The 115,343-nt window shown below is 40.4% G+C and carries 96 protein-coding genes, 1 other RNA gene, 2 pseudogenes and 1 CRISPR repeat array (1 of these 100 running past the window's edge); of the genes and pseudogenes, 53 read left to right on the top strand and 46 right to left on the bottom strand.

Annotation, left to right across the window (positions count from 1 at the left end; genetic code table 11):
• The 14 genes and pseudogenes from QUB80_RS32400 to QUB80_RS32335 all read left to right on the top strand — a co-directional run.
• A protein-coding gene (locus QUB80_RS32400) for a type I polyketide synthase (protein ID WP_289793561.1) crosses the window boundary here: on the top strand, nucleotides 1-4,019 show its 3' portion. The gene continues 3,415 nt to the left of window position 1, outside the view; the window shows 4,019 of its 7,434 coding nt (coding positions 3,416-7,434); its start codon lies off the left edge, out of view; it ends in the stop codon at nucleotides 4,017-4,019.
• Between the two features lie 129 nt (nucleotides 4,020-4,148).
• Nucleotides 4,149-7,352 (top strand): PfaB family protein, encoded by a 3,204-nt coding sequence (locus tag QUB80_RS32395; RefSeq protein WP_289793560.1) that lies wholly within the window; start codon nucleotides 4,149-4,151, stop codon nucleotides 7,350-7,352.
• Between the two features lie 169 nt (nucleotides 7,353-7,521).
• Entirely contained in the window at nucleotides 7,522-9,180 is a 1,659-nt protein-coding gene (locus tag QUB80_RS32390; protein ID WP_289793559.1) for a PfaD family polyunsaturated fatty acid/polyketide biosynthesis protein, read from the top strand.
• A gap of 42 nt (nucleotides 9,181-9,222) precedes the next feature.
• On the top strand, nucleotides 9,223-10,140 hold the full coding sequence (locus QUB80_RS32385; RefSeq protein ID WP_289793558.1) for a hypothetical protein: 918 nt from the start codon (nucleotides 9,223-9,225) through the stop codon (nucleotides 10,138-10,140).
• Nucleotides 10,141-10,216: 76 nt separating this feature from the next.
• Complete coding sequence (locus QUB80_RS32380; protein WP_336622368.1) at nucleotides 10,217-11,365, top strand: beta-ketoacyl-ACP synthase III; 1,149 nt, start codon at nucleotides 10,217-10,219, stop codon at nucleotides 11,363-11,365.
• 423 nt (nucleotides 11,366-11,788) lie between these two features.
• On the top strand, nucleotides 11,789-12,859 hold the full coding sequence (locus tag QUB80_RS32375; protein WP_289793556.1) for a fatty acid desaturase family protein: 1,071 nt from the start codon (nucleotides 11,789-11,791) through the stop codon (nucleotides 12,857-12,859).
• 51 nt (nucleotides 12,860-12,910) lie between these two features.
• Nucleotides 12,911-13,951 carry a fatty acid desaturase family protein gene (locus tag QUB80_RS32370; RefSeq protein ID WP_289793555.1) on the top strand — a complete coding sequence of 347 codons (1,041 nt, stop codon included), beginning with the start codon at nucleotides 12,911-12,913 and terminating at the stop codon, nucleotides 13,949-13,951.
• 63 nt (nucleotides 13,952-14,014) lie between these two features.
• Nucleotides 14,015-14,329 (top strand): phosphopantetheine-binding protein, encoded by a 315-nt coding sequence (locus QUB80_RS32365; protein ID WP_289793588.1) that lies wholly within the window; start codon nucleotides 14,015-14,017, stop codon nucleotides 14,327-14,329.
• A gap of 205 nt (nucleotides 14,330-14,534) precedes the next feature.
• Nucleotides 14,535-16,406 carry a TubC N-terminal docking domain-related protein gene (locus tag QUB80_RS32360; RefSeq protein ID WP_289793554.1) on the top strand — a complete coding sequence of 624 codons (1,872 nt, stop codon included), beginning with the start codon at nucleotides 14,535-14,537 and terminating at the stop codon, nucleotides 16,404-16,406.
• Between the two features lie 40 nt (nucleotides 16,407-16,446).
• Nucleotides 16,447-17,847, top strand: coding sequence for a phthiocerol/phthiodiolone dimycocerosyl transferase family protein (locus QUB80_RS32355; RefSeq protein WP_289793553.1), 1,401 nt, complete (start codon nucleotides 16,447-16,449; stop codon nucleotides 17,845-17,847).
• A 181-nt stretch (nucleotides 17,848-18,028) separates the two neighbouring features.
• Nucleotides 18,029-19,432, top strand: coding sequence for a phthiocerol/phthiodiolone dimycocerosyl transferase family protein (locus QUB80_RS32350; RefSeq protein ID WP_289793552.1), 1,404 nt, complete (start codon nucleotides 18,029-18,031; stop codon nucleotides 19,430-19,432).
• 67 nt (nucleotides 19,433-19,499) lie between these two features.
• Nucleotides 19,500-20,822: pseudogene (locus tag QUB80_RS32345) on the top strand (phthiocerol/phthiodiolone dimycocerosyl transferase family protein); the annotation flags it as partial.
• Between the two features lie 74 nt (nucleotides 20,823-20,896).
• Nucleotides 20,897-21,898, top strand: coding sequence for an NAD-dependent epimerase/dehydratase family protein (locus tag QUB80_RS32340; protein ID WP_289793551.1), 1,002 nt, complete (start codon nucleotides 20,897-20,899; stop codon nucleotides 21,896-21,898).
• Nucleotides 21,899-22,072: 174 nt separating this feature from the next.
• Nucleotides 22,073-22,540, top strand: a complete 468-nt coding sequence (locus tag QUB80_RS32335; RefSeq protein ID WP_289793550.1) for a DUF2141 domain-containing protein — start codon at nucleotides 22,073-22,075, stop codon at nucleotides 22,538-22,540.
• 323 nt (nucleotides 22,541-22,863) lie between these two features.
• On the opposite strand, the gene QUB80_RS32330 is transcribed toward QUB80_RS32335, so the two are convergent.
• The 6 genes from QUB80_RS32330 to QUB80_RS32305 form a co-directional block, all read right to left on the bottom strand.
• Nucleotides 22,864-23,040: a hypothetical protein gene (locus QUB80_RS32330; protein WP_289793549.1), complete on the bottom strand. Its 177-nt coding sequence runs from the start codon at nucleotides 23,038-23,040 to the stop codon at nucleotides 22,864-22,866.
• Nucleotides 23,041-23,361: 321 nt separating this feature from the next.
• A complete protein-coding gene (locus QUB80_RS32325; RefSeq protein WP_289793548.1) occupies nucleotides 23,362-23,511 on the bottom strand; it encodes a hypothetical protein in 150 nt (49 codons plus the stop codon).
• Nucleotides 23,512-23,903: 392 nt separating this feature from the next.
• Entirely contained in the window at nucleotides 23,904-24,167 is a 264-nt protein-coding gene (locus QUB80_RS32320) for a methyltransferase domain-containing protein (protein ID WP_289793547.1), read from the bottom strand.
• 17 nt (nucleotides 24,168-24,184) lie between these two features.
• Entirely contained in the window at nucleotides 24,185-24,328 is a 144-nt protein-coding gene (locus QUB80_RS32315) for a hypothetical protein (RefSeq protein ID WP_289793546.1), read from the bottom strand.
• A 598-nt stretch (nucleotides 24,329-24,926) separates the two neighbouring features.
• The gene (locus QUB80_RS32310) at nucleotides 24,927-26,141 is read right to left on the bottom strand and encodes a glycosyltransferase family 4 protein (protein ID WP_289793545.1); all 1,215 of its coding nucleotides are present in this window, start codon (nucleotides 26,139-26,141) and stop codon (nucleotides 24,927-24,929) included.
• A gap of 9 nt (nucleotides 26,142-26,150) precedes the next feature.
• Nucleotides 26,151-26,297 carry a hypothetical protein gene (locus QUB80_RS32305; protein ID WP_289793544.1) on the bottom strand — a complete coding sequence of 49 codons (147 nt, stop codon included), beginning with the start codon at nucleotides 26,295-26,297 and terminating at the stop codon, nucleotides 26,151-26,153.
• Nucleotides 26,298-26,950: 653 nt separating this feature from the next.
• Between QUB80_RS32305 and QUB80_RS32300 the strand changes: the two genes are divergently transcribed.
• Nucleotides 26,951-27,799 (top strand): SDR family NAD(P)-dependent oxidoreductase, encoded by an 849-nt coding sequence (locus QUB80_RS32300; RefSeq protein ID WP_289793543.1) that lies wholly within the window; start codon nucleotides 26,951-26,953, stop codon nucleotides 27,797-27,799.
• A gap of 87 nt (nucleotides 27,800-27,886) precedes the next feature.
• On the opposite strand, the pseudogene QUB80_RS32295 reads toward QUB80_RS32300, so the two are convergent.
• Nucleotides 27,887-28,087 (bottom strand): annotated as a pseudogene (locus QUB80_RS32295) (ISAzo13-like element transposase-related protein); the annotation flags it as partial.
• 36 nt (nucleotides 28,088-28,123) lie between these two features.
• Here QUB80_RS32295 and QUB80_RS32290 point away from each other — a divergent pair.
• The 8 genes from QUB80_RS32290 to QUB80_RS32255 all read left to right on the top strand — a co-directional run bounded on the left by QUB80_RS32290 (nucleotide 28,124) and on the right by QUB80_RS32255 (nucleotide 39,946).
• A complete protein-coding gene (locus tag QUB80_RS32290; RefSeq protein ID WP_289793542.1) occupies nucleotides 28,124-29,512 on the top strand; it encodes a polysaccharide pyruvyl transferase family protein in 1,389 nt (462 codons plus the stop codon).
• 325 nt (nucleotides 29,513-29,837) lie between these two features.
• The gene (locus QUB80_RS32285; RefSeq protein ID WP_289793541.1) at nucleotides 29,838-31,478 is read left to right on the top strand and encodes a cyclic peptide export ABC transporter; all 1,641 of its coding nucleotides are present in this window, start codon (nucleotides 29,838-29,840) and stop codon (nucleotides 31,476-31,478) included.
• Between the two features lie 164 nt (nucleotides 31,479-31,642).
• The gene (locus tag QUB80_RS32280) at nucleotides 31,643-32,800 is read left to right on the top strand and encodes an MGDG synthase family glycosyltransferase (protein ID WP_289793540.1); all 1,158 of its coding nucleotides are present in this window, start codon (nucleotides 31,643-31,645) and stop codon (nucleotides 32,798-32,800) included.
• A 66-nt stretch (nucleotides 32,801-32,866) separates the two neighbouring features.
• Nucleotides 32,867-33,991, top strand: coding sequence for a UDP-galactopyranose mutase (gene glf / locus QUB80_RS32275; protein WP_289793539.1), 1,125 nt, complete (start codon nucleotides 32,867-32,869; stop codon nucleotides 33,989-33,991).
• Nucleotides 33,992-34,353: 362 nt separating this feature from the next.
• Nucleotides 34,354-35,616, top strand: coding sequence for a glycosyltransferase family 2 protein (locus tag QUB80_RS32270; RefSeq protein WP_289793538.1), 1,263 nt, complete (start codon nucleotides 34,354-34,356; stop codon nucleotides 35,614-35,616).
• A gap of 100 nt (nucleotides 35,617-35,716) precedes the next feature.
• The gene (locus tag QUB80_RS32265) at nucleotides 35,717-37,087 is read left to right on the top strand and encodes a hypothetical protein (protein WP_289793537.1); all 1,371 of its coding nucleotides are present in this window, start codon (nucleotides 35,717-35,719) and stop codon (nucleotides 37,085-37,087) included.
• 205 nt (nucleotides 37,088-37,292) lie between these two features.
• Entirely contained in the window at nucleotides 37,293-38,120 is an 828-nt protein-coding gene (locus tag QUB80_RS32260) for a class I SAM-dependent methyltransferase (RefSeq protein WP_289793536.1), read from the top strand.
• Nucleotides 38,121-38,701: 581 nt separating this feature from the next.
• On the top strand, nucleotides 38,702-39,946 hold the full coding sequence (locus QUB80_RS32255; protein ID WP_289793535.1) for a DUF4912 domain-containing protein: 1,245 nt from the start codon (nucleotides 38,702-38,704) through the stop codon (nucleotides 39,944-39,946).
• An 88-nt stretch (nucleotides 39,947-40,034) separates the two neighbouring features.
• Here QUB80_RS32255 and QUB80_RS32250 read toward each other — a convergent pair whose 3' ends face one another.
• Together QUB80_RS32250 and QUB80_RS32245 are read right to left on the bottom strand one after the other, a co-directional pair.
• Nucleotides 40,035-40,967 (bottom strand): alpha/beta fold hydrolase, encoded by a 933-nt coding sequence (locus QUB80_RS32250; RefSeq protein ID WP_289793534.1) that lies wholly within the window; start codon nucleotides 40,965-40,967, stop codon nucleotides 40,035-40,037.
• 20 nt (nucleotides 40,968-40,987) lie between these two features.
• Entirely contained in the window at nucleotides 40,988-41,494 is a 507-nt protein-coding gene (locus QUB80_RS32245) for a DUF4112 domain-containing protein (RefSeq protein ID WP_289793586.1), read from the bottom strand.
• 312 nt (nucleotides 41,495-41,806) lie between these two features.
• Here QUB80_RS32245 and QUB80_RS32240 point away from each other — a divergent pair, with 312 nt between their 5' ends.
• Nucleotides 41,807-42,277 (top strand): hypothetical protein, encoded by a 471-nt coding sequence (locus QUB80_RS32240; RefSeq protein ID WP_289793533.1) that lies wholly within the window; start codon nucleotides 41,807-41,809, stop codon nucleotides 42,275-42,277.
• A gap of 24 nt (nucleotides 42,278-42,301) precedes the next feature.
• Here the strand turns inward: QUB80_RS32240 and QUB80_RS32235 are convergent, their stop codons facing one another.
• A complete protein-coding gene (locus tag QUB80_RS32235; RefSeq protein ID WP_289793532.1) occupies nucleotides 42,302-43,486 on the bottom strand; it encodes a hypothetical protein in 1,185 nt (394 codons plus the stop codon).
• A gap of 331 nt (nucleotides 43,487-43,817) precedes the next feature.
• On the opposite strand from QUB80_RS32235, the gene QUB80_RS32230 reads away from it, so the two are divergent.
• On the top strand, nucleotides 43,818-44,024 hold the full coding sequence (locus tag QUB80_RS32230) for a hypothetical protein (protein WP_289793531.1): 207 nt from the start codon (nucleotides 43,818-43,820) through the stop codon (nucleotides 44,022-44,024).
• Between the two features lie 191 nt (nucleotides 44,025-44,215).
• Here the strand turns inward: QUB80_RS32230 and thrC are convergent, their stop codons facing one another.
• On the bottom strand, nucleotides 44,216-45,307 hold the full coding sequence (thrC, locus tag QUB80_RS32225; RefSeq protein WP_289793530.1) for a threonine synthase: 1,092 nt from the start codon (nucleotides 45,305-45,307) through the stop codon (nucleotides 44,216-44,218).
• Between the two features lie 355 nt (nucleotides 45,308-45,662).
• Between thrC and QUB80_RS32220 the strand changes: the two genes are divergently transcribed.
• Complete coding sequence (locus tag QUB80_RS32220) at nucleotides 45,663-45,848, top strand: hypothetical protein (RefSeq protein WP_289793529.1); 186 nt, start codon at nucleotides 45,663-45,665, stop codon at nucleotides 45,846-45,848.
• A gap of 154 nt (nucleotides 45,849-46,002) precedes the next feature.
• Here QUB80_RS32220 and QUB80_RS32215 read toward each other — a convergent pair whose 3' ends face one another.
• Nucleotides 46,003-48,450, bottom strand: coding sequence for a hypothetical protein (locus tag QUB80_RS32215; protein ID WP_289793528.1), 2,448 nt, complete (start codon nucleotides 48,448-48,450; stop codon nucleotides 46,003-46,005).
• Between the two features lie 223 nt (nucleotides 48,451-48,673).
• Here QUB80_RS32215 and QUB80_RS32210 point away from each other — a divergent pair, with 223 nt between their 5' ends.
• Both QUB80_RS32210 and QUB80_RS32205 read left to right on the top strand, forming a co-directional pair.
• Nucleotides 48,674-50,275, top strand: a complete 1,602-nt coding sequence (locus tag QUB80_RS32210) for an iron uptake porin (RefSeq protein ID WP_289793585.1) — start codon at nucleotides 48,674-48,676, stop codon at nucleotides 50,273-50,275.
• Nucleotides 50,276-50,864: 589 nt separating this feature from the next.
• Nucleotides 50,865-51,167, top strand: coding sequence for a hypothetical protein (locus QUB80_RS32205; protein WP_289793527.1), 303 nt, complete (start codon nucleotides 50,865-50,867; stop codon nucleotides 51,165-51,167).
• A 15-nt stretch (nucleotides 51,168-51,182) separates the two neighbouring features.
• Here QUB80_RS32205 and QUB80_RS32200 read toward each other — a convergent pair whose 3' ends face one another.
• From QUB80_RS32200 to QUB80_RS32170, 7 genes are all read right to left on the bottom strand, one after another.
• The gene (locus QUB80_RS32200; RefSeq protein WP_289793526.1) at nucleotides 51,183-51,692 is read right to left on the bottom strand and encodes a hypothetical protein; all 510 of its coding nucleotides are present in this window, start codon (nucleotides 51,690-51,692) and stop codon (nucleotides 51,183-51,185) included.
• 206 nt (nucleotides 51,693-51,898) lie between these two features.
• The gene (locus tag QUB80_RS32195; protein WP_289793584.1) at nucleotides 51,899-53,242 is read right to left on the bottom strand and encodes a DUF58 domain-containing protein; all 1,344 of its coding nucleotides are present in this window, start codon (nucleotides 53,240-53,242) and stop codon (nucleotides 51,899-51,901) included.
• 175 nt (nucleotides 53,243-53,417) lie between these two features.
• On the bottom strand, nucleotides 53,418-53,894 hold the full coding sequence (locus QUB80_RS32190; protein ID WP_289793525.1) for an RpiB/LacA/LacB family sugar-phosphate isomerase: 477 nt from the start codon (nucleotides 53,892-53,894) through the stop codon (nucleotides 53,418-53,420).
• A 99-nt stretch (nucleotides 53,895-53,993) separates the two neighbouring features.
• A complete protein-coding gene (locus tag QUB80_RS32185) occupies nucleotides 53,994-54,944 on the bottom strand; it encodes an AAA family ATPase (RefSeq protein WP_289793583.1) in 951 nt (316 codons plus the stop codon).
• Between the two features lie 168 nt (nucleotides 54,945-55,112).
• The gene (locus tag QUB80_RS32180; RefSeq protein WP_289793524.1) at nucleotides 55,113-56,213 is read right to left on the bottom strand and encodes a DUF4350 domain-containing protein; all 1,101 of its coding nucleotides are present in this window, start codon (nucleotides 56,211-56,213) and stop codon (nucleotides 55,113-55,115) included.
• 132 nt (nucleotides 56,214-56,345) lie between these two features.
• Nucleotides 56,346-56,954: a DUF4129 domain-containing protein gene (locus QUB80_RS32175; protein WP_289793523.1), complete on the bottom strand. Its 609-nt coding sequence runs from the start codon at nucleotides 56,952-56,954 to the stop codon at nucleotides 56,346-56,348.
• A 422-nt stretch (nucleotides 56,955-57,376) separates the two neighbouring features.
• Nucleotides 57,377-59,295: direct repeats of the CRISPR family, unit length 37 nt; unit sequence GTTGAAATTTCTCTTACTCCCTATTAGGGATTGAAAC.
• A gap of 1 nt (nucleotide 59,296) precedes the next feature.
• Nucleotides 59,297-59,788: a DUF2243 domain-containing protein gene (locus QUB80_RS32170; RefSeq protein ID WP_289793522.1), complete on the bottom strand. Its 492-nt coding sequence runs from the start codon at nucleotides 59,786-59,788 to the stop codon at nucleotides 59,297-59,299.
• Between the two features lie 155 nt (nucleotides 59,789-59,943).
• On the opposite strand from QUB80_RS32170, the gene ybiA reads away from it, so the two are divergent.
• The 6 genes from ybiA (at nucleotide 59,944) to psb32 (ending at nucleotide 66,820) form a co-directional block, all read left to right on the top strand.
• Nucleotides 59,944-60,414: a riboflavin biosynthesis intermediates N-glycosidase gene (gene ybiA, locus QUB80_RS32165; protein WP_289793521.1), complete on the top strand. Its 471-nt coding sequence runs from the start codon at nucleotides 59,944-59,946 to the stop codon at nucleotides 60,412-60,414.
• Between the two features lie 361 nt (nucleotides 60,415-60,775).
• Nucleotides 60,776-63,517: a GAF domain-containing protein gene (locus tag QUB80_RS32160; protein WP_289793520.1), complete on the top strand. Its 2,742-nt coding sequence runs from the start codon at nucleotides 60,776-60,778 to the stop codon at nucleotides 63,515-63,517.
• Nucleotides 63,518-63,710: 193 nt separating this feature from the next.
• On the top strand, nucleotides 63,711-64,043 hold the full coding sequence (locus QUB80_RS32155) for a hypothetical protein (protein ID WP_289793519.1): 333 nt from the start codon (nucleotides 63,711-63,713) through the stop codon (nucleotides 64,041-64,043).
• Between the two features lie 284 nt (nucleotides 64,044-64,327).
• The gene (locus tag QUB80_RS32150) at nucleotides 64,328-65,065 is read left to right on the top strand and encodes a ParA family protein (RefSeq protein WP_289793518.1); all 738 of its coding nucleotides are present in this window, start codon (nucleotides 64,328-64,330) and stop codon (nucleotides 65,063-65,065) included.
• Nucleotides 65,066-65,187: 122 nt separating this feature from the next.
• The gene (locus QUB80_RS32145; protein ID WP_289793517.1) at nucleotides 65,188-65,898 is read left to right on the top strand and encodes a Rho termination factor N-terminal domain-containing protein; all 711 of its coding nucleotides are present in this window, start codon (nucleotides 65,188-65,190) and stop codon (nucleotides 65,896-65,898) included.
• Nucleotides 65,899-66,088: 190 nt separating this feature from the next.
• The gene (gene psb32 / locus QUB80_RS32140) at nucleotides 66,089-66,820 is read left to right on the top strand and encodes a photosystem II repair protein Psb32 (protein ID WP_289793516.1); all 732 of its coding nucleotides are present in this window, start codon (nucleotides 66,089-66,091) and stop codon (nucleotides 66,818-66,820) included.
• 144 nt (nucleotides 66,821-66,964) lie between these two features.
• On the opposite strand, the gene QUB80_RS32135 is transcribed toward psb32, so the two are convergent.
• The 4 genes from QUB80_RS32135 to QUB80_RS32120 all read right to left on the bottom strand — a co-directional run bounded on the left by QUB80_RS32135 (nucleotide 66,965) and on the right by QUB80_RS32120 (nucleotide 70,215).
• Nucleotides 66,965-67,348 carry a DUF4346 domain-containing protein gene (locus QUB80_RS32135; RefSeq protein ID WP_289793582.1) on the bottom strand — a complete coding sequence of 128 codons (384 nt, stop codon included), beginning with the start codon at nucleotides 67,346-67,348 and terminating at the stop codon, nucleotides 66,965-66,967.
• Between the two features lie 183 nt (nucleotides 67,349-67,531).
• Complete coding sequence (locus QUB80_RS32130; protein WP_289793515.1) at nucleotides 67,532-68,713, bottom strand: GNAT family N-acetyltransferase; 1,182 nt, start codon at nucleotides 68,711-68,713, stop codon at nucleotides 67,532-67,534.
• Between the two features lie 220 nt (nucleotides 68,714-68,933).
• A complete protein-coding gene (locus QUB80_RS32125; protein WP_289793514.1) occupies nucleotides 68,934-69,527 on the bottom strand; it encodes an acyl carrier protein phosphodiesterase in 594 nt (197 codons plus the stop codon).
• Nucleotides 69,528-69,534: 7 nt separating this feature from the next.
• Entirely contained in the window at nucleotides 69,535-70,215 is a 681-nt protein-coding gene (locus QUB80_RS32120) for a RibD family protein (protein ID WP_289793513.1), read from the bottom strand.
• 153 nt (nucleotides 70,216-70,368) lie between these two features.
• Between QUB80_RS32120 and QUB80_RS32115 the strand changes: the two genes are divergently transcribed.
• Nucleotides 70,369-72,414 carry a sensor histidine kinase gene (locus tag QUB80_RS32115; RefSeq protein ID WP_289793581.1) on the top strand — a complete coding sequence of 682 codons (2,046 nt, stop codon included), beginning with the start codon at nucleotides 70,369-70,371 and terminating at the stop codon, nucleotides 72,412-72,414.
• Here QUB80_RS32115 and QUB80_RS32110 read toward each other — a convergent pair.
• The 7 genes from QUB80_RS32110 to groL all read right to left on the bottom strand — a co-directional run bounded on the left by QUB80_RS32110 (nucleotide 72,350) and on the right by groL (nucleotide 79,404).
• Nucleotides 72,350-73,492 carry a Gfo/Idh/MocA family protein gene (locus tag QUB80_RS32110; protein ID WP_289793512.1) on the bottom strand — a complete coding sequence of 381 codons (1,143 nt, stop codon included), beginning with the start codon at nucleotides 73,490-73,492 and terminating at the stop codon, nucleotides 72,350-72,352. The genes QUB80_RS32115 and QUB80_RS32110 overlap by 65 nt on opposite strands.
• A 99-nt stretch (nucleotides 73,493-73,591) precedes the next feature.
• Entirely contained in the window at nucleotides 73,592-74,311 is a 720-nt protein-coding gene (gene rnc, locus QUB80_RS32105) for a ribonuclease III (RefSeq protein ID WP_289793511.1), read from the bottom strand.
• Between the two features lie 274 nt (nucleotides 74,312-74,585).
• Complete coding sequence (locus QUB80_RS32100; RefSeq protein WP_289793510.1) at nucleotides 74,586-74,954, bottom strand: GNAT family N-acetyltransferase; 369 nt, start codon at nucleotides 74,952-74,954, stop codon at nucleotides 74,586-74,588.
• Nucleotides 74,955-75,140: 186 nt separating this feature from the next.
• An RNA gene (gene rnpB, locus QUB80_RS32095) (RNase P RNA component class A) lies at nucleotides 75,141-75,581 on the bottom strand.
• A gap of 49 nt (nucleotides 75,582-75,630) precedes the next feature.
• Nucleotides 75,631-76,344, bottom strand: coding sequence for a hypothetical protein (locus QUB80_RS32090; RefSeq protein ID WP_289793509.1), 714 nt, complete (start codon nucleotides 76,342-76,344; stop codon nucleotides 75,631-75,633).
• Between the two features lie 35 nt (nucleotides 76,345-76,379).
• A complete protein-coding gene (gene corA, locus QUB80_RS32085; protein WP_289793508.1) occupies nucleotides 76,380-77,525 on the bottom strand; it encodes a magnesium/cobalt transporter CorA in 1,146 nt (381 codons plus the stop codon).
• Nucleotides 77,526-77,742: 217 nt separating this feature from the next.
• Nucleotides 77,743-79,404 carry a chaperonin GroEL gene (groL, locus tag QUB80_RS32080; RefSeq protein ID WP_289793507.1) on the bottom strand — a complete coding sequence of 554 codons (1,662 nt, stop codon included), beginning with the start codon at nucleotides 79,402-79,404 and terminating at the stop codon, nucleotides 77,743-77,745.
• A 163-nt stretch (nucleotides 79,405-79,567) separates the two neighbouring features.
• Here groL and QUB80_RS32075 point away from each other — a divergent pair, with 163 nt between their 5' ends.
• Nucleotides 79,568-80,647 (top strand): MraY family glycosyltransferase, encoded by a 1,080-nt coding sequence (locus QUB80_RS32075; RefSeq protein ID WP_289793506.1) that lies wholly within the window; start codon nucleotides 79,568-79,570, stop codon nucleotides 80,645-80,647.
• A gap of 144 nt (nucleotides 80,648-80,791) precedes the next feature.
• Here the strand turns inward: QUB80_RS32075 and fabG are convergent, their stop codons facing one another.
• Nucleotides 80,792-81,556, bottom strand: coding sequence for a 3-oxoacyl-[acyl-carrier-protein] reductase (gene fabG / locus QUB80_RS32070; RefSeq protein WP_289793580.1), 765 nt, complete (start codon nucleotides 81,554-81,556; stop codon nucleotides 80,792-80,794).
• Nucleotides 81,557-82,079: 523 nt separating this feature from the next.
• Between fabG and trxA the strand changes: the two genes are divergently transcribed.
• The 5 genes from trxA (at nucleotide 82,080) to QUB80_RS32045 (ending at nucleotide 88,077) form a co-directional block, all read left to right on the top strand.
• Complete coding sequence (gene trxA / locus QUB80_RS32065; protein ID WP_016873109.1) at nucleotides 82,080-82,397, top strand: thioredoxin; 318 nt, start codon at nucleotides 82,080-82,082, stop codon at nucleotides 82,395-82,397.
• Between the two features lie 310 nt (nucleotides 82,398-82,707).
• Nucleotides 82,708-83,388, top strand: coding sequence for an S-layer homology domain-containing protein (locus QUB80_RS32060; protein WP_289793579.1), 681 nt, complete (start codon nucleotides 82,708-82,710; stop codon nucleotides 83,386-83,388).
• A gap of 271 nt (nucleotides 83,389-83,659) precedes the next feature.
• Complete coding sequence (dxs, locus tag QUB80_RS32055) at nucleotides 83,660-85,567, top strand: 1-deoxy-D-xylulose-5-phosphate synthase (RefSeq protein WP_289793505.1); 1,908 nt, start codon at nucleotides 83,660-83,662, stop codon at nucleotides 85,565-85,567.
• 146 nt (nucleotides 85,568-85,713) lie between these two features.
• On the top strand, nucleotides 85,714-86,775 hold the full coding sequence (mtnA, locus tag QUB80_RS32050) for an S-methyl-5-thioribose-1-phosphate isomerase (RefSeq protein WP_289793504.1): 1,062 nt from the start codon (nucleotides 85,714-85,716) through the stop codon (nucleotides 86,773-86,775).
• Between the two features lie 102 nt (nucleotides 86,776-86,877).
• Nucleotides 86,878-88,077, top strand: coding sequence for an MFS transporter (locus tag QUB80_RS32045; RefSeq protein WP_289793503.1), 1,200 nt, complete (start codon nucleotides 86,878-86,880; stop codon nucleotides 88,075-88,077).
• Nucleotides 88,078-88,221: 144 nt separating this feature from the next.
• Here the strand turns inward: QUB80_RS32045 and QUB80_RS32040 are convergent, their stop codons facing one another.
• Nucleotides 88,222-88,899, bottom strand: a complete 678-nt coding sequence (locus tag QUB80_RS32040) for a pentapeptide repeat-containing protein (protein WP_289793502.1) — start codon at nucleotides 88,897-88,899, stop codon at nucleotides 88,222-88,224.
• A 10-nt stretch (nucleotides 88,900-88,909) separates the two neighbouring features.
• Nucleotides 88,910-89,434: a pentapeptide repeat-containing protein gene (locus QUB80_RS32035; RefSeq protein WP_289793501.1), complete on the bottom strand. Its 525-nt coding sequence runs from the start codon at nucleotides 89,432-89,434 to the stop codon at nucleotides 88,910-88,912.
• A 237-nt stretch (nucleotides 89,435-89,671) separates the two neighbouring features.
• On the opposite strand from QUB80_RS32035, the gene QUB80_RS32030 reads away from it, so the two are divergent.
• From QUB80_RS32030 to QUB80_RS32005, 6 genes are all read left to right on the top strand, one after another.
• A complete protein-coding gene (locus tag QUB80_RS32030; protein WP_289793500.1) occupies nucleotides 89,672-90,733 on the top strand; it encodes an HlyD family efflux transporter periplasmic adaptor subunit in 1,062 nt (353 codons plus the stop codon).
• Nucleotides 90,708-90,941, top strand: coding sequence for a hypothetical protein (locus QUB80_RS32025; protein ID WP_289793499.1), 234 nt, complete (start codon nucleotides 90,708-90,710; stop codon nucleotides 90,939-90,941). The genes QUB80_RS32030 and QUB80_RS32025 overlap by 26 nt, the downstream gene beginning before the upstream one ends.
• 5 nt (nucleotides 90,942-90,946) lie before the next feature.
• The gene (devC, locus tag QUB80_RS32020) at nucleotides 90,947-92,134 is read left to right on the top strand and encodes an ABC transporter permease DevC (protein WP_289793498.1); all 1,188 of its coding nucleotides are present in this window, start codon (nucleotides 90,947-90,949) and stop codon (nucleotides 92,132-92,134) included.
• Nucleotides 92,135-92,261: 127 nt separating this feature from the next.
• Complete coding sequence (locus QUB80_RS32015; protein WP_289793497.1) at nucleotides 92,262-92,972, top strand: DevA family ABC transporter ATP-binding protein; 711 nt, start codon at nucleotides 92,262-92,264, stop codon at nucleotides 92,970-92,972.
• Between the two features lie 633 nt (nucleotides 92,973-93,605).
• Entirely contained in the window at nucleotides 93,606-94,733 is a 1,128-nt protein-coding gene (locus QUB80_RS32010; protein WP_289793496.1) for an FG-GAP repeat domain-containing protein, read from the top strand.
• Nucleotides 94,734-94,894: 161 nt separating this feature from the next.
• Nucleotides 94,895-95,521: a hypothetical protein gene (locus QUB80_RS32005; protein WP_289793495.1), complete on the top strand. Its 627-nt coding sequence runs from the start codon at nucleotides 94,895-94,897 to the stop codon at nucleotides 95,519-95,521.
• Nucleotides 95,522-96,029: 508 nt separating this feature from the next.
• Here QUB80_RS32005 and QUB80_RS34995 read toward each other — a convergent pair.
• Nucleotides 96,030-96,212, bottom strand: a complete 183-nt coding sequence (locus QUB80_RS34995; protein WP_336622366.1) for a hypothetical protein — start codon at nucleotides 96,210-96,212, stop codon at nucleotides 96,030-96,032.
• 43 nt (nucleotides 96,213-96,255) lie between these two features.
• Between QUB80_RS34995 and QUB80_RS31995 the strand changes: the two genes are divergently transcribed.
• From QUB80_RS31995 to QUB80_RS31975, 5 genes are all read left to right on the top strand, one after another.
• Nucleotides 96,256-97,938, top strand: coding sequence for a mechanosensitive ion channel family protein (locus QUB80_RS31995; protein WP_289793494.1), 1,683 nt, complete (start codon nucleotides 96,256-96,258; stop codon nucleotides 97,936-97,938).
• A 261-nt stretch (nucleotides 97,939-98,199) separates the two neighbouring features.
• Nucleotides 98,200-99,102 carry an MbnP family copper-binding protein gene (locus tag QUB80_RS31990; protein WP_289793493.1) on the top strand — a complete coding sequence of 301 codons (903 nt, stop codon included), beginning with the start codon at nucleotides 98,200-98,202 and terminating at the stop codon, nucleotides 99,100-99,102.
• Between the two features lie 4 nt (nucleotides 99,103-99,106).
• Entirely contained in the window at nucleotides 99,107-99,499 is a 393-nt protein-coding gene (locus QUB80_RS31985; protein WP_289793492.1) for a cytochrome c peroxidase, read from the top strand.
• The gene (locus tag QUB80_RS31980) at nucleotides 99,496-100,287 is read left to right on the top strand and encodes a cytochrome c peroxidase (RefSeq protein ID WP_289793491.1); all 792 of its coding nucleotides are present in this window, start codon (nucleotides 99,496-99,498) and stop codon (nucleotides 100,285-100,287) included. Before QUB80_RS31985 ends, QUB80_RS31980 begins: the two co-directional genes overlap by 4 nt.
• 61 nt (nucleotides 100,288-100,348) lie before the next feature.
• On the top strand, nucleotides 100,349-100,537 hold the full coding sequence (locus QUB80_RS31975) for a hypothetical protein (protein WP_289793490.1): 189 nt from the start codon (nucleotides 100,349-100,351) through the stop codon (nucleotides 100,535-100,537).
• Nucleotides 100,538-100,568: 31 nt separating this feature from the next.
• Here the strand turns inward: QUB80_RS31975 and petJ are convergent, their stop codons facing one another.
• The 9 genes from petJ to QUB80_RS31930 all read right to left on the bottom strand — a co-directional run bounded on the left by petJ (nucleotide 100,569) and on the right by QUB80_RS31930 (nucleotide 109,426).
• The gene (gene petJ / locus QUB80_RS31970) at nucleotides 100,569-100,904 is read right to left on the bottom strand and encodes a cytochrome c6 PetJ (RefSeq protein WP_289793489.1); all 336 of its coding nucleotides are present in this window, start codon (nucleotides 100,902-100,904) and stop codon (nucleotides 100,569-100,571) included.
• Between the two features lie 138 nt (nucleotides 100,905-101,042).
• Nucleotides 101,043-101,366 (bottom strand): ATP-binding cassette domain-containing protein, encoded by a 324-nt coding sequence (locus QUB80_RS31965; RefSeq protein ID WP_289793488.1) that lies wholly within the window; start codon nucleotides 101,364-101,366, stop codon nucleotides 101,043-101,045.
• Entirely contained in the window at nucleotides 101,326-101,844 is a 519-nt protein-coding gene (locus QUB80_RS31960) for a TroA family protein (RefSeq protein WP_289793487.1), read from the bottom strand. Before QUB80_RS31960 ends, QUB80_RS31965 begins: the two co-directional genes overlap by 41 nt.
• 14 nt (nucleotides 101,845-101,858) lie before the next feature.
• Nucleotides 101,859-102,308: a TonB-dependent siderophore receptor gene (locus QUB80_RS31955; protein WP_336622367.1), complete on the bottom strand. Its 450-nt coding sequence runs from the start codon at nucleotides 102,306-102,308 to the stop codon at nucleotides 101,859-101,861.
• 145 nt (nucleotides 102,309-102,453) lie between these two features.
• Nucleotides 102,454-103,275 (bottom strand): iron-siderophore ABC transporter substrate-binding protein, encoded by an 822-nt coding sequence (locus tag QUB80_RS31950; protein WP_289793486.1) that lies wholly within the window; start codon nucleotides 103,273-103,275, stop codon nucleotides 102,454-102,456.
• 210 nt (nucleotides 103,276-103,485) lie between these two features.
• A complete protein-coding gene (locus tag QUB80_RS31945) occupies nucleotides 103,486-106,116 on the bottom strand; it encodes a TonB-dependent siderophore receptor (RefSeq protein ID WP_289793485.1) in 2,631 nt (876 codons plus the stop codon).
• 64 nt (nucleotides 106,117-106,180) lie between these two features.
• Entirely contained in the window at nucleotides 106,181-107,506 is a 1,326-nt protein-coding gene (locus QUB80_RS31940; RefSeq protein WP_289793484.1) for an MFS transporter, read from the bottom strand.
• A 1-nt stretch (nucleotide 107,507) separates the two neighbouring features.
• Entirely contained in the window at nucleotides 107,508-108,398 is an 891-nt protein-coding gene (locus QUB80_RS31935; RefSeq protein ID WP_289793483.1) for a ferric iron reductase, read from the bottom strand.
• Nucleotides 108,395-109,426, bottom strand: a complete 1,032-nt coding sequence (locus QUB80_RS31930) for an ABC transporter substrate-binding protein (RefSeq protein ID WP_289793482.1) — start codon at nucleotides 109,424-109,426, stop codon at nucleotides 108,395-108,397. The genes QUB80_RS31935 and QUB80_RS31930 overlap by 4 nt, the downstream gene beginning before the upstream one ends.
• 429 nt (nucleotides 109,427-109,855) lie before the next feature.
• Between QUB80_RS31930 and QUB80_RS31925 the strand changes: the two genes are divergently transcribed.
• Nucleotides 109,856-110,047, top strand: coding sequence for a hypothetical protein (locus QUB80_RS31925; protein WP_289793481.1), 192 nt, complete (start codon nucleotides 109,856-109,858; stop codon nucleotides 110,045-110,047).
• Nucleotides 110,048-110,532: 485 nt separating this feature from the next.
• Here the strand turns inward: QUB80_RS31925 and QUB80_RS31920 are convergent, their stop codons facing one another.
• The 3 genes from QUB80_RS31920 to QUB80_RS31910 all read right to left on the bottom strand — a co-directional run bounded on the left by QUB80_RS31920 (nucleotide 110,533) and on the right by QUB80_RS31910 (nucleotide 115,128).
• Complete coding sequence (locus QUB80_RS31920; RefSeq protein WP_289793480.1) at nucleotides 110,533-111,534, bottom strand: helix-turn-helix transcriptional regulator; 1,002 nt, start codon at nucleotides 111,532-111,534, stop codon at nucleotides 110,533-110,535.
• Between the two features lie 268 nt (nucleotides 111,535-111,802).
• Nucleotides 111,803-113,455, bottom strand: a complete 1,653-nt coding sequence (locus QUB80_RS31915; protein WP_289793479.1) for a DICT sensory domain-containing protein — start codon at nucleotides 113,453-113,455, stop codon at nucleotides 111,803-111,805.
• A 170-nt stretch (nucleotides 113,456-113,625) separates the two neighbouring features.
• A complete protein-coding gene (locus tag QUB80_RS31910; protein ID WP_289793478.1) occupies nucleotides 113,626-115,128 on the bottom strand; it encodes a UDP-N-acetylmuramoyl-L-alanyl-D-glutamate--2,6-diaminopimelate ligase in 1,503 nt (500 codons plus the stop codon).
• Nucleotides 115,129-115,343: the final 215 nt, after the last annotated feature.

Genomic DNA, 115,343 nt, shown 5'->3' with positions numbered 1-115,343 from the left:
TAGAGTACACTCTGATAGAATTTAATCGCCATCAACGTGATGTTCTGCGTGTTCACGAACAATCTTTGCAGCATCAGACGGAATATACTAAAACCTTCTTCCAACTGATGCAGCAGCAGAATTCCTTGCTCAAAAATAGTCAATCTGCTCTTCCCCAGGCAGAAAATAAGCAAATAGCACTCTCATATGCTGAACGCAGTATTATGCGTTTTCACGAGCACCAAGGCGAAACTCTGCGCGTTCATGAGCAGTATCTGAATCATCAAACAGAACACACCAAAAACTTTTTCCAATTGCTCCAGCAACAGTATGATCTGTTGATTGCGAATAAGGGCAATAAAATGGAACAGGAGGTTTGGGGAAAGAACTGTTACCCTAACCCAGACTTGCAACTTATAGAAGATGGGGTTTTAGACTCCCAGCGGAGAACAGATAAACGTCCTGCGGTTTTACCATCAGAGGAATCTACTATTAGTGAGCAGCAAGATAATTCTATTGTTGCTGTACCTGTTAATGAGTTAGTAACTAGCTTTGAAGTTGTTTCAACTAATGGTGTCCATTCTGACCTAAGTAATGGCGTTTATCATCATGGGAGTAATGGCACAAACTTGGGAGTTAGCCCTGAAGTTGTTTCAACTAATGGTGTTCATTCTGATACTAATAATGGTACAAAACCAGTTGCAATCAAAACTTCTGACACGTCTATAGATACGCTCTCATCACCAATCACAATTGATGAAGCTACCCTGAGTCAGACTCTACTAAATGTTGTAAGTGAGAAGACAGGTTATCCAGTCGAGATGTTGGAACTGTCGATGGATATCGAGGCTGATTTAGGAATTGATTCGATCAAACGAGTTGAAATTTTGGGAGCGCTGTTGGAATTATACCCAGATTTGCCCAAGCCGAATCCAGAAGAACTGGGACAACTACGTACTCTTGGTCAAATCGTAGAGTATATGCGGACTCTTGTACCAGCAATTGCTCAAATTGAGTCTGCACCCACCAACATAGCGCAAGAAGTAGAAGACGCAAAGAGAAATGAGGACAAGGAGACAAGGAGACAACAAGACTTTGGGAGAGAATCTGATTCACAATTCTCAGTGTCTTCTTCCTCCTCAATTCCTGCCACTATTGCTACTCCAGAAGAACCAACTTCCCTAGTTTCTGCTATTGCCATTACTCCAGCAGAATCGGTTTCCCCAGTCCCATCGGTTGATTTTAGCGATCTCAGCCAAATTCTGCTCAACGTTGTGAGCGAAAAGACAGGCTATCCAGTAGAGATGCTAGAACTGTCGATGGATATGGAGGCAGATTTGGGAATTGATTCGATCAAACGAGTTGAAATACTGGGAGCGCTGTTGGAGCTATACCCAGATTTACCCAGGCCTAATCCAGAAGAACTGGGAGAATTACGTACTCTTGGTCAAATAGTTGACTACATGAAACAACAGGCTAACGTGCTGGAAAAAAAAACACTTCCAGTCGAGCCTTGCAGCCAGCTACCTGAGCTAGATTGTAAGATTCTCCGCAGTCCAGTCAAACTCAAATTTCTTCCAGAACCCGACGTTTTAGATTTTACCTTGCCAGAAAAGCATATTGCCTTGCTTACTGATGATGGCTCCCTCACTACCTCAGAACTTGCTCTTGCTCTTTATGAACGCGGTTGGAAAGTGGTTGTCTTAAGTTTTCCCCAAACCTTAATTGCACAACAGTTGCCTTTACCAGAAGGAGTAAATCGTGTTGTCTTGGCTTCATTGAGTGAGGAGAATTTGAAAAATCAGTTAGAAGCGATCGCCTCTGAGTATGGTTCAATTGCCGCGTTCATTCACCTCAATCCTGCAAGTCATGACGATACTAGCAATGACATCCGTTATCTGGAAACCGAGAAAGCCCTACTTCGCCAAGTCTTTCTGATTGCCAAACATCTTAAAGAACCACTCAATCAAGCCGCATCTGTAGGACGTAGTTGCTTTTTGACTGTTGCTCGTCTTGATGGTGAGTTCGGACTAGGACAGAAAACCAACTTTGGTGCCATCGGTAGTGGGCTGTTTGGATTAACCAAAACCTTAAATCAAGAATGGGAACCCGTATTTTGCCGAGCGCTAGATCTCAGCCCCGATTTAGATACTCAAACATCAGTAAGCTATATCCTCGCCGAACTCTACGATCCCAATCGGTTAATTACTGAAGTTGGATATAGTTCGCAAGGACGAACAACACTGGTGTGTGAAGAGGACACGGGGACACGGGGAGGGGGAGACACGGAGAACTCTTCTCTCTCCGCGTCACCGCGTCTTTCCATCTCCGCGTCTTCTCCCCGATCCCAAGTCTTTCTCGTCAGTGGTGGTGCAAAAGGGATAACAGCTCAATGCGTTATTCAATTGGCACAATGTTATCAATGCAAATTTATTTTGCTCGGACGTTCTCCTGTAGATCCCGAACCTGTATGGGCTGAAGGCTGCTTAAATGAGGGGGAACTGAAAAAGCGGATTATGGATGATTTTCTAGCCAAAGGGGACAAGCCTACACCTGCAATGGTGCAGAAAAAGTATAAGGCTATTTCCTCTCGGCGAGAAATTGACACAACACTACGAGCAATTGAGCAGGCAGGTGGACAAGCAGAATATTTGAGCGTGGATATAACTGATGCAACACTGCTCCAAGAACAACTTAATGCCGTAGTAGAACGTTTAGGTACAGTAACAGGAATTATTCACGGAGCTGGCAATTTAGCAGATAAACGCATTGAAAACAAATCAGAACGGGATTTTGAAACCGTTTACGCTGCCAAAGTTAAAGGATTGGAAAATCTGCTGCGTTGTGTGTCGCCCGATCAACTGAATTATTTAGTCCTGTTTTCCTCTGTAGTGGGTTTTTATGGGAATATTGGCCAGTCAGATTATGCGATCGCCAACGAAATTCTTAACAAGTCAGCTCATCTTGTGAAACGTAATTATCCCAATTGTCACGTAGTTGCGATCAATTGGGGACCCTGGGAAAGTGGCATGGTAACTCCAGAATTAAAGAAAGCTTTTACCGAACGGGGTATTGAGACTATTCCTATAAAAGTTGGAACTCAAATGTTAGTTAACGAACTAACACAAACCAACCAACCAACTGTGCAAGTGGTAATTGGTAGTCCCCTCACCTACACACCAAAATCTCTCAACCCTGAGTTGAAAAAATTTCGTATCCAGCGACGATTAAAATTAGCAGCCAACCCATTTTTACAAGATCATGTGATTGCTGGTCGCCCAGTTTTACCTGCCACTTGTGCCTTATCATGGATTACGAGCACCTGCGAACAACTTTATCCCGGTTACAAATCATTTAGTTGTCTAAACTATAAGGTTTTGAAGGGAATTATTTTTGATGAAAGTCTTGCCAGTGAATACACCATAGATTTACAAGAGATTGCTAAAAACGATGCAGATGAGATAGAGCTTGATGCTAAAATCTGGAGTCAAAACCGAGAAGGAAAAATACGTTATCACTTTAGCAGCCATGTCAAGCTTAAACATCAAATTCCTGTTACCCCTAATTATGATGCCCTTAACTTGCAACAAGAAGAAATAATCTTTGGTTCTAGTAACTCGCTTTATCAAAATGGAGCAATGAGCTTGTTTCACGGCCCTTATTTTCAAGGTGTAAAAACTATCTTAAATGCCAGTCCTGAAAAGGTTACTATAGAATGTACTTTGCCAAATCTTGGAAATAGACAACAAGGGCAATTTCCAGTAATCACGTTTAATCCCTATATTGCAGATGTTCAAATTCATTCACTGTGGATTTGGACGCAGTATTTTCATCAAAAAGGTTGTTTACCTTCAGAAATAAAAACTTTTGAACAGTTCGCACCTATTCCATTTGGTGAAAAGTTTTACGTTTCTTGCGAAGTCAAATCAAAAACTGAATCATCTGTGATTGCTGATGTGATTGCACATGACATTCAAGGGAAAATATATACTCGCATGATTGGAGCAAAGGGAACTATTTTGCCTACGAAAAGAGGATAGGAAATAGGGGACAGGGGACAGGGAGAATGATTCTTCCTACAGTTTCCCTCTCCCACTCTTCCATTCTTCCCCTTCTTTTGGGTAGGTACAAGTTTCTCAAAGTATGCGTTGGTACGAGGAGATTAAGTAATGGGCATAGGTGAGCAAAGTAATAATCCCAAAATTGCGATTGTTGGTATGGATTGCTTTTTGGGAGGCTGCAAAGAATTAGATACTTTTGAACGCAGTATTTATGAAGCAACCCAACACTTTATAGATGTTCCTCCTCAACGATGGCAAGGAGCGCAAAAGCAAGAGCATTTGCTCAAAAACTATGGCTTTGAAAGCGGCACAGCACCTGTAGGTGCATACATAAAAGATTTTGATATTGATTTATCAGATTTTCAATTAGCACCTGAGAAAGCGGATAAATTAAATCCTCAAGAATTGTTGATACTTAAGGTAGCCGATCGCGCCCTGAAAGATGCAAAACTCAATCAAGGCAGCAGGGTAGGAGTTGTGATTGTTGTGGCAGCAGAAGTTTCTCTTTGTCTGTTTAATCAGCAAGCGAAAGACAGTATTGCCAATTTATGCAGTATTTCTAATTTATGGAATTTTGCTGGCCCTTCATTTACACTTACTGCCGAACAAAATTCTGTATTCACAGCTTTAGAAGTTGCACAAAAGCTACTTTCTATCAAAGAAGTAGATGCTGTTGTTGTCGGTGCTGTCGAACTTGCCGGAAATAGTGCTAGTGTTTTAGCACGAAATCAGATAGCAAAAGTCAACCAAGGCATCAATACTCTCAGCTATGATCGCAATACTAATGGCTGGATGGTAGGTGAAGGTGCAGCTGCGGTGGTGTTGAAGCTCCATGAAACAGCACAACAAGATGGCGATCGCATTTATGCAGTAATGGAAGCCCTCAGTGTCTTGAAACAGAATTCCACCACCAACACACTCTCTGAGGAGGCAGCAGTAACGCAAGTTTGCCATCAAACTTTTCATTCTACGGGTATCATGCCCACAGACATTGGCTATCTAGAAGTTTTCGGTAGTGGGGTTCCCCATCAAGATGAGTCAGAAATTAAGGGTTTGCTCCAAGCTTATCGAACTTACGAACCCAATCTGACTTGTGCTATTGGCAGTGTTAAAGCCAATATTGGTCATACTTACGCTGTCTCAGGCATAGTCAGTTTAATTAAAACTGCGCTCTGCTTGTATCACCGTTACATTCCCGGTGTACCTCAGTGGACTGCTCCCAAACTACCAGAACTTTGGCAGAATAGCCCTTTTTATGTAGCTGTTGAATCAAAACCGTGGTTTTTAGAACCAGGAGCTACTAAAAGAATCGCTGCCATTAACAGTATGGAGATGGATGGCAGCTACGTACATTTAATTTTGTCAGAGGAAATAACTCAAAAAGAACGTATTAGTAGGTATTTAGAGCAAACACCTTTGTATTTGTTTGCGATCGCTGCTGATGATTGTCCAACCTTATTAGAGCAGATCCGCGCTTTAGAACCAAAAATCACAACATCTTCCCTATCAGCTGCCGCAAGCCTTACCTTTGCAGCCTTTCAACAGCGTCAAAATGCCAGTTACACAATGGTAATTATTGGGCGCAATCAAGAAGAATTGATACGAGAAATTCAGCGTGCTCTTGCGGGTGTTGCCGATGCTTTTGCCACAGGTAAAGACTGGCAAACTCCTGTAGGTAGCTATTTCACGCCAAAACCACTGGGTAAAAAAGGGACTGTCGCTTTCGTTTATCCTGGTGCTTACAGTTCTTATATCGGTATTGCTCGCAATCTGTTTCGCCTATTTCCCAAAATTTACGACGATCCAATTATCAAAAGCGTTTACAGTCGTGTCGCCAATATAGAGAAAATTCTTTATCCGCGCAGCCTGAACAAATTATCAAAAAGGCAATTAGAAGCCCTAGAACAGAGATTGATAGACGATCCAGTCGCAATGCTCGAATCTGAAATGGGTGTTGCTGGATTGTTGAGTGCAATTCTAAGAAATTACTTCCAACTACAACCTGATTGCGCCTTTGGGTATAGCCTGGGCGAAACTAGCATGATGCTTGCTCAGGGTGTGTGGACTCACTTTCATGAAGGCAGTGAGGGCTTGAACTCATCTGCTCTATTTAAAACAGAGTTATCCGGAGCTAAAAATGCTGTTCGCAGGTTTTGGAAATTACCCCAAATTCAGGATGGAGAAAGCTCTGAGTTTTGGAGTACACATATTCTTATGTGTCCAGTATCCCTCGTTCAGGAAGCTCTCAAGCATGAAAACCACGTTTACTTAATTCTCATTAATACTCCACAAGAAGTCGCGATCGCTGGTGATACCCAAGCCTGCCAAAGAGTCATTCAAAGGCTAAATTGCGATGCTTTTGGTGCTCCTTTCAATCATGTCATTCATTGCGAGGCTATACGTTCTGAGTACGATGAACTCGTTAAAATAAATACCTTACCTATTCAAAATATACCAAATACTGTTTTTTATTCCGCAGCAAATTACCAACCAATTACCCTCGATAGTAATTCTATTGGTCACAGTATTGCTAAAGTTCTTGTTCAACAGCTTGATTTCCCTCGGTTAATTAACCGTGTCTGGGAAGATGGTGCCAGAATATTTATCGAAGTAGGAGCTGGCGCTAACTGTTTGAGATGGATTAGCGGAACTCTCAAGCAAAAAGAACACGTCGCAATTTCTCTCAATAAAAGAGGGTTAGACGAGCATACTTCTATTATTCGAGCATTGGCAAGGCTTGTCAGTCATCAAGTAAAGATGGACTTGTCATTACTATATTCTCAAGTTCAAGAAACTTCAAACAAAAACCAGTCAAAAATTAAAACTATAACTTTGTGTGATAGCGAGTTGAACTTTACACAATTGCATAACAAAGACCAGAAAATTTTTCCATATCAAGCTTCCAATTTTCTGATTAATGGTACTGGAAAACAACAGGATGGATCACTAGATTTGAAGAAATTTGAGTATGTTAATCCTTACTCTCACCAAAGTACTCTCAGAGAGTATGAATTTGTAAACAAATCACAAAAACCGGAAATTAGTACACAACAAGAAGAAAATCAAATTCTTTCTACTGACAATACAAAAAATGACAACGTCACTCATGAAACTCCAATGCTAAATTTACGCGATACTCTATATCAAAAGTTGAGTGAAAATTCCTCCCACTTTACCAAAACCCATACTGATTTTTTGCAGGCTAGACAAGAATCACTGAATCAACTTAGTGCAATAATTCAGGTTCAATTAAATTGTTTACAGCATATTGTTGAAAACAACTCCTTCGATTCAGAGAATCAAACACAATAATTGATATCTTGCACTAGAGCCTCTGGCTTTAGTTATTGTTACCAGGTTAAACCTGGTAACGAGGGTTTCGAGGCTGCTACCTCCAAATTGCTGTTTTCTTTCTATTTTTGCAAGAACATAAAGCAACTAATTTTGACTTCCTACTCTTATAAATTAGAGGGTTAACAACGTGAGACTTGTAGACACTATATTGCGTCAGAATTTAAACGATCTCAAATTTTCAGACATTTTTTCTCATCATAATCAAGTTTGGCAAGGTTCTTTAGATTCTGTCTCTTTTGACAAAGAAGGCATAAAAACTAAACTACTGAATTTAGATAAACCTTGTTATATTATTAGATTAGAAGGAGAAATTGGTGTAACCAACGAAGGTTACTTATACAATTCCAATAATGGACAAACGGGAAAAGTGGAGATGCTTATAGCTGTTCCGCCCTTGGCAATTCAACAGTTAGGTGATCCAACTTTTTTAGATTTTTATAACGTGAAATATGCCTATGCTACTGGCGCGATGGCTCAAGGAATAGCTTCTGAAGAACTAGTCATTGCTCTTGGGAAAGAGAAAATCTTGAGCTCATTTGGTGCCGGGGGCTTGTCTCCTTCTCGTATCGAAGCAGCCATTAACCGCATTCAACAAGCCTTACCAGAAGGGCCTTACATTTTTAATTTACTCCACAGCCCCAGTGAACCAACTATTGAACGCGGTGTTGTTAATTTGTATCTCAAATATGGCATCAGAACAGTAGAAGCTTCTGCCTTCCTAGATTTAACTGACAACATAGTCTACTATCGATGTGCTGGTCTGAGTTTAAATGCAACTAATAAAATTGAAATCAAAAATAAAATTATTGCCAAAATTTCTAGAAGAGAAGTTGCAACCAAATTTCTTCAGCCTGCTCCTACAAAAATTCTCAAGCAGTTAGTTGAACAAGGCCTAATCAGTGAATTACAAGCAAAACTAGCTGAACAAGTTCCAATGGCGGATGATATCACAGTAGAAGCAGACTCTGGTGGTCATACAGATAATCGTCCTCTAGTTTGTCTGTTTCCTTCCATCCTAGAACTCAGAGATGAAATTCAAAGAAAATATGCTTATGAAAAACCTGTCCGAGTTGGGGTAGCAGGAGGAATTGCAACTCCTCAATCAGCATTAGCCGCCTTTATGATGGGTGCTGCTTATATTGTCACTGGCTCTATTAACCAGTCTTGTGTTGAAGCCGGAACATCTGAACATACCAAACAACTACTGGCTCAAGCTGAAATGGCAGACGTGATGATGGCTCCGGCAGCAGATATGTTTGAGATGGGCGTCAAACTTCAAGTCCTTAAAAGAGGAACTTTCTTCCCTCTGCGAGCGCAAAAACTGTCTGATTTATACAAAACTTATGACTCCATTGAAGACATTCCGCCAGCAGAAAGGGAGAAATTAGAAAAACAAATTTTTAAAAAGAGCTTGGAAACAATTTGGGAGGATACCGCCGCCTATTTATCTCAAAGAAATCCAGATAAATTAGCTAAAGCTGCCAACAACCCTAAACTGAAGATGGCTCTAATTTTCCGTTGGTATCTGGGATTATCATCTCGCTGGTCTAATTCTGGAGAAAAAGGACGAGAAACCGATTATCAAATTTGGTGTGGCCCGGCAATGGGTAGTTTCAATAATTGGGTGAGGGGATCTTACTTAGCAGAGCCAAATAATCGAAAAGTAGTTGACGTTGCCAACCAAATTATGAGAGGAGCAGCATTTTTATACCGGATGCAAAGTTTAAAAATCCAAGGATTGCAAATGCCAGCTAACTACATTCAGTATCAACCGAAATTGGACTGATACATTTTGTCATCTATGTAACAACCTTTCCCATCTACAGTCATGAAACGTGTACTTGTAGTTTATTACTCACAATCGGGGGATGTGGTTCGTGCCGCCGAATCTTTTACTAGATATCTGAATGCACCATCTGTTGATCTGACCTGGGAATGTATTAAACCAAAAGCTGATTATCCTTATCCTTGGAACTTGTATAAGTTTTTTGATGTTTTCCCAGAATGTGTAAACCAGGAGCATCCGGAAATTTATCCACCAAAATTTAGTGAAGATGAAAAATTTGACCTCGTTATCATAGCCTATCAGGTTTGGTTTTTGGCACCATCTTTACCAATTCAGGGATTTTTCAAATCCCAGTATGCAAAAGTCCTTAAGAACACGAAAGTCATCACTTTAGTAGTGTGTCGCAATATGTGGCACTCTGCCTCAGAAATGATGAAGAAAATGATTGCTTCTGTTGGAGGAATTCATATTGACAATGTAGTTTTAACTCATCAAGGGCCAGCTTTACTTACCTTTATTACCACTCCTCGATTACTGTTGACAGGGAAAAAAAATAGATTTTTGGGAGTATTGCCTGCAGCAGGAGTCAAAAATGAAGATATCTATGCACTCTCAAGATTTGGCAAGCGCATAGCCAATCATCTTGAATCGTTAAATGATAGTTCTCCTCAGCCAATGCTGAAAGGACTTGGGGCTGTGGAAGTCAATCAACGCTATGTGATTGTGGAAGTAATTGGCCACTTAGCATATCGTCCCTGGGCCAAGTTGTCTCGTTTGTTTGGTAAACAGGGAAGTTGGAGCAGAATACCAATTATTTGCATCTTTGCAATGCAACTAGTATTGGCGATTCCAATTGTTGTGCTCATTTCTAGTGTTATTCAATTTTTGTTTGCTCCTTTAATTCATCAAAAAATTGCGTCTTATATTGAACTTTTAAAATCCCCATCTGATGCAAGCTAAGAGTCAGCAAAAACTCATTGCTTGCAAGGGATTAGTGGTATTCATCTGAGTCTTGTAAATTTATTTGGAGGCAATTATGGCTTCAGCATATATTACAGGTTTAGGAGTTTTTCTACCAAATGCACCTGTTAGTAATGAGGAGATAGAAAATGTTCTTGGCTTAGTGAATGGAAAACTCTCTCGCTCCAAAAAACGAATTCTGGACAATAATGGTATTAAATCGAGATATTATGCCATTGATCCCAAGACTGGGAAGCAAACTCATACTAATGCACAATTAACAGCCGAAGCTGTACGTATTCTTTCTAAAAACTCTAATTTTCCCTTAGAGCAAATAAAATGTTTAGTTTGTGGAACATCTTCTCCGGATCAAATTGTTCCTAACCATACTTTGATGGTGCATGGGGAACTTGGATGTCCTCCTTGTGAGGCTGTAGCCACAAATGGAGTCTGCTGCTCAGGGGTAACAGCATTTAAGTATGGGTATATGAGTGTATCTGCTGGTGTGATCAAAAATGCTATCACCACAGCTTCAGAACTTGTATCAAATCAATTCCAGGCAAAGTTCTTTCAGCCAGAAATAGAAGCTAAAATTCAGGAGCTACAGACAAAACCTTGTATCTCTTTTGAGAAGGACTTTTTAAGGTGGATGCTTTCTGATGCTGCTGCTGCTGTATTGATTGCGGATACTCCTTGTCAAGATCGGATTTCACTGAGAATAGACTGGGTTGATATCATCTCTTTTGCTAATGAGGTAGAGACTTGTATGTATGCAGGAGCGGTGAAGAGATCTGATGGTTCTTTACAAGGCTTGCGGGATGTCGAAAATCCAGATGAAGTCTGGAAAGAAAATTATATTGCCCTTAAACAGGATGTCAAACTTTTAACTGCAAATATTATTCCTTATGGTAAAAAAGGGTTTTTGTCTGTTTGGGAAAAATACAATCTGAAATCAGATGCAATCACTTGGTTTTTGCCTCACTATTCTTCAGAATATTTTATGCCGCAGCTCTATGAAACCTTAGAGAATGTTGGATTTAGAATTCCCTTGGAAAAGTGGTTTACTAACTTAACATACAAAGGGAATACAGGCTCTGCTTCTATCTTTGTCATGTTAGAAGAAATTATGTCATCAGGCAGGGTAAAAAGAGGTGATAAAATATTTTGCTTTGTCCCTGAGAGTGCTAGATTTTCATATGCTTATATGCACCTCACAGCTATTTAATTGTGTGTTTGTTATTGCCTAAAATTTTTTATTTAGGTAATATATGAAAAAAGATAAAGATATAGCAATTCTAACTGAGATGCAAATGCATTCCTGTTGAAATCTATCTCTTACAAGGAACCTAGCGTCAAGTGTTCGTAAATCAAATAGGATTGCTATAGACTTTATAAGTGAATGAATATAGCGATTGTGCAAGATTATTAATATTTCAAATACTCGTTTATTGAAAAAATAATATATACTCAAGATGAGTGATAAAAATCCAAATCCTAATAGTTTTTCTATCGAAAGTAGTGACGAAAGCGACAAAGTTTTATTCAACCATAATCAGAGTTTATTAATATCTATTGGTTGGATTTTAGGCCGTTCTCTATTTCCTTTGCTTGTGGTAATAGTTCTGATAGGGACTATATTTTGGGGGCCATGGGTGAGCCTGATCGTAGCACTTTGTGGCGTCGGAATATTGCAGGGAACAAAGGTATTTTGATAATGTTAGAAACAGATAAAAAGCGGTCAAACTCCGGCAAAAGTATCCTATCTAATCCCGAAGATATTAACTGTATTATTTTCCATCTAGTAACTCTGTTCGCTTATGGGTTAGCCTTTTGGCTCTACCTCCATCCGGAAGTTGCCCATATCCAAGGGCTGTGGTCGCGTATTGCTTTCGTGTTGGCGTCAGCCGTGATGTTAGGCTGGATCTCAGGTATTGATATAGGGGTTAACTTCCACAACCATGTCCACCGCAAAATATTCCGCGTACCCTGGTTAAATATTTGGTTCGGTCGGCTGTGGACATTCTCTGGAGGCTGGCCGTCCTTTTTCTGGGAATATGCCCACGTGACTGTCCACCATGCGGATACCTTAGGAGCAACAGACTGGACTGTACCCAAACGCCGTCCTGATAACTCTTTTGAAAATATTTATTGGTATTGCCTCTTGCACTGGCCGTGGCGCTACACTATCCATCTGTGGCAAGACTTCCGTTCTGGTCGCGGAGGGGCGCACGTTGGACAAAAAGCCATTAAAGAGTTTGCTATTTTTCTCACTCTCTGGTCTATCCCTTTGTTGATAGATCCTGTGATGTCCCTTGGTCTTTGGGTTTTGCCTCACTACCTGGCTAATGTTCTCACCATGGGTATGGGAATGTATGTCCAACATATCGGGTGTGTGGAAGCATCGACTGAGCATCCCTACAGACATTCAAACACTTTCCTCTCCCCCATGTTTAATCTGACAATGTTCAACATTGGATATCATATCGAGCATCATTGTTATCCTCACATACACTGGAGTGCTTTACCAGCGTGTCATAAGCGTTTGAAGTCAGATTTAATTAATGATGATGCTAGTATTGTACCCTTTGGCTTCTTCTATGGCGCGACTTTGTTCGCCCTCGTTGCGCCAATGCAACGTTCTCACGCACGCTGTGATTTTAAAGCAGTGCGGCACCCTGATTATGTCAAACCAGCCTTGGCACAGGAGTTTCCTAGTTGAAGGTAGATTTTGAATTATCCATAGATTCATTTTTTTACAAGGTATTGACTTATGAAGGGCTTCAAAATTCCTAAACCAGCTGAACAGATAATTCCCCAAACAAAAAATCTGTTCAAATCAGTTTTGTTCATTAGCCTGCTAGTCAGCTCTTTTACTTTAGCGCAGATGGGTGTGACTGCTATTGACACCTACTTCTTTGCTCATCCTCAACTGATGTATCTGGTTGTGAAGTGGGCATTTGTGATGGTTTTTGCAGTATTTAACAGCTTGCTGTTAACGGGTATAGGTGTGTTGGCACACGAAGGTATCCATGGGGTGCTATTCAAAAGCAAGTTTTGGAATGATTTGTGGGGTGGGACATTATCTGCTTTAGTTGTGATGCTCCCTTTTTATGCCAATCGAAAGTTTCATTTGACCCATCATCGTTATACTCATCAGCCTGGTTTAGATCCTGAGGAAAAATTGCATAATCATCCCTTTTGGTATGCATTTATGATGGGAGGAGCGATCGCTCTTTATGAACACTACAAAATAGTAGCAGCAGCTTTATTTTCAGGTAAGTGGAATAAGGTATTTCGAGGTTTAAAAGATATTAGTTTTGTGAGTTTGGCTGTAGCTTTCTATTTTTACCTGCTACCAATATTAGGGATTTCCCCTTGGTATACAGTCATTCCCACCTTTGTGTTAGCACCACCAGTATATTCATTTCGTGCCTTGTGCGATCATTATGCTTTTGCTGCTGCTGTTTCACCTGCCATACAAAAAAGCCTTGAGCACGAAGCAGACGCAGAAGATGAGTTTGAGAATCTTCAAGGCGATCGCTTACAGGTTGACAGTTGGGTAATTCTAACTAACCCTTTCATAAATTGGCTGTGGAGCCATATTAATTATCAACAGGTACATCATCGCTATCCTTATCTATCTCACCAATATCTACCTGATATTTTTGAAGCTACGAAGTACGAACAACCCTATGCAGTAGCTACAGGTTTTTTTCGTTGCTTAATGAGCTTGAAAAATATGCAATATTACTCTAAACCTGAACAAATCAAGTCTTTCTTGCTTAGAGAAATTTCTGGAAACTCGATTTAAATGTCTCAAGCTTTAAATGCAATTTTTATTATCCAAACTTCTTTAACTTTAGAGGGTTTACAAATGCACTCACATATTCATAATTCACCTATTTCAACCGTAAAACGGTCTTACACACCTGAAGCAATACAAGCCTGGTTAGTCTCTAATATTTCCGAGATGCTAGGAATTGAACCTGATGAAATAGATATTCGAGAACCTTTAGACAGTTATGGCTTGGATTCAGCACAAGGCATGGTTCTTGCAAGTAGAGCAGAAAAATTACTTGGATTTAAGTTATCTTTGATTTTATTGTGGCATTACCCTACTATTGAAGCACTGAGCAAGCGTTTAGCAGAAGACTTTGTAGATTCAGAGTCAGAGACTTTTGAATTTTGAATCAGCGCTCACACATTTTTGCTCGTGATTTTAGGTTAGTTCAAGTATTTCAGAATAAGTTGTGGCGCAAACATTAGTTATCTTTTTCTCCACAAAGCTTAATTCTCTTTTGAGGTAACTATAATTTGTCCACAACACAATCTTTCACTAGAAAACCTATTTCTCAAACTAGATAAAAATATTCAGCGGAGGAGATGCTAGAACTATGAATACATCTGAACTTTTGGAAGACCTTACTCAAAAAGGTGTTCAAATTTGGGTAGATAATGACAAACTTAATATTCGTTCTCCTAAAGGGGTAATCACACCAGAAATGCAGGCAGAGCTAAGTGCCTATAAAGCAGAAATCTTAGCATTGTTACGTGCTCAAGATCTAGCAGCTAAAGCCGCTTGTGTTCCTTTGAGCATTGGACTAAGTTTACAAACTATCGGTCGTTTAATTGGGGGATTTGTTAAACACTCAAATGTGGAATATCAGCCACCAGTGATTGACCCTCAAGTGATGGCTCAAAAGCTAACAGTAACATTTAGACCTTTACCTAAAGGCTACGAGCAGATAGAAATCATTAAATTTCGAGAAGAATTGGCAACTAAGCTCAAGGATTATGGTGTAAAAGTTTTACCTTGGGAAGAAGCAACAACAGAGTTTAACTATTTAATTAGTCTACCTAAAACTAGCTTAAAGAAAACTATCAAAATCAAAAATGTCAAAGCAGAAATTGATGCAGTTATTGATGTAGAGAACCCCCCGTTCTTATTAAGAAAATTAGGTATATGTGTAGCAGAGAATTTATATCAAATCTATTCATCTTTGCTTTGGAAAAATCGAGAAGTCTCTGTTTCCAGAATAGCTAAATTAAGTAGTTGGGCTGAAGACCATACAGCCAAGTACATTGAAGACCCTACAAATACTCAGGTAATCACCCTGACAAAACTAGATCAGGAATTTGTCAACCCTTTACTTCCTTATCAACAAAAAATAAAGATAGGTTTAAATACTTTAATCAGAACATTTTCAGAGATGGTGATTGGAGTATCTGAGGAAAAAATTTCCATCTTAAATATGAATCTTTCCGATTCTGTGTTTCCGAGAAGTGAGATAGAAAACTTTGTTACTAACTCACTAATTCCTAAAGTATTTGTGCCAATATATCCGCTTTTACTAAGTCGATTTGAGCTAGGACAGTATCATCCTCATGAATCGAGCTATGCTGCAAAATTAGTGAAATTAGGTAATGAGTTGGCTTGCACTGGTCTGTTTCCTCCAGGTTTTAAGCTTTATGAAGTGATCAAAAGAAAATCCCATAGAGATATTGTGAATGTCATAGTGAATGGCAGAACAGGTGTTTCTTATGGTTTTGTTGCTTATGCTGAACCTCCACAATATGTTGGTGAACCAGAAATAAGTGAACATGAGTGGCAAAGTTTATTACCTGTAACAGGATTTCATAGTAATGAACTCCGTCAAAATGAAAAAGGTCGGTTTTATATCAAAACCAAGGTTAAAGGAGAATATTTATTTAAGCAAATACCAGATATCTGGATAGTTAGCTCTCGTTCTGGCTCGAACAAAACAGATTTAAAGCTTGAAAGTGATATCATCCGGATTGGTTTGAAAGAAAAGTTATTTCTTCAATTACCACAAAATATTAATCCAGAGTTAGTAGATATTAAACCTTCCTACGATATCTACGTCATGCTTGCTATTAGCTTATCTGCTGCTTTATATACACCAGAACTGATTAGAAATGGTGCGCCAATTGTTCATTTTCATGGTTACCCAGCATTAGAATGGTTTCAACAAAATGAATACTGTGTTGGTGTTAAAAATCCCTCAGTTCCTTGTGGAACGTATGAATCAGGAGTATTCAATTTTTTGGGTATTTCTAGCTTGACGAGTCAACAGGTAGAAAATATAGCCTTGGTAAGTTTAATCGAGCCAGATCATGGCACAAATTTCATTGCTCGTGATTTGGAATATCTAGTAGAAAGATTAAAGACTGGGTGTGCAGAAGGACAAATTGAACTTGGTGGTAAACATTTTACTTCTTTAAAAGCAAAATTAGACAATCGTTAATTTGAATTGGATGCAAACCACAATATAAAACATAGCAGTTATGTTATATGACAGAAAACTTTCTCCTTTAGAGCAAGTTATAGAAGTAGTTAATCGTCGTGCTAGCGCATACAACATAGTTACGACTTGTCGAATTAAGGGAATCTTTAGTGAAGTAATTCTCAGACAAGCTCTTGAGGTGCTACAAGCACGTCACCCTCGTCTAAACTGCCGGATTGTCGGTAAGTTAAATAGTCTGCGTTTTGAAACTGGAGTTATCCATATTCCTGTACGCGTTGTGGAAAAGTATGAGCATCAACAGTGGCAAGAAGTTGCATTAGAAGAACTCAATCAAAAAATTGAGAGTCACAAAAGTTTGATGCGGGTTGTCCTGGTTCAGATCAAAACAGAAAAAAACCTCAATTATTTAATTACAACAATTCATCACGCGATCGCAGACGGCTTATCATGCATTCAACTGCATTCAGAACTGTTGAGATATTGTCAAAAAATTGCATCTTTTGAACCAATAGAAGTTGCCACTTTACCTGTACTGCCATCGATAGAAAAGCTTCTGCCAACTTCGATGCAAGGATGGAAAGGTGCATTAAATATATTCTCAACCGTATGCAGGCATTTGGTAACAGAGATTTGGTATCGACCAAAAACTTTAAAATTTGAACAATTCGTACCTATAGAATCGCGCTGTTCTGGCATGGTTCACAGAACGCTCAATACAGAGCAAACCGGACAGTTAATAAATGCTTGTAGACAAAATCAGACAACTGTACATACTGCTTTATGTGCGGCGATGTTGTTTGCAGCAGGTAGAAAAATCACTGGTGGCAAGAAAACAAATTTAAACGTCAGCTGTTGGTCAAATATTAATCTGCGTAATCGTCTCAAACCAGAGATTAGCGATCACCACTTGGGTGTATTGGTTTCTGGTGACATCTCATGCCATACCCTCAGAACAAATACATCCTTTTGGGATTTAGCTCGTAACAGCAGACAACAAATAAAAGCAACTCTAGAAAGCGATCGCATCTTCTGTTCAGCGTTGTTAATTAAGCTGTTTACCGATTTTCTTCTCGCTTACCCTCGTCAGATGTTTGGCACAGTAGGTGTCACCAATATAGGTAGAGTCGATATTCCTTCAGATTATGGCTTATTTGAACTAGAAGAAATTAGCTTTGTTCCTGCATGGGGAGCATTTGGAGGTTTGTGTGTTGCAGTTCTGACTTTTGAGTCAAAAATGTTTTTGAATTTCATGTTTTCTGAACCTGCTATCAGTCAGGAAGTTGCGGAAATTCTTGCAGATAATGTCCTTGCCTGTATTGTTAAGGCTAGCAACAACAAAAAATTTACTTTTGCCGATCAAATGAGTGCGATCTCACCCTATCATTCAGCCTCATCTTCTAGAAGTACTTTTGCTCATCAAGTCTCTAAACGCTATAAGTAAAAATTTTTCTGAATATAAACCAAAGTCGATTTAGTAATTAAAGACGCGCTCTGCGAAAGAGGATTTCTGCACCTTTTTTGCAAGCTTACAGATGTTTGTTTAGTACTGAATATGCAAGGTGAAGTTGATAGTAGGTAGCTTCATGAGCTGAGTTTAGTTAACTTTTAATATGAAGGTATTTATGCCTTACAACAGGAAACTTTCTGCTTTCGAGCAAGCAATGGAGATTTTGAATCGCCGTGCTACAACATACAACATAGTCACAATTTGTCGAATTAAGGGAATCTTTAGTGAGGAAATTTTCAGACAAGCTCTTGAGGTGCTACAAGCACGTCACCCTCGTCTAAACTGCCGGATTGTCGGTAAGTTAAATAGCCTACGTTTTGAAACTGGAGTTATCCATATTCCTGTACGCGTTGTGGAAAAGTATGAGCATCAACAGTGGCAAGAAGTTGCATTAGAAGAACTTAATCAAAAAATTGAGAGTCACAAAAGTTTGATGCGAGTTGTACTGGTTCGCATCAAAACAGAAAAAAACCTCAATTATTTAATTACAACAATTCATCACGCGATCGCAGACGGCTTATCATGCATTCAACTGCATTCAGAACTGTTGAGATATTGTCAAAAAATTGCATCTTTTGAACCAATAGAAGTTGCTCCTTTACCTGTACTGCCACCGATAGGAAATCTTCTTCCAGCTTCGATGCAAGGGTGGAAAGGTGCGGTAAATATATTTTTAGCAATATCAAGGCTTTTATTCAAAGATATTTGGTATCGACCAAAAACATTAAAGTTTGAAAAATTCTTACCTATTGAAGCACGTCGTACTGGTTTAGTTCACAGAACGTTGAATATAGAGCAAACCAGACAGTTGCTAAATGCTTGTAGGCAGAATCAGACTACGGTGCATTCTGCTTTATGTGCGGCGATGGTGTTTGCATCAGCCAGAAAAATTACTGCTGGTAGTAAAACAAATTTAGGTGTCAGTTGTTGGTCACCAATCAACATACGCAATCGTCTGAAACCAGAAGTTAGTCATGAGCATTTGGGTGTGCTAGTTTCTGGTGATATCTCATGTCATACCCTCAGAATAAATACATCCTTTTGGGATTTGGCTCGCAATCGAAAACAACAAATGGAAGCATCAATAGCAGGCGATCGTGTCTTCTGTTTACCACTGATCACCAAGTTTTTGATCAATTTCCTTCTCGCTTTTCCTCATCAAGTATTTTCAACAATAGGTGTCACCAATATAGGTGTAGTAAATATTCCTTCAAATTATGATTTATTTGAACTAGAAGAAATTAGTTTTGTTACTGGTAATGCCGCATTTAGGGGTTTGTGTGTTGCAGTTCTGACTTTTGAGTCAAAAATGTTTTTGAATTTCATGTTTTCTGAGCCTGCAATTAGTCAGGAAACAGCAGAAGTCCTTGTGGATAATGTCTTTACTTGTATTGTTGAGGCTAGCAAAAATAAAAAATTTACCTTTGCTGATCAAATGATTGCCATTCCTGAGTATCAATCGACTTCACTTTCAAAAAGTGCTTTAAGAACTGCTCGTCGAGTATCTAAACAAGATTGATGAAAAGATTTAGTTGATAACAAATTCAGCCTTTCTAGCCCCTGTCTTTTTAAATATCAATCTACTTATGCTTTATCTTTACGACAGGAAACTTTCTACTTTCGAGCAAGCAATGGAGATTTTGAATCGCCGTGCTACAACATATAACATAGTTACAACTTGTCGAATCAAGGGAATATTTAGTGAAGAAATTCTCAGACAAGCTCTGGAAGTACTACAAACACGCCATCCTCGTCTAAACTGCCGGATTGTAGGCAGGCTAAATAGTCTGCGCTTTGAAACCGCAACAGTTGAGATTCCTTTACGCGTTGTGGAAAAGCGTGAGCAACAACAGTGGCAAGAAGTTGCACTAGAAGAACTCAATCAAAAAATTGATAGCCACGAAAGTTTACTGCGAGTCGTATTGGTTCGAGTTCAAAATCAAAATAATCTCAATTATTTGATTACGACAATTCATCATGCGATCGCAGATGGCTTATCATGCATTCAATTGCATTCGGAACTATTAAGCTATTGTCAAAAAATTACGTCTTTTGAACCAATAGAAGTTGCTCCTTTACCTGCAATGCCACCAATAGGAAATCTTCTTCCGGCTTCGATGCAAGGTTGGAAAGGTACAGTTAATATATTTTTAGCGGTATGCAGACATTTCTTAAAAAAGATTTGGTATCGTCCACAAACTTTGAAACTTGAAAAATTTTTACCAATTGAAGCACGGCGTACAGGTTTGGTTCATAGAACTCTGAATACAGAGCAAACCAGACAGTTACTAAATGCTTGTCGGCAGAATCAAACAACAGTATATGCTGCTTTATGTGCAGCAATGTTATTTGCAACTGCCAGAAAAATTACTAGTGGTAATAAGACAAATATAGGTGTTAGTTGTTGGTCAACAATCAATATACGTAATCGTCTTAAACCAGAAGTTAGTAATGAGCATTTGAGCGTATTAGTTTCGGGTGATATTTCATTTCATATTCTCAAAATCAATACATCCTTTTGGGATTTGGCTCGGAATCGAAAAGAACAAATGGAAGCAACAATAGCAAGTGAGCGCATCTTCTGTTTACCACTAATTACTAAGTTTTTAATCAATTTTCTTCTTGCTTTCCCTTATCAGGCTGTTTCAACTGTAGGTATCACGAATGTCGGTATAGTAAATATTCCTGCAAATTATGGTTTACTTGAGCTAGAAGAAATTAGTTTTGTTACTTCCATCGCAGCATTTCAAGGTTTACGTGTTGCAGTTCTAACTTTTGAGTCAAAAATGTTTTTGAATTTCATGTTTTCTGAGCCTGCTATCAGTCAAGAAACAGTAGAAATTCTTGTGAATAATGTCCTTACCTATATTATTGAAGCCAGTAATAACCAACAATTAACCTTTGGCAATTAGGTATTAAATAATCTGCTATGCATCTTTGTATAGAAATTTTCATTTGAACACCTTAAAAGTGAGTAATTTTTATGAACTTATCTGAACAAACACTTCTTATCTCAGGAATTAGTGGATTTATCGGTTTACGAACTGCCGAGCTAGCCATAGCACGAGGAATCAAAGTTCGGGGACTGGCACGTTCCGCAGAAAAAGCCAAAAAAGCTCAAAAGCTGGGTGCCGAAATTATTATTGGTAGTGTTACCGATCCTGCGATCGCTTCTAAAGCTTGTCAGGAAGTAGACATCGTTTTACATACAGCTGGTATTGCCCAAGAAAGTGGCTCATTGAAGCATTTTCGTGAGGTCAATGTTGGTGGAACTATTAACATGGCTAAAGCTGCCAAGAGCGCTGGTGTCAAAATCTTCACCCATCTCTCTAGTGCTATGGTTTACGGTTTCAACTATCCCGATCACGTAACAGAAGAAGGGCCACTACGTGGTGAGAATAATCCTTTATGCCAAACGAAAATAGAAGCCGAAGAAGCACTCTTACAACTTCATGACCTGCCAAATTTTGGAATTATTATTATTAGACCGGGAGATGTTTATGGCCCAGGAAGTATTCCCTGGGTAGTGCGACCAGTTGTGATGATGCATCAAAAATTATTTGCATTGATTAATGATGGACAGGGAATCAGCAACCATGTATATATTGACAACCTAATTGATGCTATCTTTCTTGCCATTGAAAAAGAAGCATATGGAGAAATATTTAACATAACTGATGGACAAAATACTTCTTGGAAAGAATATTTTACATATCTAGCAAAAATAGCAAATTTACCTGTACCCTTTTCTCTACCAAAAGAGGAAGCCAAATTATTTATTAGAGTACGTGAACAAGGACAAAAACTTTTTCGCAAAAAACCCGACCTTCTACCAGAAACTATAGACTTTCTCTCACGACCTTATGCATATTCTATTGCCAAGGCACAAAGAATTTTAAATTATGAACCAAAAATTGACTTAGAAGAGGGAATGCGACGCACACAGGAATGGCTACAAAAAACTGATATTAAACAATTGGTGTAATAGCCAAATAAAGGGTATTTGAGCTTATATAATTTCTGTTGAAATACCATAATCACCTTTAATGCAGAGTAATTGTAAGTTTTTTAATGATTAATCAAATGGACTTAATTTAATATTTTTGAAAAAAATTAAGTCTTATGTAACTAGTACAAACTACAATTTGTATTCAGAATTATGTTCAATAAATTAACTCTCTTTAGTCTTTTTCTGTTTTCTAACTTAGCAGTTTTTAACTTGGCAACAGCTAATCCAAAATCTACTGTAAAATTAACTGTTGTAGTCGATGGTATCCGTAATCAAAAAGGACAGATTTGCTTGAGAATATATGGTAATGAACGCGGATTTCCTTTAAGCGATACTAGTGAAGTAAAAAGTGGCTGCGTTAAAATTCAAGGAAGTTCTGTAAAAAAGGAATTCAACGGACTAAAGCCAGGAACTTATGCTGTCGCTGTAGTAGACGATCAAAATGGAGATTACAATTTAAACAGAGATTTTTTAGGTATTCCTCAAGAAGGTTTTGGTATTTCCAAAAATCCAACTGTATCAATGCTAAAGGGAATACCAAAATTTCAAGATGCTAGTTTTTCATTAAAAAACGATACAACGATTAAAATTAATATGAAATATTCACTTGATCCATAAAATTAACTTTGACTATAATCTCCAAATAAAATAATTATTGATGTCAAAGTTCCTCGTAAGTGGCTCAAAATTAAAAAAATAAAACATCACCCTCAACCTCACCCCCACTAAGAGTGAGGCTTTTCAGTTTAGTTGAAAAAACTATTAAGACAAAGCAAGACATTAACATGATTTTTTGATATCTTTAGTTTTATAAGTTTAGATAAATAAAATAAAAAGCCAGTGATAGAAATACCACTGGCAAAGAAGAAAATTTAAAATAAGAGCTTGCTATGCTTAATGTTTTAAATTAAGCATAAGGTTGTTATGGCTCTATAATTATTTTAAAATTCAATCTCTATCAAACTGGTAACTAATTCAAAAGGTAGAAACTTAAACGTAAAGCCACCAGTTACTTTCTTTGCTTCGCTCTCTGTTAATATCTCAAAAGATTGAGATTGGAACTTTTGAGCAACTGATTGCGTTGTTTGACGACGTAATTTTTGCTTGGTGTTTAACATGATTGCTTCTCCGAGATAAAGTTATTCTCTAAATAAATAATTATATAAAAATACTATTTTGTAAATTTAAATGCTATTTTTGTGCAACGAAAATTATTAGAGATATTACGACTTAAGCAAGGCTTTTTAAATACAGTAGATATTAGGTTTAAAAGGAGTGGAGCATGACTGTTCCACCCCTTCTATTTAAAACACTTACTAAATGTGTTTTATTTCTTGAGTGCAAGACAAAGTTAATTTTTTAGTATCTGATATAGTATTCTCAATCTGCCACCACAAGAGAAAAAACACGTTATGTATCAAGTTACATAAACCTTACATTTAAACTCTTACTACAAGTTTTTCTCGTTTCAAAAAGCTCTGCTGCTCCAAAGAGTATTGAAGCTTCAGATAAACTAGCTCTGAAGCAGCGATCGCAGCATCAAAGTATCTTTGAATCTCTTCATTTTTTAAACGAAGATTTATATTCATAGTATTTTCCTGCTAGCGGTAACCTATAGAAATGCTTCAATTTATGAGCAAGGAGGAAATGACGGTCAGGTTTGGCGTTCTGCTAGCTTCGATTTTACTGTTTCTTTCATTAGCAAATAGTCTTCCCATGTCTTACTCAGTCCCTTTCGCTTACAACTTACATAAAAAGCGTACAGCCTACCTAAACCTAAGTAATTGCTGAAAAGAAGGCATTTGCATTTTGATATTTGAATATCAGTAATAATGTGTGAGTTCGGACTTATGATGTAATAGTTACATCCCAAGGATTTTGCCAAAAGAGCAAGTATGCGTGGTTGATAAAAAGTTATGTGCTGTCCAGACTCAAACGAATAGTACCACCAAGAAATTGGTGGTATTTTAGTATTAAATGTTTAAGTGCTGAAAATCAGCGTTTTGCAGCCAGATTTCATGAATATTTTACTTAAGAATTTGAGAGGATTTTCAATATGTTCGAGTACTTCAAAAGCAAATAGAGCATCTGCCTCGAATTTATCGGTTGGTTCAAAGGCTTTCGCAAATAGGTTCTGACAGTATTTATCGGTTGTATAACAATCAAACCCAATATCTCGCATTAACCTGGTTAATAGACCATAACCACCAGATACATCCAAGAATTTACCTTTGCCGTTGAACATACACTGAAGAATAGGCTCTAAAAAAGTACAATTAAATTAGAGATATTTCGTCTCACAAGACCTGTATCAGTATCGGCAATAGCTTCCTGATATGCCTCATCTAACCAATACGGTTTTTCTGTTTTTAGTAAACCACTTTCTTCACAGAAGTAGTAAGTCACCTAGTACTTTTCTAAAATAGTCTCTGCAAAGACTGGATACATTGACTTCCCAGAGATGGGACAACAGACGTTGTAATTAAATATTATGACTTGATTTTTGGACGTCATAAATAATGCTATCCAATACACCTTAATTAACGACAAGCAATCGGAATTTGATTAAAACAGCGTATAATATGAATTCTCTCAGCCAATAAACTTCACTATCTAATAACCCAATTCAGTGGCAGTAGATATAGCTGTCGCATAGCACCTAAACATCAAACAAAGATTTTCCATTGCTTCTAGAGAGTGAATAGCGATCGCTCTGACAATATAGGTGGCTCCAGTTTTGGTTTACCCATTACTAAAGTGCGATCGCCAGCGCACACTAAGATAGTCTAAAAGTTATGAGCGAATTGAGTAAGGGTAATGTATTTACTCTTCAGCTGCCATCTAAACTACTCATGGTTAATATTGTGATGATTTTTTTTGATTACCTTTAGTATGCTATTTGTGACTCAGTAGTTTTACAAACATGAAAATTTCCCTAAAAATCTTTATTGAGTAAGTTTTTAAATTGATAGTTTGTTATACGACATATTAAGACATAAATATATTAGGGAGATAAAACTTTTTGATAGACTTTTATTAACTCAGCAGCAGAATCTATTTGATGAAGCTCACTGATTCGTTTTCCACTATTTACTATGTTATCAGTGCGAAGCTCAGAGTTATCTAGCATCTGTAAAATTAAGTTAGCGATTTGATTAATGTCAAGAGGATTAAAAATAAAACGTGAATCGTCAATAATTTCGGGAATAGAAGTTACAGAAGAACATATAACTGGAGTTTCCAAAGACATAGCTTCTAGAAGCGGCAAGCACCCCGCTTCATATAATGTTGGGATTACAACTAACGAACAGTTTTTGTATAGCCAGTATAATTCAGTTTCAGGCACAATATCCAAAAAATGGATTTGGTCAGCAACATCAGATTTTTCTAAATAATTTTCTATCACTGGAAAAAATCTTGAGTTTTTCTTTCCAGTGCATAAAATGTGTATCAATCTACCAAAATTTTCTTTAATGTATTCTACTGCTTTAATTAAGGATAAATGATTTTTATGTTGCCAAGTTTGGGCAGGATAAAGTAAAAAACTATCCCATTTAGCATATTTATTCTGATAGATTAACTGTTCTTCAGAAGTGGGAGGCTGCAGATACATTTTTTGATAAGGTAGGGGAGAAATATGGATTTTATTATCATCTAGCCGGAAGTATTTAATCAGATCTTGCTTTACATGGTTAAAAGAAACAATAATAGCACTAGATTTTTCAAGTGATTTCCAATAATGCTCTGCCCTCCAAACCCGCTCTTGAGGAGTAAAAAATTCAGGATAGTGTAATTCCTGAACATCATGCATAGTTACAGTCAATGGATAGGGTAAATTATAGTATGGTGGAACCTGATAAGGCACATGAAGTAAGTCAATATCTAAGGATGCAAACCAGAGAAACAAGGGGTCAATATACTTAACTCCTTGATTAGAAATATTTAATTTGACTAATAATTGAGAGAGAAGGTTAGCCAATTGACTAATTGCTATCCCAATAAAACTAGATTTGTATGGAATTAAATATGGCTTTGCTTTAGCTTGATATTTGTTAATCAGATCAAGACAATTTTTCTCTAGTTCAGCAGAGCATAAAACTAGAATATTAAGTTCTTGAAATTTACTTTGACTTAACAAAATTTCAAGAAGACGCCAACTGTAGGGAGCAATGCCACCATTATGTATACTTAAATCGCCTAACCAATAACCTATTTTCATTGCTTTTCTCTAAATATATCTCTCTTTGTCAAAAAGATGTTTGTTGATTAAAGATTCTTCTTGTCTAATTCCACCAAAACCCAAAATTAACTCTGCGATCGTACCTAAACCAACGCTAAAGCAACCTAAGCTTCCTATATTTCTATAGTTGTACATAGTTGCGTCTCGTTCAGTTGAATTGATTCACATATTATGTTGAAGAGATACTAAATTGCAACTTATATGCAACTTAAATGAAACTCATATGTAATATATTCAAAGTGGATTTATTTTTCTGTTAAAAGACACCAGCAGTTCTAAGCGAAGTTTATCCTAGTTCGCTCTTGGAACATGGGCTAAAGTACTAATACTGTAGGTATAACTGAGCAAGTAAGCTGTAAAGTCGCACCTACCTTTTTTCTCGATAGGACTTTTGAGCCAGCCCACAAATCCCGTTAGCTTCTTCTTTCTTGATTATATTTAAGTTCATAACTAAATTCTTAATAATCAATCTGAAGACGTGGAATGTGGATTGAAAAAATGTTGCATATGAGTTGCAGTCTAGTATCTTAGTAGCATAATATGCGTATCAACCCACCTTGACGGGATGAAGCTTGAAAATGTAAGAAGCTAGTCCTTTCAAATTAGTATGAGCAATACTGACTTTTGGCTCAAAAGCTTGACAGAATTTGAATAGTTTAGACCTAGTTAATACTAACTTGTGAACCCAATTCATCAGTTGTACAAAGAATTAATGAATTAGGAGTATTCATTGTTTATTGTACAAGATTCAGTTTGCATTTTATCTGAGTTTAAGCAGGTAATTTACCATGACAATTATCGCAAATAAAACAGTACTTTTAACTGGTGCCTCACGCGGTCTAGGAGTTCATATAGCCCATGCCTTAGCAAAAGAGCAAGCAACCATAATTGGTATTTCTCGCTCCAAGACTGGGCTGAATAAAACACGTGATGAAGTCAAATCTTTAGGTGGTAAATTTATTGGTTTTACTTTTGATATCACAAACGTTGAACAGTTATCAGTGCTAATACAGCATATTAATAACACAGTCAGCCCAGTTGATATTTTAATTAATAATACTGGAGTAGAAATTTATCAATCTTTCGCCAATTATTCTCTGAAGGATCTCCAATCAGTATTGACAACGAATCTACTAGCTGCAATGGAATTAACCCGTTTGTTATTGCCAACTATGTTGGAGCGGAATAGTGGTCATATTGTTAATATTTCTTCTTTAGCTGGTAAAAAAGGAGTTCCTTACAACAGTATCTACTCAGCAAGCAAAGCTGGTTTGATTATGTGGACTGATTCTCTACGCCAGGAATTAGCTAGCACTGGTATAAATTTCTCAGCAATATGTCCAGGATATATCTCTGAAACAGGGATGACTGTTGATAGTGGCTTGCCTATTCCCACATTAGCGGGTACGTCAAAACCAGAAGAAGTAGCAAAAGCAGTCATTAAAGCTATTCAGAAAAACAAAGCCGAAGTAATTATCAATGAAAGTGCGATCGCAGAATTTTTGACCAAAGTAATGTTTGGTATTGGACAAGTTGCCCCACAATTTGTAGATGCGGTTTACCGTTGGATTGCTGTAGCTAGACTTAACCAAATGCGTGCAGAAAATTTTGCAAAAAATCAATATAACCGTGCTTGATATTCACAGTTTTACTAGGAAAATTATTAAGGTAATTTTCCTACAAGCACTTGATGATAAGGACTCATGTAAAAATAATTTGCATAATTAAGTAGTAATTCTGGGTTTAATTACATAATTCCATTCACCACGAAAAGAGTTACGCTCAATTGCAATAGCATTAAACTCTTGGTCTGTAACTTTCATACCTGTTGGGTAGCGATATTTATCTAAACTCGCTTCTACTAGTAATCCTTGTTGAGTGGTAGTATTGCGAATTAAATTAATTACGACTTGCAAGCTAGTTAAAGCTAGGCTTATATTTTCTCAAATTAAAGGAGTTTTATGATGAATGAAAAGAAAAACATCAATTTGAGAGGATTTTATAATTTAAACAATTTTGGTGATGACTTACTTCTTATTTCAATCCTAGAGTTTTTAACTAAAGAATTAGGATTTACAAGTAAAAACGTAAATATTTACATAGAGAAGAAGAGCGAATCATTAGCAGAAATTAAATTTGATAGCCAAATAAAATTACAATACTCTATAGAGTTTCCAGATGTAGTTCGTCAACGCCTAAATCGAATATTTGAAAAAATTCATTTGCCTCTAAAAGTTCCACCTCCGCATGAAATTGGCAAAAATATGTTTGAAGAAGGAGCATCAAAAAAACTACAATTTTTAGGTTATTGTATATTTGCTTTTCTTAATTTAATTATTATCGTTATAGATTTAATATTGTATAAATTTTTCCGGAAAGCTTTATTTCTTACAGTCTATTTTAGCTTTGTAGAAAATCTAGATTTAATTCATTACATAGGAGGAGGTTACTTTACCGATAAATGGCGATTGTCTCTTATTGCTGAATTTTTTAATATCTTTTTAGCAAAAACGTTAAATCCTGGTTTAAAAATTATTGGTACGGGATTAGGTTTAGGACCTTTTAATAATAACCTAGCTCGAAAAATGTTCAATTTTATCGCTAAAAGATTTGATTATTTATTTGTTAGAGAGAATGAGTCTTTGGAGCTACTTGAGGATTTAAATGTTGATATATATAAAAAAGTACTGGGTGATGACGTTATCCTACTTTTACCTTATCTTGAAAATTTGAAAAATCAAGCTAATATAAATCAGCAAAATTATAACAATATAATTGCGCTTAATCTTAAAAATTTTCCCGATCATGATTATTCATTAATAAAGGAAAATCTGGAAAATTATATGAAATTAATAGAAAATCAAAATTCTAAAATTGAATATTTTTGCTTTGGGAGAAAACCAGGACCTGATGATCGCAATTTAATAGAAATATTTGATAAATATTTCTATGAGAATTTAGTTATTCACGATCCTTATGAAGATGGATGGACTAGTTTTCTTGAAAAATTGGCAAAAGCCGATGTAGGGTTAGGTTTTGCATATCATTTCAATGTTATTTTGACTTTGTTGAGTATTCCTACGATCAGTGTTTATTCGGGAGAGTACTATCGGCAAAAAATAACAGGGGTTATGAAACTACTGAGTAAGGACTCAATAGTTTGGTCAATTGATAAATTGGCAGTGGAAAATTTAGTTGAAGGTTTGGATTTTGCAAAGGTTTTAAAGCAAGGCCTCGTAGAAGACAAAGTAAAACATCTATATCAAGAGATGACATCAGAATACTTGAGTGCATATAAAAGTTTACTGAATAACATCCCTCTTGTGTCACTTTCCGGGGTAAGCAAGTAGTAAATCAGTTACATGACCCAGAAGCAAAACCGGGTTTAAGACGAAGTTATCTGTCCCCCTAACTGCCAGTTTTCCTTCTCCTTTCCTACAAGCACTTGATGATAACAACCGTTTAGTTAACTCAATTACTGAAGTGACTAACCAATCAGTTGAATTGGTTCGGCAGGGATTATATGAGGAATTTCTCGTGTAGCAATCCATGAATTTCTTAACCGCGCTTTGGTGCCTCAATCCTAGTTGTGAGCAAATAAGCCAGCTATATGCTTGCAATTGGCTTGTTACTCGCATCACCGCTATTTAAACCTTTGGCTTTTGAAGAGAAACCATGAACCTTTTCCGCCTTCTTTTACGCACTTCTGCTCTTCTCCTCAGCCTTGCTGTATTAGCTGGCATCCTTAGTGGCGGCTGTGCTGCTGGTCTGATTGCCCTAATTAATGCCACATTGAGTCAAAATCAACCATCGACTAATACGTTAATTTGGAGCTTTACTACTCTGTGTCTGGTGCGGCTTATTGCTAATTTCGCTTCTCAAGTTTTGCTTATCCATCTTTCAGAAAAAGCGATTCTCGACCTGCGGATGCTGTTAAGCCGCCGTATTCTTGCTTCTCCCTTACGTCAGTTAGAACAAGTTGGGGCTTATCGTCTTCTTGCTGCCCTCACTGAAGATATCCGAACAATCTCCAGCACAGTTTTTATTATTCCCTTTTTCTGTATAAACACAGCCATTGTGATTGCTTGCTTGATCTATCTTGGTTGGCTCTCTGACACTGTGTTCTTTGTCGGTGTTTGCTTTCTGTTCTTGGGAATATTCAGCTATTTACTACCCATGATGAAAGCCATGTCTTTACTGAAATTGGCTCGCGAACAGGAAGATAGGTTATTTAATCATTTCTGCGCTATAACTCAAGGCACAAAGGAACTGAAACTGCATCGCCAGCGACGGCAATCATTTCTTAAAGAAGACCTTCGCACTACTGCCCTATCATACCGTCGTCATAACGTTATTGGTATGAGTGTTTTTGCGGCTGCTGCCAGCTGGGGACAAATTCTATTTTTTGTCGCTATTGGTTTGCTTTTATTTTTTCTACCTTCTTTAACAAAGATTCATCCCGCAATTTTATCTGCTTATGCCCTAACTATCATCTATATGATGTCACCGTTAGAGCACATAATGAGTATGCTGCCTACTATAGCCAGAGCATTAGTGGCATTAAAAAAAGTTGAGTCTCTGGGTCTTTCATTGCCTAACAATTCAAACGAAACTACCTCTGTTGCAGCACTTCCCTCAGAAAAATTTTGGCAGTGTCTAGAATTAGTGAACGTTACCCATAGCTATTATCAAGAACGAGAGGAGACAAACTTTATTCTTGGCCCTATTAACTTAAAATTCAATCCGGGAGAATTAGTTTTTATAGTCGGAGGTAATGGTAGTGGTAAGTCCACACTCGCTAAATTGATTTCTGGTCTTTATATACCTGAAGCTGGAGAAATTTATTTAGATAGGAAGCTGATCGACAATCACAATAGAGAGTGGTATCGCCAGCAATTTTCAGTCGTATTTTCTGACTTCTATCTTTTTGAGCGTTTACTTGGTTTGGATAGTAACGACCTAGATGCTCAAACTCAAAACTATCTTGTCCAACTACAACTTGATCATAAAGTTAAGGTCAACAATGGGGTGCTTTCTACCACAAACCTTTCTCAAGGACAGCGCAAGCGCCTTGCTCTACTCACTACCTATTTAGAAGATCGCCCCATTTATATGTTTGATGAATGGGCTTCAGATCAAGATCCTGTCTTTAAGGAAATATTCTACACACAACTTTTACCAGAACTAAAAAGTAGAGGCAAAACCGTATTAGTTATTAGCCACGATGATCGATATTTTCACATTGCAGACCGGATAGTCAAGCTGGAATACGGCAAAGTGAAATATGACAAAAATCCTGCATTAATTAAAATTTGATGTATGAGGAAGACAAAAAATGTTTTTAAATCATCTAAAACCGTTTGTACACTCTGATTTTTTAAACAACATTTCAGAAAAAATCATTACGTGAAAAACAAGGTAGAAGATTGAGAGAAGAGATAGACAAGTCAACCACAATATCTAGAGGAGAGATAAATCAGATGAAAAAAGTATATTTTATGTTCCATGACATGGGTGCAGGTCACCGTAGCACTGCCAATGCTTTGAAAGAAGTTATCGAAAAGCGAAAATTACCATGGGAAGTCCAAACTGTAGAGGTTTTTAAAGAAATATTTGGAACGAGTCTGCCCCAGTATGTATACAACAAATTTGTACTTCAAAAGAAGTGGGCAAAAATTATTAATGATCCTCTATTAAATCCTTTGTTCAGGTTGCAAATTCACCTTCATCATTCTGCTTGGCGAAATCTTCTTCAAAACTATTGGCGTCAGCATAAGCCTGACATCGTAATTTCATTGCTCCCAAATGTGAATCGAGTTCTTTGCGAAAGTTTACGGGCAGAACTGCCAGACGTCCCTTTCGTTACTGTGATGACAGATTTTGCCGACTGTCCTCCTAACTTCTGGATAGAGCCACAAGAGCAATTCCTTATTTGTCCTTCGGAACGAGCAGTTAAACAGGCACAATCTTTCAATTATTCAGAGCAGAGAATTTTCCGTACCTCAGGAGTAATTATTCATCCTCGTTTTAATGAGCCTATTACTGTTGATCGCCAGATTGAGAGACTACGTCTGGGACTAGAGCCAGATTTACCCACTGGCTTAGTTATGTTCGGAAGTCATGCTTCAAAGGAAATGATAGAGATTGCTAAATGTCTGGAGCAGTCGTCACTGAAGCTCCAACTTATATTTGTATGTGGGCGCAATGAAAAGCTAGCAAGAGATTTACGAAATAGTCAAAGTCGCTTACCAAAGTTAGTTGAAACTTTTACCAGTCAAATTCCCTACTATATGCACTTATCCGATTTTTTCATTGGGAAACCAGGTAGTGTTGGTATCAGTGAAGCTGTAGCAAGGAATTTACCAGTAATTACAGAATGCAATACCATCACACTTTTTCAGGAGCGTGCTACCACTGAATGGCTTACGAATAATGAGTTTGGTATTGTAGTTGAGAATTTTCATAATATTAACAAAGCTGTAGCAGAACTAATCCAGCCTGAAAACTTTGCTCGCTATCAAGCTAATGTTAAATTTTACAAAAATCAAGCTGTATTTGAAGCTGTTGATATTTTTGAAAAAATCCTTGAACAAACTAAATCACCGTTGTTGGCAACGACGAGTTTATACCATCGTTAATAAATTTGCAGTCGAGTCGTCTAGAACTTTAGCTCCAGGGAAACCCCGCCTTAAAGGAGAATTTATATGAAGTTCGATTGGCTGATTATAGGTGCTGGATATTCTGCTTGCGTAATCGCAGAACGAGTTGCTAATGAGCTTGGACAAAGAGTACTAATTGTCGAGAAACGCGATCATATTGGTGGTAACGCTTATGATTACTACAATGAGCATGGCATTCTTGTTCATAAGTACGGGCCACACATATTTCACACTAAGTCGAAAAAAGTTTGGGACTACCTCTCGAATTTTACCCAGTGGAGATATTACTATCACCATGTTCTGGGAGTAGTAGAAGGAAAGAAAGTTCCTATTCCTTTTAATCTTAATTCTCTCTATGCTCTTTTTCCTCCAAAATATGCAGAAAAACTAGAGAATTTACTTCTAGAAAACTTTGGTTTTGGGGTGAAAGTACCGATTTTAAAACTGCGAGAGAGCGCTAGTGGTGATTTAACATTTCTAGCTAATTACATTTATGAAAATGTCTTCCTTCGCTACACAATGAAGCAGTGGGGAGTAAAACCAGAGGAGCTAGATCGAGCAGTCACAGGGCGTGTTCCAGTTTATATCAGTAGAGATAACCGCTATTTTCAAGACCCTTACCAAGCTATGCCCAAGCTTGGCTATACAGAAATGTTCCGTAAAATGCTAGCTCACCCCAATATTAAGGTGCTTCTCAATACAGACTACCGTGAAATGATTAATGATGTGACGTTTAACCGAATACTCTGCACCGGGCCGATCGATACTTTCTTTGATTATATGTATGGCGATTTACCATATCGCAGCCTAAGCTTTCAGTTTGAAACTTTAGACCAAGAGAGGTATCAAGAGGTTGGAACCGTCAACTACCCCGACGACTATGATATTACTCGCATTACTGAGCAGAAGTATTTGTCAGGACAAACCTCACCCAAAACTACCTTAGTTATGGAGTATCCCCAAGCTTATGTCCCAGGAAAAAATGACCCATATTACCCCATTTTGAATGAGGAAAATCGCGAGCGTCTTGACCTTTATATAAAAGAAGTGGAAAAACTTAACGGTACAGTGTTGTTTGCAGGGCGACTTGCAGATTATAAGTACTATGACATGGATCAAGTAGTAGTACGAGCACTTGGTCTGTTTGAGAAGCACATAGCGGGTCAGTAATGACTAGGAGTAATTGAGCTACTACCCAACTATCTGCTCCACTGATGACTACGAGGATTGGGATTGCAACGATGTTTAGTAGCACGGCAAGCTTATTTTGTTGGATAAATAAATATCTATCATTTCAAGTAATAAAGCTTTAGCGGATTTTATCAACCCAGCATTTTAGTCTGGACGTGTTACTAGCAATTTGATGTTGTTTAGTACCCTTAATTCTTGAGAGGGCAGGAGACAGAAGGCAAAAGAAAAGGTTTTATAAATTTTAGTTCTGCTCTATGAATGGACATGAGTACTAAGAAAATTTTCCTGTCATTCGTATTTGTACCTCATCCAAGTAGAGTTAATGAGTTGGAGGTAAATCGATGAATGAGTTAGCGATCGCTATTTTTGGAGTTTTGGCAGTTTTGGTGATTTTGCAGACGCGTTATGCACTGGCTTTTGTATCATCACTGAGTTTACCAAACTCAAAGGCTATCCAAGATAAGTTGTTACCCAAAGCGGCAGTTATCCTTTCCCTGCGAGGAGCCGATCCATTCTTAGCCGACTGTGTGCGCGCTCTGCTCTACCAGAACTATCCGCAATACGACTTGCACATTGTCATTGATAGTCAGGAAGATCCAGCCTGGAATATAGTCAACGAAACGATCCAACAAGCCAAAGTAACACACGTCCAAGTCAGCCCCTTAATTGCTCGGTACAATACTTGCAGTCTTAAGTGCAGTGCGCTAGTTCAAGCTATCTGTGCATTAGACAATTCTTACGAGGCAGCGGCTTTTATAGATGCCGATGTCATCGCCCATACAAACTGGCTGCGCGAGCTAGTTGCACCATTAGTGGATAAGAGGATTGGAGCTACTACAGGAAACCGTTGGTATATGCCGCATACCAAACAGTGGGGTTCACTAGTTCGATATGCATATAATTCAGCATCTGTTGTCTCCATGTATATCTACAAATACGCTTGGGGAGGTTCCATGGCAATGAATCTCTCAGTATTGCGACAAGCGCAACTTTTGAAGACATGGACACAAAGCATTTCCGTTGATGCCCCAGTTCACAGAGCTTTGCAGAAAGTCGGCTTAAAAGTGAAATTTGTGCCTACAGTTATGATGATCAATCGAGAGGAATGCAATTTAGCTCAATGTTTACGCTTCATTAAACGCCAATTACTCATGCCACGGCTCTATCACCCGAAATGGATGCTGTTTTTTGCCCAGGTATTAGCACCCACATTTGCTCTTGTAACAGCAATGGGACTACTGCTAATTTCCTTAGTCAGTGGCAACATTGCTGCCGCAGGTTGGATTGGGAGTGGGTTCATCGGTTATATTCTGGCAATGGCTCTGTTGCTTGCACTTTTAGAACAAAGTGTACGACGAGTGGTTAGGGGGTATGACGAGCTGACGAAGAGCTTTTCGTTTCAATTTATAGCAAAAATTTTGCTGGCAATTCCGTTAGCGCAATTAGTTTCTGCGCTTGCAACAGTATTAGCTCTCTTAACGCGAAATGTTGAGTGGCGTGGTGTGATCTATCAAATTAAAGATCCTTACAACGTTAAATTACTTGAATATCATCCTTATCAAATCTCGCTTAAACCACTCGATAGTAAAGCTTCAATTGTTTAATGAAAAAACAATCTAGACTTTTCTTAGCGCTACAGCAAGGCTAAATAATGACAAAAATCCTGCGTTGCTGAAAATTTGAAAATGCAAGGAGAATCAAGCCATGCTTTTAAGTAATCTCAAGCAATTTGTTACAGATGAATTATCAATCAATAATTTAGAATACAAACTTTCATTACGTAAAAAACAAGATATAAGATTGAGAGCAGACGTAGATGGTGTTTTATCTTGCCGAGAATGGATTAAAGCTAAAACCAATAATACTTTTGATAGCACAAGAATAATGGGAGTTGTCGCTGCGGCAAAAGGAGCTGAAAATTATCTACCATACACTATCCCTAAAATCATTGCACAAATCTCTGAAAGCAGGATGATGGCTGATATCATTATCGGTTTGAATAATGGCTTTGAATGTCCAAGCGTTATTGACCGTTTTAGCTTACTTGACAATGTTCAAGTCATCCATCTATATACTAGTGAAAAGTTAGCGAATAATATCCCAGCTAAAATTTATGATAATGTCAGGTGTGAAGGAGAACCCTATTACTTCAAAAACATTGATTGCAAATATTCCAAGCACAGAATATTCGTTGTTCATCAAAAACAGGGAGAATATGCAGCAGGGAAAATCCGAATTTTAGGGGATATATATGGCTCGTTACTACTTAAAAGTATTGAGAATGGATGGATACCGCCTGCACTTTTAGTTACTTTTGATGCCGAATCTCAGTTTTTAGTGGAGCAAAAGTATGCATTTGTAGAGCCGAAATCTAACGGCTTAATGCTAATAGTCAGTAAATTACAAAAGCAACCAGAAATAGATATTCTAGGAGCAAGAAGTAGATTTGCTGTTTATCAGAAAGGTGTTGTAGATGGAAGTAAAGTTCTCCTGCCTAATTTTAATGAAGAGGTGCCTCCTCTGCAATTTTTTCTAGATACCGTTCATGGTAGATACAACGGCTGTAAGTCGATGACAGGAGGTGGCATAGTAGGAAAAATTGACGCACTTATCAGTTTGATAGTTGTGATTTCTCAAAGGTATCCAGGGACAAGAATTGAAGATACTCATCTTACTATATTAGCGAAATATGCAGACTTCACAGCTGAAATATTTACAAATGTTGTTTCTACAAATAGAACTCCTAGTCTGACAGAAATAACAATAAATCAATTACCTAGAAAAGCTTGGGTTGAGCAAATATATAGATGGAATAGTGGTTATCAAGGCTTAAAGTTATGTTATGGAAAACATAATATCAAGTCAATAGTTTCTGATGAATTTCCTTGGTCTATTTGTACGGCACCAATTGATTTTTTGAGAAGGTTAAAAAGAAGAGATAAAGTAAATTTATCTACGGCAATTCACAAATTCAAAGTTTTAGCGATCGCCTTTGCCGCGTCACGAAACATCAAGAAGAGAAGTTTAGAGAACCCTGACATATTACAAGGAAGCCAAGCAAAAGCTTCGTGGTGAGGTAGTGTATTCCTGTTGCCTTGCGTCACAAAGCAACTACCGTAGATGCGCTTCACGCGGCTTCAAGGTAGAGTATCCGTAAGGGTGAAACTAAAAAGATTCTGACAAAGTTAAATGAATTGAATGCCATCTTTATCAAATCTCGTTTCAATTACTCGATGGTAAAAGTTCAATTGGCTAATTTCACAAACAATAGAGAATCATCATGAATGCGACAACTCTCAACTTAGGTACTATTCAAGAAACCTTGCTGATTACGCTATGGGCACGGGCGGTTGAACTGAACCAACTCAATCCTATTCTGACTGATCCAAGAGCTGCCCAGATCCTTACTCAGATTGACTATGACTTCCAGAAATTCTTTCAGGAGAAAAGCTCTCAAACTACAGTATGTATTCGAGGTAAAGCGTTTGATCGCATAGTTAGCGAGTTGCTACAAACGCATCCTCAAACTCCTATTTTAGAAATTGGCGCGGGTTTAAATACTCGATTTGAGCGATTGGATGATGGAAACCTGCGCTGGTTCGATTTAGATTTACCAGATGCAATGAAAATAAGAAGAAGGTTTTTTGAGGAAAGCGATCGCCGTCAGTTCATTTCAGCTTCAGTGTTTGAAACAGATTGGATAGAGTCAGTCAAAGCCTCAACAGATAAGCCTATCTTATTTATTGCAGAAGGAGTTCTACTTTTTTTTTCTGAGCAACAGATAAAGGCTTTATTTGCAACATTAGCAGAACATTTTCCCGGTTCTTGGATTGTATTTGATGCAATCTCCGAAGTTTTGCTAGCAGTTCGACATAGATTCGATGCAGTCAAGCATACGAGTGCTAGATTTCAGTGGGGAATTCAGAACATCCAGGAAATAGAGGATTGGGACTCAAGATATCAATTACATCGTTCACTATACATTCCAGCAGACTTCACCCAATACTTGACGAGATTCCCCCGCATGGAACAGATATTGATGAGATTATTTCCAGCTTTTCAACGCATGGCTGGAGTACACCTAGTTAAATTCCAAAATTTTGATTGAGGACAATTCCAACCAAAAATTCCTGTGATTGCGTCAAAAGTTTTATTTAAGTGAACTGCCAACGAAAAAAATTAGTTGGCAGTTCGTTTTGTTTTAAGCTTCTGGCAATAGTTTGAAAACAGGCTCTAGTCTTTATCCGAGTAAACAATGTACCAATTTGAATGGAGATTCTGAGAAATGTCATGTTATCATGACATTTACTTCTATTCCTGACTTATCAAAGTAGCTATTTTTGCGACTTTTGTTATGATATTTTGACATTTTGATCCCGAAAGAGTTTAAAAATTCGTGGCAGCCTTAAAAACAGGTCTCACACCCCCTTGATCCCACCGGGAGGTTAATGGTTATTATTTTTTAACAAAAGGCTCCTCTACTCTCAAAAAACAAAAAGTGCTGACCTTGGCATAACCAAACAATTGAAAGGGAATAGCCCGCAATTTAAAACAAAACACACTGAAAACAAAATAGCTAAGTAGAACAGGGAGTCAACAATCAAACAGCTGAGTAGATTCTTAGATTCAATCAACCACTTTTAACAAGAGGTATATCATTTACCTTTCAAACGACTGGAGGCCAAATTCATGGCAAAAGAACGCCCACCGCTAGAAGAGATGACATTGCGGCAACTACGCAGAGTTGCTAGTGAATATGGAGTCTCTCGCTACAGCCGAATGCGTAAATCTCAATTGCTGGCAGCGATTCAAGACGTAGAGCGCAGCAAAGTTTCTATTAGCCAATCTCGCTTAATGGAGGCACAGGAAACCGTGGAAGCAGCAAAATTTGAATTGGGTCAGGAAGATCGTAATGGCGGTACACTTGCTGATGTAGATGAAGGAATAGGTGACTTACCTGCTGGTTATGGTGAAAGCCGGATTGTGTTGATGCCTCGCGATCCCCAGTGGGCTTATACTTATTGGGATGTTCCTAACAACCACAAGGAAGAACTGCGCCGTCAGGGAGGACAACAGCTGGCACTGCGCATATATGATGTGACAGACATAAGCTTGGATTATCAAAGTCCTCATAGCATTCAAGAGTATCCTTGTGATGAGCTAGCACGGGAATGGTACTTGCCAGTACCGGTGAGCGATCGCGATTACGTTATCGACATTGGCTACCGTTGTGCAGATGGGCGTTGGCTAGTACTAGCCCGTTCTGCTCCCGTACACGTTCCTCCTGTTTATCCATCCGACTGGATTGAAGATGTTTTCTTGACCGTCAATTTTGACGAAGAATTACGTAGTAAGACATTCTACGAACTCGTTCCTCCTGCCAAGAAAGTTGCTACTGCCACTGGTGCAAACGGCAATGCCATTTACGACCAAATCTTTGGCATGGCAGAGTCTGTAGAGGCAATGCGGGTTGCTGGTTCACTGTTTGGTTCAATGCAGCACGTACCAGGCTCAATGGTTCCAGAACAAGCTATCAGTTCCTATGTCTTCCCATCTGGTGTCGGAATGTGGGCTGTTCCCACCGTATCTGGTTTAACCATGTCTGGTGTTGGTATGTCTGGTGTTGGCTTTTCTGCCTCTGCCGTACCAATGCGTCCGCGCCAGTTTTGGTTAATTGCTGATGCTGAGTTGATTGTCTACGGTGCAACTGAACCCGATGCGACTGTAACAATTGGCGGTCGTCCGATTAAGCTTAATCCAGATGGAACCTTCCGTTTCCAGATGTCCTTCCAAGATGGCTTGATTGACTATCCAATTATGGCTGTTGCTGCCGATGGCGAACAAACACGTTCAATTCACATGAAGTTCACTCGTGAAACTCCATCACGCAATACCAACACCAAGGAAGAAGCTGTTTTAGAATGGCTGTCTTGAAATTTGGGATTCCAAATTAAGTAAGTCAACAAAAATAAACTAAAAACACAGATCCCCGACTTCTGACCAGAAGTTGGGGATTTTATAACTAGAATCCTGTATCCTGCAAAAACTTAAAAATAGCTGTATTTACTTCTTTAGAAGCTCCCATTGAGGCATCATGACAGCACTTAGATAAAATTTGCAACCTAGAATTAGGAAGACATTGATGCAATTTTTCACCATGACTAGCAGGAAACCAGCTATCTTGATCACCCCATAAAACTAATGTGGGACATTGAATATTACCAAGATTTTTTTGGATATTACTGAGTAAATTTGGTTTATTTGCTTGAAATTTCTCAATTTCTCGTGCAGCTATTTGTATCTCTTCAGCTACTTTGGTAAGAGTACCAGGAAATTCAATAAACGGGTGAGTGATCCAATAAACATCTTCTTGAGTCAAAATTGATGGATCGAACAGTACTCCGCGCCGTTCTATTGCCATAACTTCTTTAACAAATGGTGCTAACAGATATGCTAAACGCAAAGTATCAATTGTTTGCACTACTTCCAGTGGAGTATGAGCAAGTAGTGACATTCCCCAATGGGGCAAACGTTCAGCAAAAATAGGTACATTTACTACTACTAATCGCCCTATTAACTGTGGATTTTCTTGAGCAAGAGCAAGACCAACTAATCCACCTAAAGATTCTGCCACTATTGCTACAGGTTCATCAGTTAGTTCCCGAATTATTCGCTCTAACTCAATTACCTGATGACCACTTTGTTCTCGACGAGAGACAGGTTTCTCTGAAAAACCGTAACCTTTGGCATCAAAACAAATCACCCGAAAGTATTTAGATAATGGCTCAATGCTGTGACGCCAATTGTAGCTCCAGCTACCCATCCCATGTAATAAAATTAGGGGTTTACCAGTACCTATTTCACCATAGGCAATTTGTACAGGATAACCATGAGCATCAGTAATTGTTAGACTTTGCCGCCCTTGCGGAAAAGTCACTTGCCACCAATCTTTCATTCTTTTTGTCAATCACTTTTTTAATTTCCAGTTAAAACTCCCCACAGCAGTCTAATTAGTAGCACAGGCAATGCGACTAACACAATGGTGACAACTAATAATCCAATCAAAACTACAAAGACAAACCACCCATCTGCACTTTTCCTGTGGCTGGGAAACTTTAGGTATTCTTCTAGCAGTTTAATATTGTATTCGTTTGCTGTCCAAGCAAAGTCAAAAAAATCTCCTAATATTGGAAACGCACCGACCAAGCCATCAATTATGATATTGACAACCATTCTGCCCAAAGTAGCTGCTGGCGTACCTAAGCGTGCTGCTTCCAAAATAATATAGGCAGAAAGCATAACGCCCAGAAAATCACCACCAATAGGTATTAATCCTATAATGGGGTCTAAACCAATACCCAAGTTCGTTCCAGGAATCACAACAGCTTTATCTAGTAGCCGACTCAGGTAACGTAACCGCCTCAAGGTGGGTGCTCTAACTTCAGATTCAATTGTGTAAAAGCGAGAGAGTGGTTTAGACATAACAGCGATCGCATTTTTCTTACTAAATCGCAAATATTCTACTCTCGTCTGGAAAATTTTCAAGTATATTTTTTGCTATAAGTAACAATAATTACTATATTAGTCATTGATCATTGGTCATTAGTCAGTAGGGGCGGGTTTTACTGATTATCTTTGGGTTAAAACCGACAATTTCTCTTTTAAACCCGCACGGCAGTCGCTACAACGCGCTTAACCCACGCAACGCGCTGCCTCCCGTACAGTAGTTGGTTTATTACTCTCCGCGTCCCCTGTCCCCTGTCTCCTTATCCCCCATCTCCCCCATTTACATTTATGACTCAAGAATTAACACAACAGTGGTTAACGGAAATTCAGACATTGCAACAGCAGGTAGCACAGTTACAGCAAGAACGTCATGTGGGATGGGAAAGTGCACAAAAATGGCGTAAACTTTACAACACAGAAGCAGAACAGCGCCGCACAGATGCTGAGTTCTCGAAACAAACGATCGCATCATTGAAAACAGAAATTGAGCGTCTGCGAGGTATTGAAGAAGAACGATTCAATGAGGTTACAGCTAAAACTGCAATCCAACAAGAAATAGCTCAAATTAAATCTTTAGAAGAATTGAAAGCTAAAGTTATTAGCGTCATTAAAGAACGCGATCGTCTGCAACAAGCTTTGAAAACAGAGCGAGAAAACCACGCCCAAACCCGTAAAAACCTTACTACCGCCTTGGGTGATGCAATTGATAGCTTGACACGAGAGCGTGCAACAGAAACAGAAAGTCAAAAGCAAAAATAAAACCGTAGGAATGGGCGATCGCTTCTAGTTTCCAATTGGCGGTGCTAATGGACGACGAGGTTTACCACCACCACCAATGCTATTCGACCCATTGTTGTCCACAACCTTCAAAACACCAATTATTTTGGTGAGATCGGCTTGGAGTGCTTTATCGTCATTAAAGTAATGTCCGGTAACTGCCTGATACTCCTGCTCGGCGCTATGGTCGATACAAAGATAGTTATAGTCAAAACCAGAATCGTCAACGACGTAAGCACCATAGTTCTGCATCGCTTGAAAAATCTTTTTGCCTGCTTTGGTAGTTAGCCCCAAACGTTTTACATTGACATTCGGCGGAATTGCCAGCAAAGAACCCATCACTAAAGCTGGGTTAGAACCCTGGTATTGTTGCGGTGCGCCTGCATCAGCTGCACGAGCTGGCCAACGGCGACCGGGGGTTGGCGATGAAGGATCGTAGTGCAGCCACTTACCCCAAATCACAAGTTTAAGTGCGTGACGAATAGGTGCATTATTGAACAACTCGCCTTTGCGAATACTCCCACCAATACTTGACATCCCTGAGCCACCATGACCACCATCAATGCCATCCCCGTAGATATCGGTCTTTCCAAACCAACTACCGTAAAATGGGCTGCCCTGTTGACAGCGAGCCGTTACGTTAAAAGAGACTAGAGTTCTGCCATCGGGTTTGAGAACGGCTGAGGAGTTGTTGGGAGTAAAATTTTGTCTTGCATCCGGAATAATCAGATCTTTTGGAATATTCAAAGGCTCCCCAGCTTCGGGATGCCACTGTGCCTGCTGTTGGGGAGTTTTACCTGTGCAGCGACCTTCGCCCCAAGCTCCAGGCATATAGGTTGGCACAACTGGATCTGTATTTTTTGTTCTAATTAGCCAGGTAGTGTCTACTCCAACACCTTTTGAGCCAATATGGACATCAACGTATTTAGCATTCGAGCCAATCGGCATATTCCAAATGCTATCGCAGGCGAACGGCCAGTTATATTTATCGCGTGGTTTGCCTGAACCGCATTTACTGTCGTCTACTTGGGCTATGAGACTGGGGGCAGCAGTTGAGCTCAGGTGTAAAAGCTTTTCCCTGCTATATCTCAGACTCAAGCTAAATTGATTTTGTGTGCTAACACTGCTTACTTCAGCTACATTCAGAGCATAGCTAATAGCACTCAAAGCACTGGGATCGAAAATTATCATTTGCCTCTTGTGTTTCCATCAAAGCTGGTAGAAGCTCACATTTAGTGAGTTTCTTCAATTAAGGCTGGTAGAGCCAAAACCTTGAAAAATAAAATTTGATTTCAAAGAACTTCACGCACCGATCCAATGTGAGCTTGCGTGAAACCGAAGTAAAGGTTGATTTAACTTGCGCAAGTTAGAATTGCTCAATCCTTGTTTACGGTAATTTAATTGAGTTATCGCTTAACAAGAACCTGCATTTCCAGCTCCTATTGTACTGAAGTCTAAGATTATGAATAATTTATTAAGCGATAAGTCTAATTAAGTAAAAGGGACTAGGGACTGGGTACTCGTGACTGGGAATTGGGTGGAAAGCGGAAAAATTATGGAAGGGGCTTTAAAACCCTCCCAAATTTTGCAACCTCCCCCAGTACCCAGTACCGGGAGCGGCGTTCCTCCCCCACCTTTAGGTGGGCGATCGGTGGGGGACTCCTCGCCGCTACCTGTTGAAGATTTGTCCAAAAATAGACCAAACCATTTCAAGATGTCAATAGCTTGATATTTATTTACTGTTTATTAAGTATCTTTATTGAAAACAGGGAACAGGAAAAGAAATATTTTCCTGGTCTCGTTGTGTGATTTATTACATAATCGTCTATCTTGCACAATTCTCAAGAAGAGCACTCTTGCTCTAGCTCTCGTTACCAGGTTGAACCTAGTAACGAGGGTTTGTGGGCTGTCGGGAGGATATCATAGTCCCATTGCCTGGGCTACAGCTTTAATTTCCGCCTCAATACCTTGTTTAAATTGGCTTTGGCTGTGTTTAATTGCTGTATCTGGATCTTTTAAACCGTTGCCAGTGAGGACACAAACTACTGTTGCACCTGTAGGAATTTGATCCTTTACTTGCAACAAACCTGCGACTGAAGCAGCGCTGGCTGGTTCGCAAAAAATACCTTCCTCTGATGCCAGTAGTCGATAGGCATCCAGAATTTCTGCATCTGTGACGGAATGAAAATTCCCCATACTTGCTGATTTGACTGCAACGGCTTTTTCCCAGCTAGCAGGGTTACCAATTCTAATGGCAGTGGCTACGGTTTCCGGATGTGCCACTGGCTTACCTGTTACTAAAGGAGACGCACCAGCAGCTTGGAAACCCATCATCCGAGGTAAGCGATCGCACTTGCCAATTTGATGATATTGACAAAATCCCATCCAATATGCTGTGATATTTCCCGCATTTCCCACAGGGATGCACAGCCAGTCGGGAGCATTGCCCAAGGTATCGACTATTTCAAAAGCTGCTGTTTTTTGTCCTTCCAGGCGAAAAGGATTAACTGAATTCACCAAAGTCACTGGATAGCTTTCAGCCATTTCCCGGACAATTTCCAGCGCGCAGTCAAAGTTCCCTTTGATTGCCAGTACCTCTGCTCCATACAGTAACGCCTGCGCCAGTTTACCCAATGCCACATACCCATCGGGAATTAATACAAAAGCACGCATTCCCCCACGTTTAGCATAAGCCGCCGCCGCCGCCGAGGTATTGCCAGTACTTGCACAAATTACAGCTTTTGCGCCAGCCTCCTTAGCCTTAGAAATCGCCATTGTCATTCCTCGGTCTTTGAAGCTACCAGTGGGGTTAAGACCGTCGTATTTAGCAAAAACACGTACTTGTCTGCCAATACGTTCTGCGATCGCAGGAATTGGGATCAAAGGAGTGTTACCTTCCAACAGAGTCACAATCGGCGTTTTGTCGCTGACAGGCAAGTATTCACGATATTGCTCTATAAGTCCAGGCCAGGGTTGGCGATGAGGTTTAATAGCTGACAGGCTCAAAGTCACGGGATTTTAAAGCTTATTAAAGTGTTTTGTTTAGTTACTAGAGATTAAGGGCTAGGAAATAAAAAAGAAAAAGTATTTTTGACTTTTTCACCAGTCCCTAGTAATTAATGTAGAATGCCAGTTTATCTTTTTAGGTGCTTCTATGGAAAGCTTTGCACTACGTTTTATTAACTGCTCCTGCACAAGCTCGTTGTTTTCTGATGGAACAAAAATCATTTCCTTTGTCGTCGTTTAGTATACAAGTCGCAATATATTACAGTGGCAAATAGAAATTATATAATTTTTTAATAAATCTTCAAAATCGTTTATTATAATATCACTTAAGGTGTGAGTTAATTTTTGAATTTAATAAGCAATGTCTAAATCTAGTGTTTCTGATTTCGAGTCCCAAACTTTCTTGGCAACAAAGTTAGATAAATGTTTTTATCAGGCAGATCAGCAAGTCAAATTGCTTCACTTGCAAGCAGAAATTGACTGCCTCTTACAGCAATTACAAAATCTGAAATTACAGCGTATCGAAAGCACCGTCAAGGAAGAGTAGCTGAATTAATGGTACAGCCCATGCAACCATCGCTTCAAACGGCTATTACAGGTGCGACGCAGCTATATTTTTTGATTTGATTTTTGTAGTCAAATTTTGCGGCAAATAGCGCAAGGCTACATCTCTATCGCGCAATTTTAGCGGCATCACCCTATTACTCAAAGCGCTGATTTTTTTCTGACCAGCGCTTGAGTCTATAGGTATTGGCATTTTCTACCAGTAATGTCAGGGAATCTGCTGTTGAAAGCTTGGCGATCGCTGTCAAAAACTGTACAGAGTTATTGCTGAAATCTGTATAAATAATCTTACCAGTATCAGATAAGATTATTGTTCGAGGGCGGGATTGCTGTGGTTGTTGCTCCTGATCTTCATCTGAGGTTTGGTGCAGAGATTTTATTGCTTCTGTTGAAATAGTTACCACTGTTTCTGACTTCCCATTACCAGTTAAATCAATCTCTTGTACAGGCCAATAGCCTAACTTTTGTAACATTTGAGGAAAGCTTGGTATTTCACCGGGTGGTAGTTGCCCAGAAGTTTGTAATAATCGCCATACCGTTGGGAGTATAACCTTTACCCGCAGTCCATTTTGTTGGTAGAGCTGTTCAAGAGTAATAGGAGATGGCTGTACCCACTCCAGTGCTTCTGAGGTAAGCGCTAACGGAGATGGTTGCATAGCGTTGCTGTCATCTTGAGGAATTTTTTCATCTACAGCAACTAGTAGCTGTAATTCTGTGTTGCGCAAGCGTATACCCTTAACTGTTGCCGTAACGATTTGCTGTTCTCCACTAGCAAGCCAGACAACGATTTCGATGTCAGGATCGGAACTAAATCCTAAACTTTGCCAGAAAGACTTGATTGAGGAAGTTTTATTCGAGTTCAAATTTGCAAAGGGAGAATACAGCCAACGTTTACCGTTATGAAAAGCAGACACCTGTACTTGATACCAAGCTTGCTTTTCTATTTTTTGTGTCTCGGCAAAATTGGGTTGCCACCAGTCGGTGGGATTTACTGCTGCGATCGCCTGTACCGAACCAATAATCCGGCTAGGGTGAGTGGGGTTAATTTGCAACTGTTGTGCAAGTAGACTTTGGATGTATGCAAAAGATTCTTGGGAAAGTTTGGTTTGTTCCTTCAAGAAAGAGTTGGTACGTTCGTGTCCGTACTGAACTGCTAAAATTAAGGCTCCCCAAGCTTGCACCTCCGAGCGATGAGGATTGACTTGCAGTGCTGCCTCAACGCGACTCCACAACCTTCCTGCATCCGCCTTTAGTAAAGTAGTAATTTCTTGGGCATTCTGTGGTGATGCCTCAAACACCTGCAAAGCTTTTTCCCAACGCCCATCGATTAAATCTGCTAGCACTTGTTGACTAGGACTTACCCAAGTTGTATCAGCTTGCGTTTTCGTGAATTGAGAGTGCAAGCGAATCAGATCGATTTGTGCTTGTGCTGCTGCGGGCATTTTACCTTGGCGTTTTTTGCTAATAAATTGCAACCATTCCCATGCTGGCGTCCACAATCCACTGCGGGCAATAAGCAAGGCATTTTGGTAAGCGGAATCATTGAGAGCAGGAGATTGCAGAGAAACTTCTTCCAATTGAACAGGGTTGAGGATAAACTCAATTGGCTTGGCTTGATAAACACGTAGCTGAGGTTCAAAACCGACTGTTTGATCTACTACTAATTCTTTGGCACCACTACCAGTTACTTGCCGCCATTCGGGTAGTTTCCCAGAGGGACTTGTCCAAGACAACATGAGTTGGAGGTGGCTACGTTCGGGATTGTAGTGAACGATATAGCCATAGGCGATCGCATTAGTGCCTGAGGTACGCTTACCTTGCAAATAAAACCAAATACCAGGGGATGGTGTGTCACCATCAAAGCGCCCCACTTCACTCACAGGCAGGAGTGTACTCGAACCTTGGCGCTCAGAATTAGCATTGACTAAGGGGTTGAGGACAAATGATTCTTCTAGCCCAGTTACAGGCAACTTAGCCATCAAATTGTAGTATTTTTCTGGTTTGGATTGTAGTTCTAGGTTGTGCGATCGCTGATAGACTCTAACTTCAACTACATCTTTACAGTTTGACTGACAATTGGCACGCTGTTTGAGAACTGGCAGGACAAAAGCTTCTGTTGGATTAGCTTTTAAGGGTAAAATTTCTCCTGCCATCCACCCCTGTTTTGTAAGGTTGATTTGAATTTCGTCCAAGCTTTGAGGCTGTTCTGTACTATTGAAGGAAAATTTCACCCATGTAGGTATAAGCTGATTTAGCCAAGTGACTTTATCGGGATTTAGGATTAATTCAATACTCACCCAGGCAAAACCCGCAATCAAACCAACGCTGCCGAGCAAAACTGCGATCGCCACTATTGATGCCAGATGACTTCCTCTTCGAGCAGAAGTTGTCTTTGCCTTATTCTTTTGATGTAGAACCGACTTAGTACCTTTTTGAGAATTGTGTGTGAGAATTTTTCCTTGCCTTTTCTTCAAGTTTTTCTGTACTTTTTTGACTGTGTGCTTTTTCGTTGTGTTAGCAGAAGATTTATTTTGTTGATTCTGTTTATATGGTTTTGGCGCTGGAGGGATTGAGCGATCTACCATACTATTCTCAGTATATTTAACTATAAATAAAGTTATTTTTCTTTTATACTCGTCATCTTCCAATATTGCCCAAAAAAATAAAAGTGTTATTTTTTACAAATTGCGTAAATTTACTAATGTCATAATCAAGGAAACTTTAATAAGCTCTACCCTGGAGGTTATGTAAGTAGAGTGTAAAAAGTTGAACATTGGTCAAGCCTGGGTCATTACGTTATTCCTAGTAATGGGAGTCACCGGACTGCCAACAAAAGCAATCGCCATTCCTACAGAAAAGTTAGAGGAACAAACAGAAATATTCTCTACTGCTCTTGACGAGCCGATGGCACAAGTTACATCGGTTTCCCAGCTCAGGGACGTGCAACCTACAGACTGGGCTTTTGGTGCATTGCAGTCATTAGTAAAACGCTATGGCTGCATTGTAGGTTATCCAAATCGGACGTATCGCGGCAAGCGTGCTTTAACTCGTTACGAATTTGCAGCCGGATTGAATGCTTGCCTAGATCGGGTAAGTGAACTCATCGCTACAGCAACCAATGATACAATTCGCCACGAAGATTTAATAACTCTACAAAAATTACAAGAAGACTTTGCAGCTGAATTAGCAACTTTGCGCAGTCAAGTCGATAATTTAGAAGCTCGCACTGCCAAAATTGAAGCCAATCAATTTTCGGCAACTACCAAACTCAGTGGTTTATCAATAATTGGTATTCAAGGACGTAGCCGCAATCGTGCTGATATTTCTCCTAGAGATGGGATAAAAGATACAGATGATCCAGGTACAAACACTAATATTATCTATCAACACCTACTATTTTTAACAACTCAACTTAGTCCCCGCAGTTATTTATTTACTAGTCTTTTAGCTGCCGACGGTTCAACAGAACCCAGATTTAGCAATGATGTTTATCTTAGTTATGAATATCCCACCGATGCTCAGTTAATCGTAAGCGATTTCAATTATCACTGGCTGGTTACTGACAATTTAGCAGTGATGATAGGAACAGAAGGTGTCAGTATGACCACTGCTTTTCGAGGCCCTAATCGGTATGAAAGTGCTGCTACAGGGCCATTATCATGGTTTGCACAAAGAAACCCAATTCTAGACATTGGATTTGGTAAGGGTGGTATAGCTGTTGATTGGCAATTTGCCAAACGGGCTAGCTTGCAGGCAATTTATACCAGTAATACTCCTAGCAATCCTGGAAAACGCAACGGTTTATTTGATGGCAACACAACTGGTGCTTTGCAATTATTACTGACACCATCTGACGTTTTAGATCTTAGTTTATATTACGTTAATAATTATTCATCAGATGGTTGTTTGCTAAGTTTTGCAGGAGATGATTGCTTAACCGCGACTAATCCCGCAACAGGAAAATCAGAACCGCTACAAACAAATGCTGTTGGCGCTTCTATGAATTGGCAAATTTCACCTCGCGTTACTTTAGGTGGATGGCTTGGTTACACAAATTCTTATATTCCTGGCAGAACGGGAACTGTAGAGACAACAAATTACATGGTGTATCTTAATTTTCCTGATTTATTTGGCAAGGGTAATTTAGGTGGGATTTATTTCGGACAACCCCCAAAAATTACAAATAGCGATCTGCCCGTAGGAAACAATGTTCCTGACTTTATAGATACAGGTTTAGGACGTGCGGGCGGACAACCAGGAACAACATATCACATTGAAGCTTTTTATCGTTACCAAGTAACAGATAATATCAGTATTACACCAGGGATAATTCATATCTGGGAACCCGGACATACTCCAGATAGCGATCCAATTACTATGGGTGTTTTGCGGACTAGCTTTAGTTTTTAAGTAGAAGTTTATGAGTCGAGAAATATTGCAGAATTTAATTTATGTAATGAAGCCACACAAGATTTCTTTGATAAAACTTTATAAATAGCTCATGTTTTTTTCTCACAGCTAGCTAAATGAGCTATAAATACAAGCTTTTTAGTACAGTACACAAAAAATTGGGGCTTTCCGAGAATTCTCTCTTGTATATACTCTTTCAAAGAAGATAAATTTTGAATAGTTAATTGTCGGTACTAGGTATTAGGGAAAAAGAAAAAACTTTTCCTAATCCCCAGTCACTAGTCTCCAGTCCCCTTTACAAGTGCATCTATCAATTCAATTTGTATCGGCTGAAAATAAAGCATCATCAAGTGATGTCAATGGGCATGAATAAAAATTAAAAATATTTATGCCTATCTACCTAGCATTTTTTTTAAAACTCTACTTCAAAGTAGATAAGATTTTTATACACCATTCACCATTATGATTTGATTCAGCCAACTTAAAATCTTGATTGACAACAGATATATATATTTTGTGGGATGCAGTACTTGAATTCCATAAACTATTCATGCTGATTTAGAAAACTTTTTGAACAACAACTATTTATATGCATAAATTTAATCATCATCTGCTCACACTTATCTTAATAGTGAGTTCAGCTTCAATTACGACGCCCTCTTATGCTCAAAATGTGAAAGAGTCAAATCCAGGAGACACTGACAATAATGTTATATCAATATCTAATCAAATTGATATTACTACAGAACAAAATGTGCAACCTCAATTAAGTAATCAATCTAATTCATCCAATCAAGCTTTAGCTGTTAACACTGAACAAGCTATAACTAAACCTAACCCACGTATTCCTATATTTAGCAGAATTTTTCCTGTACCTTCTATGCAGCAGTAATCTAAATTAAGATATTTACTCCACGCTGCGATCGCGTAATTTCAAATCATAGCCCTCTCGGCGACAAATAATATCGTAGTAAACAACGGACTTAACTGATTGCCAAAACGGCATGAGGATAATTCCGTTAATTAAATTTAATATAATTAACAGTATAGTGGTAATTGTAAAATTATAATTACTTCCCGATTGTGTAAATAATAACTCAGATATTCTTGCAAAAATAATCCCTAATCCAAAACTTAAAATTAACCATAATAAAATTTGAATAGGCAGAGTAATCAAAAATGCCACAAATATAATAGCAATAATACACAGCGTTAAACCTTTAGTTAGTTTTCTACTCAATTTAATCGCTTGAATATAATTTATATTATCTTCTGTTACTAAAGGTAAATCAGTCAGAAATAAACGCGAGTTAAACCATAAAGGACTTAAATATACAGCTATTATTGTCGTAACAATAATTATTGTAAATAATAGATTACTATAAGGACTTGCTTGATTAGTCGGTTGAGAAAACACTCCAAAAATTGTTGCTAATATTAAATAAATTATTCCGGATATAAGAGAACACAGAATATAAAATACGCCAGGTGCACTCGACGCGCTTAACCCGACGCCAGGTACACTCGACGCGCTTAACCCGCAAGGGCGCACTGGCTCCGCAAGGGCGCACTAGCTCCAAGGGCGCGCTGCCTCCCCTATTAACCACTAACTATTAACTAAATTTATAATTGATTTCGTGCTTTGAGCCGCAAATATTTCTCTACCAATTGATCTGCAATCTGATTTGCTGGTGCATCGAGTACTAAGACACCTTTTTGTTTGAGTTGTGCAAATGCCACTTGTCTTTGTGCTAATAAATCTAGGGCAACCGCACGCCTGTAAGCAGCACTAACATCTCGTGAGTTCCCCTCTAGAAAAAGAGGAGTATGCGCTAGAACATCCACTTGCGGATCGCGCAAGGTGACAGCAAAGGGAAGATAACGGGGAGTAAGACACGAAAGTGCAGCAAGGAGTTCACTAGAGGCAGTGACATCTACTATGTCAGTGATAATGACTACAAGTGCTCTACGGCTTTGCTGCTGAACAACATGAGTAACAGCACCCATATAATCAGATTCCAGCAATACTGGTTGAATTGGAGTCAGGCGATCAATTAAAGTACTTAAATGTTGTTGTCCACGTTCTGGGGAAATCCATGCGTGCATTTGCCGATCAAATACACCTACCCCAACGCGATCGCCTCGATGTAACCCAGCCAAAGCTAGAGCCAAAGTTGTATTTAAACCCCAGTCAAAGCGCTGCAAATTATGTACTTTTGCTGTCATCAATCGCCCGCGATCCAGCAAAATCAGCAAAGTTTGCTCTTGTTCTGGTTCCAGCACCCTTACTAATGGAGGTGCATTGCTAGAAGCCCCTACCCGACGTGCTGTAGCTTTCCAATCAATGAACCGCAAATCATCTCCAGTGCGATAGTTGCGCAATTCAGCAAACTCTGTACCAATACCTAAACGACGAGATTGGCGAATTGAACCAGAAGATTGCAATGTCAAACGAACGGAAAGCGATCGCAACCCTACCAAATCTGGATAAACCCTAACTTTCAAACTTTGGGGAATCTTCCAATCACTCCAAGCTAATCCCCAAGCGCCGAGTTGTCGCACCTGAATATCTCCCCAAGCAAACTCTCCACGTTGAGTTGGGTGAACAGTATAGGTTAATTCTTGGGTGGCGTGACTATCAAGTGTGGCGCGTAGAGTTGTATCAGACACGCTAAACCCAGTTGGATAGTAATCGCGGATTTGAACTACTGCCTTGCTTTTCCCCGATGTAACTCGCAGCACAATCAAATTATCTCGCCCCACAGACAATCGCGCTAGTAATTCGCGCACCACCCCAACGCGATCGCGACGTACTCGTAAACCATCGACAACCATTAATGCCAGAACTACAGCATCAAATAGCAAGGTGATGACAATGCTAGTAGGAATACTGAAAAAAATTGCGAAAATAGAGGCGATCGCAATTCCTAAAATTAACAATAAATAAACTCTTTGAGAGGGTATCATTTCTTGGAAGATGGGAAAAATAAAGAAAATCAGCAGCAGGAAAAAAGAGATATTAGCGATCGCATTTACAGCAGATTTCAACTTTGTGAGGTATAGAAATACCCCTTCCTAACCCTCCCCTTGCCAAGGGGAGGGTTAGGAAGGGGCGTACCTCATGTACTTGCAAAACGCTGTATTATTTCCCAAACTGTTGCTTCTCCAAGTGGGCAATATCATGCATTGAGTTTTGTAACCATTCTTGAATATTTGGTTCCCATCCCTGAGTAAACTCGGTTTTCAACCAAGTATCAACAATTGTCAAAGCGGATTCTGGTGAAGTAATGAACCCTCCCAAAGTAAGGATATTGGAATTATTGATTGAGCGAGACTTTTCAGCAGCATTAGGATTTTCGCACACAGCTGCATAAACACCAGGGTGCTTGTTGGCGATAATAGCCATTCCCATTCCCGTGCCACATACTAGAATGCCCCGTTCTACTTGTTGGTTTCCTACCCTTTGAGCTACCACAGTTGCAGTCTCATAATAAGGCGTGGTGGCAGTGCGATCGCTAATACCTAAATCTTCTATTTCTATTCCTTTTTTTAGTAGATATTGCTTGACTGCCTCCTTCAGTTCAAACCCGTAAAAATCTGCTCCTAATGCAATCTTCATAGCTATTTTCCTCACTTAGTTTTAGAAAAATCTTACTGTTGTTATGACAATAATTTTTTTGGAACTTACGCATTTTCAACACAGACTTTTCCATCAAGCTCACCTTGGTACTGGCACTTTATTTAGTATCAACGCGATAACACCATCAATTTGCAAATTATCTAAAAGAGCCTCAGGTTTCAAAAGTAGACGATGACGCAACAACGGTGATGCAACTGTTTTAATATCATCTGGAGTGACAAAATCTCGTCCTGATAAGTATGCTGCTGCTTGTGCCGTCACAAACCATGCACCAGCTGCACGAGGTGATGCACCTAATGCTAAATCTGGGTATTGTCTTGATACTCTTACCAATCCAAGCAAATAATCAATGATTGCTTCCGAAACTTTCACTTGTTTGACTTCTTGTCGCGCCTGCAAAATTTCTGTTACTGTTGCCACTGGTTTGAGACGGACAATATCCAAACGTCGCGCTGCAAAACCCGCCTGGCGATTTAGTAACATTTGCTTTTCCGATGCTTCATCAGGATAATCTACTACTAACTTGAATAGAAACCTATCCAGTTGTGCTTCTGGCAGAGGATAAGTACCCTCAAATTCCAAGGGATTTTGCGTTGCAATCACCCAAAATAAATCTGGTAAAGGCAAACTTTCACCATCTAGTGTTACCTGCATTTCTTCCATCGCTTCTAGTAGTGCCGCCTGGGTTTTGGGAGGAGTGCGGTTAATTTCGTCTGCCAATAAAACTTCGGTAAATATTGGCCCCTTTTTCAAGGTAAAATTACGACTATTTAAATCAAAAATATTCGTACCAGTAATATCCGCAGGCAAAACATCAGGCGTGAGTTGAATGCGACGAAATTCCGCTTGAATTAACTGTGCAAGTACTTTAACGAGCAGTGTTTTACCAGTTCCTGGCACTCCTTCCAAAATTATGTGTCCACCTGCCAGTAGCGCCACAAGTATCTGTTGTATTAGGATAGATTGCCCGACAATAACTCGGTTCAGCGCTTGACTGAGGCGATTAAATACAGAAAGACTTTCGCTCATGTTGTGATTTATACTGAGTATAGTTAGATAGTAGTAGGCTTCATAAATTACGTACACTAAAAAGGTACTGGGTACTGGTGACTGGGGACTAGGTAGGAAACGTTCAAGACAGTCAATCACGGTAAAATTCCACAATGAGGGAATGAAAATCTCTTTCTCTGTACCCTGTTACCTATCCCCTGTTCCCTTTTTTCTCAGGGTTTGCCACCTCTGCAACCAGCCAATCAATTCTCGTTCACTGATGCGGCGTTTTCGATCTTGCTGTTGTAAAACTGCATATAATTCTGCTTCAGTATTACCTGTTTGCTGTTGCCAAGCATTAACTAAAGTTTGGCGATCCAAAAGTTCCGATCCCATTCCCAGGGCTTTTTGAAGTTGCAGTTGTTCTTCTTTACCTACCATCTCAACTACAAAGTCTGTGGATTCAGCTTTTTGCAGTACTGCTGCTAGGGCTTGGATATAAGCTGTGCTGTTATCAAGCTCAGGCATATCCAAAGTTGCCAAAGTACCAAAGCGATGATTCTTTGCCCAAACCAACACTGCTAGCAAGACGCCTATTTGTATCAATGCCGGAAATAATGGAGTTTGAGCCAAATAACCGAATATGTTACCTTTACCTTGACTCTGTCTGACATCAGCGTCTTTATAACCGTGGATATATTCATCCACAAATAATAATTTACCTTTTTGATTAACTAAATCAGCTAAATACTGAAAATTACTTAAATAATCTTGGTAAGCATTAGCGGCTAAATAGGGAGTAGTAGAAAAAATAACTTTTCCATTACCTTGCTTTTCTTCCCAAACCACACCGCCAAAGCGATCGCCCAAATATATTTTGTCCTTGGATATAGACGACTTTCGTCGTCGCGTTTCAATTTTGATATCACCTGAGGGTGATTTTTGCATAGTGCTAAATTCAGCTGCACTTACCCGTTCACGCACACCCAAGATAATTAAAGTGTTGCCAGCTTTTACCCATTCTTTTTCTTCGGACAAAAAAAATGGCTCATGTAACTGGCTATGGATTTGTAGGAGAGTTACAGGACGTTTTTGTGTTTTTAATTCTTGAAAAGGCTTTTGCCAGCGTATGATAGTAGTTCCACGGTCTTGCATAAAAGCATACCAAGCGCCATAGCCATCGGGAGCGCGGCTGTAGGTGGAACCACTATTGATTTTGCTACTACTAGGAGCTGCAATCAAGGTAAGTAAAATTATTACTCCTAAAGCGATCGCAATCAACCAGATAAGGCGGTTTGAAGATTTCATATCAAAAGGCTAATGGTTAATAGCTAATAGTAAGAGAGCAGTTAACTATTAGCAAATTAACTAAGTAGTCGTTCATAAATTACATACACTAATAAAACATGAAAAAACTTTTTCCCGTCTGCCGTCTGCCTTCTACTTATTAGCTATTTCCCCATACGCTTGGCAACACTGCTCGTAATTTTCAGAGTGAATCTCAGCATCACTAAAACATAATTGTTCATGAGTAGTAATCAAGGTTTCATATGGCTGGATTTGAGTACTAGATAATTGCAACAATTGCAAATATTCACCATCGGTGCGACTTGCTTTGTGAGGGAGAATGCCTTTTTCGTGCAACTGTTGCAACATTGCAAAATAAAGATAGCGGCAAGCATCTCGGTAGTTGCCTTGGCGATGTAATTCTTGCGATCGCCTCAAAAAGTTTGCTACTGACAGTTCATTGTCTGTGCTTTTTGGAGCAGAAATAGTAAAATTGCCCATACCAGACAGCTTGGAATATAAATAAGGACTAAATTCTCGCCATAACCGCCAACCTATCCAAGCTAAGAATAAGCCTACTAAAAGCCAAAACAGAAATTTCAGCAGCGATATCACCCAAGAATCTATTGACCATCCAGCAGGCAATTCTGGTAAGGTTTGATTGAATCTGGACAACTGAAATTCCAACCATTCTCCCACTTTTTGCTGAAACTGTGAAACTTGCCAGCCCCAACTGGTTTTTTCAAAGGCATCTGTTGTCATAGAGTTAGGATTTAGGAATTATTCCGGATGTTAACTTAAAATTTTTCGTATTTCTCATCACACTGAGCAAACAATAGGAATAAAGGTGGTGCAGTATCTTTTCTTTGCATTCAGTTTATGTGTCCCTGCTGTTTTGGTAAAGTTGGGTGTATCGGTGTAAAAATATGCGCGATCGCACTATATTTCTTTACTGACTGCGCGGATGGGTAGGTGTTGGAAAATCAGTTCTGAGAAAAATAGCTGAATTTATTACTGCATAAGGCTTTATGGGAATATTAGCTGATTATCCATCCGCGCTCCTTGCCTAGACTGGATTTCAGCCATTTACACTCTACCCAATCCAAATTTTTCATGCTATGATTGCCCCATCTGCGCCAACGAACCTTGAAAACCTCATATTGATTAAATTTCGGGCTACCGCGGTTGAAATTTCTCTTACTCCCTATTAGGGATTGAAACTCTGCACCAGCGCCTCCAGAACTTTTACTGGATAGTTGAAATTTCTCTTACTCCCTATTAGGGATTGAAACTGCCCTAAAGGACTGCCAAAACTCATCATCATCGTTGAAATTTCTCTTACTCCCTATTAGGGATTGAAACGCACTACGGGCTAGCAGGCTGCCATCTCTGCTGGAGTTGAAATTTCTCTTACTCCCTATTAGGGATTGAAACGCACTACTGAGGCTAAATAGGCAACACCCCTCTTAGGTTGAAATTTCTCTTACTCCCTATTAGGGATTGAAACTTCCTATCAAACTACGGTAAACCTATCAGACATCTGGTTGAAATTTCTCTTACTCCCTATTAGGGATTGAAACTCCAAATAAACTACCTCTACCTGCTCTTTTTTATGGTTGAAATTTCTCTTACTCCCTATTAGGGATTGAAACTTTTGATGATCTGCCACATCATCCATGTGAGTCAGGAGTTGAAATTTCTCTTACTCCCTATTAGGGATTGAAACCCACTAACATCAGAGCTAAAAGTAGCAGTAACGGAAGTTGAAATTTCTCTTACTCCCTATTAGGGATTGAAACTCCTTCCCAGTAGCCTTTACGACATAAGGGGAGATCTTAAGTTGAAATTTCTCTTACTCCCTATTAGGGATTGAAACATTGCAAAATGATTTACTGTTTCAATTTGGTATGTTGAAATTTCTCTTACTCCCTATTAGGGATTGAAACTCATTCCCTAATAGGGTGCATTGTATAAAGTTCAGTTGAAATTTCTCTTACTCCCTATTAGGGATTGAAACTGAGAATGTGATGGTTGCCAGTCAGCCTTTTAAAAGTTGAAATTTCTCTTACTCCCTATTAGGGATTGAAACTGCCCAGGCGGCCGCCCTTTCCCAGTTGATGAGTTGAAATTTCTCTTACTCCCTATTAGGGATTGAAACAAGTTGATGCTTTATTTCAAAAATCTATCAACTCTGGTTGAAATTTCTCTTACTCCCTATTAGGGATTGAAACAATGATTGCATGGCAGACAATACAGAGAAAGAATTTCAGTTGAAATTTCTCTTACTCCCTATTAGGGATTGAAACATTTATGACCGGGTTTTTAGGGGTTTCTAACATCTCAAGTTGAAATTTCTCTTACTCCCTATTAGGGATTGAAACACAGATATAGTAGCCACCCTTGCGTAGGTGGGAGCAGTTGAAATTTCTCTTACTCCCTATTAGGGATTGAAACAAGCCAGTAATGGTCAGCCTCGGCTGGTGAATAGAGTTGAAATTTCTCTTACTCCCTATTAGGGATTGAAACCTTCTGGCATCGTATCCGAAATTGTAATAACTCGTTGAAATTTCTCTTACTCCCTATTAGGGATTGAAACTTTGAATATGAGTAATGCCCACACCCTCGTGGTAGTTGAAATTTCTCTTACTCCCTATTAGGGATTGAAACCTATTACGCCTAATGTGAAAATAAGCTTTGTGAATCGTTGAAATTTCTCTTACTCCCTATTAGGGATTGAAACTGAGAACATCCGAAGGTTTTTGTGAGCTTTGATTACAAGTTGAAATTTCTCTTACTCCCTATTAGGGATTGAAACCGTACAGGCAAGAAAGCGGATCATAAAATTTGGGGTTGAAATTTCTCTTACTCCCTATTAGGGATTGAAACCCACCACAGGCAGAACGGCTTATTCAGAATTTTCTGTTGAAATTTCTCTTACTCCCTATTAAGAATTGAAACTATTATAATTGCGATACCTAGTAGCTACCTAGTAGTTGAAATTTCTCTTACTCCCTATTAGGGATTGAAACGGGGAAAGCCTGCTTCTATCGCGCCATCCAGATTCAAGTTGAAATTTCTCTTACTCCCTATTAGGGAAAAACTCCTTACTCTTGTGAGGACGAGCGTAACTTTTGATTTAACATTACCCATCCAACCAAAATCATTAGCGCACCACTAGCTAAAAACCCTAAATCCCAAGCTAACTGATGCGGCCCTGGCTTAACATGATGAATACCGAGAATTTGATGATCGATCAGTCCTTCCACAAAGTTAAATAAACCAGCACCAATGAGTAAAGATCCAACAAAGGTATAAGATGACCAAGGAACATCATCTTTCCCGCCTGCTCGCCACAGTAACACTACTCCTACTACAGTCATCAACCAATCAAAAGCATGAAATAAGCCATCCCAAACCATATTTAAATCGATGTTAGATTCGTTTGTTAATGGTCGAACGCTGCTTAACATATGATGCCACTGCAAAATTTGATGCAACACAATCCCATCCACGAATCCTCCTAAACCCAAACCTAAAAAAATCCCGGCAGCAATTAGCGGAGTGTGGCGATCGCTTGTCTGGTTATTCGCCTCCATTATTAGTCTCCTGTCCTCTAACTTAAAATCAAATTACCTTAATCCTTCTATCCTCTGGCTTCTGCCTTCTGCCTGATTTTTCAACTGAAGTTAGATGTCTGGCTGTAAGCATATACAGGCATGATAGAAGTTGAACTATAAAAGAGTACTTTAAAATGACTATTTACTTTTACAAAGCTTACGAGCCTTATGGCTGTTTTTCTAATTTTTCTCCTCATGGTATTGCAATCGAGGGTACTTACTGGCCGACGGTAGAACATTATTATCAAGCTCAAAAGTTTGTAGGTACCCAAGATGCAGTAATTATACCTATTATCCATGCCGTCGAGACACCAGAACAAGCTGCTGCATTGGGACGGTGTCATACTCGCCAAGTACGTTCAGATTGGGATGAAGTGAAGACAAAAGTAATGCAACAAGCTGTACTCAAAAAGTTTCTTACCCATGCAGACATTAGAAAGATTCTCTTGGCTACAGGCGATCGCTTGCTTGTAGAAAATTCCCCAACTGATTATTTTTGGGGATGCGGTGCAGATAAAAGCGGCCAAAATCAGCTTGGTAAAATCTTGATGAGTGTCCGCGAAGAAATCCGCAAATTACCTTTACTATCAGTAGCTTACGATTAGTTATTGCCAGAATTTTTGTATTAATATCAAAAACCTTTGTAAAAGGGGAATGCTATTATTCCCCAAACTAACTTAGTTTCAAAATTAGTCATAAATACTGAGTGAATATACAAAAATTAGTAGTATATATTCGACATAATTATAAGTGTAATTAGCTAAATTCTTTATAAAGAAGGTATTTGTCTAATTAAATCTAAAAATTTAATGTATAAAATTAAATAAACTCTTGTTAACTTTTTCTTAAATTATTAAGGTGCTTAAGGTGCTTAGATCCCCGACTTCCTTTAGAAGTCGGGGATCTGCTAGCCAGCATCTTCACAAATAAAAAATCTTGATCATCTTGTCTGGATATTGAAAAGAAATGACATATTCTCAGAGCGGCTTACAGCAAACATTTGCCCACAAAGATTTTCTGCACCGGATTACAAACCGAATTAAGCGATCGCTCGAACTAAAGGATATATTGGCAGCTACTGTCACAGAATTGCGTGAATTTTTGAGTACAGACAGGGTGAAAGTGTATCGATTTGACCTGAATGGCAATGGTGAAGTCATTGCTGAATCGATATGCGAACAGCGTCTACCATCCCTATTGGGGCTACATTTCCCAGCAGATGATATTCCAGAAGAGTCAAGACAGATGTATTTGTTGGCGCGGCAACGCACGATTGTAGATGTATCAAGTGGACGAATTGGGCTGTCACGGCTGCAATGTCCGGAAAGTGGCAAACCTCTGCATGAAATTGACAATTTTCAGTATCGGCGAGTAGATCCTTGCCATCTTGAATATTTAAAATCAATGGGCGTGCAGTCTTCGCTTGTAGTACCAATTGTAGATTGCGACCAAAAACAGGAATCAGCAAAACCACGACTGTGGGGATTGTTGGTGTCACACCATAGTCAACCGCGAACATTTTTAAAGCGGGAAATTCGGATGGTACAGCAAGTTGCCGATCAATTATCACTAGCGATCGCTGTCAATAATTTACTTGCCCAAAGCCATGCGGAACAACAACGAGGGGCAACCATAAACCGAATCAGCATCCTATTAAATACAGTGCCGGAAATTCAATTATCAGCAGCATTGAAAGAAATAATTACTGCAATTGCTGGAGTAGGTGGCAGACTTCACATTCAAGCAACATCACAATTGTATACTTGGGGCGACCAGCCAATATTACCTAGTGAATCAGAAAACAATTTTCTAGAAAAACATTCTGCTTGGCAAAACTGGATTGCACAGTGCAAACACGGTAATGTTTTGGCAATTAAAGACCTCTACAAAGAACCCCAATTAGAAGCTTTAGCTCCTTTTTTTAAATCTACTCGCATTCGGGGAATTTTAGTGATTCCCCTACATTATCGCCAAAAGTGTATTGGTTCTTTAAGTATTTTTCGTCATGAATTTGATAGCGAAATTTTATGGGCAGGATACGGTGAGGAAAATCAGCGACAACGGTTTCCCCAATTTTCTTTTGCGGCGTGGCGAGAGCGAAAAAAGGAGCAAGTACTTGAGTGGCAACCAGAAGAAATTTCCCTAGCTAAAGCTTTGTACCATCATTTTTCTATAGCAATTCAGCAGCAGCTAATGTACCAAAAAGCAAAAAAAATGCGCTTACAGGTGCAAAGGCTAAATCTAAACTTGAAACGCAAGGTACAACAACAAACTACCCAGTTGCAACAGTCATTGCAGTATTCTGTATTGCTCAAGCAAATTACAGATCAAATTCACTGCACCTTAGATTTGAAGTCAACTCTGCAAACAATTGTACGGGAAGTACGAAAACTGTTGAATACAGACCGGGTGCTAATTTATCAATTTCAGGAAAATACTCAGGGAGAGGTAATTTTTGAAGAAGTCAATGGCAATTGGAAATCTGTTTTGGGAATAAAAGCTCCTTCGGAATGCTTTCCTGATGAATATACCCATCTTTACTTTCGAGGTAGGATTAGGGCAATTAATAATGCCTCGGCGACTTCTTTAAGTCCTTGTCATCAAGAGTTTTTGCACAATCTTCAAGTACAAGCCTGCTTAATTGTTCCCATCAAAATGGGTACGCAACTGTGGGGATTACTAATTGCTCACAATTGCCATGCCCCCAGGAATTGGCATGATGATGAAATCGACTTGCTGCAACAATTAGCAGATCAGGCAGCGATCGCCATTCAACAAGCACAACTCTACGAGCAAAGCCTTGCTACCGAAGCAGAGGCAACGGCTAAAGCTGCACAATTAGAGCAAGCTCTGTGCCAACTGCAACAAACACAAACACAACTAATTCAAACTGAAAAAATGTCTAGCTTGGGACAGTTGGTGGCAGGCATTGCCCACGAAATTAATAATCCTGTTAACTTCATCTACGGCAACCTTAGTCACGTCATTAACTATACCCAGGAACTGCTAGCACTTTTGCAACTCTATCAAATACATAATCCTCAGCCCAACGAAGAAGTTGAGGCAAAAGCAGATGCCATTGATTTAGAGTTTGTTGTCGATGATTTACCAAAAATTTTGTCCTCAATGCAGGCAGGAACTGAACGCATTCAGGCGATCGTGTTGTCTTTACGTAACTTTTCGCGCTTGGATCAGGCTGAAATCAAACCTGTTGACTTACATGAAGGCATTGATAACACATTATTGATCCTACAACATCGCCTCAAGCCAACTGCCAAGTTTCCTGGTATTAAAGTGATTAAAGATTACGGGGAGTTGCCATTGGTGGAATGCTATGCCGGAGAAATCAACCAAGTATTTATGAATGTTCTTGCCAATGCTATTGATGTCCTGACAGAAGAAAGTGGTAAAGATACGTATTGTATCCGGATTTATACTGAAATATCAGCAGATAAATCTCATGCTGTAGTTCGCATTGCCGACAATGGACGGGGAATGAGCGAAGAGGTACAAAAGCGAATATTTGACCCGTTTTTCACCACTAAACCAGTAGGTAAGGGTATGGGACTGGGGCTTGCCATTAGTTATCAGATTGTTGTCAACAAGCACGGTGGAACAATTAAGTGTGTATCACAAATAGATAAAGGTACGGAATTTTGGTTAGAAATTCCTCTCAAACAAACAGTTCAAAGTAGTAGCGAGTGTTAAATCAGTGAGCAGTTATTAAGGCTCTGAGCGCGGGTTTAAATTCCATATTCAGAGTGAGGTAACTGTGGCTGGTTTTTACTGCTTTGTCATCGGAACTGCGAAAGTTACGGATGATAATATTACAAGTTATTGATTACACTAAGTATAAAAATGCCTGGCTTGGTAGCTTTTGTATATTTAGATTTAACTATATGTGGATTTTACTAATATAAAACAAGCACTACAACACCTTTCAGATAGTGCAGCAGAGCCTGTAGTTTGTAGTATATTTATCACAGAATTACAGAAAACACTTGGATTTGATATAACGGAAACAATTCCTGGCTTTGCTACTGGAAATGGTAATGATGCCGTTGACTACGCTGTTCGCAAGAATTCTGACGGTGACATTTTTATTCACACCAAATTAAACCCTTATTTGTTAATAGAGGTGAAAGGTAGAAATATAAACTTACACCCAAACTCAGCACAATATAGGTCAACAGTTTGTCAACTCAAGTGTTATTTACTTGCCTCAAAGTGCTAATCTGCCCAATGGGGAATCATCACCAACGGTAACTACATCCAGTTGTTTAGAAAACATGGTAATACCATTTCACTTTTTGAGTGATTCATATTCAACCCCTCCCAACCTCCCCTTAGTAAGGGGAGGTGCCGTAGGCGGTGGGGTACATCCATATCAGCCTTTTCGTGAAATAGTATAAGGTTATCCATCCTGCACTTCCTTGTCTGGAGATTACCTTCAACAATGTAGATACAATTATTTCGGCAATCAAGCAGAAGATAGACAATCCGCAAAAAGCACTGACTGTGGCAGTTTATAACAACAAAGGTGGAGTCGGGAAAACTACTACCACAGTCAACTTGGCAGCTATTTTGGCAATGTTAGGAAAGCGATCGCTCATTATTGACTTCGATCCCAATCAAAAAGACTTGACTAGCTCACTAGGTGTGAAAGTTAGTCAAGATTCTTTGTACTCGTGGCTGGTAAATAAAACTGCACCATCACCTGACGGGTTGATCAACACTTGTAAATTCTCCCCCAAACCAGGCATTACTTGGCAATTTGACATTATTGCTAGTGATGAAAAGCTTCAGTATGTGGAAGAAGATAAACTGCGTCAAATGATAAGTCCTGGAAGACTACGACAAGCACTAGAATCATTCAAATCACAATATGACTATATCTTGATTGACTCTCCACCAAACTGGAGATTTTTCAGCAAAAGTGCAATTTACGCAGCAGATGTAGTTTTAATTCCCACCAAACACAACTCCATTTTTTCTTTGGAGAATGCAGCAACTGTTCTTGAGCGTTTTATTCTAGAAATTCAAAGCGAAAGAAATGATGGAGGCCCTATTGCCCTACCCATTTTTTATAATGGTGAATCAATCACCGATCCTGCAAAACGTACAGCAGAACTAGCAATAGACAAAATCATAGAACGAGCCAAAAAGAATAAAACTGCCAATCCTATTGACTTAACACCATACTTTTACTCCAGATACACCTACTCACAAAAACCTCTATATTTTCAGCATACCTAGCTACGCACATATTGCAGGTGCTGCGTTTACTCGTACTCCTGCTGCTTATAAAAACAAGACAGCCTGCGAGCATTATTTGGTATTAACGAAGGAATACTTTTTACAATAAGAAGTTTAGAAAGATGAGCGTAAGTAACGTTGGAAATTTGATGTGTCTTTATATGCATGAAATTAGCCCAGGTAAAGGCACGGATGTACCCGAATTTTGCATCAAAGCAGCTGCAACAGCGCTGATTGAGTCGGGCAGTCGTAATTGGGTTCCAGTGATTGTCAAAGAAATCGGCGAAGATCAGTATGAAGTCATCGGGAATGGTTTCGTTTATGCGATCGCATCCGAAGCCGGATTAGAAAGGGTGTGGTGCGTTGTTACAGATGCCAGTGAGAAGACACTTGAGTTAACCAAGATTCTGACTGGTGAGTTAGTACCAAAAATTAATTTGTCAACTGCAAGTAGAGATGATATTCAAGCAGCTTTGCGTTACCTGATTGAAAAGCCCAACAGTGAGTTAAAAGGCGTAAAACTGGTGATCGCTACCAATCGTATTGATGAAGCTTCACGCAAAACTTGGCAAACCTTTGAGCCAATCACAAAACTCAAATGCGGCATAACTAAGGGTAAAAAGCTAGATGCGCTTCAAGAAGTCTTTTATATCGCCCCTGAAATAACACCAGAAGCTATGATCCCAGAAGTTGCTACACCAGAAGCCACTACAAAGGTGAAGTTAACTACCTTATCAGTGACACAACTTAGAGATATGGCGAAAACACAAGGAATTTCTGGATACAACAAAAAGAAAAAGCAAGAGTTGATTGCTCTACTATCGGTAAGTTAATTTGAAAATTTGAGCTTGAAACTCACCAATAGTAAACCATCATCACCAAAAATGAAGGTAGGGGATATATATAATTTTCTGTTTCAACTGAATTGAACTTCGCAAAAAGACTCTGAGAAAAGACAAGACTTTGCCAATCTTTGTGTAGTATTTTTGGTGGAAGCCTGTCTTTATACTATAATTCAATCCGATGAAACAGCTCCTCAACCAAATATTCAACTGGAAAAAACACATTCACTGGCTAATTTTGTCATTGATGAGCGTTATTTTAGCCTCCTCACTATTTATGGCACCCGCTTTAGCCACAGGTGTGTATCAAATTCCTGCTCTCACACCTGATACCTGGGTTGTCGATGAAGCTGATGTCATCAGCCGTGTCAATGAAGGTAAACTTAGCAGCGCCTTTGAGGAATTAGCCAAGCAAACCGGAAATGAAGTAAGAATTGTTACTGTTCGCCGTCTTGACTATGGTGTAACTCCGGAGAGCTTTACCAAAGCATTATTTGAAAAATGGTTCCCCGACAAAGAAGCACAAGCTAATCAAACCCTACTAATGATTAATACCGTAACCAACGGTACTGCGATTATTACTGGTGAACGAGTCAAGTCTTTGATGTCAGACGAGATTGCTCAAAGTGTAGCTAATGAAACTGTCGCGGTTCCTTTGCGGGATGGTGACAAATACAATCAAGCATTTTTAGATGCAAGCGATCGCCTAGTAGCTGTACTATCGGGACAACCCGATCCCGGAGCTCCCGAAGTTGTTGACACCGTGCAGGTAGAAAGCACCTTCAAAAAAGGAGAAAAAACAGACACGGGTAATGCTACCGCTTGGGTAGTAGGACTTTTAATTGCCGCCACCATTATCCCGATGGCGACTTATTACATTTACCAAATCAACCAACCATCTTCTAATGGTTAATGGTTAATGGTTAGTGGTTAGTGGTTAGTGGTTAGTGGTTAACAGGTAAAAATTAACTTCTAAATTACCAACGACTAATGTACAGACGCGATCAATCGCATCTCTACCTATACCTACTACCTACTAACCACTAACAAATCAAAATTAATCTTGAACATACTCTTGCCCTGTCACTAATGCTAACTCAGCACGGACAAATTCCCGTCCTAAATATGCAGCATGATCTAGCTGAGTTACTGGACAGGGTTTTGTTTGTTCAAAAATATTAACACACAGTTCTTTTGCCGTTCTGCCGGAAAATAGGGTTGTGTGAGTTCGTTCCACCTTTCCTCGTGCGGGAATTACCTTCCCTGTTTCTGGATCGATAGCTAAACCACGCTCATCAATTACATTTGTGAAATGCTTTGCACAAATTAATCCCGACTCTCGATCCAGGTAAATGATGAAATATCCACCTGGATCTAGTTCTAATTGACGCAGAGAAAGTTTTTCATCTATTGCTGCTAAATCTTCTAATTTCACACCCATAATTGCTGTAAAAACCAACATTGCTCAATAATTTTTCATTCCTTCTCAAGTGTAATTCCTATCTCCCTGTGTACCTTACATAGTCTGATATCCAATGCTCAATTCTCAATCCCCGATACATTTTTCCCTAATACCTTTTTTTGTGGGTATTTCGGCGAAGTCTACCTAATTTTTTTAATCCTGTTAATCCTGTTTTTGACTAAACGGTAATTCTGCATTAATTGCCTCAATTTCTTGCTGCTCTAACTCATTCACCTCACGAATGTAAGGATGCAAAATTTGTTGCAAACGCTGATTGTAAAAGCGGTGCAAACTGTAATTGGGCATAGCAGGAAAACCGCGACGTTTTTTATGCCGCCCACCAGCACCGGGATCAAAAATCTGAATACCGTTAGCGATCGCCCACTCTATTGGGGCATAATAGCAAGCATCAAAATGCAAACAATCTATTTCTTGAAAACTACCCCAATAGCGCCCGTACATGCTATCGCCTTTAAATAAACAAAAAGACATCCCCAGAGGCTGGCGATGATCTTGCTCACTATAAGCAGCAAACAACAATACACGATGGCGATAATGGGTGTGTAATTGTTCAAAAAAGCGCTTTGTTAAGTATTTACTACCCCACCAGCCAAATTTATCGCACGTATCAGCATAAAACTCGTACATTAGCGCTAACAGCGATTTAGAAATTTCATCTCCAGTTATAGGTTGTAATCTCAAACCAGCTTTTTCTACAGCTTTGCGTTCGCGCTTAATGTTACGGCGCTGATTGGCATTAAAAACAGTCAAATAATCATCAAAAGTATTAAAACCAATATTTTGCCAAATGTAACTGTGGTGCAACCAAGCGGTGAAACCTTGACGTTCTAAAATCGGACGCCATTGGGGATCGACAAAAAGAAAATGACAGCCACTTAAGCGGTGCTTTGAGCAGAAAGCATCAATTTCATGCACCATCATCGCTACAATTTCATCTTCGTCTTCACCTGGGGCAATCAAAAATCGATAGCCTTCAACAGGAGTAAACGGCGTCATCCCTAGCATTTTTGGATAGTAATGCACGCCGATGCGCTGTGCCAATTCAGCCCACTGGTGATCGAATACAAATTCACCCTGACTGTGTCCTTTCAGGTAGAGCACAGCAGCAGCGATGAGTGTTCTATCACGCCAAAGAGTCAAATGATTTGGCAACCAACCTGTTTTAGCTGTAGCACTACCAGAGGTTTCTAAATTGTTCAGCCACTGCCATTCTAAAAATGGAGTTTGCAGTGGCAATGCTAAAGCATCCCAAGCGTCTTGAGGAACTTCAGCAATTTTGTTAATCCAAGCGACTGAATAGCGAGGCTTTAGTTGTTCCACCATCGTGGACTTCCGAAAGAATTTTAGGAATAGCTTTACTTAAGTTAATCTAATCTGCTCCTAATTGCAGCTAAATCTGGGAATTGGGTATTGGGAATTGGGTATTGGGAAGAGAACAAGGTGACACGGAGAGGTTGAGACATGGGGAATATTTTTGATAATTTCTCCCTGTCACCGCGTCTTTCCATCTCCGCGTCTTCATAGCCCCTAGTCCCTATTTACACTAGGCAAAACACCAGTTTTGTACATATTCCCGTAATTCTGGAAAGAACTCTAGAAAGTCATCTTCCAAGCTATTGTAGTGGCTTGTGAGTTCTTTAATCGCATATTGCAACTTGAAAGACTTGTTCATCCGCATTAATATTCTGTTGGAGATTCTCTCTAAAGTTTTTTCTACACCAGTTAAGCTGCGATAACCTGTCAACCAATCTTCGGCTGCCATACAAGCAATCAATTTTCTGACACCTGTGGGTATATCTCCTTGATAAGCTTGAAACGACTCGTATATCTGGGCTGTAAACTCTTCCAAAGGTACTTTAGAATACATAGACCAATTTTTTGCTAGAAAATGATCGTAAAAAATATCGACGAGTATGCCAGCAAATCGTCTGTATTCTGATCCAATTAGCCGTTTACTGCGGTGGACGATAAAATGAGCATCTGTAAATGCATCAATTGCTTGATGGCATTTAATACCACGCTGGAGATAAAAGTTGAAATTCTGACGTGCTGATCCCTTGACTAAGTCGGCAAGTAGATTACCCAAGCGAATTTCATCATTACATTCAGACAGGAACAAGTGAGCTAGCCAATTCATAAGCAATTCATCGCTTAATTCGATAATTGAGAAAAACTTCCTGCTCGGAGGTACAAACTTCCATTAGTTGTAACTGGGGAGCTACTTGCGACAAAAATCCTTTGCCTTCCACTGGTGTAGGCGCACTAGCACCACCTAAAATTAAAGGACAGATGGTTAGCCAAAATTCGTCGATTAAGTCTAATTCCAGCATTGAGGCGATTAATTCACCCCCTCCTAATACAGCTAATTTTGCTATTCCCAGAGTTAATAGATGTTGTAGAGCAACTGCAATGTCTATTTTTTCTGTCGTAGTTTCTAATACTAAAATCCGCTCGAATTCTGGACGCTTTTGCCAAAAAAGCGCTCCTGGTTTTGTTGTTATTAACCAACGGCTGACAGGTTGTTGAAAAAAGCGAAGTTCCGGATTTAGGTGGGCAGTATGTGTAATTACTATGTGGATTGGCTGCGAGTTTTGACCTGCTTGTATTCTTTGTTGCAGAAGCTGTGGATTTGCTACGGTTAATGTTGTACCATAAGCGCGTAGAGTTCCAGCACCAAATAAAACGGCATCAGAGGCAGCAATCTGTTTTTCCAGATGGGCTTTATCGGTTTTTGACCCGAATCGAGCAGGCGATCGCCTAAAATCTGCTATTTTGCCATCTGCACTCATGGCCAAAACTACTGTAGTATGAGGTCTATACTGCACCCTTGCTCTCTTTGTTTGTAGACTGTACGTCTTTTTACTATTAAGCTATTTTATGTTTAAAAATTGCCAAGAGTAATTTTTTCGCCCAACGTTAGATTAGCTAGTCTAATCGCATCTCGTTGCTGTTGTGGATTGCGCCAAGTGAGAGTGCCGATGGCTATGCACCGTCAATCATCCTTTCGCCGGATTTTAGTATCTAAAATTTTGCTGCTGTCTGTTCCAATTTTATTGATTGGGGAGATAGTGGCTTATCAAAAGGCACGCTACGGTTTGTTAGAAACTGCTCGTCAAAACTTAACAGAAAGCGCCATCCTCAAGGGCGAAAAGATTGTTGACGCGATCGCAGCCTTAAAAGTTAATTTGCTCAGTATTAGTCAAACACAGGTAATCCAGTCAGGAACACCTGCACAAATGCAAACTTTTCTTACTAAGTTAGCGCGACAGCAGCCCCAACAAATTGAGTGCATACAACTAACAAATCCACAGAGCAATGCAGTTGTAGCCACGACTTGTGGTGATGAACCAATCAGTGAAGCAGAATCTTCTTTATTTACTGATGGATTTGCCGTAGAGCCGATTGTGTCACAAATCCCAGGCATAAATGAAAAAACAGATGGACAAAATAAACTGAAATTATTAGTATCAGCACCTGTTTACGATAGTGATGGTCAATGGCGTTACACTCTAATTTTTAAATCAGTATTATTTAACGAACAAATTCACAATCAACCTGGTTTATTAACAGGCTCAACAGTAGTTATTGATGAAGATGGCAGAATCTTAGCACATCCAAATGCAAATCATATTGGGACGAATATTAGACAACACTTGGATGATGCACGACTAAAAGATATAGTCAAAAATGCGATCGCAGGGAAACAAAACTTTTTACATTTGTTTTTTAAAAAAGACGGCAAAGAGTTACTTGCTGGCTATACCGCTATTGATAGCCCAGTTCTCAAAGGAGGACAACAAAAATGGGTGATTTTAGCTATGGCTAACCTTAATGATGCTTTGTATGGGTTAAGGCAAATCAAATTTATTCTTTTCACTTTGACAATTGGCTTAATTAGTGCGAGTTTATTGGCTTCGTTGTATTTAGCTCGTTGCCTTGCGCTTCCTGTCGAAGAACTACGAGATTATGCTTTAAATCTCCACAGTCACCACACTGTTGCACCAGTACCGCACAACTTCCAAATTAAAGAATTTAATCAACTAGGACAAGCATTGGAGCAAATGGTAGAGCGACTCAAAGCTTGGGCAGAAGAAGTCGAAATTTCTTGGCAAGAAGCCAAAAGCGCTAACCAAACTAAAAGTCAATTTTTAGCGACAACTTCTCATGAGTTGAGAAATCCATTAAATATTATTATTAATTGTGTTCGCCTAGTCCGTGATGATATGTGTGATAGCCGTGAAGAAGAAATGGAGTTTCTCAAGCGTGCTGATGAAACTGCAATTCACTTGCTGGGCATAATTAACGATCTACTCGACATTTCTAAAATAGAAGCAGGTAAACTTTCAGTTAGCTTAGAACCGATTGACCTCCAACAAATACTAAAAGATGTCATTAATTTGCAATCAGTAAATATTCAACAAAAGGGCTTGCAGTTAAATATTTCTCGGCAGATGAGCGAACCTATTTTGGTAAATGCCGATCCCGCCAAGCTCAAGCAGGTACTGATTAATATTATCGGCAACGCCACTAAGTTTACTGAAGATGGAAGCATCAGCATTACAACAGAGATTCAAGAAATAGATAGTAAATGTCAAGTAATTGTCGCTGTTAAAGATACAGGTATAGGTATAGATCCCTCCCAACAGCAAAAACTATTTCGTCCCTTTGTGATGGTTGATGACGTTACGACACGCAGGTTTGGTGGTACCGGATTGGGATTGGCAATTTCGCGGAACTTAATAGAACTGATGGGAGGCAGCATTACTCTTGAGAGTGCAGGTTTGAATCAAGGTACTGTTGTAAAAATAATCTTACCATTGATAGATGTATCATTGTCAGTTTCTTGCACTAACAAAGAGCAAGTAGGGACAGTGGAAACTCCTTTGGAGTTAGATAGTGTTGGAAATAATGGACATTTACCTACACACGAGAATGAAACAGTAGAAACATTTGATGCTTTTACTCAGAACTCGCAAATAAGTAGCAATTTTTGTCCAGAAAAACAGGTTTGCCATCCTGGTTGAGAGATTGTGTTAAAGCGGCGAGAATTTGCACAAGTTCTGTAGCTACCCAACCAGACGAAACTACGCAAGGAGTTTGATTACAGACGCAATCTATAAAGCGATCGCAAACTCGTTTTAATGGTTCGCTGGTTTCGATTTGCAGTACTTTTTGACTTTGATTTACAGGAATAAATTGGTTTTCTTGCACCTCAATCTCACCGTTGAATAAAGTTAAAGGTGATGCGCTTGCCATTTCATCAAAAATCAAACTACCACGACTACCCACTACTGCTAAACGTCGCTGTTTATCAGGATTGAGCCAGCATAAGTGAATAGAGGCTTGAAACCCATTTGAGTAAGTGAGAGTTGCCCAGATTAAGTCAGAAAGAGGGGGAGTGGGGGATTGGGCATTGGGCATTGGGCATTGGGAATTGGATTTTTCTATGCCCTTTGCGCTATGCCCCTTGCCCTGTGCTCTTCTCCCCTTGTCCTCTTGTTGTAGCCACACCCTACCCGTTGCTTGCACGCTCACAGGCATTTGTCCTAGCCAAGAGTTGAAAATGGCAATATCGTGAATGGCTAAGTCCCAAAGTGCATCTACATCTTGACGAACAGGCCCTAAATGGGTACGACAGGCGTAGCCATAGCGTAAATCACCTAATTCTCCTCCCCGAACTACAGCTTGCCCTCGTTCAACTGCTGGATGAAATAAGTAGGTATGATCGACCATAAGCTGACGTTGCTGTTTTTCTGCTAATTGGCAGAGTTGCCAGCATTCTCTGGGATCGAGAGTTAAAGGCTTTTCGGCTAAAACGTGGTATCCCCAATTCAAGGCATCAGTAATCAGAGAATAATGGGTACTAGCAGGAGTAGCAATTACTACTGCTTCTAAACCTGTTACTTGCTTTATTACTTGCCATTCAGTTGTTAGTAATACAGTATCATCCAACTTATACTGTCTTTTAACTGTCACCAGGCGTTCTGGATTTGGATCTACTACTGCCACTACTTTGACTTGCGGATGTTCTAAAAAATTCCGCAGCAAATGTACGCCCCATCGTCCAATACCGACGACGGCGATTTTAATTTGATTAGTCATTAGTTATTTGTTATTGGTTGTTTATCATTGGTCATTTGTTAATGACTAATGAATAGGTACTCATAACTGAATTATCAGCTTCTTTATTATCTTTAGAGTTCAGTGTTTATCCTGAGTATCAATAGTTGAAAATGCAACTTTTGCTGCTGCTTGTTCGGCAGCTTTGATAGAGCGTCCCTTGCCTTCACCAAGTTTTTGTCCGTGCAGCCACACTTGAGCAATAAAACGGTCTTGATTTGTCTGTGGTTGACTAATTTCTACAACCCGATACTCAGGTAAAACTTTAAAGTTGGCTTGAGTCCATTCTTGCAAAGCAGCTTTGTAGTTAAGTCTGGCGGGATCAAGGCGGATTTCTGCTGCTAGTTCTTTAAAGTGAGGATCTAACCAAGGACGGATCAGATCCAAATTGTTAGTGCTAAGGTAAAGCGCTCCCAGAACTGCTTCAAAGGCATCTGCCAGTCGCGATTGTTGACCAACCTTATCAGCAGTAGCACTACCAGCTACAAGTAAGTATAATTCTAATCCGTAGGAGCGAGCCAATTGGGCAAGAATGCGATCGCTCACCAACACCGAACGAATTGCCGCATAATCTCCTACTGGGCAATCTGGGTAATTTTCCCATAACACGATTGCCGCCACCAAGCGCACCACCGCATCTCCAACAAACTCAAGATGTTCATAATTTGCTGACTCAGAGACAGTAGGATGAGTCAGCGCCAAGTCCAAAAGTTGCCATTTAATCGGTGCTTGTGCTGGCAAACTAAATTTTTTGACTAAGCTTTCAAGTTGTCGTTGACGGCGGGGATAGGCTAAGGTCATCAGTTCTTAGTCAAGAGTGATTAGTTATTGGTCATTCACAAAGGACAAAATTAAGGAAAATCAGCAGTAAGCCAGGTAACGTACAGATTAACGATATTACACGCAGTTGTGCTTACTCTTTTTTTAAAACGTACAAATTTTGTACAAATTAATAGTAATTTTGAGCTATTAAATTATGCTACAGGTAATATATGTATTACATTTTTTGTACAAATGGGCTATTAATTTAGTTTACTCAAAATTATCATAGAGCGTGTTTTCAAACCCTCTGCAACTATAACTTCTTGAAGTACCTGGCGACCGAGAACAGCCTAAAACCCAGCTTTTCATAGGTAAAACGTGCCGGAGCATGACCGGGATCGCCTCCAGTTTCGACCATAGCAACCGACATCCCAGCAACTTTCATCCAATTAAGAGCGAATTCCATCAGAGCGGAGCCAATTCCTCGACGTTGATAGTCTGGATCAACGGCAATCATGTAGATTTCTCCCAAGCTGTTCTCGGAGTGGAGTTTCACAGCAACAAAGCCTACAGTTGAACCAGAGTCGATCGCAACCCACACCTTTGTGTTCACTGACGCACATACTTCCTCGACAGCCTTTTTCTGGCTGACACGCCAATCGGGATAGAATTCCCGGTACACCTCAAGATCCATCACTTTCTGAATCGAATCAAAGACCGGAGTCCATGCCCGAAGCGAAAGATGAATCACAGCATCAAGTTGACTGGGATCGTATGGTTCAATTTGCATTTTTTGCTCAGGAAAACTTTACTTGATGACCAAAAACAATGGAGCATAAACCTAGAAAGATTAATACTCCTTGATCAAGGGAGAGAGTCAGTAGTAAGCCGGGTTCTGTTCTCTTTCATCAAGAGGGTGGTTATCTATCTGGGACGCTTGTTACCAAACGCCTCTAGCGGCTCTATTTATGCGGAACTGGTAAAAGACCAACCATAGTTCCTTTGGCCTTGCACCCAACCGGGGTTTACCGAGCCAGCGCCTCTCGACGCTGCTGGTGCGCTCTTACCGCACCTTTGCACCCTTACCAAGGATTAGGGATCGAGGATTGGGTATTAGGTACAGGGAAAATTCTTTCCTAGTCCCCAGTTCCTAGTCCCCAGTCCCTAATCTTGGCGGTATCTTTCTGTGGCACTATCCTCGCGATCGCTCGCACTGGGCGTTACCCAGCAAGTTTGGTCTTTCGGGAGCCCGGACTTTCCTCAAATCAGCCATAATTGAACTGATCTGCAACCACCTGCGCCAACTCTCTCCTAATATACAGTTTAGTCTTGGATGGTATTGCCAATCCAAGTCGCAATTACCGCCTTTTATTCCAAGGAAGGGCATACCACCAAGGTAGTTTTTTGATTGTGAAGGGACAGTTGACAATGCACATAGGAGGTTTATCTTCACCTGGGGATATACCTACGCGCAGTTCAGATATTCTTAACACTAGTTGTAAAGAAAATTCTAAGGTTTTTTTACCGTCCATAAATTGTTTGAACAAAACCTTTTGTGCTTTGACGGGACTTTTTCCTAGCGCACTAACATTAATCAAAGGGGTGTTAACTTTGTAAGTTCCTGTGGCAACATCACGTTGGAAGACATCTTCTGCTGCTACTGCCACTGAAAATGTTTTGGCTGGGGCAATTAGACTAGGACTTTGGGGAACAGCTAAATCACGAGTTAGGTCTGGGGATTTGCGAATGACTCGTCGTGATTGCTTACTATAATCAACTACTAAAGAGCAATTATCCCAGTCAACGTATATAGCTAAATCTTGGGATTTATTCTCAATGCTTACAGACAATTCCTTCAACTCATCCATGTCATATGAAGGGCTGAGTTTAAAAGAAATCCCAATATCGTCTTGGAGATTTTTTTCTTTTAGTTGTTCATCGACGGCTGCTTTATCAAAGGCAAATTTAATTTTATCGTCGATGGAATCAATCATTCTATTAAAAGTGTAAGTGACGCCAATAATATACAGCGTCAAAAATATCAAATTACTACCATCATCCCTTGCCATCATTTATATAAGCTCCCTATAGTTATTTTATTTAATTTTTAATCATCAATACTTGAAGTATTTCCCAGCCATCCTCTTTGCCAGAAAAAGAATAGTAAAATACCAGCAATTACTGCCATCAGCCCTAAACAAAGTGGATAACCCCAATACCAATTTAATTCCGGCATATTATATGGTGATTTTTCTGTATTAAAATTCATTCCATAAATACCAGCGATAAAAGTTAGAGGAATAAAAATAGAAGAAATTACTGTTAATAATTTCATAATTTCATTCATTCTGTTACTGACTGCCGAAAGATATACATCCATCAAACCAGATGCAAGTTCCCGATAGGTTTCGACCATATCCATTACTTGTACTGCATGGTCGTAACAATCTCGCAAATAAATTCGTACCTCATCACTAATTAATTTATTACCATCCTGAATCAAAGAATGAATTGCATTTCGCTGAGGCCAAATAGCGCGACGTAATTGCAATAATTCTCGCCGAACTTTATATATTTTGAGGAGAGTTCTATGGGTTGGTCGAACTATTACTTCTTCTTCTAAATCTTCGATATGTTCGCCATAATCTTCGAGAACTGGAAAATAACCATCAATAATTGCATCTAAAAGAGTGTAGGCTAAATAATCGCTGCCTTGTTTGCGGATGATACCCTTATTTTTGAAAATGCGCGATCGCACTGGTTCAAAGCAATCTCGCTCTGGCTCTTCTTGAACTGTAAGCAAATAATGTTTTCCCAACACTAAACTTACTTGCTCACTATAAAAGCCATTGCTTTTGTTCTTAGGCATTACCATCCGCGCAATAATGACTAATTGGTCTTCATAATCCTCTACTTTGGGACGTTCTGGTACATTGACTACGTCTTCTAACACCAAAGGATGTAAATCAAAAACTGTTCTCAGTCTTTGCAAGATATCTTCACTACCCAAACCGGATACATCTACCCAAGATACTGATTCCGTATCCAAATAAGCAGCGCACTCTTCTGGAGTTGCTACTTGCTTATAGATGGCATTAGTTTGGTCGTAGTCAATTAACTCAATTACCGATGGCGATGCATCTGCATCGATGATAATAGTTCCTGGTAGAGTACCAGGTTCATGATAAAAATCTTCCGTATCTGAATCTGGTTTAGTGACTTTTGCAGAAAAGCGGCGAATTTTGTTGAACATACATTTTTTAGGGAACAGGGGACAGGGAACAGGAAGACAATGGTGTAATTAATTCTGTTTGAGTACTTACCTAAGTTTGTAAGTGAGGGATGTCAACTAAGTTCGATATTCACAAATAACTCTGTTCTACCGTAAATAGCGAAATATTATAAAAAAACAGTTTGTCTTAAAATCAGACAAACTGCTACACACAAATATTTTTATCCAAAAGCTAGGGCTACATCATACCCATGCCGCCCATGCCACCCATGCCGCCCATGCCGCCCATGCCGCCCATGTCGGGAGCGCCACCTGCGGGTTTTTTCTCAGGCTTTTCAGCGACGATCGCTTCTGTGGTTAATACCATAGACGCAATAGAAGCAGCGTTTTGTAAGGCTGAACGCACGACTTTAGCAGGATCGATAATACCCGCAGCAATTAAGTCTTGGAATTCCCCAGTCGCAGCGTTGTAACCGACGTTAAATTCTGTAGAACGCACTTTCTCAACAATCACAGAACCTTCAGCACCAGCGTTATCTGCAATTTGGCGCAACGGAGCATCTAGCGATCGCTTGATAATTTCCGCGCCAATTTGTTCTTCGTCGTTGAGGCTGTTTTTAATTTCGTCGATTTTTGTAGACAGATGAATTAACATCGTACCACCACCAGGCACGATTCCTTCTTCTACAGCAGCTTTAGTGGCATTGAGGGCATCCTCAATCCGGAGTTTGCGGTCTTTAAGTTCAGTTTCTGTGGCTGCACCTACTTTAATTACGGCTACACCACCAGCTAGCTTGGCAATTCGTTCTTGCAGTTTTTCTTTATCGTATTCTGAATCAGTTTCTTGCAGTTGCTTGCGAATTTGGGCAATGCGCTTCTGTACATCTGCTGTCTGTGCAGCTTCAGAGACAATGACAGTGTTTTCTTTGTCAATCGAAATTTTTCGGGCAGTTCCTAGCATCTCTAAAGAAACTGTATCTAGACTTAAACCAATTTCTTCAGAAATTAACTGTCCGCCTGTGAGGATGGCAATGTCTTCTAACATCGCTTTGCGGCGTTCGCCAAATCCAGGTGCTTTAATTGCACAAACTGTCAAGACACCCCGTGCTTTATTTACCACCAAAGTTGCTAACGCTTCGCCTTCTACATCTTCAGCGATAATCAGCAGGGCTTGACCCAAACGGGCTACTTTTTCCAATACTGGTACTAAGTCCTGGATGCTGCTGATTTTCTTGTCAGTGATTAAAATGCGAGCGTTTTCAAATTCCACCGTCATCCGTTCGTTGTCGGTGATGAAGTAGGGCGAAATGTAACCCCGATCAATTTGCATCCCCTCAACCACTTCTAATTCGGTTGTCAGAGACTTAGACTCTTCTACAGTGATGACACCATCTTTGGTGACTTTTTCCATCGCTTCGGCAATCATAGCCCCGATTTCTTCATCGTTGCCAGCAGAAACCGTCGCCACTTGAGCGATCGCACTACCTTCAACAGGCTTGGCTACCGCCGCAATTTCCTGTACTAACTTTTCAACGGTTTTTTCAATCCCGTGCCGTGTCGCGACTGGATTTGCTCCAGCAGCTACGTTCTTCAAGCCTTCCCGAATTATTGCCTGTGCTAGCACTGTTGCCGTGGTTGTACCATCGCCAGCTACTTCTTTGGTTTTGGAAGCAACTTCTTGGACGAGTTTGGCACCAGTATTTTCTAAGGGATCTTCTAGGTCAATTTCTTTGGCAACGGTGATACCATCATTAACAATTTGCGGTGTACCAAATTTTTTCTCTAAAAGGACGTTACGACCTTTTGGCCCTAAGGTAATTTTCACAGCATCAGCAAGGGCGTTAATGCCTCTTTCTAATGCCCGCCGCGAATCTTCATCAAATGCAATAATCTTGGCCATATTTATTTATCAACTTGCGAGCTCTTCCATTAGACAATTTAGCACTCACAGACAAAGAGTGCTAATCAAACAGAATGTTTCAGTTCCGAGATGGTGAGAACAAAATGGTTAGTATACACTTGATGCTGATGTTGGATACAGTCAGTGATGATGGAAGCAACAAATGAATATATACAGCTTCCTTGAGGCTCTTGGTATTGCTGACCCTAGCGGTTCCGGCTGGTTGGCAGTGGTATTTACATTTTTATTAGCTTGGGTTGTAACATGGCGTTTGATTCCGGCAGTACGTAAATTTGCTTTGCGGGTTGGTTGGGCTGATCAACCAAATGCACGACGACTAAACCGAGAACCTTTGCCGAATGCGGGTGGTTTGGCTATTTATACGGGAGTAATAGCGGCATTGGTTCTAGCTAGCCTCTTAAGACCAATTGAACTCCAAAATGTATTGGCTCAGGTGCTGACAATTCTCTTAGGTGGTTCCATTTTAGTGCTTGTAGGCTTTATCGACGATCAGTTCGGCTTGCCTGCCACTGTCCGCCTATTGGTGCAAATCCTGACGGCACTGCTATTGGTCGCGAATGGCATCAGTATTCAAGTTACTTTTGGCACTCCCATAGACTTTTTACTCTCGATTTTATTGACGGTGCTTTGGGTAGTGGGAATCACTAATGCCATCAACTTAATGGACGGTATGGATGGCTTGGCAGGAGGGGTTAGCTTTATTACTGCCATGAGTTTATTAGCAGTGTCAGCACAATTTCCTAATTGGGCTGCTGCGACATTAGTTTTAGCAGCTTTGGGAGGAGCGGCACTAGGTTTTTTGAGACACAACTTTCACCCATCCCGGATCATTATGGGTGATGCTGGAGCATACTTTTTCGGCTATGTCCTAGCGGCAACAACTATCATTGGCGATTTGCAAGTAACTACGGTTTTCTCCTTAGTACCTCCAGTTTTATTTTTGCTCTTACCAGTGCTGGACACTACGCAAGTGTTTGTACGGCGTCTCCTGGCAGGGAAAAATCCGATGAGTACCCCTGGTAAAGACCACCTGCACCACCGCTTGCTAGCTTGGGGTTTGTCTCAACGCTACGCCGCGCTCACCCTTTGGTCAATTACTTTGGTGTGTAACTGGATGGCGATGAGAATCCGAGGCATGAGTTTATTAGTGATGCTTGCTACCACCGTAGGTATCATCATTCTTTTAGGCTTCACTGTTTGGCAAAGGATACGAGCAAAGTGACATGGGGAATGAAGGGGACATGGGGAAGAAAGAAGACACGAAGATGCGGGGACACGGTGACACGGGGAATTGTGAATCAGGTTCTCTCTCCTTGTCTTTTTATCCTCATTTCTCTTTGCGTCTTCCTTTCCCCACGTTGCTTACTTATGCCATAACCATCCCGCCATCAACATTAAAAACTTGTCCCGTAATGTAGGCTGCTGCGGGATCGGCAGCAAGAAAGCGTACCATACCAGCAACATCTTCTGGTTGACCGTAACGACCAAGGGGAATGTATTTAAGAATATCTTCAGCATTGAGATTGCTGGTCATATCGGTGGCGATAAAACCGGGAGCAACGGCGTTAACAGTAACACTCCGAGAAGCTAATTCTTTGGCTACAGTTTTGGTAAAGCCAATAACACCTGCTTTGGCGGCACTGTAGTTAGCTTGTCCAGGGTTGCCCATTTGCCCGGCAACGGAACTGATATTGATGATTCGCCCCGATCGCTGCTTGAGCATGATTTTACTAACAGCGCGAGTGCATAAGAAGACACCAGTAAGATTGAGGTCGATGACTGCCTGCCAGTCTTCTGGCTTCATCCTCAAAAGCAGAGTGTCGCGAGTAATACCTGCGTTGTTGACTAAAATATCAACGCGATTGAACTTTTCCATCACACCATTCACTAAAGCGTCTACTTGGTCGGCTTTGGAAACATCAGCTTGCAGAGCGATCGCACTACCACCAGACTTTGTAATTTCTAATACTAATTCCTCTGCTGCTTGACTAGAACTAGCATAGTTGACAACTACATTAGCTCCATAATTAGCCAATTCTTGTGCGATTGCTCGCCCAATTCCCCTCGAAGCACCTGTCACAATTGCAACTTTACCTTGTAGGTTTTGTAAATTTTCTGGCAACATTCCCATAAAATTACTTCTCAGCATTATTAAGTTACAGCGCTAATCATCATAAAACCTTGCGGGATATGTGGAAAACCAGTGTATTGAGAGTTTTTGGTTGTAACCTTCCAATAAACCCAGGGAACAGGGTAGAAGGAAAAGAGGTTTTTCTTCCATTCATAGCGAAAGCGAAAACGCGGCTTTGTGGAGCTGCTTTTAAAAAATAATCACAACAAAGTTTCGATTCTCTTCGCTTTCTTTAAGACAAAACTTCTAAAAATAAATATTAATAAACATTAAATCCAAGAGAGCAAAAAACTTAGAATTTAGAACATTCTGACCACTGCTTGTTGAGTTCTGAGTTCTTCTTTGGTGAAGAATTGTGAATTATGAGATCCAGTTAATACCTGTTTCAATTGATTTTGCTTATCCAAGTACTGAAATTTCAGGGAAACTTTTAACAACAGTGAAAACAAAATGATTTTAAACCTATGATTCTCTACTCAGAACTACCATTAAAATCAAACTATAGCAAAATAGTGTGTGTTACATGTCTACTAAAAAGCAATTCAACAGCTTCGAGGAGATGCTGTCTGGTTCTGACGTACCCGTACTGGTAGATTTTTACGCTGAATGGTGCGGGCCTTGTCGGATGATGGCTACAATCTTAGAGCAAGTCAATGCTCAACTCCAAGGACGGATAAGGGTTGTAAAAATTGACACTGAAAAATATCCCCAACTAGCCAATGATTATCAAGTTTATGCTCTACCAACTTTGGTACTTTTCAAGCAGGGGAAGCCAGTGGAAAGAATTGAGGGGGTACTACAATCTTCAGATTTAATGCAACGTCTAGAATCTTTGATTTAACCAAACGGATTTAATTGTTTAGGGAACACAACAGGCAAGGAAACGGAGAATTGAGCAGAGGGAAAAATCGAGAATCACTTTTCCCTTTGCTCCTTAATCCTTTTTCCCTATCATCTTTACCCTATCACCCATTTATTTTGTTTGCCCTTTTTAAAATTCAGCTGCTACGCAACATCAATAAGCACCAATCCGTCATCAGATCCAAAAGCGAGTCTGCTGAATTTCCGGATCTGGTTCAACTGGATTTGGTGTTAATTTTGAGTGTCTAGTTTTTGAAATACACAGTAGCAGCAATGAAGTGGTTATGATGATGCGTCGATTTTTAAGTGTTCTGTCCTTAATAGCTTTAATACAATACTTTCCAGGCAAAGCTGATGCCCAAGTGCAAACAGATTCCAAACAGCCATCAGAGCATCAAATTCAACAGTTAATTGCTGTCAACTGGATGACTAATTATTCAGATAACAATTTTCATCCAGAAAAAATTCTCAACAGAGCAGAATTAGCCTCAACGATGGTGAGAGTATTTCGACTGGATAAACGACAAGCAGCCAGCAAAGAAAATATTGTAGTTACAGATGTGCCTTCTTCCCACCCGGCATTTAATGATATTCAACTAGTCTTGAAAACGGATATTATGAAAGGCTATCGAGGGAATTTATTTTTTCCCAATCAAAGGGTGACAAGGGCAGAAGCTTTAGCAATTTTTGCTCAAGCTTACGGTGTATTTCAATTTTCTGACGAAACTGTTCAGGAAATACTTACTCCCTATCCCGATGCCGCATCTATTCCTACTTGGGCAAGAAAAGCGATCGCTACAGTCGCAACTGAAGGATTTCTTAATATAGATGCCCAAGGCAATATTTCTCCTTTAAAACCCATGACACGTGGTGACATGGCTTATGTCTTAAGTAAGTATTTACACAGACAACAGCCGCAATCAGAAACACCGGAAGCACCACCTGCACCTAATAGCCTTGTAGAAAAGTAGTGGTTAGTGAACCAATATGGTTTAGTTAAGGATTTCGAGTCAGATTTGGTGAAGTGTAGAGACGCGAAATTTCGTGTCTCTACATTGCTGTGTAAAAATCTCTTCCCTATTACCTATCCCCTGTCCCCTATTCCCTATCTGCAAGAATAGCGGTAGTTTAACATAATGAAATAATAACGATTATTTATTGTCACCTACTTCAAAATTGTTTTTCATCCAAAGGAGCATGGGAAAATCAGAATATAAAATCTAGAGAGGAAAACGCTATAGTATGCATTTGAGCGAAATCACCCATCCCAATCAGTTGCATGGATTGTCGATCCGGCAACTGCAACAAATTGCCCGCCAGATTCGGGATAAGCATCTACAAACAGTAGCAGCCACCGGAGGACACTTGGGGCCAGGATTGGGTGTTGTAGAGTTAACACTAGGGCTTTATCAGACACTGGATCTAGACCGCGATAAAGTGATTTGGGATGTAGGACATCAAGCATATCCCCACAAACTAATTACAGGACGTTACAGCCGTTTTCATACGCTGCGGCAAAAAGACGGCATTGCTGGTTATCTCAAGCGTTGCGAGAATAAATTTGACCATTTCGGTGCAGGACACGCTTCAACCAGTATTTCTGCTGCCTTGGGCATGGCTTTAGCGCGAGATCAAAAAGGAGAAAAATTTAAAGTTGTAGCTATTATCGGTGATGGGGCATTAACTGGTGGTATGGCATTGGAAGCCATCAATCATGCCGGACATTTGCCAAAAACTAACTTATTAGTTGTCCTCAACGACAACGAGATGTCTATATCTCCCAATGTTGGAGCCATTCCGCGCTACTTAAACAAAATGCGTTTGAGTGGCCCAGTACAGTTTCTTAAGGATAACTTTGAAGAACAATTTAAACAAATTCCTTTTGTGGGTGAGTCTCTTTCTCCAGAATTAGGACGCATCAAAGAAGGGATGAAGCGTTTAGCTGTTCCGAAAGTGGGAGCAGTTTTTGAAGAACTCGGCTTTACTTATATGGGGCCTGTAGATGGACATAATTTAGAAGAATTAATTGCCACCTTCCAACAGGCACACCAAATTCAAGGCCCAGTTTTAGTACACGTAGCAACGGTGAAGGGCAAAGGCTACGAAATCGCCGAAAAAGATCAAGTAGGCTACCATGCCCAATCTCCCTTTAACTTAACCACAGGCAAAGCTGTCCCCTCCAACAAACCCAAACCTCCTGCCTACTCGAAAGTTTTTGCTCATACCTTAGTCAAACTCGCTGAACAAAATCCAAAAATTATCGGGATCACGGCGGCAATGGCTACGGGAACAGGCTTAGACAAACTGCAAGCCAAGTTGCCCAATCAATATATTGATGTGGGTATTGCCGAACAACACGCCGTAACTCTTGCTGCCGGATTGTCAACAGAAGGTATGCGTCCTGTTGTTGCGATCTACTCTACCTTCTTGCAACGTGCCTACGACCAAATTATTCACGATGTTTGCATCCAAAACTTACCTGTATTTTTCTGTATGGATCGGGCGGGAATTGTTGGTGCAGATGGCCCCACCCATCAGGGTATGTATGATGTAGCTTACTTACGGTGCATTCCGAACATGGTGTTAATGGCACCCAAAGATGAAGCCGAGCTACAACGCATGATTGTCACAGGTATTGATCACACCAAAGGGCCGATCGCCATGCGCTTCCCCCGTGGTAATGGCTATGGTGTTCCCCTCATGGAAGAAGGTTGGGAACCCCTGGAAATTGGCAAAGGAGAAATTCTCCGTCATGGTGATGACGTGTTAATGGTCAGCTATGGCACAATGGTAAATCCAGCTCTGCAAGCGGCAGAAGTTCTCGGTGAACACGGTATTCAAGCCACTGTGATTAATGCCCGTTTTGCCAAACCACTGGATACTGAATTGATTTTCCCATTGGCTAAAAAAATTGGGCGTGTTGTCACTTTAGAAGAAGGCTGTGTCATGGGTGGTTTTGGTTCCGCAGTGGCAGAAGCACTGTTAGATGCAAATATTTTGGTGCCAATCAAGCGGATTGGCATACCAGACACTCTTGTGGAACACGCAGAACCTAATGAATCTAAAGCAGAATTAGGTTTAACTAGTCCACAAATAGCTCAGAGGGTATTAGAAGCTTTCTTTCAACAACAGTTATCTGTTGTAAGTTAGACTCACAATCCAGTTAAATTCAGTAGCGTGCGTTATGGACATTAGTCCTAACGCACCAAAAATCTAGAATGGTGCGTGAGATGAAACGCGAGAACTAGTAGAATTGCTAACGTTACTATCTAAAAAATTTAATTAAATTCTCTTCCATGAACTTCCTTACTAACCAAGTTTATCCAGTTATTTGGCATAACAACGCTGTTTCACTCATTGACCAAACCCGGATACCAAGTGAATATGCATTTGTAGAAATTAGCCGCAGTGAAGATATGGCGGTGGCGATTAAAACTATGATTGTCCGAGGTGCGCCTGCTATTGGTGTTGCGGCTGCCTATGGAATTTATCTTGGAGCGCTGGAAATTCACACAGACAACCGCGATGAGTTTTTAAACCACTTGGAGAAAGTAGCGCAGATGCTACGTTCTACTCGCCCCACAGCAGTAAATTTGTTTTGGGCAATTTCGCGAATGATGAAAGTCGCCTATGAAACAATAGGTACTGTAGATGAAATCAAAACAGCTCTTTTTCAAACTGCCCAAACTATTAACGCCGAAGATTTACAAACTTGTCAGGCGATCGGCGATCACGGTTTAAAGGTATTACCTTCTGATCCAGAACGACTGACTTTGCTTACCCATTGTAATGCTGGGGCGCTAGCAACTGCTGGTTATGGTACTGCTTTAGGTGTAGTGCGTTCCGCTTGGCGAGAAGGACGGTTGGCAAGGTTGTTTGCTGACGAAACTCGTCCCAGACTGCAAGGCGCAAAACTCACGGCTTGGGAATGTGTGCAAGAAGGCATCCCGGTTACGGTAATTACTGATAATATGGCTGCCCATTGTATGAAGCAGGGTTTGATTCATGCAGTAGTGGTAGGTGCTGATAGGATTGCTGCTAACGGAGATACAGCTAATAAAATCGGGACGTATAGTTTAGCACTGGTATCTAAGGCACATAATATTCCTTTCTTTGTGGCTGCACCCCTTTCGACAATCGATTTTTCTTTATCTGATGGCGGCCAAATCCCGATTGAGGAGCGCGATCCCGCAGAAATCTACCAAGTCGGCGATATTATCCTGACACCATCTGGGGCAGAATTCTACAATCCTGCTTTTGATGTTACTCCAGCAGAATTGATTACAGGAATAATTACGGAGAAAGGCACATTAGCTCCTGATGAGTTAAAACACTTGCAGGAAAAGCAAGCGGTTTAGCACGATATTTTGAAGAGTAAGAGTATTACAAGGACTTGGCAAAATTTCTTGAGGAAAACCAAGCCTTATTTTTTGTGCTTGTAGGTGGAAAGCAGGAGACACATGACAGAAGCCAAAAAGCGATCGCATTTAAACAATCGAACCTGGATTGGTATCGCTTTATCTTTCTACGCCTTTATCGCAATTGGGATCGGCGAGGGAGGTTTGGGTGTTCTGATCCCCTCAATCCAAGCAACATTTAATCTGACTTCTGCAACCATCACTTTACTTTTTATTAGTCAAGTTTCTGGCTATATATTTGCAGCATTGGCTAGCAGTCTCCTGTGTAGTCGCATGGGATTAGCGCGGATGTTATTATTGGCATCTTTTTGCCTCACTTGCGCCCTGATTACTTATGCTGTTTCTCCCTACTGGTTTTTAATGGTTGCAGCAGGAACATTTTTTGGTCTAGGAATTGGCTTAATTGATGCTGGTGTCAATACTTACATCGCGAACCATCAAGGCAATGCTGACTTAATGGGTTTACTGCACGCTTTTTATGGTGTAGGAGCATTATTAGGCCCTACTGTTGCCACAACACTACTCGCAATGAATGTAAATTGGCGAGGTGTTTATTTTGCGATCGCTGCTGTTGTCAGTTTGACTGTAGTTGGTATGCTGTGGGCAGTTGTGTATAATTACAGACCATTTACCAAGCAGACTAATGTTGCGGGTACAAATCCCGTCACAAATCTCAGTGTAGCTTTAAGAACACCTGTGGTGTTGATGGCAGGATTATTATTGCTAGTTTACGTGGGTACGGAAGCTTCTGTTGGTAACTGGGCTTACAGCGTTCAGACGATAAGTCGAGGTACACCGGAAATACTAGCAGGTTATAGTATCAGTGGCTATTGGTTGGGATTAACCTTAGGACGTTTAGCTACAGGACGTGTAGTCAAGTATTTCGGTGCAGTCCGTACTTTAGATTTAACTTTAATTTTGCTGGGGATAAGTTTAATTGCTTGGTGGTTGCTACCACAACAATTACTAAGTCTACCGATAATTGGCTTTGCTTTGGCTCCTGTTTTTCCAATGACAATTTGGTTAATGCCACAAAGAATACCTGCTGCAATTGTGCCGGCGGGAATTGGTTTTATGACAAGCGTTGCGAGTTTGGGGGCTGCGGGAATTCCGGCAGGAGTTGGTGCTGTTGCAGCCCGTGTTGGTTTGGAAATTATTCCGGTTTTGATGATTCCTTTGGTAGGAATGATGGTAATTTTGCACCGTTGGTTGGTACGGCAAACAGTTACGCAGAGAGTGTAAGGAACATGGGGAATGATAAGGACAAAGGAACAAGAAAAATTCTCCCCTACTCCCGTCTGCCCCTGACTTGAAATTGGGTGTAGGGGTGTAAGAGAAAAACATTTTCATACCTGGCGGTGAAACTTGTTTCATTGGGATTGTCTTCTATTTACCATCGGGAAGTATCGCTCCCAGAAGATAGGTTTCTTGCAAACTCTCAGCATTCACGTTTGCTCCTTGAAGATTGGCGCTCCTCAAGTCTGCTTCTCTCAAGTTCGCATCATGTAAATTTGCTCCGCTCAAATTCGCTTGATATAGTTTAGCCCTGGAAAGGTTTGCCCCTATTAAGTTGCTTCCACTCAAGTTCGCTTGCTGCAAATCAGCTTCAGTTAAACTGGCATGGCTGAGATTTGCCCCCTCTAAATTCACTTCTACTAAAGTGGCACTCAAAACAGCACTAGCTAAGTTTGCTCCCTGAAAACATGCTTGGCTTGCATTCGCTCCACTTAAATTGGCAGCACTGAGATTAGCTCCACTCAAAGTCATGCCCACAAGATTGGCTTCACCCAGTTTGGCTCCTCCCAAGTTAGCTCCAATCAAATCAGCCTCACTCAGGTTAACTTGCATGAGATTGGCACCGCTTAAGTTCGCTCCAATTAAATTTGTCTGACTTAAATCTGCTCCTCTTAAATTAGCACCACTGAGATTAGCACCAATTAATTTGCTACCCCTAAGATTAATTCCCTGTAAATCAACTTGATATAAGCTTGCTCCATTGAAGCTAAATCCATGAAAATTCCGTTCTCCGGCGGCATATAGCTGTAATAGTTCATCTATATTCATTTTTACCTGCCTATTCATGAATGCTGCCATCAGGCATGATTGCTCCTCGCAGATTGCTGCCCCGCAGATTAGCGCGGGTTAAATTAGCTGTACTGAGATTGGCTTCCTGTAAATCTGCGCCATAAAGATTGGCTCCCTGCAAATTAGCACCTTGGAGATTAGACTGCATCAAGTTCACACCAGCTAGAATAGCGCCTTGCAAAATAGCACCAGACAAGTTTACTTTCTGCAATACTGCACCACTCAAAACAGCTTCACTCAAGTTAGCTTCACTTAAGTTGGCTCTACTTAAATCTGCTCCACTGAGGTTAGCGACTATTAAAGTTGCACCCTTAAGGTTGGCTTGATCTAAATTAGCTGCCACCAAGAATGCACCACTTAAATTGGCTCCAGTGAGAATTGCCTTGGCGAGGTTAGCACGAATTAAATTCGCTCCACTTAATTTTTCCTGAGCTAGGTTAATTCCACTCAAATTTGTACTGCTGAAATCGCGATCGCCAGCAGCGTAACGTCCCAATAAATCATCCGCATCCATAACTTAATAATTCCAAGTCTTAACAACAGACACGGTTCTGACAACTTGAGTTTTACTTGTGTGACTTTCTTCACAAGTTCCTCATGTTGTTTTTCTACAACTTTAGGTGGGACAAGTGAAAAAGGAACTTTATCTCACTTCTATTTTCATCCAATTGGTTGAACCACAAGCAGGATTCTTAAAATCTGTTTACGAGTGATTTTAGAAAATATTGAGACTGGCAGCAATCTTTTAACTATGGTTCTCACTCCAGACAAACATTCAAAAAAACCACCACCCCTAGAGTCAGTCGCAGTTCCAAAATTAAAGGGTAGGAAAAAGCTGACAATTTGGATTGCTGGTGTAGTGGCGATCGCTTGTGTTGGCTTGATTACTACTTATGTTATTACTCAAAAGGAAACAGCCAAAGTTACACCAACTCCTACCCCAAGCCTAGCAGAACAAACAAAAGTCACTGCTCTAGGACGACTGGAGCCAAAAGGAGAGGTAATAAAATTATCGGTTGCCAATGCCCAGGATAGTCGTGTAGACAAATTGCTTGTTAATGAAGGTGACAAAGTTAAAGCCGGGCAAGTAATTGCCATTCTCCAAGGCATGGATAAAAAGCAGGCGGCATTAGCTGAGGCAAAACAATATCTGGCTGTGCAGCGAGCTAAACTTGCCCAACTCAAGGCAGGAGAGGCTAAAACAGCAGAAATAGCAGCACAAGAGGCAAACATTGCTCGCATAGAAGCTCAACTACGCACTCAAACAGCAGAGAAACAAGCGGCGATCGCTCGTGCCAAAGCAGAGTTGCGTAACGCCGAAATTGACTATAAACGCTACGAGTCTCTCCACAACGAGGGAGCAATTGAAACTTATAAACGTGATGAACGACGCAAGACTTGGGAAACCGCACAAGCAACCCTCTCGGAAGCTAATGCCCAACTAGCAAACACTGCCTCCACATTACAAAAGCAGATCCGACAGGAAAAAGCCATGCTTGAGAAACTACGGGAAGTACGTCCTGTGGATATACAAGTAGCTCAAGAGGAGGTAGACTACGCTGCTACCCAAATTACTAAAGCTCAAGCTGAGTTAAATGATAATTATGTGCGCGTTCCAGTTGCAGGTCAAATCCTCAAAATTAATACCCGTGTTGGAGAACAAGTTAACACTAGTCAAGGAATTGTAGAATTAGGACGTACGCAGCAAATGTACGCTGTTGCCGAAGTTTATGAAACCGATGTAGGTAAACTACGAGTCGGACAACGGGCAAGCATAGTAAGTGAACATGGCGGTTTTACAGGTGCACGGTAAGGTTGAGCATATTGGTTTGCAAATTAAAAAGCAAGATGTACTCGCATCTGATCCTGCTGCCGAAAAAGATGCTCGTGTAGTAGAAGTCAAAGTTCGCATTGATCCGCAAGACACTGTTAAAGTCGCGGGGCTGACTAACTTGCAAGTCCGCATCACTTTCGACCTCGATACTACCAATAGTCGTAATCTTTCTCAATCCCCACAGTAGAGCATATGAAACTACTGAACGTCAAAACTTCATTGGGCAACTTGTTTGTCGATCCCCCTTTAGGTTGGGCGCAACTACGCCATCAAAAATTGCGCTTGTTGGTAGCTCTAGCTGGAATTGCCTTTGCCGATATTCTCATATTCATGCAACTAGGGTTCAAAGCCTTATTGCTTGATGGTTCTACTCTCGTCCACAAAAATCTGCATGGCGACTTAGTTTTAGTTAGCCAACGAACGAAGTCTCTACTTGAAGGACAAGCTTTTTCTAGACGGCATTTGTACCAAGCAGTAGCTGTCGAAGGAGTTGCATCAGCCAGCCCTTTGTACTTTTCTTTCGGTGGATGGGTTAACCCTTGGAAGAAGGAAGTTAATAACATTGCCGTTATTGCTTTCAATCCCGCCCGACCTGTTTTAAACTTACCAGATGTTAACCAACAGCTAAACCAAATTAAACTGCCAAATGTAGTCCTTTTTGATAGTCAATCTCAACCCGACTTGGGGCCTGTAGCTGAGTCTTTTACTCAAGGACAGAGCATCACTACTGAAATATCAGGTCGTAGAGTTAGAGTTGGTGGTATTTTTACTCTTGGCAGCAGTATTTTTACTAGGGGTCATGTTATTACTAGTGACTGGAATTATTTACGTTTGTTTGGTGCTGACAGCATCGATAAAATTCATGTTGGAGTCTTGACTCTCAAGCCTGAGGCAGATGCTCAAAATATCAGCAAACAGATTCAGACACGCTTACCTAGCGATGTCAAAGTTATTACTCGTCAAGAGTTTATAGACGCAGAGCAGGCATACTGGGCAGCCGATCCGGCTGGTGTGATTTTTAACTTTGGTACAATTATGGGCTTTATTGTTGGGGTGGTGATTGTCTATCAAATTTTGTATTCAGATGTAAACAATCATTTATCAGAATATGCCACTCTCAAAGCAATGGGCTATACCGATATGAGCCTGTTAGTTGTTGTTTTTCAAGAAGCGATTATTCTCGCTATCTTAGGATTTATTCCTGGATTTGCTTGTTCTATTGGTATGTATGGGCTACTCGGAAATCTAACTCGCATTCCAATTTTGATGCGATTAGATGTGGCGTTGCAGGTATTTGCGATCACCGTTGTAATGTGTTTAGTTTCGGCGGCTGTTGCTATGCGGAGGTTGCAGTCTGCCGATCCAGCAGATGTGTTTTAGAAGGATAAAGGATGAAACCAGTAGTGTGCGTTATGGACATTAATCCTAACGCACCGAGAATTTACGATGGTGCGTTGCGCAACGCGACAACATACCCTACCAAGTGAAAGCCAAGTGTTGAATTAATATGTCTCAACAACTATCTACAAAACCTGTTGTCAGTGTTCGCCATCTTAACCACTCGTTTGGCAAGGGAGCTTTGCGAAAACCTGTATTAGTTGATGTAAATTTAGATATTTTTCCCGGCGAAATTGTTATCCTCACTGGCCCTTCAGGAAGTGGTAAAACAACATTACTCACTTTGGTGGCTGCATTGCGTTCTGTACAGGAAGGAAGTGTCAAAGTATTAGGTCACGAATTATACGGTGCGAGTAAAAGGCAATTAGTACAAGTTCGCAAGCAAATTGGTTTTATTTTCCAAGCACACAACTTGCTAGAATGCCTGACAGCACAACAAAATGTGCGGATGTCTCTGCGTTTGCATCATGAAATGTCTATGCAAGAGCGCATTGCTAAATCTATTGCAATTTTACAGGCGACAGGCATGGGAGAGCGTTTAGATTACTATCCCGATAGTCTTTCTGGCGGTCAAAAACAGCGTGTAGCGATCGCTCGTGCTTTGGTAAGTGAACCCCAACTACTACTAGCAGACGAACCAACAGCAGCACTAGATAGTAAATCTGGTCGTGATGTAGTAGAAATTATGCAGCAGTTGGCACAAGAGCAAGCAAGCACAATTTTGTTAGTTACTCATGATAACCGGATTCTAGACATTGCCGATCGCATTCTGCATATGGAAGATGGACGTTTAGCAACAGATACAGCACTGCGGGCTTAGGTTAGTGGAAATCACAAAGGGAAAGGGTTATTTAATAATACTTATAAGTAGCTAATCTTTCTAATACCAATTTAATGTGAAGTTGCACATATCTCGTTCCCCCTAAATCCCCCTTCAAAAGGGGAGGCAGTGCGGTGGTGAACCAGCACTCTTGGCGGGTAATACGAGCGCAGCTAGCTGACTGGTGCGCATGGTTTCCCGGCATAAAGGAGCGTAAGCGCCCTAACGGGTTAAGCGCGTCGAGTGCGACTGGCGTCACCTGCCGTGGACTTTGATAGATTTTTTCTGGTTCCCCCCTTTTTTCAAGGGGGGTTAGGGGGATCGAATTCTATGCAGCCTCATAAAGAATTGGTATAAGTTCTTATTTTTTCTTATTAAACTCTTATTTCTTTGTTGTATGAATCCCTCAAATGATTAAAATAATTAGCTCATTTAGTGGCTACATACGAGTTCATATTTTTCAGTGCAGATATATGTAAAGTCGGATATTTGGCTAGTTTAAAAACTAGAATCATAAAATTCAAATATTAATATACAGCAAGCCTAAATACTACATGAGCAAAAATATTTAATAGCTAATTGTTTAACTATTAGCTATTAGTAGCTTTTCCCTAATTAATTAATCCCGTCACTATGCAAAAGCTAGGATTATTAGGAATACTCAAATTAGGCTTGTTACTCTTATTTCAATCTCAGTTACTAGCAAAAAATCTTAACCCATTGCTTGAAAAAGCTTGGATTTTTCATGATTTTGATGGTAATGGTAATAGTGATGTAGGTTGGCAAAATAGAGAGTCAGGAGAATATGCGATTTGGCTAATGAATGAAACTTCTTTAGCTAGTTTAGTATTTTTCGCAAGGTTTTCAGATCCTGATTCTTGGTTTCCTAGTGCTGCTGATTTCAATGGTGATGGAAAGACAGATATCTTTTGGCGAAATTTCAATACTGGTGAAAATATTCTTTGGATAATGAATGGTGCTGATATTGTTAGTAAAACTAATGCCCAGCTTGTTCCTAACTCTTGGTTCCCTTACATTGGTGATTTAGATGGTGATGGAAAGACAGATATCTTTTGGCGGAATTTCAATACTAGTGAAAATGCTATTTGGTTAATGAATGGAACAGCCATTAATAATGCAACTTCAATTCAAGCTGTTTCTACTTCTTGGATAGCTGGTGTTTTTGATTTCAACGGTGATGGTAAGGTTGACATTTCCTGGCGCAATAGAAATACTGGAGAAAACGCAATTTGGTTAATGAATGGAACAGTGATTAATAGTGCCGCTTCAATCCAAACTGTTCCCTATTCTTGGTTTCCTTATATTGGTGATTTTAATAGTGATGGTAAGACAGATATATTCTGGCGCAACTTAAAGACTGGTGAAAATGCTATTTGGATCATGGATGGAACTACCATTAAAAATGCAGCTTTTGTACAAACTGTTCCCAGTTCTTGGTTGCCTTATGTTAACGATTTAAGTGGTAATGGTAAGACAGATATATTCTGGCGCAACTCAAATACTGGTGAAAATGCGATTTGGATCATGGATGGAACCACTATTAAAAATACAGCTTTTGTGCAAACTGTTCCAACTCATTGGTCGATTGGTATAGGCAATTTCAATGGTGATGGAAAGACAGATATATTCTGGCGGAACTTAAAGACTGGTGAAAATGCGATTTGGATCATGGATGGAACTTCTATTCAAAATGCAGCTTTTGTGCAAACCGTTCCAACCAATTGGCTGGCTTGGTTTTGAGCAGGAAAGAATCTTTTCAGCTTTTCATGGAAAACGTGATCGCTCCAGTTGCTTTGTTGGCGAAGCCTTCGAGTATCACTCTTTTTTGTATAGATTAATCAGCGTTAATCATCCAAAAATGAAGGTTAGAATTTATCGTAAATATAAATTTAAGTGCCTTTATGACGGCTGATTTAAGCTCACTGGATGCTTCTAGTTATTTAGCAGTATTAGCACAGGCTGCAAATGCGTACAGAGGAGAACACAACGAACGTCCTTCTCCTAGTGTACTGGTAGATGCATTACTACAAGCAGAAAAAACTACCAAGCAACAACGACTGACATATTCTTTTGAATCCTTACTTGGTCAATGGCGGCTGTGCTTTGCTACTGGAACTCGTAAAGTAAAAAAGCGAGGGGGAATTATTTTGGGTAAGGGTTTTTATTGGCCCAAATTTGCTCCAGCATATATTGCTTTTAGTGCTGTAACACCAATAACAGAAGAAATTCCAGCTAAAGGGGAAATAAAGAATCAGATTAAATTAGGGCAAGTGTTGTTAAAACTAACAGGCCCAGCTCAATATTTAGGTAAGAAAAATTTACTAGCGTTTGACTTTACTCACATCCAAGTCAGTTTATTTAACCGTGTTGTTTACAACGGACAAATTCGCGGCAAAGCCCAGACTGAGAATTTCTACAACCAACCTATCGCCAAACTGCCCTTTTTTGCGTTTTTTGCAGTGGCAGAAGACTGGATTGCAGCTCGTGGGCGTGGAGGTGGGTTGGCACTTTGGATTCGAGAAAAATAATTATTTACTGTCCGGAATGTTGTGTGTTGGTTTTGTAGCCTTCCATGATCCTACGCGATGTCGTTTCAATCTCCTAATTCAAAAGCGCTATACTAAAGCACGCCACACTGCTAAATCAGCGTGTGGTTTTACATTTGTAACCCTATCTCTATGCTGAATCCTAGTGCGATCACGACTGTCTTTACATGGGCAAGTAGGGATATTCTTTGTGGTTGCCCTAGAGATGTAGTGCGTTAACTTAGATGACAAGCACAATTTGGACTACTTTCAACTGAGAGGGAACGATAATGCATATGAAACCGGAAAAACCTAAATTTTCACCAAAGCCGCAAGAAGCGGATTCTAGTAGACCTCAAAAGCCTAAACCATGGAAACCACAAGAGGGAGAACCTCAAGCTTGTCAACATATCAAAATCATTGATTGTAACAAGCCAACTAGTCGAGTTTTTTATGAGTGCTATCACTGTCAGCAGGGATTACTGACAGAGTGTGTTAAATCGCCCCCAGTTCAAGAGACTGACGTAGTGTGTCCGAACTGCGGTAGAACTGCAATCAAGCTGCTCGCAAAAGAAGTGTTATCAACCACAGCAATCCCCTCTCCTTGGAGGTAATTTCCTACGGCGATCACAACTGCTTGTTTCGAGTAGAAAAGCGGTATGGCAAATTTTTCAATCAGAATCGCTGACATCATGGAATAAGGACTGCCATGCTGTTAAATTGTGAGTTTCTAATTTATGAGTAGCTTTCGTCGTTTTCGGCTCGCTGCTGCCATTTTTGCCATTGCTGCAATGGTGACTTTATGCTGGTTTACAATCGATCAAACGCCCGTGCAAGCCCAATCTCGACCAACAGCTGCCATTACACTAGATGGTCGCCGCTTGTTTGAAGTTAATCAAGCAGGACAATTTAGTGCTGAAAATCGCGCTGCTGACGCCAACTTAATTTTGAGAGAAGTAGTCCGCTCTAGTGAACCTGTGAAGGTGGAGATTTTACAAACCAATCAATTACCCGTAATTTTGGTCAACAGTCGTCACCTGCTGACAGTGACGCAACAAGACACTCCCACTGGCAGAACCACACAAGAACAAGCACAAATTTGGGTACAAAGGATTACTGAAGCTGTTCGGCAAGGACAAGAAGAACGAAGATTAAGTTATTTTTGGCGGGCAATATTACTAGCGGTTTTGTTTGTGTTGGGTGCGATCGCTCTCCATTTGGCTTTGGGTTGGGTTTGGCGCTATTGGTTGCGGCGGTTGCTTCCCCAAGAAGCCAATCACCCCGACACTGGAGCGCAACCTAAAGGGATTGAATTATTTCTGCAATTAACCCTCGTTTTTGTCCGTGCGCTTTTATGGATTGGGACGGCAATATATATTACTGACTTGTTTCCTTTGACAAGAGAGTGGAGCCAGCGTGCCGTCAGTATTCTCTGGATGAGTCTGACATCGCCAGTTATTTCCATCGGAGAAAGCTCTTATTCTGTCATCAATATTATTATTCTCATTGCCTTGTTTGTGGTAGTTCTGGCGATTGCTGGCGCAGTGACGAATTTAGTGCGATCGCGCGTACTGCGCATTACCAATATCAGCCGGGGTGTTCAAGAATCGATTGCAGTTGCGATCAATTACAGTCTGATTTTTATTGGTACAGTTGTGCTGCTACAAATTTGGGGATTAGATATCACTTCGCTAGCTATTGTAGCCAGCGTTTTGGGTGTGGCGATCGGCTTTGGTTTGCAGGGAGTTGCCAAGGAGTTAGTAAGTGGTTTTGTAATTACTTTTGAGCGTGCTATTGAAGTTGGAGATTTTGTGGAAATTGGCAAATTTATAGGAACGGTGGAGCGATTAAATGCTCGCAGTACTTATATCCGCACTCTAGATGACATAGTAGTGATTGTGCCAAATTCTCGGTTGTTAGATACAGAAGTAGTGAATTGGAGTCATCGCGGTTCTACATCTCGTTTAGTATTACCTGTACGCGTAGCTTATGGAGCAAGTATAAGTGTAGTACGCTCTGCCCTACTAGATGCTGCCCGCGAAAGCTCTGATGTCTTAAAAAAACCAGCGCCTCTTGTTTGGTTTCATGGATATGGCGAAGATTTTTTAAATTTTCAGTTGTTAGTTTGGATTTCCAAACCCCGTAAACAGTTTCAAATCAAGAGTGATTTATATTTTCTGATTGAAGAAAGTCTACGGCAGCACAATATTCATATTCCCTATCCTCAACGCTCTCTACATTTGCGTTCTGGCAGCTTACCCTTAGAACTTTCACCACAGCTAGAAAATTCTTTGTCTCATCTTTCTGAAGGTTTGCTTGCTTGGTTAAAAACCCAGTTGCAAAACCATAACTCTAATGGTTTTACTAATCAATCTTCTCAATCGACAAAAATTCCAACAGATAAAAATAATTTAGATTAACTTTCTTTCGTATCACTCTAGGATAGGAGTCACTAAGTGCAGTAAAGCTAAGTAGAATGGTTAACTAAAATCAAAGTTAGTAGAGTATTGTATTGAGCCACTTAACCCCCTTCAAGAGCGATAAATCGCTTACTACGAACAAAACTTTCATTTTACATCTAATTAAGCCTACCTAATTATCGAAAATAAAGTTTGACAAATTGTCTGTTGACAGAGCGATTCACTTCATTTTATAAAACAGGCGCTGATATAAAAATAACTATGAAACAGCAGCTTTTCTTCACATCTTTCGCTTTGGCAGTAGTGGCAGTCTTATTTAACTTTTGGAAAATTTCCGAAACTCATGCCCAAACTAATAACACTCAACAAGTGACAATCAAATTCCAAGCAATGGTGGGCGACAAGCCATTTAGCTGTGGTAATAGTTATACGGGCTTAGGTAAACCAGCAACTACTTTAACCCTCTCAGACTCTCGTTTTTATGTCTCTGATGTTGCTTTAATTGATGAAAAAGGCAAGTTAGCACCATTGACGCTTAACCAAGACGGCAAGTGGCAATATCAAAACGTTGCCTTACTAGACTTTGAAAACAAAACTGGTGCTTGTGCTAATGGCACTGTGGAAACACGAGATATTGTTGTCGGTTCGGTTCCACCTGGCAACTACAAAGGACTGCAATTCACTTTGGGTGTACCTTTTAACCTTAACCACGAAGATGCAACTGTTGCATCCTCTCCTCTTAACCTTACGTCTTTATGGTGGAACTGGCGCGGAGGCTACAAGTTTATGCGAATTGACTTGCAGCCAAACTCCGCAATATCAGCAGGCATGAAACATCAAGATAAACACGAAAGTGTAGGTTTTCCAATACACTTGGGTAGCACTGGCTGTGAATCGGTAGGAGATAACCAAAAACCATCTAGTTGTAGTCATCCTAATACTGCAAAAGTCATATTAGGTAACTTTATCCCCAACAAAAACGTGGTTATTGCTGACTTAAAAGCATTGGTAGCTGATACTAATTTGACTGGAAATCAAACTAATACCGCTCCTGGTTGTATGTCTGAGCCAACCGATACTGACTGTTCTGGCATCATGGCAAATATAGGTTTACCTTTTAACGGCAAATTTTCTCCTGGACAAACTTTTTTCAAGGTGAAGTAAAAAAATGAAGTGGCGGCGATCGCTAGCTTACATAATTATTTGTGTTCTATCGTTTCTGTTGGCGATCGGCTTGAGTCAGTTGTTGTCCATGAATAACAGGGCAACTGCTACAAAGCCAACTGCCACTTACACCTGGAACATTCCTGCTTGGATGCCCAAGCCTATAGTTCCAGCAGACAATCCTATGAGTGATGAAAAAGTCGAGCTGGGAAGACACTTGTTTTATGAACAGCGCTTATCTGTTACAGGAGAATTTTCCTGCGCTTCCTGTCACATCCAAGCCAAAGCATTTACTGACGGTAAAACCGTAGCAGTTGGTGCAACTGGAGAAAAGCACCCACGTAATTCTATGAGTCTGGCCAATATCGCCTACAATTCATACCATTTCACTTTTTGAGTGATTCATCTTCAACCCCTCCCAACCTCCCCTTAGTAAGGGGAGGTGCCGTAGGCGGTGGGGTAGATCCATATCAGCCTTTTCATGAAATAGTATCAGTTCTAACTTGGGCAAATCCTGGGCTGACAAAACTAGAGTCTCAAATGCTAATACCTCTATTTGGAGAACACCCAGTTGAAATGGGGATGGTAGGAAAAGAGCAAGAAATTCTGACTATGTTGCAAAGCGATCGCACCTACAAACAACTCTTTGCCGCAGCCTTTCCTGGGAAAGACTCAATCAGTATTGCTAACCTCGCTAAAGCGATCGCTGCCTTTGAACGCACATTGATTTCTGTCAATTCTCCCTATGATCGCTACCGCTATGGAGGTGATGTCAATGCTATCTCAGCAGCAGCAAAGCGCGGAGAAGCGCTGTTTAATAGCGAACGTCTGGAGTGCTTCCACTGTCATGGTGGAATTAATTTCTCCGACTCGGTGATGCACGAACGCCTAGCATTTAAAGAAATAGCTTTTCACAACACTGGGCTTTACAATATTGATGGCAAAGGTGCATATCCATCAAGTAACACAGGAGTACGCGAGCTTACAAACAAACCTTCGGATATGGGTCGTTTTAAAGCCCCGACATTGCGGAATATTGCATTGACAGCTCCCTATATGCATGATGGCAGTATAGCCACTTTAGAGGAAGTGATCGACCATTATCAGGCGGGAGGCAGAACCATCCACACGGGAAAGTTTGCGGGAGTAGGCAGTACAAATCCTTTTAAGAGTCAATTTATCTGAGGCTTTCAGTTAACTGAGTCCGAAAAGCAGGATTTACTAGCGTTCCTACACAGCCTCACAGATGAAACCTTCATTAATAACCCAGCATTTGCGCCAATCAGCCGAGAGCGGTGATTTCACAATGCAGCAGGTAATACTATTTCACGAAAAGGCTGATATGGATCTACCCCACCGCCTACGGCACCTCCCCTTAGTAAGGGGAGGTTGGGAGGGGTTGAATACGAATCACTCAAAAAGTGAAATGGTATAAGGCATATCCCCTACCAGCTATAGAAATCAACTTACTTCCAACCTTTTTCGGCTTGGGCGAGGACATATGCTGCTACATCTTCAATTTGCTCTGCTTTTAAACGAGCTTTGAAGGCAGGCATAGCATTTTTGCCATTAGTAACTTGAGCAATAATCGCTTCTGCTGAGTTCATTCCATACTTTTCCAAATCTTCCGTTTTCAGGCTTTTATTGGCTTGAACCAAGTTCTTACCACCCGCATGACATGAAGCGCAATTGGCACTAAAAACTTTAGCTCCGTTCCCTGCATCTGCTGCTAAAGCCGGACGATTGAAAGCAAAAGTGAAAATTGCTATGCTCAGTAAAAATACAGAAAAAATCTTTCTCATCTGGTGTTCTCTCTAGAAAAAGCCATGTTCGGCAGAGTATTCTCCCTAATTCTCTTGTCTAGGGTATATGTCGTCAAAAGACAAACTGTCAAACTTGGCTTTGTTGCTAATTCAGGTTAAGCTTTTAAATAATTCCCATTAATGATTTTCTAGAAAAAAACTGATACGCAACTTACCCATACCTGAATCCTGCTCTACAAAAGATCCAACCCCAAACACCTCGCGAATCAGCGTCGGTTGCAGTAGCTGTTCCGGTTTCCCTACTGCGGCAATGACTCCTTCTTTAAAGACGTAAATGCGATCGCAGTAAGTAGCAGCAAGATTCAAATCGTGTAAGGCGGCAAGTGTAGTCACACCTAGCCCTTTTACTAATTCCAAAAGTTCCAACTGGTAGCGAATATCGAGGTGATTGGTTGGCTCATCAAGAATTAAAAGGCGTGCTTGTTGGGCGATCGCATTCAATTGGCACTAAATAAGAATGAATACCGAGTTTCAATAAATCTTCTCGTGAGCCAATTGCTTGTTTTTCAAAAGCACTTTTAAAAGTCGATAATACAAAATCTGGCTCAACTCCTAAAAAAACTTCCTGTGACGGGTATTTCTGCGCTAAAACTGGAATTGTGGAATATGCCTGCTGATACTCTGGCAAAATCGGATTATCTAAATAAGCTGTACCAACCATGTGCTTTTCTAAACCCAGCGCTAACATGACTTCCGTTGCCGCTTGCGTCATGGTGACTACGCGTTGTGGTGGTTGATTGTAGGTAATCGTCAGATCACAATTTTTAAGTGTGGCTGGAGTATATTTTACAGCCTTAGAAACAGTATTATTTGATGTAACAACATTTTTGTTACACCCTGAAATCACTCCCAGAATAGCCACTACCAAAGCTGTAATCAAGGGTTTGAGTATCCAAGTATGGTGACGTAATTTACTCACACAAAACTCTCGTATCAAAACTCAACTGATGCTGTTCCTAACACCGTAAATGGTGGTGCAGGGTCGATACTATACCCATCAACCTCATAATACTTAACATTAGAAATATTCTTGAAGTTGACTGCAAATCGATAATTTTGCTGTCGATAGAAGATGGAAGCATCTGCTCGTAAATAACTTGCGAGTTTAAAAGCATTGGGTAAATCTACCTCTTGCTCGCCAACAAAATACAACCCAGCACCAAATCCTAGTCCTCGCAAACTACCACGCTGAAGTTCATAAGTTGTCCACAATCCAGCGCTATGTTCTGGAACACCAAATAATCTGTCCCCGACAGGAATCTCATTATCTTTAGTCACTTTGCCATCAATGTAAGCATAGTTGGCAATCACCTTCCAGCCTGGTGATATTTCTCCTGCAATATCTAATTCAATACCTCGGCTACGTTGTTCTCCCGTTTGGATACTGAGGATTGAGAGTTGATGATGTCGGGTGATGCGTTACTACAAGCTCGGCGATCGCACTTGCTCAAGTTCAGTCATCTTCAAAATCAGTTTGATTTCTTGCCAATAACTACAAGAGAAATTTAGGATGTGTTTGAAAATCGATTTAGGGTGTGTTGATCAAATATTTGTATAAATCATCAATTACTGCATTAGCAGCAATTAAGTTTGACCCAATCCAAGGCCAGATATCTACAGAGTATACATGCCCTTGCTGAACAGCTTTTAGGGTTTTCCAAAGGGGTTTTTGTTGTAGTTTCTTAAAGTTTTCTTTATCTCTGTTGTCAAAAGTTGTCACGAATAGAATGTCACCATCGAATTCTTCTAGTTTTTCTTCAGAAATACTCTCAGTCCAACCACTTGGTGTGACAACATTCTGCACTTTTGGGCGTTGCAATCCAATATCATCAAGAATAGAACCAATAAATGAGTTTTTCGCACTGCTTTGTATTTCTGATCCATTAATATGAATGACAGATATTGTTTTATTTTGATACTGACTGCTTAACGCTATTTTTAGTTCTTCTATTCGTTTATAATAATTATCCCATGCTTGTTGTGCGATTTCTTTTTTTCCTAATGCCTCAGCGATAAAATTGAAATGTTCTCTCCAAGAAGGTGTACCTTGCCATGCACCCAATGCTGTAGGACTGATTTGAGTGAGGCGAGGATAAATTGTTTTAACATATTGCCACCCCAGAATTAAATCAGGCTTAAGCCGCAATATACTTTCTAAATTAGGTTCATATTGAGAGCCTATTTTCTGTATTCCCTCTGCCTTATTCTTTAAATAGTCTGGGAAATCATCATCCCAACCATCAGAAGTGCTTCCTATTGGTTTAACACCAAGGACGAGTGCATTACCTAAAGTGAATTGAGATATAGTCACAAAACGCTGGGAATTTTTAGGAACACAGGTTTTTCCCATAGTGTGTGCAATTACTCGACACTCTTTCGCTGGTGGAGAAAGGCTTGTGGCATTTGGTTCGCTGCTGCGATAACAACCCGAAGCAAGCACAAATGCCACTATTCCCAAAAACAGCATGTAGGTGAGATGGTGTAGAAACTTTTTCATGAAGATTTGAACTTTTCTAACCTCTAGGAAACGGTTCCCTGCATTTTGAATAGAACACCTGCTTTAGAACTCGTAGGAAATGGTTGCCTGCACATTAAACGGTGCGCCTGGATAAACTCTGCTTCTATTTGTAGCAACTTCGTAGTATTCTACACCGAAGAGATTATTGATATTGATAGCAGTTCTCCAGTTATCTCGGCGGTAAAACAAGGCGGCATCAGTACGGACGTAACTGGGGTTTTGGAAGTTGCTGTTAGGAAAATCACCTTGTCGTTCGCCCACAAAGACTAGTCCAAATCCTAATCCTAATCCTCTGAAATCACCGCTTTGAATTTCGTAGGTTGTCCACAGGTTAGCTGCATTTTTGGGAACACTCGGCAAAAAATCACCCTCTGGAATGCGATTATCTTCGGTGACTCGCGCATCGGTGTAAGCATAGCCTGCAATAATATTCCATCCCGGTAGGATTTCCCCTTGAAGAGTGAATTCAATTCCTCGACTGCGCTGCTCACCGACTTGGATCGAGAAAATGGGATCAGCAGGGTCAGTAGTTAGTACGTTGCTTTTGGTAATCTCAAAAGCTGCTAACGTGGTGGACAGAGTATTGGTTATGTCTGCTTTGATACCTAATTCGTATTGAGTGCCTCGCTCAGGCTTAAAGGCTGTATTAGTCCGCGATCGCCCAATCACCGGATTAAACGATTGACTGTAGCTGGCATAGAGAGAAATCGGTTCAACAGGCTGATAGACAATACCAACACGAGGACTAAACGCTTGATCCGACTGAGAAAAGGTGTCAAAACTATCGAACTGTTTTGTGAAATCAAATCGTCCACCGACTAGTACGTGCAAATTGTCGGTAATATCAATTTGATCCTGAATATAGATCCCCAGGCTGTCCGTGAATGTTGTGCCAAAGTCCTCGATTTGGACGTCTGGTCGAGTAACATTATAGTCTGGGTTGAAGATATCGATTGTCGGTAATGGAGCAGTACCAAACGTAAAATAGCTAGTCGCACGACTGAGATCAAACCCGATCAATAACTGATGTTGAATGGAACCCGTGGCAAATTTCCCAATTAGATCGGTCTGCATTTGAAAGTCTTCGAGCCGAAAGCTACCATCCGCATAGATTTTGTCAATAAAGCGGTCTTCCCTTAAAGGTCTTGCTTCTATGTATGTATAGCCACCAGATTCTCGTCTGCCAGAGTAAGAAAAGCCATTGCGAAGCCGCCAGTTATCACTGAAATTATGCTCAAGCCGATAACCCGCCTGATATTGCTCCTCAATAAATTCATCTATGGATGGATAGAATAAGGCTCGATTGGTCGGCAGCACCAGAGAGCCATCGCTGAGGGCTACTACACCAAAATCAAGCACTGGATCGTTGTAGGTATAGGAGAAGTCAACCGTTAAGATGGTGTTTTCGCTGATCTTCCATTGCAGGACAGGAGCTATAAAAAAGCGCTCCTCACTCACAAAGTCCCGAAAACTACCATTGTTTTGATAGGCTGTATTGAGCCGATAGCGCACAGTTCCGTCATCACTTAAAGGCCCCGAAAAATCAAACTCTGGACGGTAAAAGCTGAACTGTCCTCCTGTGAACTGGATATTATGGTAAGGTTCACTCAGGGGCTGTTTCGTCACAGTGTTGATCACACCTCCGGGCTGCAATTGCCCAAACAGAACCGAGGCAGGTCCGCGCAACACCTCAATACGTTCTATATCAGCGAGATCTACATCAATAGGGGCAAAGCCACTGCTAGTCCGAAACCCGTTTCTGAGGTTGAAATCTTGTCTAAATCCACGAATGACAAAGTTTTGATTTTGAGGATACAACTGTGAAACACCCGGAGCATTATTTCGCACCGCATCTTGCAGCCGATTCACACCCTGATCTCTAATCACCTGATTGGGAATGACTTGAATCGACTGGGGAATATCTCGCAATGGGGTATCTGTGCGCGTCGCTGTACTCGCATCTGGTACACTATAGCCATCTTGTTCACCCGTCACCATCAACTCAATCGGCTCATTTTGTGGTGTCTCACTTGTCGGGGGTTCTGACCCCTCCCCTTCCCCTCCCCTTGGTAAGGGGAGGGGTGCCGTAGGCGGGGTGGGGTTTTGCGTCGCAGTTCCAGTGGGCGTCAAACCAAAAATCAAACCTTCATCACTATCAAACAACTCAACAGTTGGTACACTCGCCTCACCCGTTACCGTCACCCGGATTGTGTTGGCATCAAAATTTATTACCGTTATCTCAGTAATACCCGCAATTGGCTTGTCCGAGCGGAATGTAAACGCCTCACCATTAGGAAGGCGCAGTTGAGCATTGGGAATATCAGCGATAAAGTTATTGCCAGTACTGCGATTGATGGTTTTTAACTGTTCTCCTTGAGATGTCTGCAATATCACTTCCACACCTTTGTCGGTGGGGTTCGCTTTCACTCCCGTAACTTGTACAACACCCCCCTGTTTCCCCCCTTGGTAAGGGGGGTCTGGATTCGGGGAGTTGGTTGGTGTTGGCGTTTGCACTAGTTTTTGGGCGCTAGTAATGGGAAGTTCTATTTCACTCAGCTGTCGAATTTTTCTCTTAGATATGCCTTCTACTGTCTCAGCAGTTGCAGGATTTATGAACAACATCCAAAAAGAATTTGTAATCAACAGAATTGAAAGTAATTTTTGTAGCTTCATAATATTTGCCCCACACCTAATTTTGAAAAATGATTGCGACTGGATTATCCAATTCAAAATCCTATTAACTGGTAATTGCTTCGTGGTCTGGCAATCTATCCTCTACATCACGCAACACAGGAAAGGCATAACAGCCCAAACAAATCAGGACAACAATAAAAGAGAACAGGGCAAATTGGAGTGCCATGCCGCTACCTGTACCCGTACCAAATATGCTGCCGAAGATAGGAACTAGCATTCCTCCAGGTTGCATTGCAGGTTCAAAGAATCTGTCGGCAAGAGGCCCTGAAATCAACAATCCCAAGGGGACAATTAGTCCGGTAAGCAGTGAACTAGCAGCAAATACACGTCCTTGAGTGGCAGGTTCTACTTTGGAAAGCCAGATGGCTTCTTCGCAGCTATTTGCTAATGGCTTAAATAAACCTGCACAGAAGTTGGCTCCCATCCAGAGTGAGGGCGATCGCCAAATTCCCAGCATTGTCTCAAAGCCAAAAACAAAGGCTCGACCAATCAATAGCCCGTGGATGCGTCGTTTTGGCCCGCCCCAGAGCATCATTAAGATACCGCCAATTAAGCCGCCGAGTCCCATCGCTCCACCCACCATTCCCAATACAGCCGTATTGTTGTTGCTACGTGCCAAAATCATCGGTTCACTAACAGCAGAGGCGACATCAAAGAAAATGAAACTCAAGGAAAACAGTTGCAATGCCATGAGACTAGGACGTTGCCAAAGATAGCGAAATCCAAAGGTTAACTCTTGCCAAACTCCTTCTACTTTCGACTCTTGATTTTCTATTTCTCTTTGCGGTTGAGGAATTCTTGCAATCCAAAGTGTGCTAACAGCAATGGCAAATGTAGCAATATCAATCAGCAAAATACCAATTAATCCCACAATGGGATACAACACACCTGCTAATGCTGGAGCTATGACACCAGAGCCAAAGGTTCTAATCGATCCCATTGCGCCCACTCTGACATAGTGTTGTTGAGAAACAAGCAGAGCTTGAGAGGCAGAGAACGCTAACCCATGAAAGTAGCCGAATAATCCGTTAGCTGCTCCAATAATGTAGAGATGCCAAATAGCTAGCTGGTTAGTAAAAAATAAGCCCAGGACGATGACAGTGGAAAGTGCGGCAACAGAATCACCACCAATCATGATCAATTTGCGATCGCTGCGATCAACTAAAATCCCGGCAAAGATGGAAGCAATTAAAATCGGAACTTCTGTGAAAAAAGCAATTAGAGCCAGTGGAGTGGCTTCACCTGTTTGCTGCCATGCCCAGATGGTAAGGGCAAAACTCGTCATATTAGAGCCAATCAAAGAGGCGGTTTGTCCTAGCCAGATGAAAGTAAAGGTGCGTAAACTTTTGGGTTGTTGCTCTAATGTCATATCAATGTGCCTGAGCCAGTTTTTTCTTCATGCGGGCAATGCGATCGCTTGGTTTCAATAGAGGGCAGTTGCCACACTTGGAATAATCTGGAGGAATCAGAGCAATGAGGCAGCAAGTTTTTCGGACTTTCATCTGGGTAGGTAAACCAGGTTCATTAAATTTTTCGCTGCGGATCAAGTTGTAGAGAGGATTTGGTTTCTGAAGTGTCTCCTGCACAGAATTGGACAGAACTAAACTATGGGGCTGTTCAAATAACACCGAATAATCCGTTTGGATAGCTTCTTTTTTTGCATATCCATCCAAATCCTCAAATATTCCATAAGAAGCATTGACTGCATTTCCCCAAAGTGTCTTTTTGGATACTTTGGTTAAGGTGTGGAGGCGATTAATGATAGGTAACAGATGATTTTGAAATAAGCCCGTAAATACCGAATTGTAGAGTTCATCTACACTGTTTGCTAATTTACCTGGATAGCCGTTGGGAATGGAAATTGGACATCGCTCTGGATAAATTACAGTACGGCTGGGATCGTGAAACCACAACGCTTGCAATTCACCGTCTTTGAAGACAAAACTTACGTTATCAAGTGAGGCATCAAATCCTACACCTGCCCAAGTCATGAACGCTAAGACACCCGGTAAAGGTGTCCAGCTATAGGCTTTGTTCCATAACGATGCAGCAACGCGAAGATCCTGAGTCTTTTGATATTCCGGACTAGCCTTGAGGATGGATAGTAGATTGTTAGGTTGCAGATATTGAGTAGCCCCAATCACGTCTACATCATTGGCAGGTGTTGTGAGGAGAATGCCATCTGTATAGAAGCTATCCAACGTCTGTTGAGCATGAGCATATATTTCTTCTACAAAATGAGATTGTAATGTTTTTATCATTGATAATTCTCCTCAACTAGATATCTAAAGAGATCGTCAAGAATGCGATTTGCCCCACCGATATTGCGTTGTGCAACCCAAGTGGCATAATGCACGTTGTAAACTTTGCTCTGTTTAACCACATTCAGTCGAAACCACAACGGATTTTGCTTTAGTTGTGTCAACGTAGATTCTTCAGGTTTAGGTGTCACGGCGAACATGACATCCCCCTCAATCAAGTCAAGTCTTTCAATCGAAACATCTGCTGTAAAACCATCTTTTATTTGTGCAACTGGTCGTTTTAACCCTGCTTCCTCAACCACAGAACCCATGAACGATCCTCTCAAGTAGATTCGGGTTGGATAATTTGGCCCATAGTTAATAGTGGCGATGATGGAAACTTTAGTTTCCTTGAGCCTGTCACCCATTCTTTGTTGAAATTCTGCAATTCGCTGATGGTAATTGTGCAAAAGTTGCTCTGCTTCTTGAGTTTTATTCAATGCATCAGCATAGATTTTTAAATCTTCCTTCCAGTAGTCCTTCCAATAATTACTCTCAGCAGCATTTCCGCTCGCAGCGACGACAGTTGGCGCAATTTGCGATAGCTGATTGTAGATTCCCATTCCCTTAACGTAAAATTGGGGACTCAGAATTAAGTCAGGCTTTAGGAGGACAATCTTCTCAAGATTGGGTTGTAAATCTCCACCGATAACTGCAATTCCTTCTGTCTGTTCTTTTGGATAAACATTGATTTGTTTGAGTGCATCAAATTCTGTAGCTCCTATCGGTTTTAGCCCCAATGTCAAAACCGCATCCAGTGGGCTGGTATCCAAAACAATGATTCGTTGTGGATTGATGGGAACGCAGCTTTCCCCCATTCCATGTTTAACGATTCTGCATTTTGAGGTAATGAGTGAGGATGAATTGGAAGAAGGTTGAGAAAATTTGCTATTACAAGCACAAGTCAATGTCAAGGTACTGACTACCAACAAAAATAAATTGAGCCATCGGCTAAAACACCACAACCGTAACTTCAAGCTGCTCCTCACATTATTTATTGATTAAACTCCAAAGTGAATCTTGCTCAATTCAGCTACACTTGGGGTTGCTGCTTGAGCAGATAACTCAATCTGATTCCAAAACAAACTTGAGAATATTTTTCAGAAAGCTTACAGGAAATAATAAACCCATTGGAAGTACTTCACTTGTTCCAAACGGAATTTTTTTTGTTCCAAACGGAATTTTTTGAATTAATTTTCGGATAATGAGGGCGATCGCCTGCTCTAAAATTTCAAATTATCTGGCGGCTATTGAGTTGTTCCCAGCACATTAACCTCAAAACTCCATATTTCCTTGAGGAGGCGATTTATATAGTTGTTATGACTTTTCAAAAAGCTTATACAGTTTGCATCAGGCGATCGCTTTCGCAATTCATAGCAATTTCTAGCTACCAGATTAAACCTAGTTACTAGGCTTTGATGGCTCTGCCTGGTGGATCTGTAGCAATCAAATCACCAAAAGACGACGGGGAAGCCCGTTCCTTTAAGGGGCACTCAGAACCGTCGTCCGTCGTCTTGGGGCAAGGGGCAAAGGGCATTCATGCATTGGCCAATGCCCAATTCCCAATTCCCGATGCCCGCGAAATTCCCCAGACTTCAGTCGGGGGATGAGCTTAACTTGCATCTGGGTAAACATGAGGAATTATCATGCTAATCGCGATCGCTATATACAAAAGCTATTGAAAATTAATAGCAATAGTTTGAATTGTTTGTTAGATTGTTTTTTGTATAGATACTATGACCTCTAACATCAGCTTTTCTTGTGGGAGATTCACTCTCCCGCATATTTTTCTGATTGGACAAATCTCAAGAAATCAAGATAGCTATTGATTTTAGTGTCAATAACTAAAGTTTATCAATTTAAAATTTAGCGACGCCTTAATTTAAATATGAGTGACTGCCCTTGCTGTAATCGAAAACTTTTGCAACATATTCGTACTAGTGGAGTTTATTGGTTTTGTCCCGATTGTCGCCAGGAGATGCCAGATATGAGTTCGGTAGTTCATGCTAAACGCTTATCTTCTGCGATATTTTCAGCAAATATAAGAGGAAAAGTGCTCTGATAGGCTTAAGAGTCAATAATGCTTTCCAAAATTTCAAATTACCTTACGGTGATTTGCAGCAAGATGCGTGCCAGGATTCATCCCAAACTTTTTGCGAAACGCAGCATAAAAAGAACTAGTACTAGCATAGCCAACAGCACGTGCAACTTCCTGAACACTCATTGTTTGCGCTTCCAGTAGCTTTCTGGCTCGATTCATGCGGTAGTCATGTAAATAGCCAAATACTGTTGTTCCAAAAACTTGCCGAAACCCTCGCTTTAAAGTGCAGTCATTCATCCCTACTTTTCGCGCTAACTCTAACAGCGAAGGGGGATGCTCGGCGTGTTGGAGCAAAATATCCTTGGCTTGGTGAATGCGATCAACATCATCCAATCGCAGCTTTACTGCCAATTTTGATTTCTGCTGTGACATCATCGAATCGAGATATAGTGCCAGAATTTCTAATGATTTGCTCTCTAGATAAAGCTGCTTTGTCAAGCCCTGGTAGGGACAGTTGAGGATTTGCTCTAAGACAAGGTGCATGGCAGGAGTGGTGGTTTGGAGTGATGAAAAGGGTAAGCTCTCATCACCCTCAACCATACGTTGTAACTCAAGCGGCAGCAAATGAAAGTGCTCTCCTGCCAAAGTCCTAAACAATTCCGGCTGAAGATGAATATCAACTTCGATTCTGGGATAACGGGCAATATCTAAACTTTCACCACCAGGTATAAACATCCCAGCTACATAATGCTGTCCTTCGGTGACATAAGATCCATCCCAAAACTTCCAGCTAGAGGAGAGATTGAAAACCCACTCCAAACAGCCTGCTTCACAAGGCTGTCCATCTACAGTAATTACATCCTCATGGAAGCTGTAGCGATGGAGAGTTAGATCAACGCCGTTACGTAAACTGATATTCCGCTTATAGCCCTTAGCAATCTGTGTAGGATACTCCCCAATCACATCAGAACTATCCAACGGATCTATGTTGCGAGCTTTTTGCCAACTTTCGTCCCAAAGTTCACGCCAACTTGACGATGAGAGGATGATGCTCATTTAAAGTAAGTTCAACATTGTTGATTAAATTTGTCATTAATCTAGTTTAATATCTAGTAATATCAGTAGACTGAAAACTTTTGCGTTCACGTTCTCGAAGCGTGCCGAATGGCATCAGTGCAGTTGTCAAGAATTACTGGGAGAACAGCGAAGCAATTACGTTTTTGGCGTATAGCTCATGTCAAGGAGGCTATACAAGAAGGGTAGTGCGAGAATTCTAGATTATCATTTCTTTAGACACAGCCTCTCAACAATATTATTACTGCTACTATGAAGTGGCTTTTTTACCACCTCTTGCTAATTGCACAGTAAAAGTCGAGCCTTCTGAGGGCTTGCTCTTGACAGTCAAAGAGCCACCACACCGCTCTAGTAATTGCAGCACAATTGTTAACCCTAAACCTGAACCTCCTTGTTCTTCACTAGCCACTGAGCGCACTCGATAAAAGCGATCAAAAATTTTGGAGATCTCACTCTCAGCAATACCAATACCAGTATCGCGAAATTCTAGTAAGACAAAATCTCCTTGAGTGCGAGCTTTGACCCATACTTGACCGCCACAAGGGGTAAACTTAATGCTATTGGAAAGTAAATGAATCACAATCTGTCTTAGCCCTCCACTAACGCACCAAACAGGAGGAAGTTCGGTAGATACGGTGTAAGCTAGCATGATCCCTTTTTCTTGTGTTAAAGGCTGGTAGGTACTGACTACACCAGGTACGACATCTGCCAGGTTTAATAATTCTAAGGTTGTTTCCTGCAAATCTCGTTCAATTTGCATCAGTTCTCGTACACCATTAATTAGAGAAGTCTGGCGATCGCACTCTTGGTTGAGCATTTGTAGATAACGTTGTCGCTGAGAATTTTTCAGAGTTGGAGAATTTAATAAACTCAGCGCTGTCTTCATATGGGTAAGAGGTGTACGCAGTTCCTGACAGACATTGTTCAAAAATTCATCTTTAAACTGCAAAGTGCTGTTTAGCATTTGTTTTTGCCGTTTTAGTCTCAAGATTTGCTTTAGTTTAATTTCATGATTAATTTGTTTCTGTCGCTGGAGTTGTTTTACCAACAGTTGATGAATAAGTTCTGATTCAAGTATTTTTGGGCAGATAAAATTAATGAGTGGATTACTTGTTAACGATTCTGCTGTGATTGCCTGTTGGATACCATTTAAAATCGGCTGAATAATTTTCCCCTCGATAGTATTGATAGCTAGTAAGTTTTGTTGGCTTTTGATAACTCGATGAGCCACTGTTAAACTACAGAACTGCGGCGACAAAACTATCAGAAAATATTCCCGTCGTATCTTGCTATCTGGTGGAAATAGTACGTCAATACAATTTGGATTAGGAGATTGTGATACAGAAGCCCCAGTGGTATTTTCTGTCTGCGCGAATCTCGCACTGTTTTCTTTGTTGTAGAAATCTACAGGGTAAGAATTGGTGTGATTTTCCTCCTGGAGATGCCCGTAGGATACGACTGATGTAGATATGTTTTGGGCGGTTGGTAGAGTACTCAACTGCTTATCCTGTAGACTAGTTGCCTGATACACACCTGGTGCGCGGCTTCTCTTAGAGTGAGCAACTTCTCTTAAAGTAGAGCTTCCTATAGGATACGAACTACTGGCAGGAGATGGAGAGAAATTGCTTTGTTCTACTTTCCCCCTATTTGCAACATGGCAAGTATAGATAGCGACTGAATCACCAAATTTTTCCTGATAGCGCTGAATTTCTGAGTGCCAAATTTTTCCTGGCGGTAGTTTTACCCACAAAGTGGCTGCAATCTGCTGCTCAATTAGTAAATCAATTTGCGCCCTCAGCAGTGATAGTAAGTTAGAAGGACTTAATAATAAGGTTGGAGGAGGCGTTTGCACGCTGGAAGCCAGATGATAAATTGACAGTTTCTGAGCTAGATAAAAATTCATGAGCCGAACGTATTAGGGCAATACCAAGAATAATAAAGCAATAATTAATACTGCCTAGTGTTTTACTGTAAGTATTTATTTTTGACAATATAAATTGAAAATAGTTAGTAGTCGGTTATAAAAACTACACTACTAACTATGTAGAGACGCGCCATAGCGCGTCTCTACTACTAACCATTAACCTTCTTTATCCTTTGTGCTAAAGCATCGCGTGCGTGTTCCCTGTCATCAAAGTGAATTTTTTCAGTTCCAAGAATTTGGTAATCTTCATGACCTTTGCCTGCGAGCAAGACACCATCTCCGGGTTGTGCTTGTAAAATAGCATTACGAATGGCCGTAGCGCGATCGCATATAACTATTGGTTGCACTGTTGGGGGTATCCCTGCCAAAATATCTTGCAAAATTCGCTCTGGATCTTCAGTACGAGGATTATCGGAGGTTACAACTGCTACATCTGCTAATTCAGCCGCTATTTTACCCATTTTTGGACGTTTTGTCCGATCTCTATCTCCGCCGCAGCCAAACACGCAAATCATCTTACCGGGGATAAATGGACGTGCAGCTTTGAGCAAACTCTCCAAGCTATCTGGGGTGTGGGCATAATCCACAATCACACTGATATCTTGCTCTTGGCTAATTTGCACTCTCTCCATCCGCCCAGGTACTCCAGGAAACTCAGGAATGGCAGATGTTACTATATCTAAATCTAATCCCAGGTGTAAAACTGCTCCTACTGCTGCCAGTAGATTTTCGAGGTTGTATTGACCGACTAACGGTGAGTTAAAAGCTACATCTCCTTTTGGTGTATGCAGCATACCACTAACACCGTTCGGTTCGTAACTTAAATTACTCATCCACAAATCAGCAGTAGAATCGCTAACACTATAGCTCCATACTTTATCTGGATCTAAAGATGATATTAATCGCTTGCCGTAGGAATCGTCTGTGTTAATTATCGCCCGTCCTTTGAGATAATTCGGACTGAATAGTAAAGCTTTGGCTGCAAAGTAATCTTCCATATCACGGTGATAGTCCAGGTGATCTTGGGTAAGATTGCTAAATACCCCTACTTCAAATTGGCAGCCCAGTACTCGCCCCTGCGCTAAAGCGTGGGAACTGACTTCCATCACACCGTATTCATTACCAGCAGCAACAGCCTCAGCTAGCTGGCGTTGCAGATCTACAGCAAAGGGTGTTGTATGTACAGCAGTTTGCGTAAATCCTGGCCAACGAGTATAAAGAGTTCCCATTAAAGCAGTGATTTTATTGGCTTTATTTAAGAAATACTCAATTAGATGGGTGGTTGTGGTTTTGCCATTAGTACCGGTAACACCGACAAGTTTGAGTTTATGCCCTGGATAGTCGTAAAAAGCAGCTGAGATTTGAGCACAGGCTTGCGTCATGTCAGTGGCACTAATCACACAAGCCTCCGGTGTGGGAGGGTGTTTTTGGGCTGCACCAGGAGATATGATCGCTGCCACAGCACCCGATGCGATCGCGCTTTGCCAAAAGTCTCCACCATCAACACGAGTGCCAGGCATACCAATGAACAAATCTCCCGGATTCGTGGCATGGGAATTTGTTGTCAGCCCTTTCACCTCACCATCTAACGCTGGATGTTGAGGTAATTGCAAAATTCCCTCTACAGTAGCGATTAACTCCCGCAGTTTCATGTTGTGAACCTCGTTAAAAAAGGGACTAAGGACTAGGGATTGGAAGAGTGGGAGAATAGGAGCAACAGATGAGGGAGATAGGGAAGATGGGGAAGAATTTACTCTTATTACTTCCTCAACTCCCTCACCAAAAGACGACGGGGAAGCCCGTTCCTTTAAGGGGCGCTCAGAACCGTCGTCCGTCGTCTTGGGGCAAGGGGCAAAGGGCATTCATG

The sequence above is a fragment of the Chlorogloeopsis sp. ULAP01 genome, from assembly GCF_030381805.1.
Taxonomy (GTDB): Bacteria; Cyanobacteriota; Cyanobacteriia; order Cyanobacteriales; family Nostocaceae; genus Chlorogloeopsis.
The sequence above is the reverse complement of the archived record's forward strand: the minus strand, read 5'-3'. Positions and strand labels throughout refer to the sequence as shown.

What these genes read in the sequence shown, in the direction of transcription:
- QUB80_RS32395 (WP_289793560.1), top strand. Translation starts at nt 4,149, where the DNA reads ATGGGCATAGGTGAGCAAAGTAATAATCCCAAAATTGCGATTGTTGGT.
- QUB80_RS32385 (WP_289793558.1), top strand. Translation starts at nt 9,223, where the DNA reads ATGAAACGTGTACTTGTAGTTTATTACTCACAATCGGGGGATGTGGTT.
- QUB80_RS32380 (WP_336622368.1), top strand. Translation starts at nt 10,217, where the DNA reads ATGGCTTCAGCATATATTACAGGTTTAGGAGTTTTTCTACCAAATGCA.
- QUB80_RS32375 (WP_289793556.1), top strand. Translation starts at nt 11,789, where the DNA reads ATGGGTGAGCCTGATCGTAGCACTTTGTGGCGTCGGAATATTGCAGGG.
- QUB80_RS32370 (WP_289793555.1), top strand. Translation starts at nt 12,911, where the DNA reads ATGAAGGGCTTCAAAATTCCTAAACCAGCTGAACAGATAATTCCCCAA.
- QUB80_RS32365 (WP_289793588.1), top strand. Translation starts at nt 14,015, where the DNA reads ATGCACTCACATATTCATAATTCACCTATTTCAACCGTAAAACGGTCT.
- QUB80_RS32360 (WP_289793554.1), top strand. Translation starts at nt 14,535, where the DNA reads ATGAATACATCTGAACTTTTGGAAGACCTTACTCAAAAAGGTGTTCAA.
- QUB80_RS32355 (WP_289793553.1), top strand. Translation starts at nt 16,447, where the DNA reads ATGTTATATGACAGAAAACTTTCTCCTTTAGAGCAAGTTATAGAAGTA.
- QUB80_RS32350 (WP_289793552.1), top strand. Translation starts at nt 18,029, where the DNA reads ATGCCTTACAACAGGAAACTTTCTGCTTTCGAGCAAGCAATGGAGATT.
- QUB80_RS32340 (WP_289793551.1), top strand. Translation starts at nt 20,897, where the DNA reads ATGAACTTATCTGAACAAACACTTCTTATCTCAGGAATTAGTGGATTT.
- QUB80_RS32335 (WP_289793550.1), top strand. Translation starts at nt 22,073, where the DNA reads ATGTTCAATAAATTAACTCTCTTTAGTCTTTTTCTGTTTTCTAACTTA.
- QUB80_RS32330 (WP_289793549.1), bottom strand. Translation starts at nt 23,040, where the DNA reads ATGTTAAACACCAAGCAAAAATTACGTCGTCAAACAACGCAATCAGTT.
- QUB80_RS32325 (WP_289793548.1), bottom strand. Translation starts at nt 23,511, where the DNA reads ATGAATATAAATCTTCGTTTAAAAAATGAAGAGATTCAAAGATACTTT.
- QUB80_RS32320 (WP_289793547.1), bottom strand. Translation starts at nt 24,167, where the DNA reads ATGTTCAACGGCAAAGGTAAATTCTTGGATGTATCTGGTGGTTATGGT.
- QUB80_RS32310 (WP_289793545.1), bottom strand. Translation starts at nt 26,141, where the DNA reads ATGAAAATAGGTTATTGGTTAGGCGATTTAAGTATACATAATGGTGGC.
- QUB80_RS32305 (WP_289793544.1), bottom strand. Translation starts at nt 26,297, where the DNA reads ATGTACAACTATAGAAATATAGGAAGCTTAGGTTGCTTTAGCGTTGGT.
- QUB80_RS32300 (WP_289793543.1), top strand. Translation starts at nt 26,951, where the DNA reads ATGACAATTATCGCAAATAAAACAGTACTTTTAACTGGTGCCTCACGC.
- QUB80_RS32290 (WP_289793542.1), top strand. Translation starts at nt 28,124, where the DNA reads ATGATGAATGAAAAGAAAAACATCAATTTGAGAGGATTTTATAATTTA.
- QUB80_RS32285 (WP_289793541.1), top strand. Translation starts at nt 29,838, where the DNA reads ATGAACCTTTTCCGCCTTCTTTTACGCACTTCTGCTCTTCTCCTCAGC.
- QUB80_RS32280 (WP_289793540.1), top strand. Translation starts at nt 31,643, where the DNA reads ATGAAAAAAGTATATTTTATGTTCCATGACATGGGTGCAGGTCACCGT.
- glf (WP_289793539.1), top strand. Translation starts at nt 32,867, where the DNA reads ATGAAGTTCGATTGGCTGATTATAGGTGCTGGATATTCTGCTTGCGTA.
- QUB80_RS32270 (WP_289793538.1), top strand. Translation starts at nt 34,354, where the DNA reads ATGAATGAGTTAGCGATCGCTATTTTTGGAGTTTTGGCAGTTTTGGTG.
- QUB80_RS32265 (WP_289793537.1), top strand. Translation starts at nt 35,717, where the DNA reads ATGCTTTTAAGTAATCTCAAGCAATTTGTTACAGATGAATTATCAATC.
- QUB80_RS32260 (WP_289793536.1), top strand. Translation starts at nt 37,293, where the DNA reads ATGAATGCGACAACTCTCAACTTAGGTACTATTCAAGAAACCTTGCTG.
- QUB80_RS32255 (WP_289793535.1), top strand. Translation starts at nt 38,702, where the DNA reads ATGGCAAAAGAACGCCCACCGCTAGAAGAGATGACATTGCGGCAACTA.
- QUB80_RS32250 (WP_289793534.1), bottom strand. Translation starts at nt 40,967, where the DNA reads ATGAAAGATTGGTGGCAAGTGACTTTTCCGCAAGGGCGGCAAAGTCTA.
- QUB80_RS32245 (WP_289793586.1), bottom strand. Translation starts at nt 41,494, where the DNA reads ATGTCTAAACCACTCTCTCGCTTTTACACAATTGAATCTGAAGTTAGA.
- QUB80_RS32240 (WP_289793533.1), top strand. Translation starts at nt 41,807, where the DNA reads ATGACTCAAGAATTAACACAACAGTGGTTAACGGAAATTCAGACATTG.
- QUB80_RS32235 (WP_289793532.1), bottom strand. Translation starts at nt 43,486, where the DNA reads ATGATAATTTTCGATCCCAGTGCTTTGAGTGCTATTAGCTATGCTCTG.
- QUB80_RS32220 (WP_289793529.1), top strand. Translation starts at nt 45,663, where the DNA reads ATGTCTAAATCTAGTGTTTCTGATTTCGAGTCCCAAACTTTCTTGGCA.
- QUB80_RS32215 (WP_289793528.1), bottom strand. Translation starts at nt 48,450, where the DNA reads ATGGTAGATCGCTCAATCCCTCCAGCGCCAAAACCATATAAACAGAAT.
- QUB80_RS32210 (WP_289793585.1), top strand. Translation starts at nt 48,674, where the DNA reads ATGGGAGTCACCGGACTGCCAACAAAAGCAATCGCCATTCCTACAGAA.
- QUB80_RS32205 (WP_289793527.1), top strand. Translation starts at nt 50,865, where the DNA reads ATGCATAAATTTAATCATCATCTGCTCACACTTATCTTAATAGTGAGT.
- QUB80_RS32195 (WP_289793584.1), bottom strand. Translation starts at nt 53,242, where the DNA reads ATGATACCCTCTCAAAGAGTTTATTTATTGTTAATTTTAGGAATTGCG.
- QUB80_RS32190 (WP_289793525.1), bottom strand. Translation starts at nt 53,894, where the DNA reads ATGAAGATTGCATTAGGAGCAGATTTTTACGGGTTTGAACTGAAGGAG.
- QUB80_RS32185 (WP_289793583.1), bottom strand. Translation starts at nt 54,944, where the DNA reads ATGAGCGAAAGTCTTTCTGTATTTAATCGCCTCAGTCAAGCGCTGAAC.
- QUB80_RS32180 (WP_289793524.1), bottom strand. Translation starts at nt 56,213, where the DNA reads ATGAAATCTTCAAACCGCCTTATCTGGTTGATTGCGATCGCTTTAGGA.
- QUB80_RS32175 (WP_289793523.1), bottom strand. Translation starts at nt 56,954, where the DNA reads ATGACAACAGATGCCTTTGAAAAAACCAGTTGGGGCTGGCAAGTTTCA.
- QUB80_RS32170 (WP_289793522.1), bottom strand. Translation starts at nt 59,788, where the DNA reads ATGGAGGCGAATAACCAGACAAGCGATCGCCACACTCCGCTAATTGCT.
- ybiA (WP_289793521.1), top strand. Translation starts at nt 59,944, where the DNA reads ATGACTATTTACTTTTACAAAGCTTACGAGCCTTATGGCTGTTTTTCT.
- QUB80_RS32160 (WP_289793520.1), top strand. Translation starts at nt 60,776, where the DNA reads ATGACATATTCTCAGAGCGGCTTACAGCAAACATTTGCCCACAAAGAT.
- QUB80_RS32145 (WP_289793517.1), top strand. Translation starts at nt 65,188, where the DNA reads ATGAGCGTAAGTAACGTTGGAAATTTGATGTGTCTTTATATGCATGAA.
- psb32 (WP_289793516.1), top strand. Translation starts at nt 66,089, where the DNA reads ATGAAACAGCTCCTCAACCAAATATTCAACTGGAAAAAACACATTCAC.
- QUB80_RS32135 (WP_289793582.1), bottom strand. Translation starts at nt 67,348, where the DNA reads ATGGGTGTGAAATTAGAAGATTTAGCAGCAATAGATGAAAAACTTTCT.
- QUB80_RS32130 (WP_289793515.1), bottom strand. Translation starts at nt 68,713, where the DNA reads ATGGTGGAACAACTAAAGCCTCGCTATTCAGTCGCTTGGATTAACAAA.
- QUB80_RS32125 (WP_289793514.1), bottom strand. Translation starts at nt 69,527, where the DNA reads ATGAATTGGCTAGCTCACTTGTTCCTGTCTGAATGTAATGATGAAATT.
- QUB80_RS32115 (WP_289793581.1), top strand. Translation starts at nt 70,369, where the DNA reads ATGGCTATGCACCGTCAATCATCCTTTCGCCGGATTTTAGTATCTAAA.
- QUB80_RS32110 (WP_289793512.1), bottom strand. Translation starts at nt 73,492, where the DNA reads ATGACTAATCAAATTAAAATCGCCGTCGTCGGTATTGGACGATGGGGC.
- rnc (WP_289793511.1), bottom strand. Translation starts at nt 74,311, where the DNA reads ATGACCTTAGCCTATCCCCGCCGTCAACGACAACTTGAAAGCTTAGTC.
- QUB80_RS32090 (WP_289793509.1), bottom strand. Translation starts at nt 76,344, where the DNA reads ATGATGGCAAGGGATGATGGTAGTAATTTGATATTTTTGACGCTGTAT.
- corA (WP_289793508.1), bottom strand. Translation starts at nt 77,525, where the DNA reads ATGTTCAACAAAATTCGCCGCTTTTCTGCAAAAGTCACTAAACCAGAT.
- groL (WP_289793507.1), bottom strand. Translation starts at nt 79,404, where the DNA reads ATGGCCAAGATTATTGCATTTGATGAAGATTCGCGGCGGGCATTAGAA.
- QUB80_RS32075 (WP_289793506.1), top strand. Translation starts at nt 79,568, where the DNA reads ATGAATATATACAGCTTCCTTGAGGCTCTTGGTATTGCTGACCCTAGC.
- fabG (WP_289793580.1), bottom strand. Translation starts at nt 81,556, where the DNA reads ATGGGAATGTTGCCAGAAAATTTACAAAACCTACAAGGTAAAGTTGCA.
- trxA (WP_016873109.1), top strand. Translation starts at nt 82,080, where the DNA reads ATGTCTACTAAAAAGCAATTCAACAGCTTCGAGGAGATGCTGTCTGGT.
- QUB80_RS32060 (WP_289793579.1), top strand. Translation starts at nt 82,708, where the DNA reads ATGCGTCGATTTTTAAGTGTTCTGTCCTTAATAGCTTTAATACAATAC.
- dxs (WP_289793505.1), top strand. Translation starts at nt 83,660, where the DNA reads ATGCATTTGAGCGAAATCACCCATCCCAATCAGTTGCATGGATTGTCG.
- mtnA (WP_289793504.1), top strand. Translation starts at nt 85,714, where the DNA reads ATGAACTTCCTTACTAACCAAGTTTATCCAGTTATTTGGCATAACAAC.
- QUB80_RS32045 (WP_289793503.1), top strand. Translation starts at nt 86,878, where the DNA reads ATGACAGAAGCCAAAAAGCGATCGCATTTAAACAATCGAACCTGGATT.
- QUB80_RS32040 (WP_289793502.1), bottom strand. Translation starts at nt 88,899, where the DNA reads ATGAATATAGATGAACTATTACAGCTATATGCCGCCGGAGAACGGAAT.
- QUB80_RS32035 (WP_289793501.1), bottom strand. Translation starts at nt 89,434, where the DNA reads ATGGATGCGGATGATTTATTGGGACGTTACGCTGCTGGCGATCGCGAT.
- QUB80_RS32030 (WP_289793500.1), top strand. Translation starts at nt 89,672, where the DNA reads ATGGTTCTCACTCCAGACAAACATTCAAAAAAACCACCACCCCTAGAG.
- QUB80_RS32025 (WP_289793499.1), top strand. Translation starts at nt 90,708, where the DNA reads ATGGCGGTTTTACAGGTGCACGGTAAGGTTGAGCATATTGGTTTGCAA.
- devC (WP_289793498.1), top strand. Translation starts at nt 90,947, where the DNA reads ATGAAACTACTGAACGTCAAAACTTCATTGGGCAACTTGTTTGTCGAT.
- QUB80_RS32015 (WP_289793497.1), top strand. Translation starts at nt 92,262, where the DNA reads ATGTCTCAACAACTATCTACAAAACCTGTTGTCAGTGTTCGCCATCTT.
- QUB80_RS32010 (WP_289793496.1), top strand. Translation starts at nt 93,606, where the DNA reads ATGCAAAAGCTAGGATTATTAGGAATACTCAAATTAGGCTTGTTACTC.
- QUB80_RS32005 (WP_289793495.1), top strand. Translation starts at nt 94,895, where the DNA reads ATGACGGCTGATTTAAGCTCACTGGATGCTTCTAGTTATTTAGCAGTA.
- QUB80_RS34995 (WP_336622366.1), bottom strand. Translation starts at nt 96,212, where the DNA reads ATGATGTCAGCGATTCTGATTGAAAAATTTGCCATACCGCTTTTCTAC.
- QUB80_RS31995 (WP_289793494.1), top strand. Translation starts at nt 96,256, where the DNA reads ATGAGTAGCTTTCGTCGTTTTCGGCTCGCTGCTGCCATTTTTGCCATT.
- QUB80_RS31990 (WP_289793493.1), top strand. Translation starts at nt 98,200, where the DNA reads ATGAAACAGCAGCTTTTCTTCACATCTTTCGCTTTGGCAGTAGTGGCA.
- QUB80_RS31985 (WP_289793492.1), top strand. Translation starts at nt 99,107, where the DNA reads ATGAAGTGGCGGCGATCGCTAGCTTACATAATTATTTGTGTTCTATCG.
- QUB80_RS31975 (WP_289793490.1), top strand. Translation starts at nt 100,349, where the DNA reads ATGAAACCTTCATTAATAACCCAGCATTTGCGCCAATCAGCCGAGAGC.
- petJ (WP_289793489.1), bottom strand. Translation starts at nt 100,904, where the DNA reads ATGAGAAAGATTTTTTCTGTATTTTTACTGAGCATAGCAATTTTCACT.
- QUB80_RS31950 (WP_289793486.1), bottom strand. Translation starts at nt 103,275, where the DNA reads ATGGGAAAAACCTGTGTTCCTAAAAATTCCCAGCGTTTTGTGACTATA.
- QUB80_RS31945 (WP_289793485.1), bottom strand. Translation starts at nt 106,116, where the DNA reads ATGAAGCTACAAAAATTACTTTCAATTCTGTTGATTACAAATTCTTTT.
- QUB80_RS31940 (WP_289793484.1), bottom strand. Translation starts at nt 107,506, where the DNA reads ATGACATTAGAGCAACAACCCAAAAGTTTACGCACCTTTACTTTCATC.
- QUB80_RS31935 (WP_289793483.1), bottom strand. Translation starts at nt 108,398, where the DNA reads ATGATAAAAACATTACAATCTCATTTTGTAGAAGAAATATATGCTCAT.
- QUB80_RS31925 (WP_289793481.1), top strand. Translation starts at nt 109,856, where the DNA reads ATGGCTCTGCCTGGTGGATCTGTAGCAATCAAATCACCAAAAGACGAC.
- QUB80_RS31920 (WP_289793480.1), bottom strand. Translation starts at nt 111,534, where the DNA reads ATGAGCATCATCCTCTCATCGTCAAGTTGGCGTGAACTTTGGGACGAA.
- QUB80_RS31915 (WP_289793479.1), bottom strand. Translation starts at nt 113,455, where the DNA reads ATGAATTTTTATCTAGCTCAGAAACTGTCAATTTATCATCTGGCTTCC.
- QUB80_RS31910 (WP_289793478.1), bottom strand. Translation starts at nt 115,128, where the DNA reads ATGAAACTGCGGGAGTTAATCGCTACTGTAGAGGGAATTTTGCAATTA.